112 protein-coding genes and 1 pseudogene are annotated in these 112,054 nt (G+C 71.2%); 26 read left to right on the top strand and 87 right to left on the bottom strand.

Going from position 1 to position 112,054, the window contains the following annotated elements:
- Positions 1-325: pseudogene (locus ACO1BR_RS15490) on the top strand (hypothetical protein); the annotation flags it as partial.
- A 54-nt stretch (positions 326-379) separates the two neighbouring features.
- On the opposite strand, the gene ACO1BR_RS15485 reads toward ACO1BR_RS15490, so the two are convergent.
- On the bottom strand, positions 380-2,986 hold the full coding sequence (locus ACO1BR_RS15485; protein WP_426795697.1) for a PQQ-binding-like beta-propeller repeat protein: 2,607 nt from the start codon (positions 2,984-2,986) through the stop codon (positions 380-382).
- A 943-nt stretch (positions 2,987-3,929) separates the two neighbouring features.
- Between ACO1BR_RS15485 and ACO1BR_RS15480 the strand changes: the two genes are divergently transcribed.
- Entirely contained in the window at positions 3,930-4,577 is a 648-nt protein-coding gene (locus ACO1BR_RS15480) for a TetR family transcriptional regulator (RefSeq protein ID WP_426795626.1), read from the top strand.
- Positions 4,578-4,780: 203 nt separating this feature from the next.
- On the opposite strand, the gene ACO1BR_RS15475 is transcribed toward ACO1BR_RS15480, so the two are convergent.
- A complete protein-coding gene (locus ACO1BR_RS15475) occupies positions 4,781-5,251 on the bottom strand; it encodes a nitroreductase family deazaflavin-dependent oxidoreductase (RefSeq protein WP_426795625.1) in 471 nt (156 codons plus the stop codon).
- A complete protein-coding gene (locus ACO1BR_RS15470; RefSeq protein ID WP_426795624.1) occupies positions 5,251-6,558 on the bottom strand; it encodes an acyl-CoA dehydrogenase family protein in 1,308 nt (435 codons plus the stop codon). Before ACO1BR_RS15470 ends, ACO1BR_RS15475 begins: the two co-directional genes overlap by 1 nt.
- Positions 6,559-6,795: 237 nt before the next feature.
- On the opposite strand from ACO1BR_RS15470, the gene ACO1BR_RS15465 reads away from it, so the two are divergent.
- From ACO1BR_RS15465 to ACO1BR_RS15455, 3 genes are all read left to right on the top strand, one after another.
- Complete coding sequence (locus tag ACO1BR_RS15465; RefSeq protein WP_426795623.1) at positions 6,796-7,980, top strand: thiolase C-terminal domain-containing protein; 1,185 nt, start codon at positions 6,796-6,798, stop codon at positions 7,978-7,980.
- Positions 7,981-8,358: 378 nt separating this feature from the next.
- Positions 8,359-9,615, top strand: coding sequence for an FAD-dependent monooxygenase (locus ACO1BR_RS15460; RefSeq protein WP_426795622.1), 1,257 nt, complete (start codon positions 8,359-8,361; stop codon positions 9,613-9,615).
- 1 nt (position 9,616) lies between these two features.
- Positions 9,617-10,357: a pyridoxine/pyridoxamine 5'-phosphate oxidase gene (locus ACO1BR_RS15455; RefSeq protein WP_426795621.1), complete on the top strand. Its 741-nt coding sequence runs from the start codon at positions 9,617-9,619 to the stop codon at positions 10,355-10,357.
- A 60-nt stretch (positions 10,358-10,417) separates the two neighbouring features.
- Here ACO1BR_RS15455 and ACO1BR_RS15450 read toward each other — a convergent pair whose 3' ends face one another.
- Together ACO1BR_RS15450 and ACO1BR_RS15445 are read right to left on the bottom strand one after the other, a co-directional pair.
- A complete protein-coding gene (locus tag ACO1BR_RS15450) occupies positions 10,418-10,906 on the bottom strand; it encodes an N-acetyltransferase family protein (RefSeq protein WP_426795620.1) in 489 nt (162 codons plus the stop codon).
- 217 nt (positions 10,907-11,123) lie between these two features.
- Positions 11,124-11,573 carry a Zn-ribbon domain-containing OB-fold protein gene (locus ACO1BR_RS15445; protein WP_426795619.1) on the bottom strand — a complete coding sequence of 150 codons (450 nt, stop codon included), beginning with the start codon at positions 11,571-11,573 and terminating at the stop codon, positions 11,124-11,126.
- A 452-nt stretch (positions 11,574-12,025) separates the two neighbouring features.
- Here ACO1BR_RS15445 and ACO1BR_RS15440 point away from each other — a divergent pair, with 452 nt between their 5' ends.
- Together ACO1BR_RS15440 and ACO1BR_RS15435 are read left to right on the top strand one after the other, a co-directional pair.
- Positions 12,026-14,281, top strand: coding sequence for an acetate--CoA ligase family protein (locus ACO1BR_RS15440; RefSeq protein ID WP_426795618.1), 2,256 nt, complete (start codon positions 12,026-12,028; stop codon positions 14,279-14,281).
- A gap of 75 nt (positions 14,282-14,356) precedes the next feature.
- Positions 14,357-15,250 (top strand): enoyl-CoA hydratase/isomerase family protein, encoded by an 894-nt coding sequence (locus tag ACO1BR_RS15435; RefSeq protein WP_426795617.1) that lies wholly within the window; start codon positions 14,357-14,359, stop codon positions 15,248-15,250.
- An 85-nt stretch (positions 15,251-15,335) separates the two neighbouring features.
- Here ACO1BR_RS15435 and ACO1BR_RS15430 read toward each other — a convergent pair whose 3' ends face one another.
- Together ACO1BR_RS15430 and ACO1BR_RS15425 are read right to left on the bottom strand one after the other, a co-directional pair.
- Entirely contained in the window at positions 15,336-15,932 is a 597-nt protein-coding gene (locus ACO1BR_RS15430; protein WP_426795616.1) for a hypothetical protein, read from the bottom strand.
- Between the two features lie 8 nt (positions 15,933-15,940).
- Positions 15,941-16,522 (bottom strand): RNA polymerase sigma factor, encoded by a 582-nt coding sequence (locus ACO1BR_RS15425; RefSeq protein WP_426795615.1) that lies wholly within the window; start codon positions 16,520-16,522, stop codon positions 15,941-15,943.
- A 192-nt stretch (positions 16,523-16,714) separates the two neighbouring features.
- Between ACO1BR_RS15425 and ACO1BR_RS15420 the strand changes: the two genes are divergently transcribed.
- The gene (locus tag ACO1BR_RS15420) at positions 16,715-17,347 is read left to right on the top strand and encodes a flavin reductase family protein (protein WP_426795614.1); all 633 of its coding nucleotides are present in this window, start codon (positions 16,715-16,717) and stop codon (positions 17,345-17,347) included.
- Positions 17,348-17,366: 19 nt separating this feature from the next.
- On the opposite strand, the gene ACO1BR_RS15415 is transcribed toward ACO1BR_RS15420, so the two are convergent.
- Positions 17,367-17,666 (bottom strand): helix-turn-helix domain-containing protein, encoded by a 300-nt coding sequence (locus tag ACO1BR_RS15415; protein WP_426795613.1) that lies wholly within the window; start codon positions 17,664-17,666, stop codon positions 17,367-17,369.
- Positions 17,667-17,684: 18 nt separating this feature from the next.
- Between ACO1BR_RS15415 and ACO1BR_RS15410 the strand changes: the two genes are divergently transcribed.
- The gene (locus tag ACO1BR_RS15410) at positions 17,685-17,981 is read left to right on the top strand and encodes a hypothetical protein (protein ID WP_426795612.1); all 297 of its coding nucleotides are present in this window, start codon (positions 17,685-17,687) and stop codon (positions 17,979-17,981) included.
- Positions 17,982-18,120: 139 nt separating this feature from the next.
- Complete coding sequence (locus ACO1BR_RS15405) at positions 18,121-18,843, top strand: YoaK family protein (protein WP_426795611.1); 723 nt, start codon at positions 18,121-18,123, stop codon at positions 18,841-18,843.
- Positions 18,844-18,880: 37 nt separating this feature from the next.
- Here ACO1BR_RS15405 and ACO1BR_RS15400 read toward each other — a convergent pair whose 3' ends face one another.
- From ACO1BR_RS15400 to ACO1BR_RS15385, 4 genes are all read right to left on the bottom strand, one after another.
- Entirely contained in the window at positions 18,881-20,203 is a 1,323-nt protein-coding gene (locus ACO1BR_RS15400) for an MFS transporter (RefSeq protein ID WP_426795610.1), read from the bottom strand.
- Positions 20,204-20,323: 120 nt separating this feature from the next.
- A complete protein-coding gene (locus tag ACO1BR_RS15395; RefSeq protein WP_426795609.1) occupies positions 20,324-21,406 on the bottom strand; it encodes a Zn-dependent alcohol dehydrogenase in 1,083 nt (360 codons plus the stop codon).
- Entirely contained in the window at positions 21,403-22,605 is a 1,203-nt protein-coding gene (locus ACO1BR_RS15390) for an acyl-CoA dehydrogenase family protein (RefSeq protein WP_426795608.1), read from the bottom strand. The genes ACO1BR_RS15395 and ACO1BR_RS15390 overlap by 4 nt, the downstream gene beginning before the upstream one ends.
- A 242-nt stretch (positions 22,606-22,847) precedes the next feature.
- Positions 22,848-23,762, bottom strand: coding sequence for an SDR family NAD(P)-dependent oxidoreductase (locus ACO1BR_RS15385; protein ID WP_426795607.1), 915 nt, complete (start codon positions 23,760-23,762; stop codon positions 22,848-22,850).
- Positions 23,763-23,892: 130 nt separating this feature from the next.
- On the opposite strand from ACO1BR_RS15385, the gene ACO1BR_RS15380 reads away from it, so the two are divergent.
- Positions 23,893-24,819, top strand: a complete 927-nt coding sequence (locus tag ACO1BR_RS15380; protein ID WP_426795606.1) for a cyclase family protein — start codon at positions 23,893-23,895, stop codon at positions 24,817-24,819.
- Positions 24,820-25,223: 404 nt separating this feature from the next.
- On the opposite strand, the gene ACO1BR_RS15375 is transcribed toward ACO1BR_RS15380, so the two are convergent.
- The 5 genes from ACO1BR_RS15375 to ACO1BR_RS15355 all read right to left on the bottom strand — a co-directional run bounded on the left by ACO1BR_RS15375 (position 25,224) and on the right by ACO1BR_RS15355 (position 33,313).
- Positions 25,224-25,697 (bottom strand): ATP-binding protein, encoded by a 474-nt coding sequence (locus ACO1BR_RS15375; RefSeq protein WP_426795605.1) that lies wholly within the window; start codon positions 25,695-25,697, stop codon positions 25,224-25,226.
- A 434-nt stretch (positions 25,698-26,131) separates the two neighbouring features.
- A complete protein-coding gene (locus ACO1BR_RS15370) occupies positions 26,132-27,118 on the bottom strand; it encodes an acyl-CoA dehydrogenase family protein (protein WP_426795696.1) in 987 nt (328 codons plus the stop codon).
- Between the two features lie 8 nt (positions 27,119-27,126).
- Positions 27,127-28,281, bottom strand: coding sequence for an acyl-CoA dehydrogenase family protein (locus ACO1BR_RS15365; protein WP_426795604.1), 1,155 nt, complete (start codon positions 28,279-28,281; stop codon positions 27,127-27,129).
- Positions 28,282-28,651: 370 nt separating this feature from the next.
- On the bottom strand, positions 28,652-30,904 hold the full coding sequence (locus tag ACO1BR_RS15360; protein WP_426795603.1) for a protein kinase: 2,253 nt from the start codon (positions 30,902-30,904) through the stop codon (positions 28,652-28,654).
- Positions 30,905-31,108: 204 nt separating this feature from the next.
- Entirely contained in the window at positions 31,109-33,313 is a 2,205-nt protein-coding gene (locus tag ACO1BR_RS15355) for a protein kinase domain-containing protein (protein ID WP_426795602.1), read from the bottom strand.
- A 189-nt stretch (positions 33,314-33,502) separates the two neighbouring features.
- Between ACO1BR_RS15355 and ACO1BR_RS15350 the strand changes: the two genes are divergently transcribed.
- The gene (locus ACO1BR_RS15350) at positions 33,503-34,726 is read left to right on the top strand and encodes a serine hydrolase domain-containing protein (RefSeq protein ID WP_426795601.1); all 1,224 of its coding nucleotides are present in this window, start codon (positions 33,503-33,505) and stop codon (positions 34,724-34,726) included.
- 23 nt (positions 34,727-34,749) lie between these two features.
- On the opposite strand, the gene ACO1BR_RS15345 is transcribed toward ACO1BR_RS15350, so the two are convergent.
- Positions 34,750-36,456, bottom strand: a complete 1,707-nt coding sequence (locus ACO1BR_RS15345; protein ID WP_426795600.1) for a glycerol-3-phosphate dehydrogenase/oxidase — start codon at positions 36,454-36,456, stop codon at positions 34,750-34,752.
- Positions 36,457-36,693: 237 nt separating this feature from the next.
- Between ACO1BR_RS15345 and ACO1BR_RS15340 the strand changes: the two genes are divergently transcribed.
- The gene (locus ACO1BR_RS15340; protein WP_426795599.1) at positions 36,694-37,941 is read left to right on the top strand and encodes a nucleotide sugar dehydrogenase; all 1,248 of its coding nucleotides are present in this window, start codon (positions 36,694-36,696) and stop codon (positions 37,939-37,941) included.
- Between the two features lie 157 nt (positions 37,942-38,098).
- On the opposite strand, the gene ACO1BR_RS15335 is transcribed toward ACO1BR_RS15340, so the two are convergent.
- From ACO1BR_RS15335 to ACO1BR_RS15320, 4 genes are all read right to left on the bottom strand, one after another.
- The gene (locus ACO1BR_RS15335) at positions 38,099-39,214 is read right to left on the bottom strand and encodes a GuaB3 family IMP dehydrogenase-related protein (RefSeq protein WP_426795598.1); all 1,116 of its coding nucleotides are present in this window, start codon (positions 39,212-39,214) and stop codon (positions 38,099-38,101) included.
- Positions 39,215-39,347: 133 nt separating this feature from the next.
- Positions 39,348-40,850: an IMP dehydrogenase gene (gene guaB, locus ACO1BR_RS15330; protein ID WP_426795597.1), complete on the bottom strand. Its 1,503-nt coding sequence runs from the start codon at positions 40,848-40,850 to the stop codon at positions 39,348-39,350.
- A 163-nt stretch (positions 40,851-41,013) separates the two neighbouring features.
- A complete protein-coding gene (locus ACO1BR_RS15325; RefSeq protein WP_043264857.1) occupies positions 41,014-41,589 on the bottom strand; it encodes a sigma-70 family RNA polymerase sigma factor in 576 nt (191 codons plus the stop codon).
- 280 nt (positions 41,590-41,869) lie between these two features.
- Complete coding sequence (locus tag ACO1BR_RS15320; protein WP_003948568.1) at positions 41,870-42,481, bottom strand: response regulator transcription factor; 612 nt, start codon at positions 42,479-42,481, stop codon at positions 41,870-41,872.
- A 388-nt stretch (positions 42,482-42,869) separates the two neighbouring features.
- Between ACO1BR_RS15320 and ACO1BR_RS15315 the strand changes: the two genes are divergently transcribed.
- On the top strand, positions 42,870-43,202 hold the full coding sequence (locus tag ACO1BR_RS15315) for a WhiB family transcriptional regulator (protein WP_159503221.1): 333 nt from the start codon (positions 42,870-42,872) through the stop codon (positions 43,200-43,202).
- 146 nt (positions 43,203-43,348) lie between these two features.
- On the opposite strand, the gene ACO1BR_RS15310 is transcribed toward ACO1BR_RS15315, so the two are convergent.
- A complete protein-coding gene (locus tag ACO1BR_RS15310) occupies positions 43,349-44,260 on the bottom strand; it encodes a LysR family transcriptional regulator (protein WP_426795596.1) in 912 nt (303 codons plus the stop codon).
- 79 nt (positions 44,261-44,339) lie between these two features.
- Between ACO1BR_RS15310 and ACO1BR_RS15305 the strand changes: the two genes are divergently transcribed.
- Positions 44,340-45,011, top strand: coding sequence for an MOSC domain-containing protein (locus ACO1BR_RS15305; RefSeq protein WP_426795595.1), 672 nt, complete (start codon positions 44,340-44,342; stop codon positions 45,009-45,011).
- Between the two features lie 46 nt (positions 45,012-45,057).
- Here ACO1BR_RS15305 and ACO1BR_RS15300 read toward each other — a convergent pair whose 3' ends face one another.
- Positions 45,058-45,831: an SDR family NAD(P)-dependent oxidoreductase gene (locus ACO1BR_RS15300; RefSeq protein ID WP_426795594.1), complete on the bottom strand. Its 774-nt coding sequence runs from the start codon at positions 45,829-45,831 to the stop codon at positions 45,058-45,060.
- A 207-nt stretch (positions 45,832-46,038) separates the two neighbouring features.
- On the opposite strand from ACO1BR_RS15300, the gene ACO1BR_RS15295 reads away from it, so the two are divergent.
- Positions 46,039-47,082 (top strand): hydroxyacid dehydrogenase, encoded by a 1,044-nt coding sequence (locus tag ACO1BR_RS15295; RefSeq protein WP_426795593.1) that lies wholly within the window; start codon positions 46,039-46,041, stop codon positions 47,080-47,082.
- A gap of 151 nt (positions 47,083-47,233) precedes the next feature.
- Here the strand turns inward: ACO1BR_RS15295 and groL are convergent, their stop codons facing one another.
- Complete coding sequence (gene groL, locus ACO1BR_RS15290; RefSeq protein ID WP_426795592.1) at positions 47,234-48,859, bottom strand: chaperonin GroEL; 1,626 nt, start codon at positions 48,857-48,859, stop codon at positions 47,234-47,236.
- Between the two features lie 134 nt (positions 48,860-48,993).
- Complete coding sequence (groES, locus tag ACO1BR_RS15285; RefSeq protein ID WP_189305749.1) at positions 48,994-49,302, bottom strand: co-chaperone GroES; 309 nt, start codon at positions 49,300-49,302, stop codon at positions 48,994-48,996.
- Between the two features lie 408 nt (positions 49,303-49,710).
- Here groES and ACO1BR_RS15280 point away from each other — a divergent pair, with 408 nt between their 5' ends.
- Positions 49,711-51,135 (top strand): FtsW/RodA/SpoVE family cell cycle protein, encoded by a 1,425-nt coding sequence (locus ACO1BR_RS15280; protein ID WP_426795695.1) that lies wholly within the window; start codon positions 49,711-49,713, stop codon positions 51,133-51,135.
- 80 nt (positions 51,136-51,215) lie between these two features.
- Positions 51,216-52,403 (top strand): THUMP-like domain-containing protein, encoded by a 1,188-nt coding sequence (locus tag ACO1BR_RS15275; protein ID WP_426795591.1) that lies wholly within the window; start codon positions 51,216-51,218, stop codon positions 52,401-52,403.
- 10 nt (positions 52,404-52,413) lie between these two features.
- Here ACO1BR_RS15275 and ACO1BR_RS15270 read toward each other — a convergent pair whose 3' ends face one another.
- The 4 genes from ACO1BR_RS15270 to tsaB form a co-directional block, all read right to left on the bottom strand.
- Positions 52,414-52,779 (bottom strand): hypothetical protein, encoded by a 366-nt coding sequence (locus tag ACO1BR_RS15270; RefSeq protein ID WP_426795590.1) that lies wholly within the window; start codon positions 52,777-52,779, stop codon positions 52,414-52,416.
- A 69-nt stretch (positions 52,780-52,848) separates the two neighbouring features.
- Positions 52,849-53,979: a tRNA (adenosine(37)-N6)-threonylcarbamoyltransferase complex transferase subunit TsaD gene (gene tsaD, locus ACO1BR_RS15265; RefSeq protein WP_426795589.1), complete on the bottom strand. Its 1,131-nt coding sequence runs from the start codon at positions 53,977-53,979 to the stop codon at positions 52,849-52,851.
- A 5-nt stretch (positions 53,980-53,984) separates the two neighbouring features.
- Positions 53,985-54,536, bottom strand: coding sequence for a ribosomal protein S18-alanine N-acetyltransferase (rimI, locus tag ACO1BR_RS15260; RefSeq protein WP_426795694.1), 552 nt, complete (start codon positions 54,534-54,536; stop codon positions 53,985-53,987).
- An 80-nt stretch (positions 54,537-54,616) separates the two neighbouring features.
- Positions 54,617-55,276 (bottom strand): tRNA (adenosine(37)-N6)-threonylcarbamoyltransferase complex dimerization subunit type 1 TsaB, encoded by a 660-nt coding sequence (gene tsaB, locus ACO1BR_RS15255; protein ID WP_159503211.1) that lies wholly within the window; start codon positions 55,274-55,276, stop codon positions 54,617-54,619.
- A gap of 137 nt (positions 55,277-55,413) precedes the next feature.
- Between tsaB and ACO1BR_RS15250 the strand changes: the two genes are divergently transcribed.
- Positions 55,414-55,989, top strand: a complete 576-nt coding sequence (locus tag ACO1BR_RS15250) for a hypothetical protein (protein ID WP_426795588.1) — start codon at positions 55,414-55,416, stop codon at positions 55,987-55,989.
- Between the two features lie 60 nt (positions 55,990-56,049).
- Here ACO1BR_RS15250 and ACO1BR_RS15245 read toward each other — a convergent pair whose 3' ends face one another.
- From ACO1BR_RS15245 to ACO1BR_RS15210, 8 genes are all read right to left on the bottom strand, one after another.
- Positions 56,050-56,310: a hypothetical protein gene (locus tag ACO1BR_RS15245; protein ID WP_426795587.1), complete on the bottom strand. Its 261-nt coding sequence runs from the start codon at positions 56,308-56,310 to the stop codon at positions 56,050-56,052.
- 197 nt (positions 56,311-56,507) lie between these two features.
- A complete protein-coding gene (gene tsaE / locus ACO1BR_RS15240) occupies positions 56,508-57,044 on the bottom strand; it encodes a tRNA (adenosine(37)-N6)-threonylcarbamoyltransferase complex ATPase subunit type 1 TsaE (RefSeq protein WP_426795586.1) in 537 nt (178 codons plus the stop codon).
- Positions 57,045-57,114: 70 nt separating this feature from the next.
- Complete coding sequence (locus tag ACO1BR_RS15235; protein ID WP_426795585.1) at positions 57,115-58,410, bottom strand: alpha/beta fold hydrolase; 1,296 nt, start codon at positions 58,408-58,410, stop codon at positions 57,115-57,117.
- Complete coding sequence (alr, locus tag ACO1BR_RS15230) at positions 58,407-59,594, bottom strand: alanine racemase (protein WP_426795584.1); 1,188 nt, start codon at positions 59,592-59,594, stop codon at positions 58,407-58,409. The genes ACO1BR_RS15235 and alr overlap by 4 nt, the downstream gene beginning before the upstream one ends.
- 253 nt (positions 59,595-59,847) lie before the next feature.
- Entirely contained in the window at positions 59,848-61,278 is a 1,431-nt protein-coding gene (locus ACO1BR_RS15225; RefSeq protein ID WP_426795583.1) for an NAD(P)H-hydrate dehydratase, read from the bottom strand.
- A 97-nt stretch (positions 61,279-61,375) separates the two neighbouring features.
- The gene (locus ACO1BR_RS15220) at positions 61,376-61,744 is read right to left on the bottom strand and encodes a holo-ACP synthase (protein ID WP_426795582.1); all 369 of its coding nucleotides are present in this window, start codon (positions 61,742-61,744) and stop codon (positions 61,376-61,378) included.
- A gap of 4 nt (positions 61,745-61,748) precedes the next feature.
- Positions 61,749-63,596, bottom strand: coding sequence for a glutamine--fructose-6-phosphate transaminase (isomerizing) (gene glmS, locus ACO1BR_RS15215; RefSeq protein ID WP_426795581.1), 1,848 nt, complete (start codon positions 63,594-63,596; stop codon positions 61,749-61,751).
- 84 nt (positions 63,597-63,680) lie between these two features.
- Complete coding sequence (locus ACO1BR_RS15210) at positions 63,681-64,022, bottom strand: tyrosine-type recombinase/integrase (RefSeq protein WP_426795580.1); 342 nt, start codon at positions 64,020-64,022, stop codon at positions 63,681-63,683.
- Positions 64,023-65,098: 1,076 nt separating this feature from the next.
- Between ACO1BR_RS15210 and ACO1BR_RS15205 the strand changes: the two genes are divergently transcribed.
- From ACO1BR_RS15205 to ACO1BR_RS15195, 3 genes are all read left to right on the top strand, one after another.
- On the top strand, positions 65,099-65,407 hold the full coding sequence (locus tag ACO1BR_RS15205; RefSeq protein ID WP_426795579.1) for a chaplin: 309 nt from the start codon (positions 65,099-65,101) through the stop codon (positions 65,405-65,407).
- A gap of 568 nt (positions 65,408-65,975) precedes the next feature.
- Complete coding sequence (locus ACO1BR_RS15200; RefSeq protein ID WP_426795578.1) at positions 65,976-66,131, top strand: hypothetical protein; 156 nt, start codon at positions 65,976-65,978, stop codon at positions 66,129-66,131.
- 165 nt (positions 66,132-66,296) lie between these two features.
- Entirely contained in the window at positions 66,297-66,959 is a 663-nt protein-coding gene (locus tag ACO1BR_RS15195) for a hypothetical protein (RefSeq protein ID WP_426795577.1), read from the top strand.
- 261 nt (positions 66,960-67,220) lie between these two features.
- On the opposite strand, the gene ACO1BR_RS15190 is transcribed toward ACO1BR_RS15195, so the two are convergent.
- The 3 genes from ACO1BR_RS15190 to ACO1BR_RS15180 all read right to left on the bottom strand — a co-directional run bounded on the left by ACO1BR_RS15190 (position 67,221) and on the right by ACO1BR_RS15180 (position 69,881).
- Entirely contained in the window at positions 67,221-67,481 is a 261-nt protein-coding gene (locus tag ACO1BR_RS15190) for a hypothetical protein (RefSeq protein ID WP_426795576.1), read from the bottom strand.
- 305 nt (positions 67,482-67,786) lie between these two features.
- A complete protein-coding gene (locus ACO1BR_RS15185) occupies positions 67,787-69,376 on the bottom strand; it encodes a hypothetical protein (RefSeq protein ID WP_426795575.1) in 1,590 nt (529 codons plus the stop codon).
- Positions 69,377-69,596: 220 nt separating this feature from the next.
- Positions 69,597-69,881 carry a hypothetical protein gene (locus ACO1BR_RS15180; RefSeq protein ID WP_426795574.1) on the bottom strand — a complete coding sequence of 95 codons (285 nt, stop codon included), beginning with the start codon at positions 69,879-69,881 and terminating at the stop codon, positions 69,597-69,599.
- A 162-nt stretch (positions 69,882-70,043) separates the two neighbouring features.
- On the opposite strand from ACO1BR_RS15180, the gene coaA reads away from it, so the two are divergent.
- A complete protein-coding gene (coaA, locus tag ACO1BR_RS15175) occupies positions 70,044-71,033 on the top strand; it encodes a type I pantothenate kinase (protein WP_159503201.1) in 990 nt (329 codons plus the stop codon).
- 75 nt (positions 71,034-71,108) lie between these two features.
- On the opposite strand, the gene glmM is transcribed toward coaA, so the two are convergent.
- The 5 genes from glmM to ACO1BR_RS15150 all read right to left on the bottom strand — a co-directional run bounded on the left by glmM (position 71,109) and on the right by ACO1BR_RS15150 (position 76,769).
- Positions 71,109-72,467, bottom strand: a complete 1,359-nt coding sequence (glmM, locus tag ACO1BR_RS15170) for a phosphoglucosamine mutase (protein ID WP_426795573.1) — start codon at positions 72,465-72,467, stop codon at positions 71,109-71,111.
- Between the two features lie 140 nt (positions 72,468-72,607).
- Positions 72,608-73,120, bottom strand: a complete 513-nt coding sequence (gene rpsI / locus ACO1BR_RS15165; protein ID WP_426795572.1) for a 30S ribosomal protein S9 — start codon at positions 73,118-73,120, stop codon at positions 72,608-72,610.
- A gap of 42 nt (positions 73,121-73,162) precedes the next feature.
- Positions 73,163-73,606, bottom strand: a complete 444-nt coding sequence (gene rplM, locus ACO1BR_RS15160; RefSeq protein WP_159503198.1) for a 50S ribosomal protein L13 — start codon at positions 73,604-73,606, stop codon at positions 73,163-73,165.
- 204 nt (positions 73,607-73,810) lie between these two features.
- Positions 73,811-75,067 (bottom strand): glycosyltransferase 87 family protein, encoded by a 1,257-nt coding sequence (locus tag ACO1BR_RS15155; RefSeq protein ID WP_426795571.1) that lies wholly within the window; start codon positions 75,065-75,067, stop codon positions 73,811-73,813.
- Between the two features lie 67 nt (positions 75,068-75,134).
- Positions 75,135-76,769, bottom strand: coding sequence for an ABC-F family ATP-binding cassette domain-containing protein (locus tag ACO1BR_RS15150; RefSeq protein WP_426795570.1), 1,635 nt, complete (start codon positions 76,767-76,769; stop codon positions 75,135-75,137).
- A 56-nt stretch (positions 76,770-76,825) separates the two neighbouring features.
- Here ACO1BR_RS15150 and ACO1BR_RS15145 point away from each other — a divergent pair, with 56 nt between their 5' ends.
- Positions 76,826-77,683 carry a hypothetical protein gene (locus ACO1BR_RS15145; RefSeq protein ID WP_426795569.1) on the top strand — a complete coding sequence of 286 codons (858 nt, stop codon included), beginning with the start codon at positions 76,826-76,828 and terminating at the stop codon, positions 77,681-77,683.
- A gap of 75 nt (positions 77,684-77,758) precedes the next feature.
- Here the strand turns inward: ACO1BR_RS15145 and truA are convergent, their stop codons facing one another.
- From truA to rpsJ, 32 genes are all read right to left on the bottom strand, one after another.
- Positions 77,759-78,610 carry a tRNA pseudouridine(38-40) synthase TruA gene (gene truA / locus ACO1BR_RS15140; protein WP_426795568.1) on the bottom strand — a complete coding sequence of 284 codons (852 nt, stop codon included), beginning with the start codon at positions 78,608-78,610 and terminating at the stop codon, positions 77,759-77,761.
- A 92-nt stretch (positions 78,611-78,702) separates the two neighbouring features.
- Entirely contained in the window at positions 78,703-79,155 is a 453-nt protein-coding gene (gene rplQ, locus ACO1BR_RS15135; protein WP_426795567.1) for a 50S ribosomal protein L17, read from the bottom strand.
- 128 nt (positions 79,156-79,283) lie between these two features.
- On the bottom strand, positions 79,284-80,306 hold the full coding sequence (locus tag ACO1BR_RS15130; protein ID WP_003956430.1) for a DNA-directed RNA polymerase subunit alpha: 1,023 nt from the start codon (positions 80,304-80,306) through the stop codon (positions 79,284-79,286).
- 114 nt (positions 80,307-80,420) lie between these two features.
- Entirely contained in the window at positions 80,421-81,047 is a 627-nt protein-coding gene (rpsD, locus tag ACO1BR_RS15125; RefSeq protein WP_426795566.1) for a 30S ribosomal protein S4, read from the bottom strand.
- A gap of 27 nt (positions 81,048-81,074) precedes the next feature.
- On the bottom strand, positions 81,075-81,479 hold the full coding sequence (gene rpsK / locus ACO1BR_RS15120) for a 30S ribosomal protein S11 (protein WP_004571845.1): 405 nt from the start codon (positions 81,477-81,479) through the stop codon (positions 81,075-81,077).
- A 64-nt stretch (positions 81,480-81,543) separates the two neighbouring features.
- Positions 81,544-81,924 (bottom strand): 30S ribosomal protein S13, encoded by a 381-nt coding sequence (gene rpsM, locus ACO1BR_RS15115; protein ID WP_426795565.1) that lies wholly within the window; start codon positions 81,922-81,924, stop codon positions 81,544-81,546.
- 200 nt (positions 81,925-82,124) lie between these two features.
- Positions 82,125-82,238, bottom strand: coding sequence for a 50S ribosomal protein L36 (gene rpmJ / locus ACO1BR_RS15110; protein WP_003956441.1), 114 nt, complete (start codon positions 82,236-82,238; stop codon positions 82,125-82,127).
- 60 nt (positions 82,239-82,298) lie between these two features.
- On the bottom strand, positions 82,299-82,520 hold the full coding sequence (gene infA / locus ACO1BR_RS15105) for a translation initiation factor IF-1 (protein WP_003956442.1): 222 nt from the start codon (positions 82,518-82,520) through the stop codon (positions 82,299-82,301).
- 153 nt (positions 82,521-82,673) lie between these two features.
- On the bottom strand, positions 82,674-83,510 hold the full coding sequence (gene map, locus ACO1BR_RS15100) for a type I methionyl aminopeptidase (protein ID WP_426795564.1): 837 nt from the start codon (positions 83,508-83,510) through the stop codon (positions 82,674-82,676).
- Positions 83,511-83,614: 104 nt separating this feature from the next.
- On the bottom strand, positions 83,615-84,268 hold the full coding sequence (locus ACO1BR_RS15095) for an adenylate kinase (protein ID WP_426795563.1): 654 nt from the start codon (positions 84,266-84,268) through the stop codon (positions 83,615-83,617).
- On the bottom strand, positions 84,268-85,581 hold the full coding sequence (gene secY, locus ACO1BR_RS15090; RefSeq protein ID WP_426795562.1) for a preprotein translocase subunit SecY: 1,314 nt from the start codon (positions 85,579-85,581) through the stop codon (positions 84,268-84,270). Before secY ends, ACO1BR_RS15095 begins: the two co-directional genes overlap by 1 nt.
- Before the next feature lie 225 nt (positions 85,582-85,806).
- A complete protein-coding gene (gene rplO, locus ACO1BR_RS15085; RefSeq protein ID WP_426795561.1) occupies positions 85,807-86,262 on the bottom strand; it encodes a 50S ribosomal protein L15 in 456 nt (151 codons plus the stop codon).
- A gap of 1 nt (position 86,263) precedes the next feature.
- Positions 86,264-86,446 (bottom strand): 50S ribosomal protein L30, encoded by a 183-nt coding sequence (rpmD, locus tag ACO1BR_RS15080; RefSeq protein ID WP_159503187.1) that lies wholly within the window; start codon positions 86,444-86,446, stop codon positions 86,264-86,266.
- Positions 86,446-87,048, bottom strand: coding sequence for a 30S ribosomal protein S5 (gene rpsE, locus ACO1BR_RS15075; protein ID WP_030413022.1), 603 nt, complete (start codon positions 87,046-87,048; stop codon positions 86,446-86,448). Before rpsE ends, rpmD begins: the two co-directional genes overlap by 1 nt.
- Positions 87,049-87,094: 46 nt before the next feature.
- Positions 87,095-87,478, bottom strand: coding sequence for a 50S ribosomal protein L18 (gene rplR, locus ACO1BR_RS15070; protein ID WP_426795560.1), 384 nt, complete (start codon positions 87,476-87,478; stop codon positions 87,095-87,097).
- A gap of 3 nt (positions 87,479-87,481) precedes the next feature.
- Complete coding sequence (gene rplF, locus ACO1BR_RS15065) at positions 87,482-88,021, bottom strand: 50S ribosomal protein L6 (RefSeq protein WP_426795559.1); 540 nt, start codon at positions 88,019-88,021, stop codon at positions 87,482-87,484.
- Between the two features lie 22 nt (positions 88,022-88,043).
- Positions 88,044-88,442 carry a 30S ribosomal protein S8 gene (rpsH, locus tag ACO1BR_RS15060; protein ID WP_426795558.1) on the bottom strand — a complete coding sequence of 133 codons (399 nt, stop codon included), beginning with the start codon at positions 88,440-88,442 and terminating at the stop codon, positions 88,044-88,046.
- A gap of 239 nt (positions 88,443-88,681) precedes the next feature.
- The gene (locus ACO1BR_RS15055; RefSeq protein ID WP_003956452.1) at positions 88,682-88,867 is read right to left on the bottom strand and encodes a type Z 30S ribosomal protein S14; all 186 of its coding nucleotides are present in this window, start codon (positions 88,865-88,867) and stop codon (positions 88,682-88,684) included.
- A gap of 5 nt (positions 88,868-88,872) precedes the next feature.
- On the bottom strand, positions 88,873-89,433 hold the full coding sequence (rplE, locus tag ACO1BR_RS15050) for a 50S ribosomal protein L5 (protein WP_016571061.1): 561 nt from the start codon (positions 89,431-89,433) through the stop codon (positions 88,873-88,875).
- Positions 89,433-89,756, bottom strand: coding sequence for a 50S ribosomal protein L24 (rplX, locus tag ACO1BR_RS15045; RefSeq protein WP_016571060.1), 324 nt, complete (start codon positions 89,754-89,756; stop codon positions 89,433-89,435). Before rplX ends, rplE begins: the two co-directional genes overlap by 1 nt.
- A gap of 3 nt (positions 89,757-89,759) precedes the next feature.
- A complete protein-coding gene (gene rplN / locus ACO1BR_RS15040; protein ID WP_003998823.1) occupies positions 89,760-90,128 on the bottom strand; it encodes a 50S ribosomal protein L14 in 369 nt (122 codons plus the stop codon).
- A 140-nt stretch (positions 90,129-90,268) separates the two neighbouring features.
- Positions 90,269-90,550 (bottom strand): 30S ribosomal protein S17, encoded by a 282-nt coding sequence (gene rpsQ, locus ACO1BR_RS15035; RefSeq protein ID WP_006604882.1) that lies wholly within the window; start codon positions 90,548-90,550, stop codon positions 90,269-90,271.
- Positions 90,550-90,774: a 50S ribosomal protein L29 gene (rpmC, locus tag ACO1BR_RS15030; RefSeq protein WP_159503182.1), complete on the bottom strand. Its 225-nt coding sequence runs from the start codon at positions 90,772-90,774 to the stop codon at positions 90,550-90,552. The genes rpsQ and rpmC overlap by 1 nt, the downstream gene beginning before the upstream one ends.
- The gene (rplP, locus tag ACO1BR_RS15025) at positions 90,774-91,193 is read right to left on the bottom strand and encodes a 50S ribosomal protein L16 (protein WP_004571829.1); all 420 of its coding nucleotides are present in this window, start codon (positions 91,191-91,193) and stop codon (positions 90,774-90,776) included. The genes rpmC and rplP overlap by 1 nt, the downstream gene beginning before the upstream one ends.
- 5 nt (positions 91,194-91,198) lie before the next feature.
- Positions 91,199-92,020, bottom strand: coding sequence for a 30S ribosomal protein S3 (gene rpsC, locus ACO1BR_RS15020; RefSeq protein ID WP_426795557.1), 822 nt, complete (start codon positions 92,018-92,020; stop codon positions 91,199-91,201).
- Positions 92,020-92,367 (bottom strand): 50S ribosomal protein L22, encoded by a 348-nt coding sequence (gene rplV / locus ACO1BR_RS15015; RefSeq protein ID WP_004571827.1) that lies wholly within the window; start codon positions 92,365-92,367, stop codon positions 92,020-92,022. Before rplV ends, rpsC begins: the two co-directional genes overlap by 1 nt.
- Positions 92,368-92,411: 44 nt before the next feature.
- Complete coding sequence (rpsS, locus tag ACO1BR_RS15010) at positions 92,412-92,693, bottom strand: 30S ribosomal protein S19 (RefSeq protein WP_016571057.1); 282 nt, start codon at positions 92,691-92,693, stop codon at positions 92,412-92,414.
- Positions 92,694-92,705: 12 nt separating this feature from the next.
- On the bottom strand, positions 92,706-93,542 hold the full coding sequence (gene rplB / locus ACO1BR_RS15005) for a 50S ribosomal protein L2 (RefSeq protein ID WP_016571056.1): 837 nt from the start codon (positions 93,540-93,542) through the stop codon (positions 92,706-92,708).
- Positions 93,543-93,581: 39 nt separating this feature from the next.
- Complete coding sequence (gene rplW / locus ACO1BR_RS15000) at positions 93,582-93,905, bottom strand: 50S ribosomal protein L23 (RefSeq protein WP_159503181.1); 324 nt, start codon at positions 93,903-93,905, stop codon at positions 93,582-93,584.
- Complete coding sequence (rplD, locus tag ACO1BR_RS14995) at positions 93,905-94,558, bottom strand: 50S ribosomal protein L4 (RefSeq protein ID WP_426795556.1); 654 nt, start codon at positions 94,556-94,558, stop codon at positions 93,905-93,907. The genes rplW and rplD overlap by 1 nt, the downstream gene beginning before the upstream one ends.
- A gap of 8 nt (positions 94,559-94,566) precedes the next feature.
- Entirely contained in the window at positions 94,567-95,211 is a 645-nt protein-coding gene (rplC, locus tag ACO1BR_RS14990) for a 50S ribosomal protein L3 (protein WP_046927442.1), read from the bottom strand.
- 14 nt (positions 95,212-95,225) lie between these two features.
- Complete coding sequence (gene rpsJ, locus ACO1BR_RS14985; protein ID WP_003948644.1) at positions 95,226-95,534, bottom strand: 30S ribosomal protein S10; 309 nt, start codon at positions 95,532-95,534, stop codon at positions 95,226-95,228.
- A gap of 404 nt (positions 95,535-95,938) precedes the next feature.
- Here rpsJ and ACO1BR_RS14980 point away from each other — a divergent pair, with 404 nt between their 5' ends.
- Positions 95,939-96,103, top strand: coding sequence for a hypothetical protein (locus ACO1BR_RS14980; protein ID WP_426795555.1), 165 nt, complete (start codon positions 95,939-95,941; stop codon positions 96,101-96,103).
- 449 nt (positions 96,104-96,552) lie between these two features.
- Entirely contained in the window at positions 96,553-96,678 is a 126-nt protein-coding gene (locus ACO1BR_RS14975; protein ID WP_426795554.1) for a hypothetical protein, read from the top strand.
- Positions 96,679-97,236: 558 nt separating this feature from the next.
- Here the strand turns inward: ACO1BR_RS14975 and tuf are convergent.
- The 9 genes from tuf to rplJ form a co-directional block, all read right to left on the bottom strand.
- Positions 97,237-98,430: an elongation factor Tu gene (gene tuf / locus ACO1BR_RS14970; protein WP_426795553.1), complete on the bottom strand. Its 1,194-nt coding sequence runs from the start codon at positions 98,428-98,430 to the stop codon at positions 97,237-97,239.
- 164 nt (positions 98,431-98,594) lie between these two features.
- Positions 98,595-100,715, bottom strand: coding sequence for an elongation factor G (gene fusA / locus ACO1BR_RS14965; RefSeq protein ID WP_426795552.1), 2,121 nt, complete (start codon positions 100,713-100,715; stop codon positions 98,595-98,597).
- 39 nt (positions 100,716-100,754) lie between these two features.
- Positions 100,755-101,225, bottom strand: a complete 471-nt coding sequence (rpsG, locus tag ACO1BR_RS14960) for a 30S ribosomal protein S7 (protein ID WP_004571813.1) — start codon at positions 101,223-101,225, stop codon at positions 100,755-100,757.
- A gap of 2 nt (positions 101,226-101,227) precedes the next feature.
- Complete coding sequence (gene rpsL / locus ACO1BR_RS14955; protein ID WP_003948652.1) at positions 101,228-101,599, bottom strand: 30S ribosomal protein S12; 372 nt, start codon at positions 101,597-101,599, stop codon at positions 101,228-101,230.
- Positions 101,600-101,945: 346 nt separating this feature from the next.
- Positions 101,946-102,428, bottom strand: coding sequence for a DUF1707 and DUF4190 domain-containing protein (locus tag ACO1BR_RS14950; protein WP_426795551.1), 483 nt, complete (start codon positions 102,426-102,428; stop codon positions 101,946-101,948).
- A gap of 215 nt (positions 102,429-102,643) precedes the next feature.
- Complete coding sequence (locus ACO1BR_RS14945) at positions 102,644-106,543, bottom strand: DNA-directed RNA polymerase subunit beta' (RefSeq protein ID WP_426795550.1); 3,900 nt, start codon at positions 106,541-106,543, stop codon at positions 102,644-102,646.
- A 99-nt stretch (positions 106,544-106,642) separates the two neighbouring features.
- Positions 106,643-110,125 carry a DNA-directed RNA polymerase subunit beta gene (rpoB, locus tag ACO1BR_RS14940; protein ID WP_426795549.1) on the bottom strand — a complete coding sequence of 1,161 codons (3,483 nt, stop codon included), beginning with the start codon at positions 110,123-110,125 and terminating at the stop codon, positions 106,643-106,645.
- A 628-nt stretch (positions 110,126-110,753) separates the two neighbouring features.
- Entirely contained in the window at positions 110,754-111,140 is a 387-nt protein-coding gene (rplL, locus tag ACO1BR_RS14935) for a 50S ribosomal protein L7/L12 (RefSeq protein WP_426795548.1), read from the bottom strand.
- Positions 111,141-111,250: 110 nt separating this feature from the next.
- The gene (gene rplJ / locus ACO1BR_RS14930; RefSeq protein WP_159503151.1) at positions 111,251-111,778 is read right to left on the bottom strand and encodes a 50S ribosomal protein L10; all 528 of its coding nucleotides are present in this window, start codon (positions 111,776-111,778) and stop codon (positions 111,251-111,253) included.
- Positions 111,779-112,054: the final 276 nt, after the last annotated feature.

Genomic DNA, 112,054 nt, shown 5'->3' with positions numbered 1-112,054 from the left:
CCCCCCGCGCCGGGTGCTCGAACGCGACGACGACCGCGAGCCCCATCCGCCGCCGGCCCCCGAGGACTGGGGCCCGGAACCGTACGTCGGGGACACCCACAGCATCTACCGCGCGGAGGACGACACTCCGCCGGCCCCCTGGGCGGCCCCGCCGCCACCGACCCGGCAGCACCCGCAGCACCCGCCGCCACCGACCCCGCCGGACCACCGGCAGCAGCCCACTCCTCCCGTCGAGTGGGGCAAGCAGCAGCGGTATCCCGGCGCACAGGGGCAGCCCGGCCCGCCGGGGCCGGGGCCCCAACAGCCCCCGGACAACGGGGCGTAGACCACGGCGACGGGTCGTGGCACCGGCGAAGGCTCGTGGCACCCGGAGGCCGGACTACGGCCGCCGCGCCAGGCCCGTCCCCCTGGCGGCGTCCAGGGCGTAGACGCAGCGGTCCTTGCTGCACGCGTAGACGACCCCGCCGACCGCCACCGGCGAGCCGGTGATCTCGCCGCCGGTCGCCAGCTTCCAGCGCAGCTGACCGCCCATCGCGTCGAGGGTGTACAGGCAGTGGTCGGCCGACCCGAAGTGCACCCGGCCCTCCGCGACGACGGGGGAGCCCACCACCTCGGCACCCGCCTGGAAGCGCCAGCGCGGGGTGCCGGTCACCGCGTCGAGGGTGTAGAGCGCCTTGCCGCTGCCCAGATGGACGGCGCCGTGCGCGACCAGCACCGGCTCGGTGGACTGGCGGGCCTCGGTGGCGATCCGCCAGCGGTCCCGGCCGTCGGCCGCGTCGAGGGCGTAGACCGTGCCCAGATAGTCGGCGAGGTAGATCCCGCCGCCGGTGACGGCCGGGCCGGGCGCGAAGGCGGGCGGGCTCACGAAGACCGCGGGCGCCTCGAAGTGCCAGCGCAGCTCGCCGCGGGCGATGTCAATCGCCAGCACCCGCGCCCCGGCGACCACATAGACCGCCCCGTCCGGCGCGGGCAGCAGCCGCATCGGCACACCGCCGCAGGACGCCGTGTCGCCCACCGGATACGACCAGCGCTCGGCGCCGGTACGCAGCTCCAGCGCCTTCAGTCGCGCGTCGGCCCAGACGAAGACCGTGCCGTCGTGCAGGACCGGCCCGGCCTCGGCGGTCTCGAAGTCCGTCTGGACGCCGCCGATCTCCCACAGCAGCTCGCCGTTGGCGGCCTCCCACGCCTGGACACCGCCGCCCCGGGTGCCGGTGACGACGGTGCCGCGGCCGGCCGCGAGGGCGTAGACCCAGCCCTCGGTGCCCAGCCGCCAGCGCTCGGTGCCGTCGTCGGCGTCGAGGGTGTAGAGGGTCGGGCCGTCCGAGGCGTGGATCCGGCCGTCCGCGACCGACATCGCCCACGCGACGTCACGGGTCTTGAACTTCCGCCGCCCGCTGGCCACATCGAGCGCGTGCACCTCGAAGGAGGTGACGTAGAGCAGGTCGCCGGCGACCACGGGGGTGCCCCACACGTCGTTCGACATCCGGAACCGCCACGGGCGCCAGCGGCCCGGCTCGGCGGCCGGCGCCTCGGGCGCGGCGACCGGCGCGGGCGGGGCCGGCGGGGCGGCCTGGATCCCGTCTCCCGCCGCGCCGTTGGGGGCGGCGGCACCCTGCTGCGGCACACCGGCCGCCGCCGGGCCGCCGGCGGGCGGCCGGACCCAGTTCGTCGCGGCACCGGCCTGGGCGCGCTGCGGCGCGGCCTCCCCGGCGCGCGGCCCCGGCCCTATCGGGGCGTGCGAACCACTGAGCCGTACGGGACCGCCGGCGGGGGCGAGGTCCGCCGCCGCGGCCTCCGGGCCCACCGGCTGCGGCACCGGCATCGCGCCACGGGGGTCGGCGCCGCGGTGCGCGGCGGGACCGGCGCCGATCCGAGGCTGGCCGCCGTACTCAGCCGGCGGGCTCTCCGGGCGCGGCGGCGCCACCGGCTGCTGCGGGGCGGCGGCCTGCGGCGGGGGCGGCGGCACCGCGGACTGCGGGCGGCCGGCGCCGCGGGGGACGGAGGCGGCGCGCGGGGTGCTCTGCGGGACGGCGCCGCGGCCGCCACCGCGCCGCTGCTCGATGAGCGCCACGGCACCGGGCGGCAGCCAGGCCGACGCGGTGCCGCTGTCGTCGCTGCCGGAGCCGAACAGATGCGGCGCCAGCTGCGACTGGAGGTCGGCCGGGGACGGCCGGTGGGCCGCCTCCATCTGCATACAGGACTCCATCAGCGGCCGGAGCTCGTCCGGCAGCCCGGCCAGGTCGGGGCCCTCCCGGAGCAGCATGAAGACCGTCTCGACGGGGTTGGCGCCGTGGAACGGGGCGTGCCCGGTGGCGGCGAAGACCAGCGTGGAGCCGAGCGAGAAGACATCGCTGGCGCCCGTGACGCTGCGGGAGTCACGGGCCTGCTCGGGCGACATGTAGGCAGGGGTGCCCACGGCTACGTTGGTCATCGTCAGCCGGGTGTTGGACACCCCGGAGGCGATACCGAAGTCGATCACCCGCGGACCGTCCTCGACCACCAGGACGTTGGACGGCTTCAGATCGCGGTGCACCAGCCCGGCGCCGTGGATCGACTGCAGCGCCTCCGCGATCCCGGCGGCCAGCCAGCGCACCGCCTGGGCCGGCAGCGGCCCGCATTCATTGACTATTTCCTCCAGGGAGGGCGCGGGGACGTACGCCGTCGCCAGCCAGGGCACGGCCGCCCTGGGGTCGGCGTCGACCACCGCCGCGGTGTAGAAGCCGCTGACCGCGCGGGCCGCCTCGACCTCGCGGGTGAAGCGGACCCGGAACAGCTGGTCCTCGGCGAGTTCGGTGCGGACCGTCTTGATCGCCACCCGCCGGCCGGACGCCGACCGCGCCAGATAGACCAGGCCCATGCCGCCGGCCCCGAGACGGCCGAGGACCTCGAACGGGCCGATCCGCCGGGGATCGTGCTGCGTCAGCTGCGTCAGCTGCTCCACCACTTGCCTGCCACCTCCCCGTGGGGCGTAAAAGAGACTCTCCATAGCCACGGGCCGCCGAGAGCCACTGCCCCGTGCAGCGTCTCCCCGCCTGCGGCAAGGAGTGTCGAAACGGCCGTACGCACCCTGATTCTTCCTGGCCGGGCCGACGGTTGCGAACCCGGGGCCTGTCGGTCGTGTCACGAATCACCCCCTGCAATGCGCAACAAGGCCATTACCCGGCGTATTCCACCCCCGCCTGACGTGCTCCGATACGTCCGCGGACGGGCGGTTACCGAGGGGTTACCGGCAAGTTGCGCGCCGCCCCGAATCGGCGCCAGGGAAATTCCTTCCACCCATCACCCCAACCGGACGGATGGATTCCGCGCGGAAAACCGGACGAAGAGCGCACGCACACCCGTCCGGCGCGCACCGCGCGGCCACCCCGGCGACCGGCCGCCGGTGGCCGAAACCGTGCCCTTCGCCTCCCCCTGACAAGAGGCGTCCCACCCGCACCGCTCCGCATACCGTCCCCCGTATCCCGCCCCTGCGCACCGGCGGGTCACCGCCGGTGCGCTCAATTCTGCGTCGTCCAGGGCGATTTCGGGGGCAGGACACCGCGCGTGGCGCACGAATTGCCGTAGCGCCGCCCCGCCTCCACTCCAAGCTAGCCGCGGGATACGCGTCCCGCGCGGCCGGGATTCGAACACGGGGGCGATTCATGCTCGACTGCCGCACGGTGGACACCACCCCCATAAAGGGTGTGGAGCCCCAACGAGCCACATCGGGTGCACACTTGTCGTCAGAGCGACGGGGGTTGTCCACCAAAGTTGTCCACAGCCTGTTGATAACACCATTCACTGGATCGGACCAATGGACGCGCTGCCGATCCGGGCCGCGATCAGGCCCGTTATCAGGGCGGTAACGAGGACTCGAAGCCCCGAACTCCCCCGTCCCCATTTGCAGGCAGCCAAATCGCGCTCCGATCACCCCTCGGTAAGCTGACGGCATGACAGGACAAGTTCGAACCGTCGACGGCAGAGTTGCCGGCCGCCGCGGACAGGCGACGCGGCAAAAGCTTCTCGACTGCCTCAGTGAAATGCTCAGTTCGTCCCCCTATCGGGACGTCAAAGTCATCGACGTGGCCCGCAAAGCGGGCACTTCGCCCGCAACGTTCTATCAGTACTTCCCCGATGTGGAAGGCGCCGTCCTCGAAATCGCCGAGGAGATGGCCAAAGAAGGCGCAAGTCTGACCGATCTGGTCGCCGAACGCTCCTGGGTGGGCAAGTCCGGCTGGCAGGCTGCGGAGGAGCTGGTCGACGGCTTCCTCTCCTTCTGGCGCAAGCACGACGCGATTCTGCGCGTGATCGACCTGGGCGCGGCCGAGGGTGACAAGCGGTTCTACAAGATCCGCATGAAGATCCTCAACGCGGTCACCAACTCCCTTACGGACTCGATCCAGGAGCTCCAGAGCAAGGGCAAGGTCGACAAGGACGTCAGCCCGGCGGCCATGGCCGGCTCGCTCGTCGCGATGCTGGCGGCGGTCGCCGGACACCAGAAGGGTTTTCAGAGCTGGGGCGTCAAGCAGGCCGACCTCAAGCCGAATCTGGCCCTTCTGGTGCACTTCGGCGTCACCGGCAAGAAGCCGACCAAGTAACCGGGATTGCCGGATACCGGATCGAACCGGTCGCGTCGAGAGCCCGCCTGCCTCGATGTCCCGGTGTTTCCGGGACAGTTCGCCCTCCGTCCTGAGTCCGTCCTGCCATAGCCGTTTCGCGCACGCAGCGGGTGCCGACCGCCCCTCCGGGGTCCGTACGGCGCCCGCTGCGCGTGTGCGGTGGCCCGTCGAACGCCGGCAGGTCAGCGCCGGTCGAGCCGGAACAGCCTGATCTCCCGCGCCACCCGCGCCTGATAGGCGGCGTACGGCGGCCAGCGGTCCCGTGCCGCCCGCCAGGCCCGCGCCCGCTCCTCCCCCGTGAGCAGCCGGGCCCGCACCGGAATGTCCCGGCCCCGCCAACTCACCTCCGCCTCCGGGTTCTTGAGGAGGTTTCCGGTCCAGGCCGGATGCCCCGGCCGCCCGAAGTTGCTGCCGATCAGCAGCCAGCCGCCGTCGTCCTGCGGCAGGCAGGCCAGCGGAGTGCGCCGCGGCCGCCCGCTCCTGGCACCGGTCGCGGTCAGGATCGCACCGGGCAGCATCCGGGCGCTGAGCAGCACCCGCCCGCGGGTCAGCCGGTGGACGGCGCGGTCCAGCGCGGGGATGACGTGCGGCGCGATCCGCGCGAACGTCCGGGTCGCGGAGACCCGCTGCACCAGCCGCTCTCCCGGGGGCATCAGGCGCCGACCGCCGCTCGGACCGCGCGCGGCGCCCCGTCCGCGTCCGCGAACAGGCCGGCCTGTTCGGCGGCTCGGGCCCGCAGCCGGTGCACCGGCCCCAGCACCAGCTCGTCGCAGGCCGCCCGCTTGAAGTAGAGATGCGCGTCGTGCTCCCAGGTGAAGCCGATCCCACCGTGCAGTTGCACCGCCTCGGCCGCCACCGCGCGCAGCGCCTCCAGCGCCTGGGCGAGCGCCAGCGCGCCCACACCGGGCCCGTCGGCCTCCCCGGTCCGGCCGCCGCCCGCCGCCCAGGCCGCGTAGTACGCCGCCGAGCGCGCCGCCTGCACCGCCACGTAAAGGTCCGCGAGCCGGTGCTGCACGGCCTGGAAGGAGCCGATCGGCCGGCCGAACTGGGTGCGTTCCTGCACATAGCCGACCGTACGGGCCAGCGCCGCGTCGGCCGCTCCGACCGCCTCGGCGGCCAGCGCCGCGGCCGCCGACGCCCCGGTGGCGGCCAGCGCCCCGGCCACCCCGGCGCCCTCCCCGTCCGGCTCCCGGCCCGCGTCACCCGCCCGCTCGCCCAGCAACTCGGCTGCCACGTCGCGGAGTTCGATCCGCGCCTGCGGCCGGGTCTCGTCCATCGCGGTCTGCCGGGTCCGCAGCAGACCGGGCGGCGCTGCCCCGTCCGGCCCCTGCGCCCGTACGACGAAGAGCCGGGTGCGGCTGCGCGCGAACCCGCCCGTGTGCGCGGCGACCACCAGCACATCGGCGGTGTGCCCGTCGAGGACCTGCCCGGCCTCCCCGTAGAGCCGCCAGCCCGCGCCGCCGCCCGGCGACGGCGGCCGCTGCGGCAACCGCGCCTGGATCCCACCGGCCCGGCCGCCGCCCGCCCAGTCGCCGTCGTTGGGCCCGGTCAGCGCCAGCGCGGTGGCCAGCCGCCCGCCCGGTACGGCGAGGGTGGCGGTCAGCTCCCCGGCGGCGAGGGCGGGCAGCAGCTCGGCGCGCTGGCGTGCGCTGCCGAGCGCCAGGATCAGCGGGGCGGCCAGTACGGCGGTGGCGATCAGCGGCGAGGGAAGCACGACACGGCCGGTTTCCTCGCAGGCCAGGGCGAGTTCGGTGGGCCCGCAACCGACCCCGCCGTACGCGGTGGGCAGGGCCAGTCCGGGCAGCCCGAGCTGCTGGGCGAGTTGCCGCCACAGCCCGGCGTCATGGCCCTCCGGGGTGCGTACCGCCGCCTTGACCTCGTCCGGGCCGCAGCGTTTGCGCAGCAGTTCGCGCAGTGTGCGGCGGATCTCGTCCTGCTCCTCGGTGAACGCGGCATCCATCGGCGGGCTCCTCCCGGCCGTGCGGTACCGCCCGCCCGGCCGGGCGGGACGTGCAGCGCAGGTTCTGACGTGGTGCGGCAGCAGACGATCTGACGGGGCGTCATAGTAGGGAGGCCGCCCGCAGTTTCCCAGTCCCGGGCGGACTTTCCCGGCCGCCCTCGCCCTCCGCCCCCTCCGGCACACACCCTCCAGAGCGCGCTCTGCCGGCCTCGCCGTATCTGATGTACCGTCAGATTCATGACGTCAGGGACCCTTTCCCGGAACCGCAAGGTCGCCGTCGCCGGAGTCGCCCTGTCCGACTGCGGACGCGTGGACGAGGCCACCCCCTACGCCCTGCACGCCCAGGCCGCCCGCCGGGCGCTCGCCGACTCCGGTCTCGACCGCTCGGTGATCGACGGCTTCGCCTCGGCGGGCCTCGGCACCCTCGCGCCCATCGAGGTCGCGGAATACCTGGGCCTGCGCCCCACCTGGGTCGACTCCACCTCGGTCGGCGGTGCGACCTGGGAAGTGATGGCCGCGCACGCCGCCGACGCGATCGCCGCCGGCCGGGCCGACGCCGTACTGCTGGTCTACGGCTCCACCGCCCGCGCCGACATCAGGGCGCGGCGCCGCACCGCCAACCTCTCCTTCGGCGCCCGCGGCCCGCTCCAGTTCGAGGTCCCCTACGGGCACACCCTGATCGCCAAGTACGCGATGGCCGCCCGCCGCCATATGCACCAGTACGGGACGACCCTGGAACAACTGGCCCAGATAGCCGTCCAGGCGCGGGCCAACGCCGCGACGAACCCGGACGCCCTGTACCGCGCCCCGATCACCGTCGACGAGGTGCTCTCCGGCCCGATGATCGCCGACCCGTTCACCAAGCTGCACTGCTGCATCCGCTCCGACGGCGGCTGCGCGGTACTGCTGGTCGCCGAGGACCGCGTGCCCGACCTGGCCAAGCCCCCGGTCTGGGTGCTCGGTTCGGGCACCTCCGTCTCGCACACCACCATGTCGGAGTGGGACGACTTCACCGTCTCCCCGGCCGCCGTCTCCGGCCGGCTGGCCTTCGAACGCGCCGGCGTCCGCCCCTCGGAGATCGACCTCGCCGAGATCTACGACGCCTTCACCTATATGACCCTGGTGACCCTGGAGGACCTGGGCTTCTGCGCCAAGGGGGAGGGCGGCGCGTTCGTCGGAAAGGGGCGGCTGCTGCGGGACGGCGAGCTGCCGGTGAACACCGACGGCGGCGGGCTGGCCGCCTGCCACCCGGGGATGCGCGGGCTGTTCCTGCTGGTCGAGGCGGTACGCCAGCTCCGCGGCGAGGCCGGCCCGGACCGCCAGGTACGGAAACCCGGCGGCGGCCTGCCGCGGCTCGCGGTGGCCTCCGGTACGGGCGGCTGGTTCTGCTCGTCGGGGACGGTGGTGCTGGGGCGGGGGTAGGGGGAGGGAGGCAGGGGCGGCCCCGTCGCCGACTTCCCTCTACTGCCGCTTACCGCCGCCCACTTCGGCGCGGGTCCGGTGAACCGGGCGACCAGTAGGGCGATCCGCCGGTCCTGGTGGCCGTCGCCGCCTCTGAGGCGGCCGTCGCGGTCGAGCATCGCGTCACAGAGCGCGGGGTCGGCGCGGGCGAACCCTGCGAGCAGGATCTATACATGCGTCATAGACAAGCGTTTAAGACGCTTGTACAGTCGTGTTCGCGCGCCACCACCACCCAGGAGCACCACCGCCCGAAGGGAATCCGCCATGCCCGGAACCGACGCAACGCCCCGCGCCTCTCGGCCAGTTCAGCCGGTCACGTCCGCTCAGCCCGTCCCCTCCGTGCGGACCGTGCTGATCTCCGGGGCCGGTATCGCCGGCCCGGCGCTCGCCTACTGGCTGCACCGCTACGGCTTCGCGGTCACCGTCGTGGAGCGCGCCCCCGCACCGCGGACCGGCGGTTACAAGGTCGACATCCGGGGTCCTGCCATCGACGTCGCCGAGCGGATGGGGATCCTGGAGGACATCCAGCGCTCCAGTTCGGACATGCGGACCGGCGCCTACGTGAACAGCCGAGGCAAGCGGATCGCCACCCTCCCCGCCGACATCTTCGGCGCCCGCGTCGGCCGCGACGACGAGATCATGCGCGGCAGGTTGGTGCGGATCCTCCACGAACGGACCCGGGCGGACGTCGCGTACCGCTTCGGCGACTCGATCACGTCCCTGACGCCGCTCACGGGCAGCGGGGAGTGCGGCGTCGAGGTCGCCTTCGAGCGGGGCGCGACCCGCCGCTTCGACCTGGTCGTGGGCGCGGACGGGCTGCACTCCACCGTCCGACGGCTCGCCTTCGGCCCCGAGGAGCGCTTCCTGCGGCACCTCGGCGGGTACCTCTCGGCCTTCTCGCTGGAGAACGAACTCGGCCTGGACCGCGAGGAGTTGTACCACGCCCTCCCCGGCAAGCTGACCTGCGTCTACCACTCGGCCGGAGAGCCGGGCGCCAAGGGCCTGCTCGGCTTCCGCTCCCCGCGGCTGGAGTACGACCACCGGGACACCGAGCGCCAGCTCGACCTGCTGGACGGCGCGTTCGCGGGCGACGGCTGGCAGATCCCCCGGCTGCTCGAAGCGGCCCGCGAGGCCGACGACTTCTACTTCGACGGCCTCCACCTCGTCCAGATGGACCGCTGGTCCCGCGGGCCGGTGGTGCTGCTCGGCGACGCCGCGCACTGCGCCTCGCCCGCCTCGGGGCAGGGCACGGGGATGGCGCTGGTCGGCGCGTACGTACTCGCCGGGGAGCTGGCGGCGGCCGGCGGCGACCCGGCGGTGGCGTTCGCGCGCTACGAGGCGGAGATGCGCGGGTATGTCGCGGCCAATCACGCGCTGGCGGAGAAGTTCGCCCGCGAGATGACGCCGCCGACCTGGTGGCAGATCCGGCTGCGGCATCTCATGCTGCGGATGCTGCCGCACATGCCCTGGAAGAACTGGGTCGCACGGAAGGTCGCCGAGGACGTTCAGCGCGGCGCCCACGCGATCACGCTCAAGGACTACCCGCTGCCGCCCGTGGCCGCGGCCCCTCCCGCGCAGCCCACGTACGCTGCCTGACATGGCCGATCACCACGCGCACCCCGACCGCTCGCCCCGCCCCACCGGCCGACCCTCCCCCGAGGCCGCGACGGAGGGGGCCGCCGCCGCGGATGCCTTCCGCGAGCTGCTGCGCGGGCTGCGGGTCTGGGACTGCGAACTGCCGTCGTTCGACCCCGGGCAGGCGCCCGCCGAGCCGCTGCCGCTCTTCCGGCGGTGGCTGCGGGAGGCCGCCGAGGCCGGCGTTCCCGAGCCGCACACCATGACCCTGGCGACGGCGGACGAGGCCGGCGACCCCTCCGTACGGACCCTGATGCTGCACGATGCCGACGAGCGGGGCTGGCACTTCGGCACCCACCGCGGCAGCCGCAAGGGCCGCGAACTGGCCGCCCGCCCGCGCGCCGCGCTCGGCTTCTACTGGGCGGCGGTCGGCCGCCAGGTACGGATCCGCGGCACGGTGACCGCGGCCGGCCCGGAGGAGAGCGCGGCCGATCTGCACCACCGCTCGACCGGTGCGCTGGCGGCGGCGCTGGTCGGCCGCCAGAGCGAGGTGCTCGGCTCGACCGAGGAACTGGCCCGCGCCTCGGACGCCGCCTGGGAGCGCGCCCGCCGCGAACCGGACGCACCCGTCCCGAGCTGGACGCTGTACGTCCTGCGCGCCGATGAGGTGGAGTTCTTCCAGGGCGATGCCCGGCGGCGCCACGTACGGCTCAACTACCACCGTACGGAGGGTGGTTGGGAGCGGGAGCTGCTCTGGCCGTGAGGGCGTGGCGGGGGGACGCGGCGGGGCGGCGGCAAGCGGGAGCGCCGCCGCCGTCAGGGCCTACAGCTGCTGGTACATGATGTGCAGCCCCACATACCCCTGGGTGGGGTGGTGGAAGCCCTCGGGCAGCGTCGTCATGATCGTGAAGCCGAGGGACCGCCAGAGGGCGACGGCGCCGGTGTTGGTCTCCACGACGGCGTTGAACTGCATCGCCCGGTAGCCCTCGGCGCGGGCCCAGGCCAGGACGTGCTCGCCCAGGGCCCGTCCCGTGCCGCGCCGGCGGTACCGCGGGTCGACCATGAAGCTGGCGCTGGCGATGTGCCCGGCGCCGCCGAAGTGGTTGGGGTTCATCTTGGCCGAGCCCAGCACCGTCCCGGAGTCGTCGACGGCGACGACCGTACGGCCGGGCGGCTCCAGCATCCAGCTCGCACGGGCCGCCGGCTCGTCGATGTCGCGCGGATAGGTGTAGGTCTCCCCGGCCCGCACGACGTCCCGGAAGAACGGCCAGACGGCGGGCCAGTCGGCGGCGGTCGCGTCGCGGATCAGCACGGGTGCGGTCGGTAGGGACGGGGTCGGTGCGAGTGGGTTCGGCTCGGACGGCGTCGGTGCGGGTGGGTTCGGCTCGGGTGGGATCGGCACCGGAACAGCGTGCCGCGGACCGGGCGGGGCCGCCACCGGATTACCGCGGGCCTCCAGGCCACGGGCCTCCAGGCCGCCGGCCCGCCGCCCGTGCCGCGTCGCTCACCCGCCGCCCGTGCCGCGTCGCTCACCCGTCGCGCGCCGGCCGGAAGACCGGGACGGCGTACCCGCCGCCGCCCACCGCTCCTTCCCCGCGTGAGTCCGCGGGGTCCGTGCGGAAGTGCACCGCGAGCGGCATCCCGATCCGGAGGTCCGCCACCGCGCAGTCCGTCACCTCGGTCATCATCCGCGGGCCTTCGGCGAGTTCGACCATGGCCGCCACGTACGGGACCCGGTCGCCGAAGGGCGGGAGGTCGTTGCGGTGCACGACGGACCAGGTGTAGAGGGTGGCGCGGCCGGACGCCGGCTCCCAGCCGACGTCCTCGCTCCAGCAGTGCGGGCAGAACTCGCGCGGGTAGTGGTGGACCGCCCCGCACCCCGCGGCGCGACACCGGCGCAGCAGCAGCCGCCCCGCGGCCGCGGCATCCCAGTAGGTCCGGGTGAAGGCGTCCGCCTCCGGCAGATCGGACCGCGCCACCGCACTCCCGGCGGCGCCTGCCGACCCGGCCGGGCCCCCCGCACGTCCCGAACTCCCCCTACGTCCCGCACTCATCCGCACACCCCCAGCGCACACCGCTGTTCACGTCCCGGGTCCTGACTCTGACGGTACGTCAGTTCAGCGGATGGATGGCCGGGCGCGCAAGAGGCCGGGGTCGCGAGCCACCGGGTGCGCGCCGGTCCGGCCTCGCCGAGCCCGCACGCGAAGCTTTACCGTGCAGCCCCATTCCTGACATGCCGTCAGTTCAGTAATCTGACTAGGCGTCAGCTATCCGCCGCGTACGGAGCGGGAGCAGTGCGGTGCGGTGCAGTGCGCCAGCGCGCGGTGTGCAGCGTGCGGTGTGCAGCGCGGGCTGACCGGTGCGCGCACCCGGTGCGGTGCGGCGCGCAGTGCAGTCAACGAGAGCCGTCACACAGGAGCGGGCGTCTGCGATGCTTGGATCGACTCACGGCACCCTCACCACGCACTCCCGGCCGGCCCGCGTCGTGGCCTGCGGGGAGCAACCCCCACACACCGTCCACAGCATGACCGACCCACGGGGCAGCGCCGGGCGGCCCGGCGACGGCGCCGTCGACCACGACGTCAGCGGCCGTCCGCTGAGCGCCCCCGTCCCCGACCTGGACCGCTTCTTCCGGCCCGAGTCCGTGGCGGTGATCGGCGCCTCGGACAGCGAAGGCCGGCCCAACACCGGCATCACGCGCCAGCTCATCGCCTGGGCGGAGCGGGTCGGCGCCCGGCTCCACCCGGTCAACCCCGGACGCGAGCAGGTCTTCGGCCGAGCCTGCCACGCCACCGTCGCCGACCTGCCCGAAGCCGTCGACCTCGCCGTGCTGCTGGTCGGCGACCCGCTGCCGGTCATCGAGCAACTGGCCGAGGCCAAGGTGAAGTTCGCGGTCGCCTTCGCCTCCGGCTTCGCCGAGACCGGCGTGGACGGGGCCGCCGCCCAGGACCGGCTCGCCGAGGCCGTCGAACGCTCCGGCCTGCGGCTCCTCGGGCCGAACACCAACCTCAACGCCTTCGAGAAGTTCCGCGATGATCTGGACGGTCCGGCCATCGCGCTGATCACGCAGTCGGGCCACCAGGGCCGGCCCGTCTTCACCCTCCAGGAACTGGGCATCCGCCTCTCGCACTGGGCTCCGACCGGCAACGAGGCCGATCTGGAGACCGCCGACTTCCTCTCCTACTTCGCCACCCGTCCCGAGGTCGGGGCGATCGCCGCGTATGTGGAAGGGCTCAAGGACGGCCGCGGCTTTCTGCTCGCCGCCGACCGCGCCGCCCGCAACAAGGTGCCGGTGGTCGTCGTCAAGGTCGGCCGCACCGAGACCGGCGCCCGTATGGCCGCCTCGCACACCGGCAAGCTCACCGGCGCGGACGAGGTGGTGGACGCCGCGATGCGGCAGTTCGGCGTGATCCGGGTGGACGGGCTCGACGAGCTCCAGGACACCGCGGCACTGCTGGCCCGCGCCCGGAAGCCCACCGCCGAGGGCATCGCCGTCTACTCGATCTCCGGCGGCACCGGCGCCCACTTCTCCGATCTGGCGACCGCGGCGGGCCTGCGGCTGCCGACCCTGTCCGACGCCAAGCAGGCCGAACTCCACCAGTGGATACCGGACTACCTCAACGTCGCCAACCCGATCGACAACGGCGGCCACCCGGTCGGCGACTGGCGCGGGCGCAAGATCCTCGACGCGATCCTCGCCGACCCGTCCGTCGGCGTGCTCATCTGCCCGATCACCGGCCCCTTCCCGCCGATGAGCGACAAGCTGGCACAGGACCTGGTGGACGCGGCGGAGCAGACGGACAAGCAGGTGTGCGTGGTCTGGGGCTCGCCGGTCGGCACCGAGGACGCCTATCGCCGCACCCTCCTCGGCTCCTCGCGCGTGGCGACCTTCCGCACCTTCGCCAACTGCATCACCGCCGTCCGCGCCTACCTCGACCACCACCGCTTCGCCGCCGGCTACCGCTCGCCCTTCGACGAGGCGCCGCGGGTGCTCTCCCCCTCCTTCCGGAAGGCGCAGGCGCTGATGCGGCCGGGCCAGCAGCTGAGCGAACACGCGGCGAAGCAGCTGCTGCGCGCCTACGGGATCCGCGTACCGCGCGAGCAGCTGGTGACCAGCGCCGCGGCGGCCGTACGGGCGGCGAGCCTGGTCGGCTATCCGGTGGTCATGAAGGGCTCCGGCCCGCAACTGGCCCACAAGACCGAACTCGGCCTGGTCAAGGTCGGGTTGACCTCGGCCAGCCAGGTCAGGGACGCCTATCGCGAGCTGACCGACATCGCCCGCTACGAAGGCGTGCCGCTGGACGGCGTGCTCGTCTGCCAGATGGTCGAGCGGGGCGTCGAGATGGTCGTCGGCGTCACCCACGACCCGCTGTTCGGGCCGACCGTGTCCGTCGGGCTGGGCGGGGTGCTCGTGGAGGTCCTGCGGGACATCGCGGTGGGCGTACCGCCCTTCGGCGAGGACCGGGCGCGCGCGATGCTCGGCGAACTCCGCGGCCACGCGCTCCTGGAGGGCGTACGCGGCGCACCGCCGGCGGACACCGACGGGCTGGTCGAGGTGGTCCTCAGGGTGCAGCGGATGGCCCTGGAACTCGGCGGCGAGCTGGCGGAGTTGGACATCAACCCGCTGGTCGTGCTGGAGCGCGGCCAGGGCGCGGTGGCGCTGGACGCGCTGGCGATCTGCCACTGATGACCACGGCGATCCCTCGCCACGTTCCCGGTACCCACTGCCCTTTCCCCGTCCCCCCTCTGGAGCCGCACCCCCATGACGTCCGCACCGTCCTCCCGCGCCGATTCCCCCGCCGACGAGGGCCCGGCGCCCGCCGCCGGCCCTGCCGATCCCGTCGATCCCGTCGATTCCTTGATACTGCACAGCGCTGACAACGGCGTCTCGTGGCTGACCCTCAACCGCCCGGACGCCATGAACGCCCTCACCTGGGAGCAGCGCGAACGCCTCATCGGCCGGCTCGCCGACGCCTCCGCCGACCCGGACGTACGGGCGGTGGTGATCACCGCGACCGGCAAGGGGTTCTGCGCCGGCGCCGATCTGCGCGGCCCGCCGCCGGCCGGCGGGACGGACGGCGGCGGCGCGCGGGTGGCCGGCGATGTCGCGCGGATGATCCGGAACGGCGCGCAGCGGTTCATCGCCGCCGTACTGGACTGCGAGAAGCCGGTCATCGCCGCCGTCAACGGGACCGCCGCCGGGATCGGCGCGCATCTCGCGTTCGCCTGCGATCTGGTGCTGGCCGCCGAATCGGCCCGGTTCATCGAGGTGTTCGCGCGCCGCGGGCTGGTCCCGGACGGCGGCGGCGCCTATCTGCTGCCGCGGCTGATCGGCCCGCAGCGCGCCAAGGAGCTGATGTTCTTCGGCGACGCCGTACCGGCCGCCGAGGCCGCCCGCCTGGGCCTGGTCAACCGGGTCGTGCCGGACGGCGAGTTGGCGAAGACCGCCCGGGAGTGGGCGGAGCGGCTGGCCGCCGGCCCGACCCGCGCCCTCGCCCTCACCAAGGCGCTGGTCAACGCCTCCCTGGACACCGACCGCGGCACGGCCTTCGCCGCCGAGGCCACCGCCCAGGAGCTCACCATGACGACGGCGGACGCGCAGGAGGGCGTCGCCTCCTTCGTCGAGCGCCGCCGTCCCACCTACCGGGGCCGGTGACCGCGTCCCATCTACCGTGGCCGGTGGCCGCGTTCGCCCTACCGGGGCCGGTGGCCGCGTTCCGCCTGCCGGGGCCGGTGGCTGCTCACCTCTCCCCCGCCGGGCATTCGGGCACCTCCCGCGTGTTACGGGTCCGCACTCCCGGCAGCCATCCCGACACCCCGCCCACGCCGGTGACCCGGTACCAGCGGGTGGAGGTGACCCCCTCCTCGTCCCGCAGCAGTTGCCCGTCCGAGGCCACGCAGCGCGCCCACAGGACCTCGCCGTGCCAGACCCGCCCGGCGAGGTTCCCGCGCGCCGCGTACGCGGTGTGCGGGTCCTTGGCCAGCCGCAACGCGCACTCCAGGGTGCGGCCCGTACGGCATGCCTCCTCGCTGTTGTAGACCGTGACCGGCATCGTCCCGGGCGGTCCGGCCGGCCGGATGTCCACCGGCCCCGGCCGCACCAGCCACCACACGCCCAGCGCCACCGCCGCCACCGCCGCGGCCACCGCCAGCGCGACGGCGAGAGGGCGCCGCCGCGCCCACACCCCCGCCGTGGACCGCCCCGCGCCCGGCTGCTCCCGGACCCGGGCCCACAGCCCGGCCGGCGTCTCGATCTGCTCGTCGGCCAGCCGCAGTCGCGCCCGCAGCAGCGCCGCGGCCTCCTCGTCCGCGTCGCCGTACCGTGGCCCCGCGCCCATCGTGCCGCTCACCTCCCGGCCTGCCCGTGCTCCGATTCAACGAGGTACGCGCGCAGCCTGTCCAGGGCCCGCGCCCGATGCCGGGCCGCGGTGCCGCGGTGCACCTTCATGATCTTCGCGGCCTGGTCGATCGTGTACCCGTCCAGATCGACGAGGATCACGATCCCCGCCTGCCGGTGCGAGAGCCGCCCCAGCAGCCGCACCGCCTCCAGCTCCGCATGCCGCCGCGCCACCCCGCCGTCCCATCCGCCGTACCCGCCACCGACCGCCCCCGCGTCGTCGGCTCCCTCCACCACCGCCACCTCGTCCACCAGCACCTGCCGGCGGTCCTTGCGGTACGCGTCCCGGGCGACACTGAGCACGGCGGTGAAGGCGTAGGCGTACGGCTCGGGGTGTGCGAGGAAGCGCTGCGGCCGGGCGGCGAGCTTCAGATACGCCTCGTGCACCACGTCCTCCGCGGACTGCCGCGATCCGGCCAGCATCACCGCGCGCCGGTAGAGCCGGGGCAACAGGCCGCAGAAGACCTCGTCGAAGGTGGGCGATACGGATGACGCGGCGGACATGGATGCCGGCGGTGTCACATCGGCCATGTACCGGAACACTCCCCCGTGCTTGGCTACGGCGCGACCGAGGTGGACGTACCCGTGCGCTCGGCAGCCAATCAGGACCGCCCCCCGCGCTCCCCCGAATACCCCTGATCCACCCCCGCAGTTCCCCCCAAACCACCCTTCAGGGTGGCGTCCACCCTTCCAATCTGACGCTGCATCAGATTCAATGCAGGCATGATGGGACACGCCGGAATGGCGGCCACCGCAGTGCGCTACCTACGGGCCGCGGGCGCACCGACCAAGGCCGCCCCACCGGTCGCACAGGACCCCACCGCGCTCCCCCGCCCTGCCCTGCACGCCGTGCGGGAGGACGAACGCGCCCCCCTGGACCCGGCCGAATTCCGCGCCGTCCTGGGCCACTTCGCGAGCGGCGTCACGGTCATCACCGCCCCGGGCGACAGCGGCCCGGCCGGCTTCGCCTGCCAGTCCTTCGCCTCCCTCTCCCTGGACCCGCCCCTGGTGGCGTTCATGGTCGCCCGCACCTCGACGACCTGGCCGCGCATCGCCCGCGCCGGTGTCTTCTGCGTCAACGTCCTCGGCGCCGAACAGGGCGCGCTCTGCCGCGCCTTCGCGGTCAGCGGCGCCGACAAGTTCGCCGGCGTCACCCACACCCCGGCCCCCGCCACCGGTTCCCCCCGCCTGGCGGACGTCCCCGCCTGGATCGACTGCACCGTCCACGCCGTGCACACCGGCGGCGACCACCTCATCGTCGTCGGCCGGGTCGACGCCCTCGGCACCGACCCGGCCGCGGCCGAACGCGGGCCCCTCCTCTTCCACCGGGGGGCGTTCGGGCGGTTCGACGGCTGACGGGAGCCTGCCGGCTGCCTCAGCGGGGGACGGCGAAGGTGCGCCGATAGCCGCTGGGCGTCGTCCCCAACTCGTCGAAGAAGCGGCGGCGGAAGTTCGAGGGGTCGGGGAATCCTGCCGCCGCGGCCACCGACTCCACTGTGGCATCCGTCCGCTCCAGCAGCGTGCACGCCTCCTGGATCCGCCGGCGCAGCAGCCACTTTCCCGGGCTCGTGCCGAGGTGGCGCTCGAACAGCCGGGCCAGCGTGCGGGGCGAGACCGCGCCGTGGGCGGCGAGCGCGCCGAGGGTGAGCGACCGGTGGAGGTTCGCTCGGCCCATTCCAGAATCCGCGCGAGCGTGGCGTCCTCGGTACCGCCCCGCGGGGGCGGCACCCGAGAGAACTGCCGCTGCCCGCCCTCCCGATGGGGCGGCAACTGCCTCCACTTCGCCTTCGGCCGCTCCGGTCCGGCGGGCGACACCCTCACGTCCTTCACCGGCCTGCTCCGTGCGGGCGTGCTGGAGACCCTCTGGCACGTGATCGCGGATTCCGCGGTGAAACCACCGCGCCCCGGCGCGACCCCCGAACTCCGCACGCTGCCCTGGCCGCACGCGGCGATGACGAACGCCGACACCTTCCGGCGGGTCCGGCCGTGACGGCGGAGTGAGCCCGGGCGGCGGTCCCCGCCAGGTCCGGACGGAGCGCTTTCCCGAAAGAAGCCCCGATACGGAGGTTTTCGGCCCATTCACGGTGATTGGTTGCACCGGGGGCGGGGAGCCACGAAGGATCATGGGCATGGTTGCTGATCCTGGCCCGTCCCGGGGAGACGACCCCCCGCCCGCCGCTCCGGCCCCGTCCTCCGGCGACCCGTTCCCGGCCGCGGTGCTGTCGCTGACGGTCACCATCGGCATGACCGACGCCATCAGTTTCCTCGGCCTGGGCGAGGTCTTCGTCGGCATGATGACCGGCAACGTCGTGGCGTTCGGCTTCGCGCTCGGCGGTGTTCCGGACCTCGCCAGACTCGCCCCGCTGCTGGCCCTGACCGGCTTCCTGACCGGCGTCGCCGCCACCGCGACCGCCCTGCGCAGGGCGGCCTCCGCCGCCTCCCGCGAGTGGTTCTGCACGGCCCTGGCCGTCGAGGCAGTGCTGCTCCTGGCCGCCGCGGTCATCTCGTTCCGGCACCCCGGCGGCCACGGTCACCACGCGCTGGTGACCCTGCTGTCCCTAACGATGGGCATCCGCTGCGCCGCCGTGCGCAGCCTCGCGATACCGGAGCTGCTCACCACCTTCGCCCTCACCGGCGCGCTGATCTCCCTCGTCCACGGCGCCTGCACCGGTACCGGCTCGCACACCCCGCGCCGCCTCGGCCTCATCGGCAGCACCGCGCTCGGTGCCGTCATCGGGGCCACCGCCCTCACCCAACTCGGGCGCAGCTGGGCCCTGCTGGCCACCTCGCTCACCGTCGCCGCCCTCACCGCCGTCCTCCGCTGCCACCCCGGATCACAGCGCAGCCGTTGAGCCGCGCGACCCCGGCCCTGCCCCATTCGGACGGGCCCTACGCCGCCGCCCGCCCCCTCCCCCGGATCACCACCGCCATCAGCGCCGCCACCGCGCACAGTGCGCCGGAGGCGTACCAGACCGGGTCGTAGGTGCCGAAGGCGTCGCGGGCCAGGCCGCCGAGGTAGGCGATGAGGGCGGCGCCCACCTGGTGGGCGGCGAGGACCCAGCCGAAGACGATGGCGCTGTCGGCCCCGTAGTACTCGCGGCACAGGGCGATGGTCGGGGGGACGGTGGCGACCCAGTCGAGGCCGTAGAAGACGATGAAGAAGATCATCGGGGGGTGGACGGTGTCCGCGAAGAGCACCGGCAGGAACATCAGGGAGACGCCCCGCAGGGCGTAGTAGACGGCGAGCAGCCGGCGGGTGTCGAAGCGGTCGGTGAACCAGCCGGAGGCGATGGTGCCCGCGATGTCGAAGACGCCGACGACGGCGAGGAGCGAGGCGGCCGCGGTCATCGGCATGCCGTGGTCGTGGGCGGCGGGCACGAAGTGGGTCTTGACCAGCCCGTTCGTCGTGGCGCCGCAGATCGCGAAGGTCCCGGCGAGGAGCCAGAAGGGCCCGGTGCCGGCGGCCGAGGCCAGGGCCCGCAGGGCGCGGCGGGCGGCGCCCTGCTGCGGGGGCGGCTTGGGGACGAAGTCCGCGGACCCGTACGGAGCCACCCCCACGTCGGCCGGGTGGTCGCGGAGCAGCAGCCAGACGAGGGGGACGACGGCGAGCGCGGCGAGGGCGACGGTGACGGCGGCCGGGCGCCAGTCGTGGCGCTCGACGATCCAGGAGAGCAGCGGCAGGAACACCAGCTGGCCGGAGGCGCCGGCGGCGGTGAGGACGCCGGTGACCAGGCCGCGCCGGGCCACGAACCAGCGGCCGGTGACGGTCGCGGCGAAGGCGAGCGCCATCGAGCCGCTGCCCAGGCCCACCAGCACGCCCCAGAGCAGGACCAGTTGCCAGCTGGCGGTCATGAAGACGGTGAGTCCGGCGCCGATGGCGATCACGGTCAGCGCGGCGCCGACCACCCGGCGGATACCGAAGCGGTCCATGAGGGCGGCGGCGAACGGGGCGGTCAGCCCGTAGAGGGCGAGATTGACCGACACCGCGAAGCCGATGGTGCCGCGCGACCAGTGGAACTCGTCGTGCAGCGGGTCGATCAGCAGCCCGGGGAGGGAGGCGAAGCCGGCCGCGCCGGTGATCGTCAGGAAGGTGACGGCGGCGACGGACCAGGCCCGGTGGGGGCGGCGGAGGCGTCGGGGCACGGCCGGGGGAGCTGCGGGAGCCTCCTCGCCGGGCGCACCTGTCGGCAGATCGAGCGGTGTCTGGGTCACCTCGCCAGCTTCGGGGACGCCGCCCTACCGAACGAGTGGCCGGAGGGCCAGGGTTCGCAAGGTTCGGGCCAGCCCTCCGGCCGGCGCCTCACCACCCGGGCCGGTCCTCCGGCCGGCGTCTCACCCCTCGTCCCGCCCGAACAGCAGCACCCCCCGCGCCACCCGCCCGTGGTGCGCGTCGTCCGCCGCCTTGGCGAAGTCCTCCACCGCGTACGTACGGGTCACCAACTCGTCCAGCAGCAGACGCCCTTCGCGGTACAGCCGGGCGTACAGGGCGATGTCCCGCTGTGGGCGGGAGGATCCGTAGCGGCAGCCCAGGATGGACTTGTCCAGGTACATCGACGAGACGAGGAAGGACGCCTCGGCGGTGGCCGGCGGAACGCCCAGCAGCACCGCCTGCCCGTGCCGGTCCAGCAGGTCGATCGCCTGCCGGATCAGCCGCGTACTGCCCACACACTCGAAGGCGTGGTCGGCGCCGGTCGGCAGGATCGCCTTCACCGCCTTGACGGTGTCCGGGACGGCCGACGCGTCGACGAAGTGCGTCGCCCCGAACTGCCGGGCCGACGCCTCCTTCGCCGGGTTGGTGTCCACCGCCACGATCAACGACGCGCCCGCGATCCGCGCGCCCTGGAGCACGTTGAGGCCGATCCCGCCCGTCCCGACGACCACCACGGAGTCCCCGCGGTCCACCTTCGCCCGGTTGAGCACGGCGCCGACCCCGGTCAGCACCCCGCACCCGATCAGCGCCGCGGACGTCAGCGGAATGTCCCGGGCGATCTTCACCGCCTGCACCGCCTTGACGACGGTGCGCTCCGCGAACGCCGAGTTCGACGCGAAGTTGAACAGCCGCGTCTCCCCACGCCGGAACGGCTTCCCGGGCATCCCGATCGCCTTGCGGCACATCGTCGGCCGCCCCCGGTCGCACTCCGCGCACGCCCCGCAGTTCGCCAGCGTCGACAGCGCCACATGGTCACCGGGCACGACATGGTCCACGCCCGCACCCACGGCCTCGACCACCCCGGCCCCCTCGTGTCCCAGCACCACCGGCACCGGGAACGGAATGGTCCCGTCGATCACCGACAGATCGCTGTGGCACAGCCCCGCGGCCCGGATCCCCACCAGCACCTCGCCCGGCCCCGGATCCCGTACCTCCAGATCGTCCACGACCCGGGGCTGCTCACCGTCGAATATGACGCCCTTCATCTGAACCGCTCCGCTCTCGGCAGGCCGAGCACCCGCTCGGCGATGATGTTGCGCTGGATCTCGTCCGAGCCGCCGTAGATCGTGTCGGCCCGGGTGAACAGGAACAGCCGTTGCAGCGCGTCGAGTTCGTACGGTGCCGCCGCGTCCCAGTCGGCGGGCCCCACCACGGCCGCCGCCCCGCGGACCCGCATCGCCAGCTCCCCCAGCCGCTGATGCCAGCCGCCCCACAGCAGTTTCGCCACGCTCGGCGCCCCTGCGTCACCATCTGCCCCCAGAGTCCGCAGCGCATTCCACCGCATGACCTTCAACTCGCCCCACTGCCTTACGAGTTGATCCCGCAGCACGGGGTCCCGCACCGCCCCGCACCGCAGCGCCGCCGCAACCACCGCACCCAGCTCCGCGGCGAAACCGATCTGCTGGACCAGCGTCGACACCCCCCGCTCCAGCGCCAGCAGCCCCATCGCCACCCGCCAGCCCGCGCCCTCCCCGCCCACCACGTGCTCGGCGCGCGCCACCGCCCCGTCGAAGAACACCTCGTTGAACTCCGCCGTCCCCGACATCTGCCGGATCGGCCGCACCTCGATCCGCCCCGGCTGGTCCATCGGGACCAGCAGGAACGACAGCCCCCGGTGCCGCCGCTCCCCCGGGTCCGTCCGCGCCAGCACGAAGCACCAGTCCGCCTCCATGGCCAGCGAGGTCCACACCTTCTGCCCGCTGACCCGGTACCCGCCCCCGTCCCGCACCGCCACCGTCCGCAGCCCCGCCAGGTCCGACCCCGCGTCCGGTTCGCTGTACCCCTGGCACCACAGCTCCTCCCCCCGCGCCACCGCCGGCAGGAACCGTCCGCGCTGCGCCTCGTCCCCGTACGCGATCAGCGTCGGCGCCAGCAGGTTCTCCCCGATGTGGCCCACCCGCCCCGGCGCCCCGGCCCGCGCGTACTCCTCCGCCCACACCACCTGCTGCGTCAGCGACCCCGCCCGGTTCCCGTACGCACCGTGCCGCCGGTCCCACCCGAGCCCGATCCACCCGCCCCTCCCCAACTCCCGCTCCCAGGCCCGCCGAACACCACCCCCCACATGCTCACTCCCGGGCCCACCCCGCCCCCGCAACGCGGCGAACTCCCCCACCAGGTGCCCCTCAAGCCACTCCCGCGCCGCACCCCGGAACGACTCCTCATCATCACCAAACCCGAACTCCACCCGAGCCCTCCCACTCGCACAGACCCCCACCCGCCGTCTCTCCCCATCACCCACGGGAGGGGACGGGCCGGAGGGGGCGGTGTGCAGGACGTAAAGCGAAGCAGTCCTGCACACCGCCCCCGGAGGCCCGTCACCGCACCCCGACAGCCCCGCGCAGCGGACAACACCCCGCGCCGAAGGCGCAAAGACAGAACCCCCACGGCGGGAAAGCCAAAAACGTGGGAAGAAGGCCAAGCGCCGAGCTACCCGTTGGGCCGGTCACCGGCCGCCGCGGCCCGCGCCATCTCCTCAAGCCGCGCCAGCATCGGCATCGGATCGACCCCGACCGACCCCGCGACCACCTCGGCGACGCGCTCCGGCGTCCACCCGCCCGCATCGGCGTAAACGGAGCGCAGTTCCCTCGGCTGCGCCCACACCGCGATCTTCGGCCCGGCCACGGTGTACACCTGGCCGGTGACCCCGTCGGCCCGCGCCCGCTCGCTCAGCAGGTAGACGACGAACGCCGCGACGTCCTCCGGCTCGCCGATCTCCGTCAGCTCCATCGGCACGTTGGCTGACATCCGTGTCCGGGCGACCGGCGCCACCGCGTTCGCCGTCACCCCGTACTTGTGCAGGCCCAGCGCCGCGCTCCGCACCAGCGAGATGATCCCGCCCTTCGCCGAGGCGTAGTTGGCCTGCGCGACGCTGCCCTGGTGGTTGCCGCTGGTGAAGCCGATCAGCGTGCCGGACTTCTGCCGTCGCATCACCGCCGCGGCGGCCCGGAACACCGTGAAGGTGCCCTTCAGATGCGTGGCGACGACCGGGTCCCACTCCTCCTCGGACATGTTGAAGAGCATCCGCTCGCGCAGGATCCCGGCCACGCACACCACACCGTCGATCCGGCCGTACTCGGCCAGCGCGGTGTCCACGATCCGCTGCCCGCCGGCCATGGTGGAGACGTCGTCGGCGACGGCCGTGGCGCTGCCGCCCGCCGCCTCGATCTCCTTGACCACCGCCGCCGCGACCTCGCTGCTCGGTTCGCCGCCCTCGATCGAGACGCCGTAGTCGTTGACGATCACCTTCGCGCCCTCGGCGGCGGCGGCCAGGGCGACGGCCCGCCCGATGCCGCGGCCCGCCCCCGTGACGGCGACCACCTTGCCGGCCAAGAAGTTCCCCATGCCGCGCCCCTTCCCAGGGTTTCTGACGGACCGTTAGATTTTTGAGCAGACGCGGTACGAACACAAGCCCCCGAACCGAAGCCGCCACCCACTACCCGCCACCGCCACCCGAGCCGTCCGAGGAGGCACCGTGCCGCTGCCGCGGGAGTTCCACGACATCGCCAACCGCGTGAACAACTGGGGACGTTGGGGCGCCGGTGACGAGACCGGCACACTGAACCTGATCACCCCGGACGTGGTGCGCGCCGCCGCCGCTACCGTACGCAGCGGGCTGCGCGTCCCCCTCGCCCTGCCGCTCCGGCAGGACGGTGTGCAGACCGGCGCGATCCCCGGCCGGGTCAACCCGCTGCACACCATGGTCGCCGTCAACCAGGAGATCTTCGGCCCCGGTACGGTCGCCACCTCCGACGACACGGTCACCATGGGCCTGCAGGCCGCCACCCACTGGGACGGCCTCGGCCACGTCTCGCACTCCGGGCGGCTCTACAACAACCGCCCCGCCGGCTCCGTCACGGCGCACCGCGGCGCCACCGCCCTCGGCATCGAGAAGGCCGCCCCGATCGTCTCGCGGGGCGTACTGCTGGACGTGGCCCGCGCGCACGGCCGCGACCGCCTGGCGGACGATCACGCCGTCACTCCCGAGGACCTGGCGGCCGCCGAGGAGTTGGCCGGGACCGCGGTCCGGTCCGGCGACGTCGTACTGGTCCGGACCGGGCAGCTCCGGCACTACCTCGCCGGCGACCGGGAGGCGTACGCGTTCCCGTCCCCGGGCCTCTCGCTCCGCACCCCGGAGTGGTTCCACGCCCGCGATGTCGCGGCGGTCGCCAACGACACCCTCACCTTCGAGATCTTCCCGCCGGAGATCGAGAACCTGTGGATGCCGGTGCACGCCCTCCACCTCGTCGAGATGGGCATGCTCCAGGGCCAGAACTGGAATCTGGAGGAACTGTCGGCGGCCTGCGCGGCGGAGGGCCGCTACACCTTCCTCCTGTCGGCGACGGCCGAACCGTTCGTCGGCGGCTGCGGTGCGCCGGTCGCGCCGGTCGCGGTGCTGTGAGCCCGCCCGGCCGGGTGGCGGTGCGCTCATGCGCGCCCCGAGCACGGCACCGCGGACCGCCACCCTTCCCCGGCTACCGCTGGGGCCCCCAACCACGCCACGACCCGCACTCGCCAAGGCCCCGGACCGGCATACCGCCATGGCGGTATCCCGACTCCCCTCCCGCGGCCTCGACGTCCCCTCGCGGCGAATCGCTCCCCCAAGAGTGATCACCAGCGCACGCCACGTCAACACCTGGTCTGGACTAATTCGGCCGCGGATTCCGCAGTTGTGAGCGATATGCCCGATTCGTTACTGTTTGCGCAACACCCTACGGTTCCTTACGGTGCGCGGAGCGTCACCACGGCCATCACCGTGGACGTCACTGCGGCGGTCACCGCGGTGCGGGGTGCGTGACTCTCGCGTCATGCGCGGTGCGGCGCGGCGCAATGAGCGTCGTACGCCCCCATGTCCGCCCCCGCCGCCATCAACAGCGGCTGCCCGCGGTCCACCTCGCACCAGATCCGCTTGCCGGCGCCCTCGCGCTGCCAGCCCCAGCGGTCCGCCAGACCGTCGACCAGCTCCAGGCCGCGGCCGTTGGTGTCCTCGCCGTCCGCGTGCCGCTGGCGCGGCGGGCGGGCGCTGTCGTCCACCACTTCGACCCGTACGGTGCCGACCACGGCACCCGAGCCGGAGAAACACATCCGCAGCCGGGCCGCCGTGCCGGTATGCACCACGGCGTTGGTGACCAGCTCGGAGATCAGCAGGATCAGCGTCTCGGCGAGCGGTTCATCCGCCCCTATGCCCGATCCCGCGAGCCTCGACCGGGCCCACCGCCGGGCCCGCCCCACCTCAGCGGGATCGGGCCGCACGTCCAACTGCACTTGAAGCACCTGCACCGCTCACACCATCCGAACCGGCGGAAACATCGCCTCGCGCCTCCACGGAGTCACGATGCGTGACTCCGGCGAAGCACAGCATGGTTGACGTTCAGTCACCGCAACAACCGCTTCGGGCATATTCCAGCGCAAGGGAGTATGCGTGCGGCATACTGTGCGACGCACATTGCGGGGAGTCGAACATGGGGGGCCATCGGGGACTTGCCCGAGGCGAGCGGCACGCAGTCCATAGCCCGGAGCCGCCCTTCCGACGGCACCGCGACCCTTGCGCCACAGGACCACTCGCACCCAACGGAGAGTACCCGAGCCGGGCCCCGACTCCCGCGTGTGACGAGTCACGCCTGGGACACAACCCGATATCGACCCAGCGTGACCGGTTATGCGTACTGAGTCCGACATTTCGCACACGGGTTGCCAGAGTCTGACATCGTGCGTCACCCCGGCAGGGCGTCGGCCAGCAGTTCCTCCGCCTCCCGCACGCCGCCCCAGCACTCGGCGCGCAGCCACGCCCGCTTGAGATGCAGATGCACATCGGCCTCCCAGGTGAAGCCCATCCCGCCGTGGACCTGAAGGCAGTCCCGGGCGTTGCGCACCGCGGCCTCGTCGGCGAGCAGCTTGGCACCCGCGACATCGAGCGCGTCGCCCGTCACCGCCGCCGCGTACACCGCGCTCCGGGCCAGCTCGGCGCGCACCAGCATCCGCGCGCACAGGTGCTTGACCGCCTGGAAGGAGCCGATGGGCACGCCGAACTGCTCGCGCCGCCGGGCGTGGGCGACCGCCGTCTCGACGGTGCGGGCGGCGCTGCCCAGCTGCTGGGCGGCGGTCAGCAGGGCCGCCTCGCGGCGCAGGCGCGGCACGTCCAGGGCGAGCGGGGTGCCGCGCGGCCGTCCGGTGACGCGGGCGAGCGGTGTCAGCGGGTCCACGGAGGCGAAGGGGGCGCAGGTGATGTCCCGGGCCGCGCTCCGGTACGCCTCGCCGGTGCGCCCCCGTGCGCCCCGCGTGCCCTCCCCTGGGCCCTGTGCGCCCTCCCCGAGGAAGACCACCTCGTCGCAGCCGGCCGGGTGCTCCCACAGCACCGGATCGGCCGCGGCGTCGCACAGCCCGGCGAGCCGCTCGCCGGTCGCCACGCCGTCCACCACCCCGGCCAGCAGCTGCCCGGCCACCAGCGGCCCCGGCAGCAGCGCCCGGCCGGCCTCCTCGAAGACCAGGACGGCCTCCGGCAGCCCGAGGCCGACGCCGCCCGCCGCCTCCGGGAGCCGCAGCGCGAAGAACCCGGCGTCGCCCAGCTCACGCCACAACGCGCGGTCGGGCGCCGGGTCGCCGACCGCCGCCCGCAGCCGGTCCCGGCCGAAGCGCCCGGCCAGCAGCGCGCGGGTGCCGTCCCGCAACGCCCTCTGGTCATCGGTGAGTTGGAAGTCCACCGGCCCGGTCACCGCCCCTTCGGCAGGCCGAGGATCCGCTCGGCGACGATGTTCTGCTGGATCTGGGAGGTGCCCGCGGCGATGGTGTACGAGAGGGCGGAGAGGCGGTCGGCGACCCATTCCTGCTCGGCGTCGAGCGACGCCGCGCCCAGCACCTCCGCCGCCGCGTCGTAGAGCTCCTGGCGGGCGTGCGAATAGCGCAGCTTGAAGACCGAGCCGCCGCTGCCGGGGACGCCGCCGGTGCTCTGCGCCTCGCTGACGTTCCACTGGGTCAGCCGCCACAGCGCGGCGAACTCCGCGTGCAGTCTGCCCAACCGGCGGCGGAGCACCGCATCGTCCCAGCGGCCGTTCGCGCGGGCCGTGCGGGCGAGCGCGCCGAGCACCCGGCGGCAGGCCACCACCTCGCCGACGAACGCGGTGCCGCGCTCGAAGGACAGCGTCACCATCGTCACCCGCCAGCCGTCGTGCTCCGCGCCGACGCGGTGAGCGGCCGGCACCCGCACCTCGTCGAGGAACACCTCGGCGAACTCGGCCGACCCGGCGAGCGTCCGCAGCGGCCGTACGGTCACCCCGGGGGCGTCCATCGGCATCGCCAGCCAGCTGATGCCGCGGTGCCGGGGGGCCTCGGAGTCGGTGCGGACGAGCAGTTCGCACCAGTCGGCGACCTCGGCGTGGGAGGTCCAGATCTTGCTGCCGGACACCACGTAGTCGTCGCCGTCCCGTACGGCCCTGGTGCGGAGCGCGGCGAGGTCGGAGCCGGCGTCCGGTTCGCTGAAGCCCTGGCACCAGATCTCGTCGCCGCGCAGGATCGGCGGCAGCCAGCGGGCGCGCTGCGCGGCGGTGCCCTCCGCGGCGATGGTGGGGCCGGCGTGCAGGAGGCCGACGAAGTTCGCGCCGACGTACGGGGCGCCGACCTTCTCGGTCTCCTCCAGGTAGATCAAGTGCTGGGTGGGCGTGGCCCCTTGACCCCCGGCGTCGACGGGCCAGTGCAGTCCCGCGTACCCGGCGTCGTACAGCCTCCGCTGCCAGGCCGCGTCATACGCCCGCCGGCCGGGCCAGTCGGCCGCGGCCGGTTTCGGCGGCAGCTTCGGCAGCACCTCCGCGAGCCACTCCCGCAGCCGCGCCCGGAAGGCTTCCTCCTCCTCGGTGTACGTGAGGTCCATCAGCGGATCCGGCGGTCGTCCGGCGGCCGGGGCGCCCAGCGGCGTGCGGGCCCGCACCCCGGGTCGTCGGGACTGGCGGTGCGCGGTGGCTGCATCGGCTCCCCTGTTCCCCTCGCCCCGCGTCCGGTCGCCCCGGCGCGGGCCCTGAAACGCCGCATCTGATGAACCGTCAGAATCAGGCTAGCCCCGCCCCCTCTGCACCGGCAAGGCGCAGCCCCTAACCTCGGGAGCAGACCTGACGAAGCGTCAGGGAGGCTTGCGGGGACACGCGGCGGGCCACGCCGGGAGCAGCCGATCGCGCGGTGATGGCCGGTGATAGCCGGTGATGGCCGGTGGCACCTGGTGAGCGCCAAGCTGCCTTCCGCTTCGGCTAGTTGGGGCGGTACGCGCTGCTCGCCTGCTCGTACAGCTTGTCCACCTCGTCGCGGCCGGTGTCCGGGCCGATGACCATGACGACGTGGTAGTGGCCGTCGTGGATCATCGCGAGGTTGCGGACGTAGACCTGGCGGCCGCTGCCGTCCCGCCAGGTGAAGGTGCCCTCGGCCATCGCCGTCTGCCCGATGTCGATGCGCCGCAGCCCGGACGACGAGGACCAGCCGGCCGCTCGGTAGGGCGCCAGCTCGGCCTCCTTGTCCTGCTGATACGCCATCGGGTCCGCGCCGGCCCGCGCCGTGGTGTCGCGGCCGGGCACCACCACCAGCTCGAAGTCGCCGCCCGTAATGCGCACCTGGCCCTGATCGGTCTCGGCACGGCGCTGCCAGCCCTTGGGGACCGCGACCTGGAACCCCATCGGGTCCGTCCGCAGCTCGTAGCCCGGCGCCAGATTCCCGGGCGCGGTGGTCTGCGGCTCGCCCGTCCCCGGGAAGGCGCCGCCGGTCCCGCCGCCGTCCCGGCCGGCCGAAGGGGTGGGGCTGCCGCCGGGCACCGCGCCCGAGGAGCCGCTGAGGTCCGCGCCGGACGGGCCGCCCGCCGATGCCGCGCCGGACTTCGGCAGGAACACCATGGCGTACGCGATCCCGCCCACCATCAGGAGCAGGATCACGGTCAGCAGCACCCGGCCCAGGCTCCGCGGCGCCCGCCCCGGCCGCGACCGCTGCGGCGCCCGCCCGAGCCCGACCTGGCCCAGCAGCTCCTGCGCCTCGTACGGATCCCCGGACGGGCGGCCCGCGGACCGGGGCGGCCGGGCGGGCCGGGCGGCCTTGGCGGGCCGCAGCGGCTTGGCCTGCCGGGGGATCCGCGGCGGACGCGACGGCTGGGCCCGGCCACCCGCCGCGGGCCGCCCGGCGGGCGCCGGGCGCGGCTGCTCACCGCGGGCCCGGACCTTCTTCTGCCGCCCCCTGCGGACCAGTTCGCCGCGGCGCCGGACGATCGGCAGCCGCCGCGGATCGGCGCCCTGCTCCAGCGCGGGCAGCGTCACCAGCCGGCTGCCCAGATCCGGCTCCGGCGCCGTACGGATCAGCGCCCGCAGCCGGGCGCGCACCGCCTCGAACTCCGGGCGGGCGGCCGGGTCCTGGCACAGCAGCGCCTCGACGACAGGCCGCAGCGCCCCGCACTCCGCGGCCCCGGCAGGCGGCTGCGCGGCCACCAGCCGCACCAGCTCGGCGGCGCTGTCCTCGGGGAACGGCGGACGCCCCTGCACACTGCGGAACAGCAGCGCACCGACCGCCCACAGATCCGCGGCCGGGCCCGCCTCCGGCGCCGCGCCCTCGCCCACCGGCCCGGCCTGCTCCGGCGCCCAGCGCTCGGTGACCGCCCCGACGACCTGGAGCCGCGCCTGCCGGGCCCGCTCGGCGGCGAGACCGGTGAGCCCGGCGTGGCCCTCCTCGGGCGCGGGCGCGTCATCGGCGGCGCCCCGCGCCTGCTTGACCAACGACGTGCTGCCCGGCGGCGCGCCGACCGGGGAAGCCGCGGGCCCGTCCCCCGCCCTCGGCGCCGGGTCGTAGCCGCACAGCGCCTCCTGGGCCGCCCCGACCGCCAGACCGGTCAGGATGGCCCGGCCGTCGTCGCAGACCAGGACCGTACGGGCGGTGATGTTGCGGTGGATCCAGCCGTGCGCGTGCAGGGCGCGCAGCGCGGTCAGCACGTCGGCGGCGATCTCCGCGGCGCGGTGCGGGGACAGCGTCCGGTCGGCGAGCAGCGCGGACAGTGGGCGGGCCGGGAGGAGTTCGCCGACGATCCACAGGCTGCCGTCCTGCGCGAAGACGTCGAAGACCTGGTCGAGCAGCGGGTGGTCGGGCAGTTGGGCGGCCGTCGTCGCCGCCTCCAGGGCGCGTCGTACGACGGGATCGCGGGGGCTGCGGTCGGCACCCCCCGCGGCTCTCCGGGACCACGCCCCGCCCCCGTCGCCGGCCCCGGGCTCCGCGAACCCCGGCCGCCCGGCGTCCGCCCCCACGACCTCTGCGTCCACCACCTCCGGCAGCGGCACCTGACGGACCAGCACCTCCTGGCCGCTGTACGTGTCGAACGCCCGGGTCTCGGCGAACCGGTCGGCGAACCGGACGTCGAAAACCGCCTCGAACCCGTCCGCGGCGTCACCGCCGTCGTCGCCGCCGAAGCCGTCGCCGGAGGGACGCACCGGCAGGCGGTAGCGCTCGGCGAGCACTCTTCCCGCGTACTCCTCCACGACGCCTCCCCGGGGCCCGCGCCGCATTCCGGCGGATTGCGGATGCGTACGGCTCTGGACCCCTCACGATACGTGGCAGCACTGACAGTTGAGCCCGCCGGACCGCGCCGCGCGCCGTGTCCGCCCGGCTCGGTCCGCGTCATCCCTCACCGTGAACGCGCCAGTCCGTCGCCGTGAACGTGTCAGTCCTTCACCGTGAAGGTGTCAGTCCTTCACCGTGAACGTCCGGAAGGCCGTGTCGCGCAGCTCCCGGCACTCCTTTTCGTCCCAGGAGTCCGCCTTGCAGGTGATCATGATGGCGAAGCCGTGCTGGTCGTCGACCCGGAAGCCGCGGTTGAGCACCCGCACCTCCGTGCCGCCCTGCTGGCGGGTGAACGACCAGTCGGCGACGGTCGGGTAGCCCCGCCAGTCGACGGCCTTGATGCCGATGAGGTGGTAGCCGTCGCTGGACCCGGCCACGCTCGGCTCCAGGCTGCGCCAGGCAGCCGCCGCGTCCTGGCCGGGCTGGTCGTTGAAGTCGACCTGGACGCGCGGGAAGCCGCCCGACGCGCTGTATATCGCGCCGGAGTTCTCGCCGGCCGTGCCGGTCTGCCGGAAGCCGTCGGGCATGGCCATACGGAAGTGGAACCCGGCGTTGGTCACCTCGGTGAAACCGTCCGGGACCGCGTCGCCGCCCTTGGCGCCCCCCTTCGCTCCGCCCTTGGGGTCACCCTTGGCATCGCCCTTGGCGCCGCCCGCCGCCCCGCCCGGCTTCGGCGGTCCGGCGGAACCCGGCCCGTCCGTGCCCGGATCCGTGTTCGCGGCGGCGGACTTCGTGGCCGCCTCGCTCGCGGACGCCGACTTGCCCTGCGGACCGGCCGCGTTGTCGCTGCTGCCGCCGCTGTCGCCGCCACTGCTGAACACCAGGGCGAGCACCGTGCCCAGCACCGCGATGACCACCACGACCGCGATGATCAGCGTGCGGCGCGGGACGACGTCGGTGACCGACGCCCGCGGGGTGGCGGGACGCTCCCCGTCGCCGGGTCTGGACTCCGGCCGCGCCGCGGCGGCCGCGGCGGCGTTCCGCACCGACTTCAGGGCGGCGCGCATCCGCTCCTTGGTGGCCTCCGAGGCGAGCCCGAGGCGAGCCGGCGACCGGTCCGCGTCGGACGCGGCCGGAGCCGTGCGCTCCGGTTCCGCCGCCCCGGAACCGGCCCGCTGCGGACCGCCCTTGCCCGGCTGCCCCGAAGGGCCCTTCTTCTCCGGCGCGGTCGGCGCGGTCGCTTTCGTCTCCTTGGACCCGACGGACCCGACGGTGCCGGCCGCGCCGCCGGAGCCGCCGGAACCCGCGGCCGCTGCGGTCCCCGCGGCGCCGCCGGACTCCACGGCCGCCGCCGTGCCGGCCGCGGCGCCCGCGGGCTTCCCCTTGGGCTTGCGCGGCACACGCTGCTTCGCCGCGCTCTTCGCCGGCTTGGCCGACTTGGCCGGCTTCACCGGCTTTCCGGCCTCGGACCGCTCCGACCGCTCCTTGGGCGCGGTGGGCAGCGCCATCGCCCGGGTGGCGTCCGCCGGGGGCTCCGGCTTGGGCTCCGGGGCGTGGATGACGTTCAGCAGCAGCGCCCGCGCACCGCCGTCGTCCAGCCGGGCCGCCGGGTCCTTGACCAGCAGCCCGTGGATGACGTCCTCCAGCGGCCCGGCGCTCTTGGGCGGCTGGACCGGCTCGGTCATCACGGCCGTGAGGGTGGCGATCGCCGACCCCTTGTCGTACGGCGGGACGCCCTCCACACAGGCGTAGAGCAGCCCGCCCAGGGACCACATGTCGGCCGGCGGGCCCGGCTTCTGGCCGCGGGCCCGCTCCGGGGAGATGTACGAGGGCGCGCCGACGAGCATGCCGGTCGAGGTCACCGAGGGGTCGCCCTCGACCTGGGCGATCCCGAAGTCGGTGAGCACGACCCGGCCGTCGTCCGACATCAGGACGTTGGACGGCTTCACATCGCGGTGCAGGATGCCCTGGCCGTGGGCGGCGCGCAGCACGTCGAGCACGGCGAGGCCGACCTCGGCGGCGCGCCGCGGGGTCAGCGGACCGTCGTCGCGGACCACCTCGGCGAGCGAGCGGCCCTCGACGAGCTCCATCACGATCCACGGCCGGTCGTCCTCGTCGACCACGTCGTAGACCGTCACCGCGCCGTTGTTGCGGATCCTGGCGATCGCCTTGGCCTCGCGCAGGGTGCGGGTGATCAGGCGGCGCTTCTCGTCCTCCTCGACCCCGCCGGGGAAGCGCAGTTCCTTGACCGCGACCGTACGGCCCAGGACCTCGTCTTCGGCCCGCCAGACAGTGCCCATACCGCCCCGGCCGAGAACATCGGCGAGCCGGTACCGGCCGGCGAGCAGCCTGCCCTCCTTGCCGTCCATCTCGACCTCGTCGCCCACTGAATCCCCTCTGCAATCCAGCCGAGTTGGCAGCTTCGATACTCCATCGATCGCCAAACTGGTCCAACTCGGACAACCCACCCTGGCAGAGCCTTCATTCTCCCTCATCCGCGGCCATGCGGAAGGCCCGGGTCTGTGCGGGACGACACCGCGCACCCGTCATGATGGCCTCGACGACGGGAGTTCTTTTTGGCTATCCGCCCGCCGCGCCCGGAACCACCGGGCTCCCGCCACGCGGCGACCCGCACGATGCTCCGCTCGCTGCTGTGCACCGCCCAGGCCGCCCTGAGCGCACTGGCCCTGACGGCGTGTACCACGATCCCCACCGCCTTCGCTCCGTCCGCGGCGGTGTCCCGGTCGGCGGCCGCCACGGTGACCGCGCTGCACCGCCTGGTCGCCGACGGGGCGCCCGGCGCCGCTGCGCTGGCCACCCACGACGGCCGGATCGCCGCCTCGCGGTTCGCCACGGCCGGCGTCGCCGATCTGCGCAGCGGCCGGAGAATGGGCCGCCTGGACCACTTCCGCGCGGGCAGTCTCACCAAAACTCTCGTCGCCACGGTGGTCCTGCAACTCGTCGCGGAGCGGAAACTCGCCCTGGACGACCCCGCGGGGGCGCGGCTGCCGGCCGGCGTGCCGGTCACCGGCGCCGGCGGCCGGAGCGATCTGCGGCGGGTAACGATCCGCCAGCTGCTGGACCACACGAGTGGTTTGTTCAACTACACCGAGGACCCCCGACTCTCCGAACAGCTGCACGGAACCGGCTTCCGCGCCCACCGCTACGACCGCTACGCCCCGGCCGCACTGCTGCGGATCGCCCTCGGCCATCCGCCGGTGGCCGCCCCGGGCGCCCGCTACTCCTACTCCAACACCAACTACCTGGTGCTCGGCCTGGTCATCAGGGCGGTCACCGGCCACCCGTACGCCGCCGAACTCGGCCGCCGCGTCCTGCGCCCCACGGATCTGTACGACACCTCCTTCCCCGGCGACGACCCGGCGCTGCCCGCACCGCACGGCCGCAGCTACTCCCGCATCGGCGAGCACCGCGTCGACAGCACCTCCCTGGACCCCAGCCGGGCCGGTGCGGCGGGCGAGATGGTCACCACCCTCGGCGACCTCAACCGGTTCTTCGCCGCGCTCCTCGGCGGCCGGCTCCTGCCGCCGCGCCAGATGGCCGAGTTGCGCAGCGAACGGGCCACCGACGGCGTCTACGGCCTCGGCCTGTACGCCACCAGACTTCCCTGCGGCGTCACCGTCTGGGGCCACAACGGCGACATCAACGGCTCGTACGCGCAGAGCGCGGGCACCGCCGACGGCCGGCACGTGGTCAGCTACCGGATCAACACCGACACTCCGGCCCGCCCTGCCGACGGCACCGCCGTCCTCACCGCGGAGTTCTGCGCGCCCCGCACGTGACGGGGCGTCCGGGCGGTGCCCGGCTACAGCGGCACGATGTCCGGCGCGCCCAGCCGTGCCGCATCCGCCGTCAGGTCGTCGGGCTGCCGCTGCGATTCGCGCTCCGCCTCGACCCGCTTCTGGTAGTGCGCGACCTCCTTCTCGATCTGGTCGCCGTCCCAGCCGAGCGCCGGCGCCATCAGTTCGGCGGCCTCGCGGGCGCTGCGGGTGCCCCGGTCGAAGGTCTCGATGGAGATCCGGGTCCGCCGGGTCAGCACGTCGTCGAGATGCCGGGCGCCCTCGTGCGTGCAGGCGTAGACGACCTCGGCGCGCAGGTAGTCGTCCGCGGCGGCCAGCGGCGCGCCCAGCGAGGGGTCGGCCACCACCAGCTCCAGCAGTTCCTCGGTCAGCGACCCGTAGCGGTTCAACAGGTGCTCTATGCGGGCCACATGCAGTCCGGTCCGCGCCGCCATCCGGGCCCGCGCGTTCCACAGCGCCTTGTAGCCCTCGGCCCCCACCAGCGGCACGTCCTCCGTGACGCACTCCGCGACCCGGGTGTCCAGCCCGTGCACCGCCTCGTCCACCGCGTCCTTGGCCATCACCCGGTACGTGGTGTACTTGCCGCCCGCGACCACCACCAGCCCCGGCACCGGATGCGCGACGGTGTGCTCCCGCGACAGCTTGCTGGTGGCGTCCGACTCCCCGGCCAGCAACGGCCGCAACCCGGCGTAGACGCCCTCCACGTCATCCCTGGTCAGCGGCGTCGCGAGCACCGCGTTCACATGCTCCAGCAGATAGTCGATATCGGCGCTGGAGGCCGCCGGGTGCGCCTTGTCCAGATCCCAGTCGGTGTCGGTCGTCCCCACGATCCAGTGCCGCCCCCAGGGGATGACGAACAGCACGCTCTTCTCCGTGCGCAGGATCAGCCCGGTCGTCGAATGGATCCGGTCCTTGGGGACGACCAGGTGGATCCCCTTCGAGGCCCGGACGTGGAACTGCCCGCGCTCCCCGATGAGCGCCTGGGTGTCATCGGTCCACACCCCGGTCGCGTTGACGATCTGCCGGGCCCGGACCTCGTGCGTCACGCCGCCCTCGACGTCCTGCACCCGCGCGCCGACCACCCGCTCGCCCTCGCGCAGAAAACCCACCACCCGCGCCCGGTTGGCGACATGCGCCCCGTAGGCGGCGGCGGTCCGCACGACGGTCGCCACGTACCGGGCGTCGTCCATCTGCGCGTCGTAGTACTGGAGCGCGCCCACCAGGGCGTCCTTCTTCAGGCACGGCGCCACCCGCAGCGCCCTGCGGTGCGACAGGTGCCGGTGGACGGGCAGCCCCCGGCCGTGCCCCGACGAGACCGCCATCCCGTCGTACAGCGCCACCCCGGAGCCGGCGTACCAGCGCTCCCAGCCCTTGTGCTGCAACAGGTAGAGGAACGGGACCGGTTTGACCAGATGCGGCGCCAGCCGCTCCAGCAGCAGCCCGCGCTCCTTCAGCGCCTCGCGCACCAGCGCGAAGTCCAGCATCTCCAGGTACCGCAGGCCGCCGTGGATGAGCTTGCTCGACCGGCTGGACGTGCCCGAGGCCCAGTCACGCGCCTCGACCAGCCCGGTATCCAGCCCCCGGGTCGCCGCGTCCAGTGCCGTACCGGCGCCGACGATGCCGCCGCCGACCACCAGAACGTCCAGTTCGCGTTCTGCCATTTGGGTGAGTGCCCTGGCACGCTGCGCCGGTCCGAGTGTCGCTGTCTTCACCGCTGCCTCCCGCTGTGATCGGAGCCACACCCCCCGTCCGTCGATTCTGTCGGCGCCCGGTGCCGCGAGCCACCCTCCGCTCACATCGGCAACACCCCGCCACCTTGATCCGCCAATACCCATTCTGGGTCAAATATCCGCTTAGTCTATTTATGCCGCTTTAGTTGCAGATGCGCTGGAACGGCAGACGTCATGCGCCCACGCACCCCACCGTCGCCAGGGAAGGACGGCAGCAGCATGCCCGCAGACCTCGCCGTCATCGGACTCGGCGCCCTCGGCCTCCCGCTCGCCCAGGCCGCCACCGCCGCCGGCATCGGCACCATCGGCTACGACCCCGACCCCCGCACCGCCGCGCTCCCCGGCACCGACGGGCCGCTGTCCCCCGCCGAGACCCGCCGGCTGCTCTCCGCCGGTTTCCGCACCACCACCGACCCCACCGCCCTCGGCCGGGTCCGCACGGCCGTCATCTGCGCGCCCGTCCCACTCGGCGAGGACCGCGCACTGGACCTGTCGGCCGTCGCCGACGCGGCCCGCACCCTCGCCGCGCAGCTGCGCCCGCACACCACCGTCATCCTCGAATCCACCGGCTACCCGGGCACCACGGAGGACGTCCTCCGCCCGCTCCTCGAAGAGGGCTCCGGCCTCACCGCCGGCCGCGACTTCCACCTCGCCTGCTCCCCCACCCGGCACGACCCCGGCAACCGCGTCCACCGCTACGGCAACACCCCCAAGGTCATCGGCGGCATCACCCCCGCCTGCACCGAGGCCGCCGCCGCCTTCTACGGCCGGCTCACCGACAAGGTCGTCCGCGCCCGCGGCCCCCGCGAGGCCGAGACCGCCAAGCTGCTGGAGACCAACTACCGCCACGTCAACATCGCGTTGATGAACGAGATGGCGGTCTTCTGCCACGACATCGGCGTCGACCTGTGGGACGTCATCCGCTGCGCCGAGACCAAGCCGTTCGGCTTCCAGTCCTTCCGCCCCGGCCCCGGAGTCGGCGGCCACGCCGCCCCCGTCGACCCCAACTACCTCTCCTACAAAGGTCGTTCACTGGGCCACCCGCTCCGCATGGTGGAGCTGGCCCAGGAGGTCAACGGCCGGATGCCGCGCTATGTCATCCAGCGCTGCGCCACCCTCCTCAACGAACACGGCAAGTCCGCCCGCGGCGCCCGGGTCCTGCTGCTCGGCGTCACCTACAAGCCCGACATCGGCGACCAGGCCGGCTCCCCGGCCCGCGAGGTCGCCTCCCGCCTCATGGAACTGGGCGCGCACCTCACCTACCACGACCCCTACGTCCCCCAGTGGAACGTCCTCGACCGCCCCGTCCCGCGCGCCGACTCCCTCTACGAGGCCGCCTCCGCCGCCGATCTGACGGTGCTGCTCCAACCGCACCGCACCTACGACCTCCAGGGCCTGGCGGTCAAGGCCCAGCTCCTCCTCGACACCCGCGGCGCCACCCCCACCGGAGCCGCCCACCGCCTCTAGCCACCCTCCACCGGAACGCCGAAAGCCCGGCCGCGCCAAGGCACAGCCGGGCTTCTCACTTCCCCCACCGGGGCGGGGACCCACCACCCCTCCCGCTCCCGCCGAAGGCGGGTCAAGAACACAGAAGAGTCACGGCGGGAAACCCGGCAACGTGGGACTACCGCCGGGGCGCCACCGTGACCTCGACCCGCTGGAACTCCTTCAGCTCGGAGTAGCCGGTGGTCGCCATCGCCCGCCGCAGCGCGCCGAAGAAGTTCATCGACCCGTCCGGCGTCGTCGAGGGACCGCACAGGATCTCCTCGGTCGTACCGACCACGCCGAGGTCCATCCGCTTGCCGCGCGGCACGTCCTCGTGGACGGCCTCCATGCCCCAGTGGTGGCCGCGGCCGGGCGCGTCCGTCGCACGGGCCAGCGGCGAGCCCATCATCACCGCGTCCGCGCCGCAGGCGATCGCCTTCGGCAGGTCACCGGAGAAGCCCACCCCGCCGTCCGCGATGACGTGCACATACCGGCCGCCGGACTCGTCCATGTAGTCCCGGCGCGCCGCGGCGACGTCGGCCACCGCGGTCGCCATCGGCACCTGGATGCCCAGGACGTTGCGGGTGGTGTGCGCGGCCCCGCCGCCGAAGCCGACCAGCACACCGGCCGCACCGGTCCGCATCAGGTGCAGCGCCGCGGTGTACGTGGCGCAGCCGCCCACGATGACCGGCACGTCCAGCTCGTAGATGAACTGCTTCAGGTTCAGCGGCTCGGCGGCGCTCGACACGTGCTCGGCCGACACCGTCGTCCCGCGGATCACGAAGATGTCCACGCCCGCGTCCACGACCGCCTTGGAGAACTGCGCGGTGCGCTGCGGCGAGAGCGCGGCGGCGGTGACGACACCGGCGTCGCGCACCTCCTTGATCCGCTGCCCGATCAGCTCTTCCCTGATCGGCGCCGCGTAGATCTCCTGGAGCCGCTTGGTGGCCGAGGCGCCGTCCAGCTCCGCGATCTCCGCGAGCAGCGGCTCCGGGTCCTCGTACCGGGTCCAGAGCCCTTCGAGGTTCAGCACGCCGAGGCCGCCCAGCTCGCCGATGCGGATGGCGGTCTGCGGGGAGACCACCGAGTCCATCGGAGCCGCCAGGAACGGCAGCTCGAAGCGGTAGGCATCGATCTGCCAGGCGATCGAGACCTCCTTCGGGTCGCGGGTGCGACGGCTGGGTACGACGGCGATGTCGTCGAATGCGTATGCCCGGCGGCCGCGCTTGCCGCGTCCGATCTCGATCTCAGTCACGTGTTCTGCCTTCCTACGGAATACGCCCCCAGTATCCCCGACCGGGGACACAGGGGGCGCATCAGCGTCTCACTCCGCGGCCCGCGCCCGCATCACGTCCACGACTCGGACGGCGCGGACGGGCCCTACCGGCTCAACCCCGGGCGTAGTTGGGCGCCTCGGTGATCATCTGGACGTCGTGCGGGTGGCTCTCCTTGAGGCCCGCGGAGGTGATCCGCACGAAGCGGCCCTTCTCCTTGAGCTCGGGGATGTCGGCGGAGCCGACGTAGCCCATGGAGGCGCGCAGACCGCCGACGAGCTGGTGGGCGACCGAGGCCAGCGGGCCACGGTAGGGCACCTGGCCCTCGATGCCCTCCGGGACCAGCTTGTCCTCGGACAGGACGTTGTCCTGGAAGTAGCGGTCCTTGGAGTACGAGCGGCCCTGGCCGCGCGACTGCATCGCACCCAGCGAGCCCATGCCCCGGTACGACTTGAACTGCTTGCCGTTGATGAAGACCATCTCGCCCGGCGACTCCTCGCACCCGGCGAGCAGCGAGCCCAGCATCACGGTGTCCGCACCGGCCGCGATCGCCTTGGCGATGTCCCCGGAGAACTGGAGGCCGCCGTCGCCGATCAGCGGCACACCCGCCGCGTGGCACGCCTGCGCGGCCTCGTAGATGGCGGTGACCTGCGGTACGCCGATGCCCGCGACGACCCGCGTGGTGCAGATCGAGCCGGGACCGACGCCGACCTTCACCCCGTCGACGCCCGCGTCGATCAGCGCCTGGGCGCCGTCCCGGGTGGCGACGTTGCCGCCGACGACATCGACGGTGATGTTGGACTTGACCTTGGCGATCATGTCGAGGATGCCGCGGCTGTGGCCGTGCGCGCTGTCGATGACCAGGAAGTCCGCACCGGCCTCGACCAGCGCCTGCGCCCGGTCGTACGCCGCGTCGCCGACGCCGACCGCGGCACCGACGACCAGCCGGCCCTCGGCGTCCTTGGCCGCGTTCGGGTACTTCTCCGCCTTCACGAAGTCCTTGACCGTGATCAGGCCCTTGAGCACGCCCGCGTCGTCGACCAGCGGCAGCTTCTCGATCTTGTGGCGGCGCAGCAGCTCGATGGCGTCCTCACCGGAGATGCCGACCTTGCCGGTGACCAGCGGCATCGGCGTCATGACCTCGCGGACCTGACGGCTGCGGTCCATCTCGAAGGCCATGTCGCGGTTGGTCACGATGCCCAGCAGCTTGCCCGCGGCATCGGTGACCGGCACCCCGCTGATCCGGAACTTGGCGCACAGCGCGTCCGCCTCGGCGAGCGCGGCGTCCGGCCGGACCGTGATCGGGTCGGTGACCATGCCCGACTCGGAGCGCTTGACCAGGTCGACCTGGTTGGCCTGGTCCTCGATCGAGAGGTTGCGGTGCAGCACGCCCGCACCGCCCTGGCGCGCCATCGCGATCGCCATCCGCGCCTCGGTGACCTTGTCCATCGCGGCGGACAGCAGCGGGATGTTCACGCTGACGTTCCGCGAGACGCGGGAGGCGGTGCTCACCGCGTTGGGCAGCACCTCCGACGCACCGGGAAGCAGCAGCACGTCGTCGTATGTCAGTCCGAGCATGGCGAATTTGGCGGGCATACCGTCGACGTTGTCACTCATGACACCTTCCCCAATGCTCTTGCCTCAGCGCGGACTCCCATGCTAACGGCCTTGTGGAGTGTCCCAATCCACGACAGATGAGGGGCTCGTCACTCGTACATTCCTACGGTGGCATCCCGCCAGATGGCACGGAACCGGCCGGGGGAACCGGTCCGCGGCCCGGTCACTGCTCGGCGAGCGCCCGCAGCCTGCTCAGCGCCCGGTGCTGGGCGACCCGCACCGCGCCGGGCGACATGCCCAGCATCTGCCCGGTCTCCTCGGCGGTCAGCCCGACGGCGACCCGCAGCAGGACCAGCTCCCGCTGGTTCTCCGGCAGATTGGCCAGCAGTTTCTTGGCCCACTCCGCGTCGCTGCTCAGTAGCGCCCGCTCCTCGGGCCCCAGGGAGTCGTCCGGCTGCTCGGGCATCTCGTCCGACGGCACGGCCGTACTGCCCGGATGCCGCATCGCGGCCCGCTGGAGGTCGGCGACCTTGTGCCCGGCGATCGCGAAGACGAACGCCTCGAAGGGCTTTCCGGTGTCGCGGTAGCGGGGCAGTGCGCACAGCACCGCGACACAGACTTCCTGCGCCAGGTCCTCGACGAAGTGCCGGGCGTCACCCGGCAGCCGGGAGAGCCGGGTGCGGCAGTAGCGCAGGGCGAGCGGATGTACATGGGCCAGCAGATCGTGCGTGGCCCGCTGGTCGCCCTCGACAGCGCGTGCGACGAGAGCGCCGATCTCCTGCTTCCCGTCATCGCGCATCGGTCCATGGTGCCTTGGTGCCGAACGATCATCGGCATCAGGTCCATGCTTGTGCACTGAAGCGTTGTGCGCGGCAGGTGCGCCGGTTGTCATCTCCTGCGCCCTCCCCTCGTGCCCGACCGACCCGTCCCCGAGGAACTCCATACCTCAAGGATGCGGCACCGCGCGGGGAATCGGGCCGCCGCGGGACCCGAGCGGCGTGCGGGGCGCCTTGCCACCCCGCCCGCCACAGGGCGGGCGGGGATCTTCAATCCCCCGCATCGCTGCACGTCACCACACCTCAGCGGACCAGTCCCCAGCGGAAACCGAGCGCCACCGCGTGAGCCCGGTCAGAGGCGCCGAGTTTCTTGAAAAGCCGCCGCGCGTGCGTCTTGACGGTGTCCTCGGAGAGAAACAGCTCACGTCCGATCTCGGCGTTGGAGCGGCCGTGGCTCATGCCCTCCAGCACCTGGATCTCACGGGCCGTGAGCGTCGGCGCGGCACCCATCTCGGCGGACCGCAGCCGGCGCGGGGCGAGCCGCCACGTCGGATCGGCCAGCGCCTGGGTCACCGTCGCCCGCAGTTCGGCGCGCGAGGCGTCCTTGTGCAGATACCCGCGGGCGCCGGCGGCGACGGCGAGCGCGACGCCGTCCAGGTCCTCGGCGACCGTGAGCATGATGATCCGGGCACCGGGGTCTGCGGACAGCAGCCGGCGCACGGTCTCGACACCGCCGAGACCGGGCATCCGTACGTCCATCAGAATCAGGTCCGAGCGGTCCGCCCCCCAGCGGCGGAGGACTTCCTCGCCGTTGGCCGCGGTCGTCACGCGCTCGACGCCGGGCACGGTTGCCACCGCCCGACGGAGCGCTTCTCGGGCAAGCGGGGAGTCGTCGCAGACGAGGACGGATGTCATGACTGACCTCCGCGGCTCTCGCAGCTGATGCGCGTCACCTTGAGCCTCCAGGCTGGTACGTATCGTCACCTGTGCGATTGACGGCCTCGGACACCTGCCCGAGGGCTACCTCTGTCAACCGCCTCCGCACACTCAACGACGGTCACTCGAAAGAGTTACGGCTTCGGCGACCGAGTTCAGCACGCTCCGTGAGGAGCCGGATACGCAGGCGACCCAGCAGGCAACCGGCATCCAAGCGTGCACCCTATGCCCTATTTGGCTCTCTTTCTTCCATTTTCGCGTCGTCTATGACTAGATTCGCAATGAGTCATATTTACATCTACTTAGACAGTAGATGTACGGTCGTGAGCACCGAGCCCGAAACCGCATCGCTTCGAGGGGACAAGCAATGGCAGATTTCTCCCGCCTCCCGGGCCCGAACGCAGACCTCTGGGACTGGCAGCTGCTGGCCGCCTGCCGCGGTGTCGACAGCTCTCTCTTCTTCCACCCCGAGGGCGAGCGAGGGGCGGCCCGCAGCGCGCGCGAGACATCGGCGAAAGAGGTCTGCATGCGCTGCCCCGTGCGGGCGCAGTGCGCGGCGCATGCGCTGGCCGTACGCGAGCCCTACGGGGTCTGGGGCGGCCTCACCGAGGACGAACGCGAGGAACTCATGGGCCGGGCCCGGCACCGGCTGGTACCCGCAACCTCGCTGCCCGGCCACGCGAGCGTGCCCGGCGCCTGACCGTCGGGGCCGGAGCATCACCGAAGAAACGATCCTGCAACTGCACCGTCCCGCACTGCCGCCCCGCGCCGCAGCTGCCGCCGGCTCCACACCGGTCCACAGCGCCGCTCCCCCTGTGATGCGCCACCCCTCCCGGGCCCGCGCGCTCAGCGCCCGGCGGCGTCCACCAGCTGATCGAGCATCGCGCCGACCGCGGGCACCTGGGCAAGATCCGGCAGCGTGAGCGCGACGATCTCACGGTGCACCGCCGGCTCCAACCGCACCGCTGTGGCCCCCTTGAGCCGTACCGACTCCAGTGTCAGCTCGGGCAGCGCGGCCACCCCCAGGCCCACCCCGACCAGCCCGATCACCGCCGGATAGTCGTCGGTCGCGAAGTCGATGCGCGGGGTGAACCCGGCGCTCTCGCAGACCTCGACGAGATGCGTGCGGCAGCGCGGGCAGCCGGCGATCCACGGCTCACCGGCCAGTTCCGCGAAGCACGCGTTGCCCGCCTTCGCCAGCCGGTGGCCGTCCGGGACCAGGCCGATCAGCCGGTCCGACAGGATCGGCCGGACCACCAGGTCCTCCCACTCCGCCCCGGCCGCCGGGTCCGCGCCGCGCACCTCGGGATAGCGGAAGGCCAGCGCGATCTCGCAGTCGCCGCCGCGCAGCAGCTCGATCGACCGCGGCGGCTCGGCCTCGTCCAGCGAGACCCGGATGCCCGGGTGGGCGGCGCGCATCTTGGCCAGGGCGGTCGGCACCAGCGTCGAGCTGCCCGACGGGAACGACACCAGCCGCACCCGGCCCGCGCGCAGGCCGGCGATCGCCGCGACCTCCTCCTCCGCCGCGGTGAGCCCCGCCAGGATGCCGACGGCGTGCCGTACCAGCGCCTGGCCCGCCTGCGTCAGCCGCATCTCGCGGCCCGCGCGCACCAGCAGGGGCGTGCCCGCGGACTGCTCCAGGGCCTTCATCTGCTGGCTGACGGCCGGCTGCGTGCAGCCCAGCTCCCGGGCGGCGGCGGAGAACGAGCCGGTCCTGGCGACGGCGCGCAGCACTCGGAGATGGCGGGCTTCGATCACCCTTCAAGCATAAGCGAATCTTGGATAGACCGGGAAAAATTGGGTGCGCCCTTTGCCCCGGGTGCCTTACCGTGCGGACATGGACGCGAAGCTGCTGACCGTGAACCTGGGGCGGGCCGCCCCGTCCGCGTACACCTCCGCCGAGGGCGGTACGGGCATCGACAAACGCCCGGTGGACGGTCCGGTGGCGGTCAGCGCCCCCGGCCCCAAGGGGATCGGCGGCAGCGGCCTGGCCGGCGACGCGGTGGTCGACCTGCGCCATCACGGCGGCGACGACCAGGCCGTCTACGCGTACGCCCGCGAGGACCTGGACGACTGGCAGCGCGCGCTGGGCCGCGAGCTGGCCAACGGCGTCTTCGGCGAGAACCTCACCACCTCCGGCCTCGACGTCAGCGGCGCCCGTATCGGCGAACGCTGGCGGGTGGGGCCGGAGTTGCTGCTGGAGGTGTCCTCGCCGCGGATCCCCTGCCGGACGTTCCAGGGGCGGCTCGGCGAGCGCGGCTGGATCAAGCGGTTCACGGAGGCCGCGGTGCCCGGCGCGTATCTGCGGGTGCTGGAAGCGGGCGAGATCCGCGCCGGGGACACCGTGGAGGTGGTGCACCGCCCGGACCACGAGGTGACCCTCGCGATGATGTTCCGCGCCCTGACCACCCGGCGCGAGCTGCTGCCGCGCCTGCTGGCGGCGGGCGCGGCGCTTCCCGCGGAGGCCCGGGAGGCGGCGGTGAAGTACCGGGAGCGGACGGGCGGTTGAGGTCGGGGAGCGCCGACGGAAGGCGGGGGCCGGCGAACGGCCGGACCTAGCGGGCGCCGTACTTCCGGCCGGTGCGGGAGGTCAGGCCGCCCAGGACGCCGCGCGGGGCGAGCTTCACCGCGCCCATCAGGGCCTTGTAACGCGGGTCCGGAATGGACAGCGACTTGCCGCGGGCCAGGTCCTTCATCGCCGCGTCCACCAGCTTGTCCGCATCCAGCCACAGCCAGCCCGGGACGTTGTCCGTCCCCATCCCGGCCCGCTGGTGGAACTCGGTCCGCACGAAGCCGGGGCACAGCGCCATCAGCCGCACCCCGTTGCCGGCCAGGTCGCGGGCGGCGCCCTGGGTGAACTGCACGACCCATGCCTTGCTCGCCGCGTACGTACCGCGCGGGACGAACGCCGCCACGGACGCGACATTGACGACGGCGCCGCGCCGGCGGTCGCGCATCCCGCGCACCGCGGCCGTGGTCAGCCGCAGCACGGCCTCGCAGTGCACCTTCAGCATCCTCAGCTCGTCGGCCATCGGGACTTCGAGGTATTCGCCCTTGTTGCCGAAACCGGCGTTGTTGACCAGCAGGTCCACCGGGTGCCGGGAATCGCCGAGCCGCGCCTCGACGGCGGCGATGCCCTCCTCGGTCGACAGATCGGCGCTCAGCACCTCCGCCTCGATGCCGTGCCGGTCGTGCAGTTCGGTGGCCTGCTCCCGCAGCCGCTTCTCGTCGCGGGCCACCAGCACCACGCTGTGGCCGTCGCTCGCGAGACGGCGGGCGAATGCGGCGCCGATGCCGGCCGTCGCTCCTGTGATCAATGCAGTCGTCATACCGGCACGGTATCCGGGTCGGGGCGGCCGGTCGTCCTTGCCCGGTGCGGCGTTCCCGCGCCGGCACGGCCGGAGTTCGCCGCCGGCGGGCGGCGGACGGGGGTCGGCGGGGCCGCCCCGGGGTAGTCCCCCCGCACGGACGGAACCCCGCGGCAGCGCCGGCCCCACCGGTCGGCCACCGCCCGACCCAGGAGGACCGTTCACCCCATGCGCCCCGCCACGGACACCCCCCGCACCGCCCGCCGCCCGGCCCTGCTGCTGTCCATGGGCCCCGGCGTCGCCGAGCGGCTGCTCGACGACCGGCACCACGCGCGGATCGAAACCCTCGCCCATACGGACTCCCGCCTCGTGGCGCACCGGCTGGCCGACCCCGCGCCCGAGGTCGCCACGGCCCTCGCCGAGGCGGAGGTGCTGCTCACGTGCTGGGGCGCACCACGGCTCACGGCGGAGGTGCTGGCCACGGCCCCCCGGCTGCGGGCCGTCGTGCACGCGGCCGGATCGGTCAAGCACCATGTCACGGACGCCTGCTGGGCCCGGGGCGTCGCGGTCGCCTCGGCCGCCGCCGTCAACGCGCTGCCGGTCGCCGAATACACCCTCGCCGCCATCCTGTTCGCCAACAAGCGGGTGCTGCACGCGGCCCACCGCTACCGCGCGCTGCGCACCGCGCACGACTGGCCGCGGGAGCTGGCCGGCGCCGGCAACCACGGCCGCACCGTGGGCATCGTCGGCGCCTCCCGTATCGGCCGCCGGGTGATCGAGCTGCTGCGCCCCTTCGCGCTGCGGGTGCTGCTGTACGACCCGTTCGTGGACGGCGCGGAGGCGGACCGGCTCGGTGTGGTGGCGGCGCCGCTGGACGAGGTGTGCGCCGGGAGCGACATCGTCAGCGTGCACGCCCCCGCGCTGCCCGCCACCCGGCATCTGATCGGCGCCCGCCAGCTCGCCCTGATGCCCGACGGCGCCACGCTCATCAACACCGCGCGCGGCTCGCTGGTCGACGAGGCGGCCCTGCTGCCCGAGCTGCGCAGCGGGCGGCTGGCCGCCGTACTGGACGTCACCGAGCCCGAACTCCCGCCCCCGGACTCGCCGTTGTACGAGCTGCCGAACGTGCTGCTGACCCCGCATGTCGCCGGTTCGCTGGGCGGCGAGCTGCACCGGATGGCCGATCACGCGCTGGACGAGCTGGAGCGGTACGCCCAGGGGCTCCCGTTCGCCGACCCGGTACGGCCGGAGGGGCTGGCGCACTCGGCCTGACGGCCCGGTGGCCCGCGGCGCCCGGAGGCTCACCGCGGCCCGGCGGCGGCGCGGCGGGGGCCCGGCGGCCGCCGCGGCACCATGGCCGAGGCCCGGCCCCGCGGTGGCGGGACCGGGCCTCGGTGGGAGCTGACGCGTACGCGGTCAGGGGTCAGTGCGCGTGGCCGTGACCGTGACCGCCGTCGGCGGCCTCCTCCTCTTCCTTCTTCTCGACGACCAGGGTCTCGGTCGTCAGCAGCAGGGAGGCGATGGAGGCGGCGTTCTCCAGGGCGGAGCGGGTGACCTTGACCGGGTCGATGACGCCGGCCTTGACCAGGTCGCCGAACTCGCCGGTCGCGGCGTTGAAGCCGTTGCCCTTGTCCAGCTCGGCGACCTTCGAGGTGATGACGTAGCCCTCAAGGCCGGCGTTCTCGGCGATCCAGCGCAGCGGCTCGACGGCGGCGCGGCGGACCACGGCGACACCGGTGGCCTCGTCGCCGTCCTTGCCGAGGTTGCCGTCCAGGATCTTGACGGCGTGGACGAGCGCGGAGCCGCCACCGGAGACGATGCCCTCCTCGACCGCGGCGCGGGTCGCGGAGATGGCGTCCTCCAGACGGTGCTTCTTCTCCTTCAGCTCGACCTCGGTCGCGGCACCGACGCGGATGACGCAGACGCCGCCGGCGAGCTTGGCGAGGCGCTCCTGGAGCTTCTCGCGGTCCCAGTCGGAGTCGGTGCTCTCGATCTCGGCCTTGATCTGGGCGACGCGGCCCTGGACGTCCTCGGAGTTGCCACCGCCGTCGACGATGGTGGTGTCGTCCTTGGTGACGGTCACGCGGCGGGCGGTGCCCAGCACGTCCAGACCGGCCTGGTCGAGCTTGAGGCCGACCTCCTCGGCGATGACGGTGGCACCGGTGAGGGTGGCCATGTCGCCGAGCATCGCCTTGCGGCGGTCACCGAAGCCGGGGGCCTTGACGGCCACCGCGTTGAAGGTGCCGCGGATCTTGTTGACGACCAGGGTCGACAGGGCCTCGCCCTCGACGTCCTCGGCGATGATCAGCAGCGGCTTGGAGGCGCCGGCCTGGATGACCTTCTCCAGCAGCGGCAGCAGGTCCTGGATCGAGGAGATCTTGCCCTGGTGGATCAGGATGTACGGGTCGTCGAGGACGGCCTCCATACGCTCCTGGTCGGTGACCATGTACGGCGAGAGGTAGCCCTTGTCGAAGGCCATGCCCTCGGTGAAGTCGAGCTCCAGGCCGAAGGTGTTGGACTCCTCGACGGTGATGACACCGTCCTTGCCGACCTTGTCCATCGCCTCGGCGATCAGCTCGCCGACCTGCTGGTCCTGCGCGGACAGCGCGGCGACGGCGGCGATGTCGGCCTTGTCGTCGATCGGGCGGGCGGTGGCGAGCAGGTCGTCGGAGACGGCCTTGACCGCGGCGTCGATGCCCTTCTTCAGGGCGGCCGGGGAGGCGCCGGCGGCGACGTTGCGCAGCCCCTCGCGGACCAGCGCCTGGGCCAGCACGGTCGCGGTGGTGGTGCCGTCACCCGCGATGTCGTTGGTCTTGGTCGCCACCTCCTTGACGAGCTGGGCGCCCAGGTTCTCGTACGGGTCCTCGACCTCGACCTCGCGGGCGATGGTGACACCGTCGTTGGTGATGGTCGGCGCGCCGAACTTCTTGTCGATGACGACGTTGCGACCCTTGGGGCCGATGGTCACCTTGACCGTGTCGGCAAGCTTGTTGACGCCGCGCTCAAGGGCGCGACGGGCGTCCTCGTCGAACTTCAGGATCTTCGCCATGGCTGCTTCAAGTCCTCTCGTTGCGATCGTCGGCCTCGCCGCCGTGACCGCTCTCGCTCAGACGAACTGCGCCCCTGCCCCGGTCGGTGAGAACGCGGGAACCAGGGGCGCAGATCAGGGCAAAACTGGGTGAATTACTTCTCGATGATCGCGAGCACGTCGCGAGCCGAGAGAACGAGGTACTCGTCGCCTTCGTACTTCACCTCGGTGCCGCCGTACTTGCTGTAGAGCACGACGTCGCCGACCTTGACGTCGAGCGGCAGGCGCTCGCCGTTCTCGAAGCGGCCCGGGCCCACGGCGAGGACGGCGCCCTCCTGGGGCTTCTCCTTCGCGGTGTCCGGGATGACCAGGCCCGAGGCCGTGGTCTGCTCGGCGTCGAGCGGCTGGACCACGATGCGGTCCTCAAGCGGCTTGATGGCAACCTTGGAGCTGGTGGTCGTCACGATCCGACCTCCCCCTTCGGAGATCTCACGGGGTTAACTGTCTGAGGTGGCGACCAGGTGGATCCGTCGTCGCGGGTGCCGGACCTGCCCGTCGCTGTGTTGGCACTCCCCGGTGGAGAGTGCCAACGCTGAGACTATGACGCCGTTAGCACTCGGTCAAGCGGAGTGCCAGCGCGCCGGGGACGCGTACCGTGTCCCTGTCGACGGCCGCCGGGTGGACTCGGACACACCTTGCTGTTCCGCTGCAACCAGGCCCGGCGATGCCCCGTCTAGCTCCCCGGACCGCTGACAACCGGGCCAAGACCCGGCCGCACCGCGGCCCTGACCATCGATGGCGGAGGAACCGTGCGTGGACTGACCAGCGCCCCCCAGGATCCCGGGGGCCCGGAAAGCGACGCCGAGCGCACCATGACGTTCGCGGCGCTCGCGCAGGCCCCGAACCGCCGGCGAACCGAAGCCTGGCTGCTCGGCTTCGTCGTCCTGATCACCGTCTTCGGCTACGCCTACACCGAGCTGTCGATGAAGGACTCGCTGCCCGGCGGGCTGGCCGGCTTCGCGGTCAGCATGTTCTTCGTCGCGCTGGTCCCGCACCTGGTCGTCCGCCGCTTCGCGCCGCGCGCCGATCCGCTGATCCTGCCGCTGGCCACGCTGCTCACCGGCATCGGCCTGGTGCTGCTGCACCGGCTGGACATCACGTACGCGGAGAAGCCGCGGCTGAAGATCGGGCAGGCGGCCACCGGACAGCTGGTGTGGACGGTCATCGGGGTCGCGGTCTGCATCGTGATCCTGATGGTGCTGCGCGACCACCGGATCCTGCAGCGCTACATCTACCTGACGATGGCGGTCGCGCTGGTGCTGCTGATGGCGCCGGCCTTCTTCGGCGCGGACATGTACGGCGCCAAGCGCTGGATCCTGCTGGGGCCGCTGTCGCTGCAGCCCGGCGAGTTCGTGAAGATCATGATCGTGGTGTTCTTCGCGGGGTACCTCACGGTCAGCCGCGATGCGCTGGCGCTGTCCGGGCGCCGGGTCATGGGCATGCAGCTGCCGCCCGGCCGGCAGCTCGGGCCGATCTTCACGATCTGGGTCATCAGCCTGCTGGTGCTGGTCTTCGAACGGGACCTGGGCACCTCGCTGATCTTCTTCGGCGTCTTCGTGATCATGCTCTACATGGCCACCGAGCGCACCAGCTGGGTGATCTGCGGTCTGGCCATGGCCGTGGTCGGCGCCGGCGTCGTCGGCTCCACCGAGCCGCACGTCAAGGGCCGTGTGATGGCCTGGCTGCACCCGATGGACATCTTCCTGCCGCCGAACCAGCGGCCGCCGGGCCTGATCTCCGACCAGGCCGCGCAGGCGCTGTTCAGCTTCGGCAGCGGCGGTATCGGCGGCACCGGCCTGGGCCAGGGCCACCCCGAGCTGATCGGCTTCGCCGGCAACAGCGACTTCATCCTCACCACCGTCGGCGAGGAGCTGGGGCTGGCCGGAGTCATGGCCGTCCTGCTGCTGTACGCACTGCTCGCCCAGCGCGGGCTGCGGGTGGGGCTGACCGCCCGCGACCCGTTCGGCAAGCTGCTGGCGGTCGGGCTCTCCGGGGCGCTGCTGCTCCAGGTCTTCGTCGTCACCGGCGGCGTCACCGGCCTGATCCCGCTCACCGGCAAGGCGCTGCCGTTCCTCGCCAAGGGCGGTTCGTCGCTGGTCGCGAACTGGGTGATGGTGGCGGTACTGCTGCGGGTCAGCGACAGCGCCCAGCGGCGGCGCGAGCCGGTCCGCCCGGCGCCGGCCGCGGACGCCACCCAGCGGGTGCGCCGGATCACCGGCGGCGAGCCCGAGGCGTAGGGCCCAGGCACCCCAGGTGTAGGGCCCAGGCACCAGGCCCGACGCGGGCTCGGCCGGGCGGCTGGCCCACAATGGTGCAGATGACCGACCTCGACACCTTCGCCGCGCTGCTCACCCCCGAGGGGCAGGCGCTGCTGGACGAACTGCGGCACCTTGGCGCCGCGGACGAGCTGGCCGCCGCGACCCGGCTGCGCCGCGACCACCCCGCACCGCTGGTCTCCGCCGCCATCGGGCAGGCGCAGCTGCGGCGCCGGGCGGCAGCCAAGTTCGGCGCGGACGCCGAGCGGATGTACTTCACGCCCAACGGCGTCGAGCAGTCCACCCGCACCTCCGTCGCCGCGCACCGCGCCGCCCGGCTGGCCGGGCTCGGGGTCCGTACGCTCGCCGACCTGTGCTGCGGCGTCGGCGGCGACGCGCTGGCGCTGGCCCGCGCCGGGATCCGGGTGCTGGCCGTCGACCGCGACCCGCTGGCCTGCGCGGCGGCCCGGGCGAACGCCGCGGCGCTGGGGCTCGCGGAGCTGATCGAGGTGCGCTGCGCGGAGGTGACGGAGGTGGACACCGCCGGGTACGACGCGGTGTTCGTCGACCCGGCCCGGCGCAGCAAACCCCGCGGCGGCCGCATTTTCGACCCGGAGGCGTACTCCCCGCCGCTGTCGTGGGCCGTCGAGACGGCCCGTACGGCGCGGTACGCGGCGCTGAAGATCGCGCCCGGAGTGCCGCACGAGGCGCTGCCCGACGACGCGGAGACGGAGTGGATCTCCGACGCGGGCGACGTGAAGGAGGCCGTCCTGTGGTTCGGGACGGGCGAGGGCGGCGGCCGGCGGGCCACCCTGCTGCCCTCGGGGGCGTCCCTGCTGGGCGCCGGGCTGCCCGACCCGGAGCCGGGCCCCGTCGGCGGCTGGCTCTACGAGCCGGACGGCGCGGTGATACGGGCGCATCTGGTCGCCGATGTCGCCCAGGAGGTCGACGGGCGGCTGATCGATCCGACGATCGCGTATGTGACGGCGGATCAGCTGGTGCCGACGCGGTACGCGACCGCGTACGCGATCACCGATGTGCTGCCGTTCAACGTCAAGAAGCTGAAGGCACTGCTGCGGGAGCGCGGGGTCGGCGTCGCGGTGATCAAGAAGCGCGGGTCCGCGGTGGAGCCCGAGGAGCTGCGCAGGAAGCTGAAGCTCGGCGGGCCGCACTCCTGCACGGTCTTCCTCACCCGGGTCGCGGGGGCGCCCACGATGCTGCTGGGGCACCCCGCGGCGGACACCGCCTGAGGCAGGCCGTTCAGGCCAGGTCCGTCAGGTCCTCGGCGTAGACCTGGGAGAGCGGCTGCGGGCCCACGTACTGCTGGCAGGTGCACTGGCCGGCCTCGTACTGGACCGGCTTGTGGTCCGCGTCCCAGGCGACGGGCACCTGCACCAGCTCGTGGCACTTGCCCTTCTTGTCATGCTTGGCGAGGTGGTGGGTGCAGCCGCACACCGGCTCCGGCGGCTTCTGCGCGGCGGCCAGCTCGTGCCGCTCCTGGCGGACGGTCGCCAGTCGCTCCATCTTGCGCTCGTGGCGCGTCCGCAGGGCCGTACGGGCGGTGTCGGCCACCTTGGCGAAGCCGCCCGCCATGAAGAAGATGAAGACCCACCAGAACCAGTCCACAGCCTGCCGCCTCCCCGTGCCCGCGCCTGTGCCGCTCCAGGGTAAGACCTGTGCCGGGCGGAGCCGCCGTCAGGAGTACAGGTTGTCCTTGCTCAGCTCATGAAAGTGATCATGGTCGGGTGCGTGGTCGTGGCCGTGGGGGCCCGGGACGTGGGTCTCGGTGACCGGGAGCGAGGAGTCCGCCGAGAGGTCCCAGGCGGACGCAGGGCGGTTGCGGGCCACCATCTCCGCGCCGAGGGCCGCCACCATCGCGCCGTTGTCGGTGCACAGCTTGGGCCGCGGCACCCGCAGCCGGATGCCGGCGTCCTCGCAGCGGCGCTGGGCCATCGCCCGCAGCCGGGAGTTGGCCGCGACCCCGCCGCCGATCATCAGGTGGTCCACGCCGCTGTCCTTGCAGGCGCGGACGGCCTTACGGGTCAGCACGTCGACGACCGCCTCCTGGAAGGACGCCGAGACGTCCGCCACCGGCACCTCCTCGCCGGCCGCCCGCCTGGCCTCGATCCAGCGGGCGACCGCGGTCTTCAGACCGGAGAAGGAGAAGTCGTAGCGCGGGTCGCGGGAGCCGGTCAGCCCGCGCGGGAAGCGGATCGCCTCCGGGTCGCCCTCGCGGGCCCAGCGGTCGATGACCGGGCCGCCGGGGAAGCCGAGGTTGAGCACCCGCGCCACCTTGTCGAACGCCTCGCCCGCCGCGTCGTCGATCGTCGAGCCCAGCGGCCGTACGTCGGAGGTGATGTCCGGGGCCAGCAGGAGAGAGGAGTGGCCGCCGGAGACCAGCAGCGCCATGGTCGGCTCCGGCAGCGGGCCGTGCTCCAGCTGGTCGACGCAGATGTGCGAGGCGAGGTGGTTGACGCCGTACAGCGGCTTGCCCAGGGCGTAGGCGTACGCCTTGGCGGCCGAGACGCCGACCAGCAGGGCGCCCGCCAGGCCGGGGCCGGCGGTGACCGCGATGCCGTCCAGGTCGCTCGCCGCGACCCCGGCGTCCTTCAGCGCGCGCTGGATGGTGGGGACCATCGCCTCCAGGTGGGCGCGGGAGGCCACCTCCGGCACCACACCGCCGAAGCGGGCGTGCTCGTCGACGCTGGAGGCGACCGCGTCCGCGAGGAGGGTGTGGCCGCGGACGATGCCGACACCGGTCTCGTCGCAGGAGGTCTCGATGCCGAGGACGAGCGGTCCGCCGCGGGAGTCAGCTGAGTCAGCCATGGTTCTCAAGTTCCTTGTACGGAGGGTGCTTCGGAGGAGGTCTGGGTGGTGCGGCGCATCACCAGGGCGTCGACGTTGCCGGGCTGGTAGTAGCCGCGGCGGAAGCCGATCGGCTCGAAGCCGAAGCGCTCGTAGAGGCGCTGCGCGCGGACGTTGTCGACCCGCACCTCCAGCAGCACCTCGCGGCACTCGAAGTCGGTGGCGGCGCCGAGGAGTTCGGACAGCAGCCGGGCGCCGAGGCCGGTGCCCCACTGGTCGCGGGCGGTGGCGATGGTCTGGATGTCGCCGGTGCCGTCGACGGCGGCCAGCCCGCCGTAGCCGACGATCCGGCCGCCCCGCCCGTCGCCCGACCGCCCCTCGACGGCACCTCCCCCAGACTCCGTCCGGGGGGACCCCCATCGCGGCGGTGCCTCCAACTCGGCGACCAGATAGCGGCGGGTGGCCAGCGGCCCGCGGGCGTGCGCCAGCTCGGACCAGAACATGCCGGGCGACCAGGCGTCCTCGGGGAAGAGGTCGCGCTCCAGCTCCAGCACCGGTTCCAGATCCCACCAGCGCATCTCGCGCAGCACGACGGGTTGTGGGGTGCCGCCGGGCAGCGGTGCCGTTGAGGGGCGGTAGTCGGGCGACGGGCGGGCACTCAACGCGGGGTGACCACCTTGTAGTTGGCCGGCACCTGGGCGTCCGGGCGGCGCAGGTACAGCGGCCGGGGCGGCAGCAGCTCCTCGCCCGCGGCCAGCTTCCGCGCGGCCAGCCCGGCGAGCGCGGCGGCGGACTGGTGCTCCGGCCCGTCGCGGCGTACGCCGGTGAACACGGTGTCGTAGAGCAGCGCGCCGGCGCCCACGGCCGGGACCCCGGCCACCTCGTCGGCGATCTCGGCGGGGCGGTTCACGGCCGGCTCGGTCAGGCGGGTGTGCGCATCCGCGTAGCGCGCCCAGTAGACCTCCTTGCGGCGGGCGTCGGTGGCCACGACGAAGGGCTCGGTCAGGCCGGAGGCGTAGGCGATGCCGTCCAGCGAGCACAGGCCGTGGACGGGCACGTCCAGCGCCGCCCCGAAGGTCGCGGCGGTCACCAGCCCCACCCGCAGTCCGGTGTACGGGCCGGGGCCCACGCCGACGACGATGTCGCTGACCGCGTCGAGCTTCAGGCCGGCCTCGGCCAGCACCCGGTCGACGGCGGGCAGCAGCAGCTCGCCGTGCCGGCGGGCATCCACCTCGGCGGCGGCGGCGAGGACGCGGGAGCCGTCGTGGAGCGCGACCGTGACGGCGGGGGTGGCGGTGTCAAGAGCTAGCAACAGCACGCTCCCAAGACTACGGCGCGGCCGGCGGTGCCCGGTGCGGTGCTACCGTCGGCCCGTAGTCAGCACAGCCAGCGCAGTAAGCACAGCCAGCAGTCTCCCCGCCCGCGGCCGGGAGCGTACGGAAAGGTGGCACCGCGGTGCCCGCTAAGAGCAGCACGATCGTCACCGCGCTCACCGCAGCCGCCCTGGTCGCCGTCGGCGTGCTCGGCTACCAGGCGTCCGCCTCCGCGTCCGCCCCGCTGACCGCCGTCCGCGGTGACGGCCCCGCCGCCGACCGCAAGCCGGCCGCCCACGACCAGGCCGGCAAGAAGGAGCAGAGTCCCGCCGCCCCGGCTCCGGTCCCGGCGGCGTCCGGCACCGGCAAGCGGGTCGTGTACGCACTGGGCGCCAAGCGGGTCTGGCTGGTCGGCGCGGACGGCAAGGCGCTGCGGACCTTCCCGGTGTCGCCGAGCACGGTGAACCCGGCCCCGGGCGCGTACGCGGTGACCTCGCGGTCGGTGAGCGTGACCGGCTCGGACGGGGTGGCGATCGAGCACGTCGTGCGGTTCGCCGTCGTCAAGGGGGTGGTCGTCGGCTTCAGTGCGGCCGTCGACGGGGCCACGCCCGCGCCGGACGGCGCGAAGAAGACCGGCGGCATCCGGGAGTCGCGGGACGACGGCAAGGCGCTGTGGGACTTCGCGCTGCGCGGCGCGAAGATCGTCGTGGTGTCCTGAGCCCGCTCCGCCGAGACCGGCGGCCCGGCTCCCCGGGCCCCGGCGCTTCGCCCCTACGGGCTACGCCGCATCGCGCCCCGGGGTGGACGCGCCGCCTCCGGGCCCGGCACCACCGTCCGGTTCGTCGGCCTCGCCCGCTTCGCCCGTCTCCTGCGCCGCGTCCCGCCTGACCGCGCGGCTCTCCTCCGGGGCGCCGGGGGGCGTGGAGACGGCGCTGGCCGCGGCGCACGCCGCCAGCAGTTCGTTCATCGACGGCGGCGTCTTCCGCGCGTCCTGCTCGGCGCGCCCGGCCGTATGGGCTGCAGGCTGGTGGGGGGACATGGACGCCTCCCGGGCTTTTGGGGCAAGCTGCGGAGGTCAGGCTTTACTTAGGCACACCTAACCAGGGCTCTCCCACCCATGTGACCATGTCCGGCACCGCGCGCGCAACATCATGCCGACGGCTTGTCGGAAACTACCGGGTGCGGGACCCCGTGCGGGGCCCGGCGGCCCGCCCGGCGACCGCCGTCACGGCCCGGTCAGCAGAGCTCCAGCTCCGGCAGCCCGGCGTCCGCCCAGCGCGCGCCCACGCCGGTGACCGTCACCTCGCGCACGTCGTCCACGTCGTCCTCGGGGTGGCCATCGGCCTCGCCCGGCGCCGCCGCGCCCACCGCGCGCCCGATGACCACGTGCAGCCGGTCCTCGGACAGCTCCTCGACCTTGCCCTCGCCCCACTCCACGACCACCACCGACTCGGGCAGCGAGACGTCCAGGTCCAGGTCCTCCATCTCGTCCAGCCCGCCGCCGAGGCGGTACGCGTCGACGTGCACCAGCGCCAGACCGCCGGTCAGCGGGGGGTGCACCCGGGCGATGACGAAGGTGGGCGAGGTCACCGCGCCGCGTACGCCCAGGCCCTCGCCCAGGCCGCGGGTCAGCGTCGTCTTGCCCGCGCCCAGCTCGCCGGTGAGCAGCACCAGGTCGCCGGGGCGCAGCAGCGGGGCCAGTCTGCGGCCCAACTCCCGCATCTGGTCAGGGGACTTGACGGTTACATGGGCAATCGCGCCAGTGGTGCTCATGCCGCAAATGGTACGGCCCGGACGGGGCGGCGGTCCCGTACCGCGACCGGGGCCGCCGCCGGGGCGCCGCTCAGGCGCGCGCCGTACGCGAACTGCGGGCCGCCTCGCTCGCCCGCTCCACCAGCGCCACCAGGTGCTCGTTGACCAGCTCGGGCCGCTCCAGCATCACCAGGTGCCCGGCGCCCGGGACGCAGACCAGCCCGGCGTTGGGCAGCACCTCGGAGATGGTCCGGCTGTGCTCGGCCGGCGTGATCAGGTCCTTCTCCCCGGCGAGGACCAGCGCGGGCACGTTGTCGTAGGCCACCAGCGCGTCGGTCTTGTCGTGCACCGCGAAGGCCGGGAAGAACTCGGCGACCACGTCGATCGGGGTCGCCTCGATCAGCCGCTCCCCGAACCGCGCGATGGCCGGATCCACGTCCTGGGTGCCGAAGGAGTAGCGCTTGATCAGCCCCGCGAAGAGGTCCGCGGTGGCCCGCCGCCCCCGCTCGACGATCTCGCTCTGCCAGCCCAGCGCCCTGAGCACGCCCGGCGCCAGCCAGTGGAACGCCTTCGAGCCCATCGACGGCAGTCCGAACCCGACCTCGCTCAGCCGCCCCGCCGACGTCCCGATCAGGGCCACCCCGACCACGCGCTCCGCGACGTACTCGGGGAACTGGTCGGCCAGCGCCATCACCGTCATCCCGCCCATGGAGTGCCCGACCAGCACGATCGGCCCCTCGGGCACCGCGGCGTCCAGCACCGCCTTCAGGTCCCGGCCCAGCAGGTCGATGGTGACCGGTTCCGTACCGTCGATCTGCCCGTGGCCGCGGGCCGAGCGGCCGTGGCTGCGCTGGTCCCAGTGGACGGTGCGGACCGAGCCGCGCAGCGCGGCGCGCTGGAAGTGCCAGGAGTCCTGGCTCAGGCAGTAGCCATGGCTGAAGACGACCGTCGGCGCGGGCACGCGCCGGCCCAGCGCGGTCGTCAGCCGCTTGCGCAGCCCGCTGTGCGCCTCCTGGGCGGCCCGCACCTCCTTGCTCAGCCGCGGAGCCTTGACGTTCCGGCCGTCTTTGGCGGCCTTGCCCGGCTGCCGGCCCCCCGGCTCGTCGACCTCGTAGTACAGCGCGGTGCCGTCCTCGGCGATCGCCGCCCCCGGGGTGCCGCGCAGCGTGCCGAACGGCCCCGCCGCGTCCAGCGCCAGCCGGGCCCGGCGGCGCATCCCGCGGCCGACCGTCATCCGCTCTATGGCCACCCCGGCCGCCGCGCCCGCCGCGACCACACCGATCGCCATGCCCGCGAAGCCCGCCTGGCGGCCGGCCCTGGCCCAGTTCCCGGCGGCCTCGACCGCCGTCTCGACCGCCTGCGCCGCGGCCTCCGTTCCCTCGGTCATGCCACGCCCCCCGTCAACGCCGTGTCTTCTCCGGTCCGGTCGCGCACCTCACTGTCGACATAGACGCGCGGCACCCGGCTCCCGATCCTCGTGACGATTTCGTACCCGATCGTTCCGGCCGCGACCGCCCAGTCCTCGGCGGTCGGCTCACCGCGGTCGCCCGGCCCGAACAGCACGGCCATCTCCCCGGCCGCGGCCGGGTCGCCGCCCAGATCCACCACGAACTGGTCCATCGCGACGCGGCCCGCCACCGTCCGCCACTTCCCGGCCACCAGCACCGGGCCGGACCCGGAGGCGTGCCGCGGGATGCCGTCGGCGTAGCCGAGCGGGACCAGGGCGAGCGTGGTCTCCCCGGGCGTCGTGTACAGATGCCCGTACGACACCCCGTGGCCGCCCGGGACACGTTTGACCGACGCCAGCGACGCCTCCAGCGTCATCACCGGCCGCAGCCCCAGGTCCTGCGACGTGCCGACCTCCGGGGCGGGCGAGATGCCGTATATCCCGATTCCGGCCCGTACCAGGTCGAAGTGGGCCTCGGGGAGGGTGAGCAGCGCCGGTGTGTTGGCGATGTGCCGCACCTCGGGCCGCAGCCCGGCCTCCTCGGCGACCGCCAGCGCCCGGTGGAACTCCGCCAGCTGCGCGGCGACGGACGGGTGCCCCGGCTCGTCGGCGCAGGCGAAGTGCGACCAGACGCCGGTGACCTTGAGCAGGCCCGCCGCCTCGGCGACGCGGGCGGCGGAGGTCAGCTCCGCCCAGTCGGCGGGCTGGCAGCCGTTGCGCCCCAGCCCGGTGTCGACCTTGAGCTGGACCCGGGCCGGCCGGCCGCAACCGCGCGCCGCGTCCACCACCTCGCCGAGCGCCCACAGCCCGCTCACCGAGACATCGACGTCCTCCTCGATGGCCCTGCCCCAGGGGCCGCCCGGCGTCCACAGCCAGCACATCAGCCGCCCGGTGTCGCCGGCCGCGCGCAGCGCGAACGCCTCCTCCGGCAGCGCCGTCCCCAGCCAGCCCGCCCCGGCCTCCCGGGCGGCCCGCGCACAGCGCACCGCGCCGTGGCCGTAGCCGTCGGACTTGACCACGGCCATCAGCTCCGCCCGGGGTGCGCGGCCCCGCAGGGCACGGACATTCGACCGCACGGCGGCAAGGTCAATGGCGGCACGCGCACGCTTCGCTGTCTCGTTCATCCCCCTCAGTGTCTCAGGCCACGCCCCCGCGCCCCCGGGAACCGACGCGGAAAAGCCCGCGTTGGTGCCGCCGCGGCCGTGCCGCAACCGGCCGCGGCGCCGGCTCCGTACGGTGTGACCGGGCCTTTTCCCGACCTGGCGGGTGCGGCCGGGGGCGGCCGGTTCCGGTGCGGTGCGCCGGGCCGGCCGGGCCGCGGCCGGAACACCCGGCGGTCGGCCGGGCACGGAGCGTCACCCCAGACACCCCGCCACGTCACCCCACCACGTCGCCCCACGCCGCCGCGAGATGTCCGGCCACCTCCGACGCCACGATCGGCGTGCCCTCCGGCCCGGCCGCCCGCCGCGCCGCCAGCCCGTGCAGGTACGCGCCCACCGAGCCCGCGTCCCGCGGCGCCAGCCGCGCCGCCAGCAGCGCCCCGGTCACCCCGGACAGCACGTCCCCGCTCCCGGCCGTCGCCAGCCACCCCGTGCCGGTGGGGTTGACGCGCACCGGAACGGACGGGTCCGGATCCGCCACCAGCGTCGTCGACCCCTTCAGCAGCACCGTCGCCCCGTACCGCTCCGCCAGCTCCCGCACCGCGGCCAGCCGCGCCGCCTCGACCTCCTCCCGGGCCCGCCCCAGCAGCGCCGCGGCCTCCCCGGCGTGCGGCGTCAGCAGCGTCCCGGCGGTCCGGCGCCGGACCCGGTCCGCGGACAGGAACCGCAGCCCGTCCGCGTCCACCAGCACCGGCACGTCGGCCGCCAGCACCTCCTCCAGCGCCCCCGACTCGTCCCCGATGCCCGGCCCGATGACCCACGACTGCACCCGGCCCGCCTTGTCCGGCGGTCCGGCGTGCACCAGCGTCTCCGGGAACCGCGCCAGCACCGCGTCCGCGGCCGGCCCCACGTACCGCACCGCACCGGCACCGCCGCGCAGCGCCCCGGCCACCGCCAGCACCGCCGCCCCCGGATAGCGCGCGGACCCGGCGACGACCCCGACCACGCCCCGCCGGTACTTGTCGCTCTCCGTCGCCGGCCGCGGCAGCAGCTCCGCCACGTCCGCGTGCTGCAGCGCCTCCATGTCGGCGGTCGCGGGCGGGGTCAGCCCGATGTCGACCAGCCGCAGCGCACCGGCCCGCTCCCGCGCCGGGTCGATCAGCAGGCCGGGCTTGTACGCGCCGAACGTCACCGTCGCGTCGGCCCGTACGGCGTCCCCGCGCACCTCGCCGGTGTCCGCGTCCACCCCGCTCGGCAGGTCGACCGCCACCACGATCGCCGACTCCCGTGCCGCACGGGCGAGTTCGGCGGCCTCCGGGCGCAGTCCACCGCGTCCGCCGATGCCCACGATCCCGTCCACGACCAGATCGGCCCGGCCGAGGTCCCGCAGCGGGTCGTGCGACACCCAACCGCCGGCCGCCCGCAGCGCGGCCAGCCCGCCGGCGTGGGCCCGATCGGGCGTCAGCAGCACCGCCGCCACCCCGGCGCCGCGCCGCGCCAGCCGCGCCCCGGCGTACAGCGCGTCGCCGCCGTTGTCGCCGCTGCCCACCAGCAGCACCACCCGGGCGCCGTACACCCGCCCCAGCAACTCCGCGCAAGAGACGGCCAGTCCGGCCGCCGCCCGCTGCATCAGGGCCCCCTCGGGCAGCCGGTCCATCAGTTCCCGCTCGGCGGCCCGCACGGCCGCCACGCTGTAGGCAGTCCTCATACGGCCAGTCTCACACCGCATCAGCGCGGGGGCCCCGCAAGCCACACGCGAGACCCCCGCACCACCGGCGGCGCCGTACGGCCCCCGGACGCCCGCGTCACCCCTCGGCGATCACCACCGCCGAGGCGACGCCCGCGTCATGGCTGAGCGACACATGCCAGGACCGCACGCCCAGTTCGGCCGCGCGCGCCGCGACCGTGCCGTGTACCCGCAGCCGCGGCTGCCCGCTGTCCTCGACGTACACCTCCGCGTCGGTCCAGTGCAGCCCGCCCGGCGCGCCCAGCGCCTTGGCCAGCGCCTCCTTGGCGGCGAACCGGGCCGCCAGCGAGGCGCTCCCGCGCCGCTCGCCGCTCGGCAGCAGCACCTCCGCTTCGCCGAACAGCCGGTGCACCAGCTCCGGCGTCCGTTCCAGCGCCGCCTCGAACCGGTCGATCTCCGCGACGTCGATCCCGACCCCAATGATCACCGGGTCACTCCACCGTGACGGACTTGGCGAGGTTGCGCGGCTGGTCGACCTCGTTGCCGCGGGCGGTGGCCAGCTCGCAGGCGAACACCTGGAGCGGCACCGACGAGACCAGCGGCTGCAGCAGGACCGGCGTCCGCGGGATGCGGACGAGATGGTCCGCATACGGCACCACCGCCTCGTCCCCCTCCTCGGCGATCACGATGGTGCGGGCACCGCGCGCCCGGATCTCCTGGATGTTGGAGACGATCTTGTCGTGCAGCACGGACCGGCCGCGCGGCGAGGGGACGACCACCACGACCGGGACGCCCTCCTCGATCAGCGCGATCGGGCCGTGCTTCAGCTCCCCGGCCGCGAACCCCTCCGCATGCATGTACGCCAGCTCCTTGAGCTTCAGCGCGCCCTCCAGCGCCACCGGATAGCCCACGTGCCGGCCGAGGAAGAGCACCGTGTTCTGGTCCGCGAGGCCGCGGGCCAGCTCCCGAACCGGCTCCATCGTGCCCAGCACCTGCTGCACCTGCGTCCCGATGGCCGCCAACTCGCGCACCACGTCCTGGATTTCGTCGCCCCACTTCGTCCCGCGCACCTGCGCCAGGTACAGCGCGACGAGGTAGACCGCGACCAGCTGCGTCAGAAACGCCTTCGTGGACGCCACCGCGACCTCCGGCCCGGCGTGCGTGTACAGCACCGCGTCGGACTCCCGCGGGATCGTCGAGCCGTTGGTGTTGCAGATGGCCAGCACCCGCGCGCCCTGCTCGCGGGCGTGCCGCAGCGCCATCAGCGTGTCCATCGTCTCGCCGGACTGGCTGATGGCGATCACCAGCGTGCGGTGGTCGAGGATCGGGTCCCGGTAGCGGAACTCGCTGGCCAGATCGGTCTCGCAGGGGATCCGGGTCCAGTGCTCGATGGCGTACTTGGCGATCATCCCCGCGTGGTACGCCGTCCCGCAGGCCACGATGACGACCTTGGAGATCTCCCGCAGCACCGCCGGCGGGATCCGCACCTCGTCCAGCGCGAGCACCCCGGCCGCGTCGATCCGGCCCAGCAGCGTGTCCGCGACCGCCTTCGGCTGCTCGGCGATCTCCTTGAGCATGAAGTAGTCGTAGCCGCCCTTCTCGGCGGCCGAGGCGTCCCAGTCGACGTGGTAGTTCCGCACCTGTGCGGGCGCGCCCTCGAAATCGGTGACCGTCACCCCGTCCCGGCGCAGCTCCACGACCTGGTCCTGCCCCAGCTCGACGGCCTCCCGGGTGTGCGCGATGAACGCCGCCACGTCCGAGGCGAGGAACGCCTCGTCCTCTCCGATCCCCACCACCAGGGGGGAGTTGCGGCGCGCCCCGACCACCAGGTCCGGTGCGTCGGCGTGCACCGCGACCAGCGTGAACGCGCCCTCCAGCCGCCGGCACACCTGCCGCATCGCCTCGGCCAGCTCACCGCACGAGGAGTAGGCCTCGGCCAGCAGATGCGCGACCACCTCGGTGTCCGTCTCGGACGCCAACTGGTGGCCGCGCTCGGCCAGTTCCCCGCGTAGCGCGGCGAAGTTCTCGATGATCCCGTTGTGGACGACCGAAACCCGCCCGGAGTTGTCCAGATGCGGATGCGCGTTGGCGTCCGTCGGCCCACCGTGCGTCGCCCACCGGGTGTGCCCGATCCCCGTCGACCCCGCGGGCAGCGGACGGTCCGCCAGCTCCTTCTCCAGATTGGCGAGCTTCCCCGCCTTCTTGGCCGCCGCCAGCCCCCCGTCGGCCAGCACCGCGACGCCCGCCGAGTCGTAGCCCCGGTACTCCAGCCGCTTCAGCCCGGCGAGTACCACGTCCAGGGCGCTCTGCCCGCCCACGTATCCCACGATTCCGCACATACCAACCCCTTCATGGCCGCCTGACCAGCGACTTAAGGTGCCACTTACCGCCCCTGACACCCTCTGGGGAGTCCGTGGGGAGTTTCAGCCTCCCCCGACCCACGCGTCGAGCGCCTCAAGGCCACGGGTACCGGAGTCCGGCATCACGTGCCTGTATGTTCTCAGAGTGAACGCCGGGTCCTCATGACCGAGCCACCGTGCCACGAGCACCAGCGACTCCCCCGCTTCGAGCAGCGTCGAGGCGTGGGTGTGGCGGAGCGCATGGAGCCCGTGTTCCCCGCTCGGCGCCCATCCCGACGACTCGTCCTCCGGCACCTTGCAGCCGGTGGTTCCGGCCTCCCCGAGGTCCGGTCGCCAGACGTTCTCGTCCCACCAGTCCTTGAACCGGCCGCCGCCCCGCGAGTTGGTCGCGACCAGCGAGTGCATACGCGGCGCGCGCTCGCGCTTTCCTTGTCCGTTTCCTTGTCCGTTTCCTTGTCCGCGGTGGGCTTGTCCGTATCCCCCACGGCAGAGTGACGGGCTTTGCCGGTCAACGTTCCGCGTGCGCTTGCAGCCGCTTGGCGAGCGCGTCGGGGTGGCCGGCGACGCGAGTCCCACCCCGCTTGGGCGGGGCGAAGTAGCGGCGCCCTCGGACGATCACCAACGCGTCAACGGCAGGGCGTGCAGGGATGTTTCCGGCTCCGCCGTTGGCAGCGCCGCATCGCGCTGGAGCAGCACCCGCCCGCCGGAATGGGTGCGGATAAGGCGGCTGTGGAGCGTCCCAGTACCGGACCAGCCGGCCATCGTCAGTCGGCTCGGGGCTGGAGGCGTCGTTGTGGGCACGGCGGTGAAAGACCAACAGGTGGTCTCCGCAAAGGTTCCCGGTCTGAGGGGATGTCGGGACGGCTCCAGCCGACAACTTGCGCCGTTGTCGATCCGCGACCTACAGCTGGAGCCGCTTCCGGCGTGCCCCGGAAACTTCCTTTACTCGATGCCCCGTTGCTTCTGCTCGAAGGGCGCCAGTGGTCGACGCGAGTTGTCGACCGCACCTCAGGACAAGGCTCCCGGCCTTCGGCGTGCTGGGCCGCGGTCGGTCGCCCTCGGCAGAGACCCCGCTCACGGTAAGGACGCGGGCCCGAGTACCGCCCTACACCCAAAGGGAACGACCGGTCCGTCCCGCGAGGAAGGACCGGTCGCTGTCTTACCTCAGCCCAGTGAAGAGCGTCCTTCTCTTTTCCTGTCCGACAACGACTCAGGCGAAGGGGAAACGCGGCCGAAAGGCGCGGTTCATCCGATCAGCGGATGCGGAAGCCCGATCACGGTTGCCAAGGTTCCCGAACACGTTCCGGCCGCCGTGTCGGGCAACACGGTGAAATTTCATCTGGCCTGCTCAACCGATGCTCATAAGCCGGTTGGGCCGCAAGGAGGTTTCACCACCGGTTGTCGTGCCGTAGGAGGCGGCCAGGCGTTGGCAGCGTGTAATCCAGCGACTGGGTTAACGGACAACCGTAGGAGGACTATCCGTGAACACTGCCAAGAAGGCTGCCATGGTCCTTATGGCGGCCGGCATCGCGACGGGAGTGTCGACGGGCGCGGCTATGGCGGACAGCGGTGCGAAGGGCGCCGCCGTCAAGTCACCCGGCTTCGCCTCGGGCAACCTGTTCCAGATGCCGATCCACATGCCGATCAACATCTGCGGCAACACGGTCAACGTGGTCGGCGTCTTGAACCCGGCCTTCGGGAACACCTGCATCAACTCCGACGTGCACCCGGTGGTCCACCACGAAGAGGACCGCCATCACGGGCGGCACCACCACGAGGACGAGGACTGATCGGTTTCGTACCAAGGCCCTGCGGACCATCCGGTCCGCAGGGCCGTACCGAGCCGGACTCAGCCCTGCCGGATCGGATGCCCGGGCGCCGACCGTCACGAGGGCTCGGCCCTGCTCGTCCTGCCCAAGGACGTCAACAACCGGCTGCGGGCGCCCGCGCCGCTCCACACCGTCCGACTGTCCGGCCACACCTACGAGCGCCGGACGGGCCCGGACCGTTTACGGGAGCCAGCCCGCGACGGCCGCGCACAGCCCTACCGCCGGTGCGTGGCCACCTCCGGGCGCCTGTCGTGAGCGCCTGTCGTGAGCGCCCCTCAGTGCGGCCATCAGCGCAACCATCGGATGTGCGTTCCTCGCATTTCGCCTGTCCTTGAGGCCCCCACTGGGCTTGCCATCCCGTTCGCGTCGGGCCGCGATACGCCTGGTCGCTATGCCACTGCCAGAGCGGTTCAGTCTTGATGGCCTCCAGCATGCATCACCAATTTGGCATATCTAAGCAATATATGCGCATATCGGACGGCCTTCCCGGGGAGAAGAGAGTGCATTCGATCACCGCAAGGAGACCGCGATGACCAGGTTGGTGGATGCGCCCACGGGGCGGGTGGGGGGCCGCTGCACCGCGGACGAGAACGCCGACAAGGTTCACGACGCAGTCGACAAGGCCGTGGGCCTCATCAATGAGGACCAAGGCGGGGACGACTGGGGCCGGGGCGGCGGGGACTGAGCGACATCCCCTCACCCCCATCACCCATCAGCCTGGGAGCGGGCAGGGGGATCACGTACCCGCCCGCCCTCGGTAGCGCCCGGTGGACCGGGATCAGCATGACCCACCGGACGCGCCCTGGCGGTTCACGGACATCAGCACTTTCCACAGCAAGGAGAACTGACAGTGCCGCAATCGAACCACGCAGCCAACTCCATGTTCGACGCCTGCTTCGTCGATCTGCGCAGCCCCGGCGACCTGTACCTCTTCAAGGGGAGCAAGGTCCTGCTGGTCGACGCAGGCGGTAACAAGCGCCGGTGGGAGTCCCCCAGGGAGATCTCGGAGTGGCGCGGCCAGTACCCATTCAGCGACGGCATCGACGCCTGCTTCGCCGACCCGCGCAGCCCCGGCGACCTGTACCTCTTCAAGGGGGATCAGGTGTGCCTGGTCGACTCCGGTGGCGACAAACGCCGGTGGGAGCCCCAGAAGATCTCGAAGTGGCGCAGCGAGTACCCGTTCAGCGGCGGCATCGACGCCTGCTTCGTCGACCAGTACAGCCCCGGCGACCTGTACCTCTTCAAGGGAAGCCAGGTCAGCAAGGTCGACTCGGGGGGAAACAAGGTCCGCACACCCCCGCAGGAGATCGTCGACTGGCGGTCGGAGTACCCCTTCGACGCCGACATCGACACGTGTTTCGTCGACGAGCGCAGCCCTGGCGACCTGTACCTGTTCAAGGGCAAGTACGTCTGCTGCGTCGATGCCGCCGGGAACAAGGTCCGTTGGGGCAGGCGCCCGATCAGTGAATGGCGAGAGCAGTACCTCGCCTTCCGACGGCCGATGCCCGCCTGACCAGCATCACGCTTCAGCCCTGTTCCACGACCCAGCGCTTGGTTGGAGGCGGGACGGTGAGCTGCGCGACAAGGTCAAACGAGTTTCGGGAACGCGACTTGTTGCCGTTGTCAAGCCGTGACCTAAAGGGTGGCGCCTCCGGCGTGCCGGGAAACTGAACGTACGCCCCGTCGACTCCCCCTGGTCGGCGGGGCGTTCGCATGCTCGGCGCAGCGCATCACCCCCCGCGATACAGGCCATTACCGACCCATCAGGCAGCCCCTAGTGGCCCGCCAGCAGCGCCCCGATGATGAGCCCGGCCAGCAGCAGCCCCAGCGCCACGGGCAGGGGAGCCACTCCCGCGGCTTCGCCTGACGAACCACGACGCCGGAACGAGGGAATCCCGACGAAACCCTGCGAGTCCCCGGTGTGATGGTGGTGGCTGCCGTGGTGGCCCAGCCCCCCGCCGTGATGGTGGCCGCCAAACCCACCCCCGTGGTGGCCGCCCCCGCTGAACCCTCCGCCGCCATGCATGGTGTTCACCCCGTAGTCCGTGGTCCGTAGTGCGTGGTCCGTTCTCCACCGCCGCCTGCCCGGATCTTGGTGGCCTACACCTGAACCGGCCAGGTCGCTCCGAGCCTTCTCGCTGACTGCGTATCCGTCACATGACCCATCGGACGGATCTCAGGAATCCGCGTGCTCCCTGACTCCATCCCCACCGTCACCGTCACCGGCCGATACGCGCCGCCCCGCGACGGGCGGAGTACGGGCGCGCGCGGCGGCGGGGGTCGCCGGAGCGGCCCCCGCACGGACCCTGCACGGCCTCCGGGGACGCGCCCCGGTCCCGCTCAGTGCCGCGCCCCCGCAGGGGCCCGGCTCACCGTCCCCTCCCCCTCCGCCAGCTTCCACTCCCGGTTCAACGGGCCCAGCGGTACCCGGCGTTCGAATATCGGCGTACCGAAGATGTCGAGGTGCGCACGGAGCGCGCCCGAGAGGTCGACGCCGCCGAAGGCGGCCCAGCGGCCGGTGGCGGAGGCGGAGCCGTCCGTGGCGGCGGTGGCGCTGCCGGCCACGTCGGCGCGCAGGTACGGGGCGACGGTGGCGGTCACGCCGAGGCTGCCGTAGAGGCCGATGCCGGCCTCCGCGCCGAGGCCGGCCTTGACCTTGCCGGCGGCGGACACGGTGGCCCGCACGGGCGTGCTGTGCATCTCGGCGCGGGCGATCGGGGCCCAGCCCGCGGACTGCCGGTAGCTGCCGCCGACCGCGAAGTCGCCCTTGAGGTCCTGCTTGACGTCGACGGCGGCCTTGCCGTCGGCGTCGATCTGGAGGTAGCAGGTGAGGTCGAGGTTGACCACGACCGGCACCGGCCCGACCTGCACGACGGGGTCGGCGTGCAGCTTGGCGAAGGGCACGCGCAGCGGCTGTGCCCCGGTGGAGGCGGCCGCCCGGCCCTTGAGCTCCCACTGGGAGGACCAGGCGCCGGTCAGGGTCAGCGAAGCCCCGCCGACACCACCGCCCTTGTCGCCCTTGCTGCCCTTGTCGCCCTTGCTGCCCTTGTCGCCTTTGCTGCCCTCGTAGGAGAAGTCGACCTCGGGGGCGAGCTGGACGTATCCGGCGGCCGACGCCTCGGCGGACACGGGCCCGCCGGGGGGCGTGGGCAGCGCGGCACCGACGTCCAGCCGCAGGGTGCCGAGGGGCAACTGGGCGCCGTGCGGGCCGAAGTGGAGGCCGCCGTTCCTGGCCCAGGAGACCTTGACCTTGGGGGCGAGGGGTTCGACCGTCACCGAGCGCGGGTCGACGGGGACCGTGCCGTGCGCCGTGGCGTCGCCGAGCAGCGCGTCGAGCGTGGCCGGCGCGGTGGCGACCTCGGTGCCGTGGCCGGTCCGCCCGACGACCCGGGTGACCTTGGCGAGCACGCCCCGGGGCGCGCCGGGCGCCGGGGCGCTGGCGATGACGTCACCGACGGCCACGTCCGCCTTGGGCGCGGGCGCGCTCTGCGACGGACCGTCGGAGGGCGTGACGGACGGACCGGCCGGACCGGCGGACGGACTGCCGGACGGGCTACCGGACGGCGACGGCGTCGGCCGGGCGCCCGGTGTGCTCGGCGAAGGCCGCACCGCCGAGGAGGCGATGACGGCCCGTCCGCTCTTCCGGTCGAAGGACGCGATCGTGAGCGCGGACTTCGTGGCCGGCCGCCCCTTGGCGCCGCCCGGCCGGGCCACCGCGCTCGGGGTGCCACCGCCCGCATCGGCGTCGGCGGCCCGGACGGCCAGTTGCGGCACGGCCGTCGACTCCGCGGCCGCCGGCTCCGCGCCGGAGCCGGCGGCCGCGGGCGCACCGGACCCGGGTCCCGCGCACCCGGCGACGAGCAGCGAAGCGGTGGCGACGGCCAGTAAGGGGGCAATCCCGGAACGGGCAAATCTGGTGGATCTGCGCACAGTTGGATCCTGAGGGGGGTGAAGTGTGGGGCGGACCGGGGAAGTTGACACCCGGCCGAACCGCTACCCGCTGGTAACGATCCGCAAGATCCTGTCATGCGCACCGCGGGCAAAACACCCGTTCACCCGCCGTAAACGGATGATCTGGCTCACATCCGCACGCCCTGCCGGCCGCCCGCCCCGTACCGCGGACGCCCCTCAACACCCGCGCGGACGCCCCTCAACACCCGCGCGCATACCCGCGCGCTATTCGGTCCTGCGCCTCCCGGACGAGCTCCCGGACCTCCTCGTCCGCCGCCGCGTCCCCGCCACCGGGCCCGCTCCCCTGCTCGTGGCACTCCAGGAAGTCGGCCAGGTCCTCGCCCACGTCCTCGTCCGGCAGCTGCTCGGCCAGCTCCCGGCGTATCCGCGCCGCGTACTCCTCCGACGCGAGCGCCGCGCCCGCCCTCCGCCGGCGCCGCTCGCGCGCCCGCTCCCGCAGCGGCTCCCACAGGCGTGCCCGCACGCCGCCCCCCACTCGATCCCGCGGCCCGTGCCCGGCGCCGCCCCGGCTGCCGACCGTACCGGGCCCGCGGCACCGGGTACAGGCGCGCGGCCGCGGCCCCGCGGACCGGCGCACCGCCACCCCGGCGCGCACCGCCCGCACCGGCTGCGGACAATGGAGCCCGTGCCCCTGACGACGGATCCGCAGCAACGACGCCGCGCCGAACGCTCCCCGTACGTCGATCTGACGCGCGCGGAGTGGAGCGCCCTGCGGGAGAAGACCCCGCTGCCCCTGACCGCCGACGAGGTCGAGCGGCTGCGCGGCCTCGGCGACGTCATCGACCTCGACGAGGTACGCGACGTCTACCTGCCGCTGTCCCGACTGCTCAACCTCTACGTGGGCGCCACCAGCAACCTGCGCGGCGCCCTCAACACCTTCCTGGGCGACGCGGGAGGCGGCCACGGCTCCCAGCCCGGCACCCCGTTCGTCATAGGGGTCGCGGGCAGCGTCGCGGTCGGCAAGTCCACCACCGCCCGGCTCCTCCAGGCGCTGCTGGCCCGCTGGCCCGAGCACCCGCGGGTCGAGCTGGTCACCACCGACGGCTTCCTCTTCCCCAACGCCGAACTGCACCGGCGCGGCCTGATGTCCCGCAAGGGCTTCCCGGAGTCGTACGACCGCCGGGCGCTGACCCGCTTCGTCGCGGACGTGAAGTCCGGCAAGGCCGAGGTCACCGCGCCCGTCTACTCGCACCTCATCTACGACATCGTGCCCGGCGAGCGACTGGCCGTGCACCGGCCCGACATCCTCATCGTCGAGGGCCTCAACGTCCTCCAGCCGGCCCTCCCCGGCAAGGACGGCCGCACCCGCCTGGGCCTCGCCGACTTCTTCGACTTCTCCGTCTACGTGGACGCCCGCACCGAGGACATCGAGCAGTGGTACCTCGGCCGGTTCCGCAAACTGCGCGAGACCGCCTTCCAGAACCCGTTCTCGTACTTCCGCAAGTACACCCAGGTCTCCGAGGACGAGGCCCTCGACTACGCCCGCATGACCTGGCGCACCATCAACAAGCCCAACCTCCAGCAGAACGTCGCCCCCACCCGGGGCCGCGCGAACCTGGTCCTGCGCAAGGGGTCCGACCACAAGGTCCAGCGGCTGTCGCTGCGCAAGCTCTGAAACGGCTTCGGCCCGGTTCCGGCAACTGCCGGAACCGGGCCGAAGTGAGCACCGGAGCGGAAACCCGCTACAGCCCTAGCCCAGCGCGGACTTGACCGCGTCGGCCAGCCGGCCGGCCACCGACCGCGCCTGCTCGATGTCCGCCGCCTCGACCATCACCCGCACCAGCGGCTCGGTGCCCGAGGGGCGCAGCAACACCCGCCCGGTCGCGCCCAGTTCGCGCTCCGCCTCGGCGACCGCCGCGGACAGCTCGGGCGAGCTGGCCACCCGCGACTTGTCGACGTCGGGGACGTTGATGAGGATCTGCGGCAGCCGCTCCATGACGCCCGCCAGCTCGGCCAGCGAGCGCCCGGTCGCCGCGACCCGGGCCGCCAGCATCAGCCCGGTCAGCGTGCCGTCGCCGGTCGTGGCGTGGTCCAGCACGATGACGTGCCCGGACTGCTCACCGCCCAGCGCGTAGCCGTGGGCTTTCATCTCCTCCAGCACGTACCGGTCGCCGACCGAGGTCTGCACGAAGTCGATGCCCTCGCGCTCCATCGCCAGCTTGAAGCCCAGGTTGGACATCACGGTGGCGACGACGGTGTTCTTGCGCAGCGTCCCGGCCTCGCGCATGCCGAGCGCCAGGACGGCCAGGATCTGGTCGCCGTCGATCTCGTTGCCGTCGCGGTCCACGGCCAGGCAGCGGTCCGCGTCGCCGTCGTGCGCGACACCCAGGTCCGCACCGTGCTCGACGACGGCGGCCCGGAGCTTGTCGAGGTGCGTCGAGCCGCAGGCGGCGTTGATGTTCAGGCCGTCCGGCTCGGTGCCGATGGTGACGACCTCGGCGCCGGCCCGCGCGAACGCCTCGGGCGAGACCCGCGCCGCCGCGCCGTGCGCACCGTCGATGACGATGTTCAGCCCGTCCAGGCGGTTGGGCAGCACGCCGACCAGGTGCGCGACGTACTTGTCGAACCCCTCGTCGTAGTCGGTGACCCGGCCCACGCCGGCGCCGGTCGGCCGCTCCCACGGCTCACCGGAGCTGTGCGCGCGGTAGGTCCGCTCGATCCGGTCCTCCAGCTCGTCGGCGAGCTTGTGGCCGCCGCGGGCGAAGAACTTGATGCCGTTGTCGGGCATCGGGTTGTGGCTGGCGGAGAGCATCACGCCCAGGTCCGCGCCGAGCGAACCCGTCAGATACGCCACCGCCGGGGTCGGCAGCACGCCCACCCTCAGCACATCGACACCGGCGCTGGCCAGACCGGCCACCACCGCCGCTTCCAGGAACTCCCCCGACGCCCGCGGATCGCGACCGACCACCGCCACCGGCCGGTGCCCTTCAAAGCTGCCTGCCTCGGCCAGCACATGCGCCGCCGCGACCGACAGGCCGAGCGCCAGCTCCGCCGTGAGATCCGCATTGGCGACGCCGCGCACTCCGTCCGTGCCGAAGAGTCGTCCCACTGGTGTCCTCCGAGTTTCTGAGCTTGGACCAGAGCATCAATTCCAGGTATACGCCCCAGGTCCCGGATGCCGAACGCCCCGGCAGCACGGAAGTGCCACCGGGGCGTTCGCCAAGAGCTGCCCTGTTGCAGCGAGCGGGATTAGCGCTTGCTGTACTGAGGCGCCTTGCGGGCCTTCTTGAGACCGGCCTTCTTGCGCTCGACCGCACGGTCGTCACGCTTGAGGAACCCGGCCTTCTTCAGGGCGGGGCGGTTGGCGTCCACGTCCGCCTCGTTCAGCGCACGGGCCACGCCCAGGCGCAGCGCACCGGCCTGGCCGGAGATGCCGCCGCCGGAGATGCGGGCGACGACGTCGTAGCGGTCGTCGAGTTCGAGCACCTTGAAGGGCTCGTTGACTTCCTGCTGGTGCACCTTGTTGGGGAAGTAGCCCTCAAGGGTGCGGCCGTTGATCTTCCACTTGCCGGTGCCCGGGACGATCCGGACGCGGGCGATGGCGTTCTTGCGGCGGCCCAGGCCGGCGGCCGGCTGCGGGTCGCCGAAGCGGGAGGCGACGGACTCGGAGGTGTAGTCGCCCTCGACGACAACCTCGGACTCGGTGGTGTACTGCTCGACCTCGACCTCGTCCAGCGGGGTCTCGGGGGTGGTCTCAGCCACGATGCTCCTCAGATTCTCTATCGTCTTAGGGGGTGGCCGGACTTACTGCGCGACCTGGGTGATCTCGAACGGGACCGGCTGCTGCGCAGCGTGCGGGTGCTGGGCGCCCGCGTAGACCTTCAGCTTCGAGAGCATCTGACGGCCGAGGGTGTTCTTGGGGAGCATGCCCTTGATGGCCTTCTCGACAGCCTTCTCGGGGCTCTTGGCCAGCAGCTCGTCGTAGCGGACGGAGCGCAGACCACCCGGGTAGCCGGAGTGACGGTAGGCCATCTTCTGGGTCTTCTTGTTGCCGGACAGGTGCACCTTGTCGGCGTTGATGATGATGACGAAGTCACCGGTGTCAACGTGAGGGGCGTAAACCGGCTTGTGCTTGCCCCGGAGAAGGGACGCGGCCTGGCTGGCCAGACGGCCCAGGACAACGTCCTGCGCGTCAATGATGTGCCACTGGCGCTGAACATCGCCGGGCTTGGGGCTGAACGTACGCACGTCTTAGCCTTCGCTTCGTAAGTGATGGGTCCTGTACTGGCCACCGCGGCTGATCACACAGCAGGGCGGTGCTACGGGTGACGCAACCCGATCGTCCGCCGCTGGTCAACGGCCCGGTGAGCCGGCGTAAGGGCCCCTCACGTGAGATAGAGCAAGCCAATACGCATAACGAACTGGCAGAATACCGGCCCGCCCCCAGCGGGGTCAAAACGCGTCCCGGACCGGCTCCCGGCCCCCCGCCGGCCCGCCCGCCTCCAGCGGCGCCCGCCCGCGCCCCGCGCAGGTCCACGCGGTCACCCCCGCCAGCAGCCACAGCGCCGCCGCGTCCCTGAAGGCCCGCCGCTGGATCGCCTCCAGGTGCGGCCACGAGAAGCCGGAGACCTGCGGCACCAGCGCGCACCAGAACCAGACCGTCCGCGGCACCGACCCGGCCACCACCACCGACGCCAGCAGCGGCCCCAGCACCACCAGCAGATAGTGGTCGAAGGACGGTCGGGAGACGAGGAAGGCCGCCAGCATCAGCATCGCCGCGGTCTCCACCAGCCGCCGCGGCCCGGCGTCCGCGCGCCGCCACCGCGCCCGGGCGCACCCCAGCCCGACCGCCGCCGCGAGCACCGCGACCCCGTACGCGAGCGGCGCCGGCACCCCCAGCCGCGTCAGCACCATCCCCACCGATGCGTCGTACGGCCGGGCGAAGGCGTCCTGCCCGCGGAGCAGGAACGGCAGCGTGTGCGTGAAGAACATCCCCGGCCGCGGCATCACCAGCGCCGCCGCCACCGACGCCGCCACCGGGATGCCGGCCGCCACCGCCAGTGCCCGCCGGCGCCGGGCGAGGACGAAGAGCAGCAGCAGCGGCACCAGCATCGGCTTGACCGCCAGCGCGCACCCGACCACCGCACCGGCCGCCGTCCACCGCCCGCGCGCCGCGCAGAGCACCGCCGCCGGCAGCGCCACCACCGACGCCAGCGTCCAGTTCCCGATGTTCACCACGTTGCGCAGCGGCTCGAAGAACACCAGCCCCGCCACCCCCAGCGCCGCCAGCCGGCTGCCCGCGCCCACCCGGAAGATCCGCAGCGACGCCCACCACCCGGCCAGCACCGCCGCCGCCCCCGCCACCGGCACCAGCAGCCGCAGCTCCCGCGTCCCCAGCAGCGCCTCGGGCACCGCCGCGAGCACCGCGCTCGGCAGGTAGAGGAACCGCTTGTCGGCGTACGGGGCCCCGCCGTCCAGCAGCGCCCGCGCGGCCCGGACCACGAAGTCGTTGTCCATGCCGAGCGTCGGGCTGGTCCGGTACAGCTCCCAGACCAGCACCGCCAGCAGCCCGCCGGCCACCGCCCGCAGCCCCCACGAGGCCCGCCCGCGCAGCCACACCGCAAGGGCCGACCCCTGCGCAGACTCCTCCGCCGACTCCCTCGCCAACTCGCCTGAAATGACTGGCTTGACCGGATCCTCCGCACTCATGCGGCCAGGCTAAGAGCCGCCCGGCCACCGCTCCGGCCCGACACTCCCCCACCGGGCCGGCGCGCCCTCACGCAGTGGGGCGGCCCCGCGTCTCGTCCCACACCGGCTGAGCCGTCTCCCGTACGGTCCCGTCCGCGCCGAACACCAGGAACCGGTCGAAGGACCGCGCGAACCACCGGTCGTGGGTCACCGCCAGCACCGTCCCCTCGTACGCCTCCAGCCCCTCCTGGAGCGCCTCCGCGGACTCCAGGTCCAGGTTGTCGGTCGGCTCGTCCAGCAGCAGCGCGGTCGCCCCGGACAGCTCCAGCAGCAGGATCTGGAAGCGCGCCTGCTGCCCGCCGGACAGCCGCTCGAAGCGCTGCTCGGCCTGCTTCTCCAGCTCGTAGCGGCGCAGCACCGACATCGCCTGGCCCTGGTTCCTGGCGTGCTCGGTCCACAGCACGTCGAGCAGGGTGCGGCCCATCAGCTCGGGGTGCGCATGCGTCTGCGCGAAGTGCCCGGCGACGACCCGGGCGCCCAGCTTCCAGGCACCGGAGTGCGCGACCGGGTTCTGCGTGTCCCCGGCCAGCAGCCGCAGGAAGTGCGACTTCCCCGAGCCGTTCGAGCCCAGGACGGCCACCCGCTCCCCGTAGAACACCTCCAGGTCGAAGGGCCGCATCAGGCCGGTCAGCTCCAGGCCCTCGCAGGTCACCGCCCGGACGCCGGTGCGCCCGCCGCGCAGCCGCATGGTGATCTCCTGCTCGCGCGGCGGCTCCGGCGGCGGGCCGGCCTCCTCGAACTTCCGCAGCCGGGTCTGCGCCGCGGCGTACCGCGACGCCATCTCATGGCTGACCGACGCCGCCTGCCGCAGCGAGACCACCAGCTTCTTCAGCTGCGCGTGCTTCTCGTCCCAGCGCCGCCGCAGCTCCTCGAAGCGCGCGAAGCGCTCCCGACGGGCCTCGTGGTAGGTGGCGAAGCCGCCGCCGTGCACCCAGACGTCGGACCCCGCCGGCCCCGGCTCGACGCTGATGATCTTCTCCGCGGCGCGGGCCAGCAGCTCCCGGTCGTGCGAGACGAACAGCACCGTCTTACGGGTCTGCCGCAACTGCTCCTCCAGCCACCGCTTGCCCGGCACGTCCAGGTAGTTGTCCGGCTCGTCCAGCAGCAGCACCTCGTCCGTACCGCGCAGCAGCGACTCCAGCACCAGCCGCTTCTGCTGGCCCCCGGAGAGCGTGCGCACCTGGCGCCACTGCGCCTTCTCGTACGGCAGCCCCAGCGCCGCCGTGGTGCAGATGTCCCAGGCCGTCTCGGCCTCGTAGCCGCGCGCCTCGGCCCAGTCGCTGAGCGCCTGCGCATAGGCCATCTGCGCGGCCTCGTCGTCATCGTCCGCCGTCATGATCGCCTCTTCGGCCGCGTCCACCGCTGCCGCCGCCTGGCGGATCCGCGGGTGTGCGACCGACACCAGCAGGTCCCGCACCGTCCGCTCGTCCTGTACGGACCCCACGAACTGCGGCATCACGCCCAGCCCGCCGCCTACCGCGACCGTCCCGCCGTGCGGCTCCAGCTCGCCCGCGATCAGCCGCAGCAGGGTCGTCTTGCCCGCGCCGTTGGCCCCCACCAGCGCCACCGAGGCGCCCTCCCCCACCCGGAAGGACACGTCCCCCAGGAGAGCCCTCCCGTCCGGCAGGTAGTACTCCAGGTGCGCGGCTTCCAGATGTCCCATGGGCGGGATTGTCTCCGCCCCCCACGCGTTCCACCAACCGCATTAGGATGCGCGGCATGAGCTTTGGGCAAGGGGGGCCGTTCGGCGGCCCCGGGGGAGGCACCCCGGACTGGGGCGCGCTCGCCGACGAGAGCGAGGCGCGCGGCCGCCGCAAGCGCTGGATGATGATCGGCGGCGGTGCCGTCGCCACCGTGGCGATCGCCGGCATCGTCGCCGTCGCCGTCATGAACAGCAACTCACCGGGCGGCAACCCCACGGCCCAGCCCACCGCCTCCGGCCAGAGCGCCGCGGGGAACGACAAGCCGTCGTTCCCCGACGTCTCGGTCCCGCCGCCGCCCAACCCGCAGGACTACATCTCCGACGCCAAGAAGGACACCGCGCCGCTCACCCCGGCCACCCTCTTCCCGCAGAAGAGCATGGTCGTCGGCGAGAACAACTACCCGCAGACCGCCACCGACAGCAGCACGGACTGCACCGCCGCCGCCCAGGGCGCGCTGGTCTCCTCGCTCACCCACAACGGCTGCAAGCAGCTGCTGCGCGCCACCTACGCCAAGGACGGGGTCGCGGTCACCATCGGCATCGCGGTCTTCGACTCCCCCGCCAAGGCCACCGCGGTGATGAACGAGAGCAAGCCCAACCTCATGCCGCTCTCCGGCGGCGGCGTCCCGGCGAACTTCTGCCAGGGCACCAAGTGCCGGATGACCACCAACGCCACCGGGCGCTACGCGTACTTCACCATCGCCGGCTACACCAACGGCAAGGACGTCGGCGCCGGCGACACCAAGGCCCAGCAGATCAACCGGGACGGCGGCTCCTACGCCTTCGCCCAGATCGCCCAGCGCGGCAAGGACCAGGCCGCCAAGGCCGCCGCGCAGCAGCTCCAGGAAGCCCGCCGGAAGGCCGGCAAGTCCTGACGCCCCGGGTGGCACCTCCCCCGCGCCCCGGCGGCGCGGGGGCCCCCGGCGCCGCCGCTCGGCGGCAGCCGGCGCTCAGCAGCAGCCGGCGCCCGGCAGGGACCGCTTGTTGCGCGCCTCCTGGTTGCGCGCCATCAGCAGCTCGTCGGCCGGGTACCCGACCTCCTCCAGCGTCAGCCCGTGCGGCCGTACGACGTGGACGGCGGAGTCCCGCACCCCCGCGGCCAGCACCTTCGCCGGCCACTCCACCGGCCGGTGCCCGTCGCCCACGAACAGCATCGCGCCCACCAGCGAGCGCACCATGTTGTGGCAGAACGCGTCGGCCCGCACCGTCGCCGTGATGATCCCGTCCGCGCCCCGCTCCCAGCTCAGCGCCTGGAGTGTGCGGATCGTGGTCGCGCCCTCCCGCCGCTTGCAGTAGGCCGCGAAGTCGTGCTCCCCCAGCAGCGGCCGGGAGGCCGCGTTCATCGCCTCGACGTCCAGGTCCCAGTCGTGCCACAGCACGTGCCCGCGCAGCAGCGGGTCGACGCCCCCGTGGTGATCGGTGACCCGGTACGCGTACCGCCGCCAGATCGCCGAGAACCGCGCGTTGAACCCGTACGGCGCCTCGGCGACCCGCCACACCCGGACGTCCTTCGACAGCCGCCCGGCCAGCCGCCGCAGCAGCTTGTCCGCGTGCTCGGCCCACAGCTCCACCGGCAGGTCCACATGCGCCACCTGCCCCCGCGCGTGCACCCCCGCATCCGTCCGCCCGGCGACGGTGAGTTCATACGCCTCCGGCGACCGCGTCACGGTCCGGATCGCGTCCTCCAACTCGCCCTGAACCGTACGCCGTTCACGCTGCTTGGCCCATCCGGAGAACTCCGCGCCGTCGTACGACAGGTCCAGCCGCACCCGGACGAAACCGGGCTCCACTTCATCACTCACGCCAGCAATCCTCCCTCACCCCGCACGAACCTCGCCCCACACGAAAGCGGGCCCGCCCCGAAGGGCGGACCCGCTCACAGCCGACCGGTGCCTCAGGCTTCGGTGGTCTCCTCGGCCGCAGCCTCGGACTCCTTCACCGCGCGCTTGGTCGCGGCCTCGGCCTCGGCGACGGTCGCCTTCTTGGCGATCTCGCCCTCGACCAGCTCGATGACCGCCATCGGGGCGTTGTCGCCACGACGGTTACCGATCTTGGTGATGCGGGTGTAGCCACCCGGACGCTCCGCGAAGCGCGGGGCGATCTCGGTGATGAGCGTGTGCACGACGCTCTTGTCCGAGATCAGCTGCATGATCTGGCGACGGTTGTGCAGGTCGCCCTTCTTCGCCTTGGTCACCAGGCGCTCCGCGTACGGGCGCAGACGACGGGCCTTGGCCTCGGTCGTCGTGATGCGGCCGTGCTCGAAGAGGCTGGTCGCCAGGTTGCGCAGCATCAGACGCTCGTGAGCCGCGCTGCCGCCCAGACGGGCACCCTTGGCGGGCTTCGGCATGATGTTTCTCCTTCATTGCTGCACCGGCCGTATCAGGTACCGGTGTCAGTTCCCCCGAGGCGGCCGCCCCGGGGAAGATCTCACACGGCTGGGGCCCGGGACACCGCCCGGACCCCAGTCGGTCACGCTCAGTACTGCTCGGTCTCCACGAAACCGGCGTCCGCGTCGTCGTCGGCGCCGAAGGCGTCGGCGGCGGCGGTCGGGTCGAATCCGGGCGGGCTGTCCTTGAGCGCCAGGCCCATGCCGGCCAGCTTCGCCTTGACCTCGTCGATCGACTTCGCGCCGAAGTTGCGGATGTCGAGCAGGTCCGCCTCGGAGCGGGCCACCAGCTCGCCCACCGAGTGGATGCCCTCACGCTTGAGGCAGTTGTACGACCGAACGGTGAGCTCCAGCTCCTCGATCGGCAGCGCCAGGTCGGCGGCCAGGGCGGCGTCCGTCGGGGACGGGCCCATGTCGATGCCCTCGGCGTCGATGTTCAGCTCACGGGCCAGGCCGAACAGCTCGACGAGGGTCTTGCCGGCCGACGCCATGGCGTCGCGCGGGCGCATGGCCTGCTTGGTCTCGACGTCGACGATCAGCTTGTCGAAGTCGGTCCGCTGCTCGACACGGGTCGCCTCGACCTTGTACGTGACCTTGAGCACCGGCGAGTAGATCGAGTCGACCGGGATCCGGCCGATCTCCTGGCCGACCTGCTTGTTCTGCACGGCGGAGACGTAGCCACGACCGCGCTCGACGGTCAGCTCCATCTCCAGCTTGCCCTTGCCGTTGAGCGTGGCGAGGACCAGGTCGGGGTTGTGCACCTCGACACCGGCCGGCGGCGCGATGTCGGCGGCGGTGACCAGACCCGGGCCCTGCTTGCGCAGGTACATCACGACCGGCTCGTCGTGCTCCGAGGAGACGACGAGCTGCTTGATGTTGAGGATCAGGTCGGTGACGTCCTCCTTGACGCCCGGCACGGTGGTGAACTCGTGCAGGACACCGTCGATGCGGATGGACGTGACCGCCGCACCCGGGATCGAGGAGAGAAGCGTCCGACGCAGGGAGTTGCCGAGGGTGTAGCCGAAGCCCGGCTCCAGCGGCTCGATCACGAACCGGGAGCGGTATTCGTCGACGACCTCTTCGGTCAACGAGGGGCGCTGAGCAATCAGCATGGTGTTCGTTCCTTCAGTCGTGGACGCCCGCTATTTGACGTCCGCTGTACTTCAAAGGGTACGGGCGGTACGGCGCCGATGGCTCCGTACCGCCCCTACCACTGCGCTCAGCCCTTACTTGGAGTAGAGCTCAACGATCAGCTGCTCCTGCACCTGGGTGTCGATCACCTGGCGCTCGGGCAGGCTGTGCACGAGGATCCGCAGCTGCGAGGGGATCGACTCCAGCCACGCCGGGACGGTCTTCTCGCCGGCCTCCGCCTTGGCCACCTCGAAGGGGGTCAGGGTCTTGGAGCCCGAGCGGACCTCGATGATGTCGTTCACGGCGACGCGGGCCGACGGGATGTCGGTCTTGCGGCCGTTGACCTGGATGTGTCCGTGACGCACCAGCTGACGGGCGTGGTCGCGGGACTTGGCGAAGCCGGCCCGGTAGACCACGTTGTCGAGGCGGGTCTCAAGGATGCGCAGAAGGTTCTCACCGGTCTTGCCGGTCTTCTGGTTCGCTTCCTTGTAGTAGTTCACGAACTGCTTCTCAAGGACACCGTAGATGCGGCTGCACTTCTGCTTCTCGCGAAGCTGGAGCAGGTACTCGCTGTCCTTGGTGCGCCCGCGACCGTGCTCACCCGGGGGGTAAGGACGGATCTCGATCGGGCACTTCGCGCTCTCGCACTTGCTCCCCTTGAGGAAGAGCTTCTGCTTCTCCCGACGGCAACGCTTGCAGTCGGCCCCGGTGTATCGCGCCATTGTCTAGTTGTCTCCTACTTCAGTGGGTCAGACGCGGCGGCGCTTGGGCGGGCGGCATCCGTTGTGCGGGGTGGGGGTGACGTCCTGGATGGAGCCGACCTCAAGACCGGTCGCCTGCAGCGAACGGATGGCCGTCTCGCGGCCCGAGCCCGGGCCCTTCACGAAGACGTCGACCTTGCGCATGCCGTGCTCCTGCGCGCGGCGAGCGGCCGACTCGGCGGCCATCTGCGCGGCGAAGGGGGTGGACTTGCGCGAGCCCTTGAAGCCGACGTGGCCGGCAGAGGCCCAAGAGATCACGTTCCCGGTCGGGTCGGTGATCGAGACGATCGTGTTGTTGAACGTGCTCTTGATGTGAGCGTGCCCGTGGGCGACGTTCTTCTTCTCCTTGCGGCGCACCTTCTTGGCGCCGGCCGTACGGCCCTTCGGAGGCATGAATTTCTCCCGTGGAGGTGGTCGGTCCTACAGCGAAGACCGCTGGTGAGCGTCCTGCTGAGGACTACTTCTTGCCCGGCTTCTTCTTGCCGGCGATCGCGCGACGCGGACCCTTGCGGGTACGGGCGTTCGTGCTGGTGCGCTGGCCGTGCACCGGCAGACCGCGGCGGTGACGCAGACCCTGGTAGCAACCGATCTCGACCTTGCGGCGGATGTCGGCCTGGATCTCACGACGGAGGTCACCCTCGGTCTTGAGGTTGTTGTCGACGTACTCGCGGATCTTGACGAGGTCTTCCTCGCCCAGGTCGCGGACCCGGGTGTTCGGGTTCACGCCGGTGGCGGCGAGGGTCTGCTGCGAGAGCGTCCGCCCGATACCGAAGACGTAGGTGAGGGCGACCTCCACACGCTTTTCGCGCGGGAGATCAACGCCTGCGAGGCGTGCCATTGATGTGGCTCCTGATGGCTATTCGGAGGTCTTCCGCAGCACCGTTCCCGTAAGACTCTGCAGAATTACGAGCCGGGTCCCCGGCCTCCGAGCCGGGGGTGTCGTCCCCTCGCGACAGATGCGGGGGTCGGGTGACTGCGTATGTACGTGTCGTGCTTGCGTCGCGCGAAAACTGCGAAATGCAGGTTGGTCGGCGTGCGTCAGCCCTGGCGCTGCTTGTGGCGCAGGTTGTCGCAGATGACCATGACCCGGCCGTGGCGGCGGATCACCTTGCACTTGTCGCAGATCTTCTTGACGCTCGGCTTGACCTTCATGGGATGTGAGGTTCTCCGGGTCAGTGCCGTCGCCCCACGGGAGCGGGGCTTCGACAAGATCTACTTGTAGCGGTAGACGATCCGGCCACGCGTCAGGTCGTAGGGAGAAAGCTCCACCACAACCCGGTCATCCGGGAGGATACGGATGTAGTGCATCCGCATCTTGCCGCTGATGTGCGCGAGGACCTTGTGACCGTTCTGGAGCTCCACCTTGAACATGGCGTTCGGCAGAGACTCGATCACGGTGCCCTCGATCTCGATGGCACCTTGCTTCTTGGCCACGCTTCGCCTTTCGAATCGGCTACCTTGATCGACTCACTTGCAAACAGTGTCCACAAATGTGCGGGCACACGGATGCACGAGAGCCGACGCGTCAGTCTACGTCAGTGCCTAAGAAAAGACGAATCCAGGGTTATTGCCCACCAGCGGAGATCATTACGCCAGCGGGTCCGGCGCCACGGTGATCCCGAGCTCCGCCAGCTTGGCCCTGCCGCCGTCCGGCGCGGTCAGCACCAGCGGGCCGTCCTCGGTCAGCGCGACCGAGTGCTCCCAGTGCGAGGACCAGCTGCCGTCGTTCGTCTTGACCGTCCACTCGTCGTCGAGCACATGCGTCTTGGCGGTGCCGAGGTTGACCATCGGCTCGATCGCGATGCAGAAACCGGGCACCAGCTTCGGGCCGCGGCCCCGCTTGCGGTCGACGTAGTTCAGCAGGTGCGGATCCATGTGCATCTGCGATCCGATGCCGTGGCCGCCGTAGTCCTCGACGATGCCGTACTTGCCGCTGGACGGACGCGGCTGGCGCCGGATGTAGCCCTCGATGGCCTTGGAGATGTCCACCAGCCGGTTGCCCTTGGCGACCGCGGCGATCCCCGCCCACATCGACGCCTCGGTGACCCGGCTCAGCTCGATCAGCTCCGCGGAGTGACCGGAGCCGACGAAGGCCGTGTACGCGGCGTCGCCGTGCCAGCCGTCGATGATCGCGCCGCAGTCGATGGAGATGACGTCGCCGTCCGCCAGGACCGTGTCCTCGGACGGGATGCCGTGGACGACCACGTCGTTCACGGAGGTGCAGATGGTCGCCGGGAAACCGCCGTAGCCAAGGAAGTTCGACTTCGCCCCGTGCTCCGCGAGCACCTTGCGCGCCGCGTCGTCCAGGTCCTTGGTCGTGGCGCCCGGCACCGCGACCTCGCGGGTCGCCGCGTGGATGGCGGCGACGACCAGCCCCGCCTCACGCATCTTGGCGATCTGCGCGGGGTTCTTGATCTCCAGCATGCCGGTGCCTTCCGCCTTCACTCTCGTCCGTGGGTGATTCCCGTTGGACCAACAGTACGGCCGCGGTGCCCATGGTGGACACCGCGGCCGTACGGAGCTGTCTGCTACTCGCCGGTTCCCAGGGCGCTCATCGCCCGCTGGGTCACCTCGGCGACCTTGCCGAGGGCCGGGATCGTGACGACCAGGTCCTGGGCCTTGTAGTAGTCGATGATCGGCTCGGTCTCCGTGTGGTAGACCTCCAGCCGCTTGCGGACGGTCTCCTCGCGGTCGTCGTCACGCTGGTACAGCTCGCCGCCGCAGACGTCGCAGACGCCCTCGGCCTTCGGCTTGTTGTACTCGGCGTGGAAGACGTGGCTGCTGTCCTTGCGGCAGATCCGCCGGCCGGCGATCCGCTTCACGACCTCGCCCTCGGGGACTTCGAGGTCCAGGACCGCGTCCAGTTCGAGGCCCTTGCCCTTCAGGTACGTGTCCAGCGCCTCGGCCTGGCCGAGGTTGCGCGGAAAGCCGTCGAGCAGGAAGCCGTCGGCCGCGTCGGACTGTTCCATACGGTCCTCGGCCATCCCGATGGTGACCGAGTCGGGCACGAGATTGCCGGCGTCCATGTAGGACTTCGCCTCGACACCCAGGGGCGTGCCCTGGCTGATGTTGGCGCGGAACAGGTCCCCCGTGGAGATGTGCGGGATCGCGAGGTTCTTGGCAAGGTACGCGGCCTGCGTACCCTTGCCGGCCCCCGGGGGTCCGACGAGGACGATTCGCATCAGCGGAGGAACCCTTCGTAGTTGCGCTGCTGAAGCTGGCTCTCGATCTGCTTCACGGTCTCCAGGCCCACACCCACGATGATGAGGATGCTCGTCCCGCCGAACGGGAAGTTCTGGTTCGCGTTGAACAGCACCAACGCCACTGTTGGTACGAGCGCGATCAGCCCCAGGTACAGCGAGCCCGGCCACGTGATCCGGTTGAGCACGTAGCTGAGGTACTCGGCCGTCGGGCGACCAGCCCGGATACCCGGGATGAAGCCACCATACTTCTTCATGTTGTCGGCAACTTCTTCGGGGTTGAAGCTGATGGCCACGTAGAAGAAGGCGAAGAACACGATGAGCAAGAAGTACGTGACGATGTAAACCGGGTGATTTCCCTTGGTGAAGTTGGTGGCGATCCAGGTCGCCCATCCCGCCTTCGACCCGCTGAACTGTGCGATGAGCGCCGGGATATAGAGCAACGACGAGGCGAAGATGACAGGAATCACACCTGCCTGGTTCACCTTGAGCGGGATGTAAGTGGACGTACCGCCATAGGACCGGCGCCCGATCATCCGCTTCGCGTACTGCACCGGGATGCGCCGCTGCGCCTGCTCGACGAAGACCACCAGGGCGACCATCGCCAGGCCCACCGCGATGACCGCGAAGAACTCGATCCAGCCGTCGGCCAGCTTGCCGGTGAGCTTGATCTGCCACAGGGCGCTCGGGAAACCGGCGGCGATCGAGATGAACATCAGGATCGACATGCCGTTGCCGATACCGCGGTCGGTGATCAGCTCGCCGAGCCACATGACCACGCCGGTGCCGGCGGTCATCGTGATCACCATCGTGATGGTGGTGAAGACCGAGTCGTTGGGCACGATCTGGCTCGCCACCGGGCAGCTCTGGAAGAGCGCGCCGCTGCGGGCGGTGGCCACCAGACCGGTGCCCTGCAGGATGGCGAGCGCCACGGTCAGGTAGCGGGTGTACTGGGTGATCTTCGCGGTCCCGGACTGGCCCTCCTTCTTGAGGGCCTCCAACCGCGGGATCACGACGGTCAGCAGCTGGAGGATGATGCTCGCCGTGATGTACGGCATGATCCCCAGCGCGAAGATCGTGATCTGCAGCAGCGCTCCACCGCTGAACATGTTCACCAGGCCGAACAACCCGCTGTTGGCGCCGGCCTGCTTCATGCAGGTCGCGACGTTCGCGTAGTTCACCCCAGGGACGGGGATGTGCGCTCCGATCCGGTAGAGCACGACGATGCCCAATGTGAACAGCAGCTTCTTGCGCAGGTCGGGCGTCTTGAACGCTCGGGCGAACGCGGTGAGCACGGTGCCTCCTGCGCCCCCCGCTTCGTGGGCGGGAGGTGACGGTCTTGAGGATCGACGAATACGTAGCGGCTGTGCCGCACGGACATCGTCCGCGCGACGGGCTCCGGGACGGACCCCGGACAAAACAACAGTGCAGGCCACCTTACCGGCGACCTTACCCCCGTGGAACGACCAACCGGGGATGCCCCAATAGATGGGCATCCCCGGTCAGTTGAACCAACGAACTCAGAGGAGTTCGGTGACGGTGCCGCCGGCGGCGGCGATCTTGTCCTTGGCGGAGCCGGAGACGGCGTCAACCGTCACCTGCACGGCCACGGAGATCTCGCCGGTGCCGAGCACCTTGACGAGCTCGTTCTTGCGCACCGCGCCCTTGGCGACCAGGTCGGCCACCGTGACCTCGCCACCCTGCGGGTAGAGCGCGGCCAGCTTGTCCAGGTTCACGACCTGGAACTGCTTGTGGGCGGGGTTCTTGAAGCCCTTCAGCTTCGGGAGGCGCATGTGGAGGGGCATCTGCCCACCCTCGAAGCGCTCCGGAACCTGGTAACGGGCCTTGGTGCCCTTGGTACCACGACCTGCGGTCTTACCCTTGGACGCCTCACCACGACCGACACGGGTCTTGGCGGTCTTGGCACCCGGGGCAGGACGGAGGTTGTGGACCTTCAGCGGGTTGGTGTCCGCCATGTCAGTCGACCTCCTCAACCGTCACGAGGTGGCGGACGGTGTGCACCATGCCGCGGAACTCGGGACGGTCCTCCTTGACCACCACGTCGTTGAGCCGCTTGAGGCCCAGCGAACGCAGCGTCTCACGGTGGTTCTGCTTGCTACCGATGTAGGACTTGGTCTGCGTGATCTTGAGGTGCGCCATTACGCACTCACCCCGGCACGCGCCCGCAGCAGAGCGGCGGGAGCAACGTCCTCCAGCGGCAGGCCACGACGGGCCGCGATCTCCTCGGGGCGCTGAAGGCCCTGAAGCGCGGTCACCGTGGCGTGCACGATGTTGATCGGGTTCGACGAACCGAGCGACTTGCTCAGCACGTCGTGGATGCCCGCGCACTCCAGGACGGCGCGCACCGGGCCACCGGCGATCACACCGGTACCGGGGGAAGCCGGCTTGAGCAGGACGACGCCCGCAGCCTTCTCGCCCTGGATCGGGTGCGGGATGGTGCCCTGGATACGGGGGACCTTGAAGAAGTTCTTCTTGGCCTCTTCCACGCCCTTGGCGATGGCAGCCGGAACTTCCTTGGCCTTGCCGTAACCGACACCTACGGTGCCGTCACCGTCGCCCACCACGACGAGCGCGGTGAAGCTGAAGCGACGACCACCCTTGACAACCTTGGCGACGCGGTTGATCGCGACAACGCGCTCAACGTACGCGGTCTTCTCGGCGGCAGCGCCACCGTCGCGACCCTTCCGGTCCCGCCGCTCGCCGCCACCGGCACCGCTTCCGCGGCGCTGGGGTCCAGCCATTGGATTTACCTCTCTCTATTGCGTCCGCTAGCTCCGGAACCGGGGCTTAGAACTTCAGCCCGGCTTCGCGGGCGGCGTCGGCCAGAGCGGCAATCCGCCCGGCGTACTGCTTGCCACCACGGTCGAACACGACGGCCTCGACACCGGCGGCCTTGGCACGCTCGGCGACCAGGGCGCCAACCTTCTGGGCCTGAGCGGTCTTGTCGCCCTCGCCGCCACGGATCGACGCGTCCAGGGTCGACGCGGAGGCCAGCGTGTGGCCCGCGATGTCGTCGACGACCTGCGCGAAGATGCCGCGGTTGGACCGCGTCACGACCAGACGCGGACGCTCCGAGGTACCCGAAATCCGCTTGCGGATGCGGATGTGGCGACGCTTGGCGGCAGCGCGCTTGTAGGCGTTGCCCTTAGCGATCTTCACACCGTATGCCATGGCTTACTTACCAGCCTTTCCGACCTTGCGGCGGATGACCTCGCCGGCGTACTTGACGCCCTTGGCCTTGTACGGGTCAGGCTTGCGCAGCTTGCGGATGTTCGCCGCCACCTCGCCGACCTTCTGCTTGTCGATGCCCTCGACGCTGAGCTTGGTCGGGGACTCGACCTTGAAGGAGATGCCCTCGGGCGCCTCGATCACGATCGGGTGGCTGTATCCGAGCGCGAACTCCAGGTTGGAGCCCTTCGCCTGGACGCGGTAACCGACACCGCTGATCTCAAGAGCCTTGCTGTAGCCCTGGGTCACGCCGGTGATCATGTTCGCCACCAGCGTGCGGGACAGGCCGTGCAGGGCCTTGTTCTGCCGCTCGTCGTTCGGGCGGGTGACGGAGATGACGCCGTCCTCACCCTTGGCGACCTCGATGGGCGCAGCGACGGTGTGCTGAAGGGAACCCTTGGGGCCCTTCACCGACACCGTGCGGCCCTCGATGGTGACGTCCACACCAGCGGGAACCTGGATGGGCAGCTTGCCAATACGCGACATTAGCTATTCCTCCGTTCCCTGGTTACCAGACGTAGGCGAGGACTTCCCCACCCACGCCCTTCTTGCTGGCCTGCTGGCCGGTCAGGAGACCGTGGGACGTGGAGATGATGGCCACGCCCAGGCCGCCGAGGACCCGCGGCAGGTTGGTGGACTTGGCGTAGACCCGCAGGCCCGGCTTCGAGATCCGCTTGATGCCGGCGATCGAGCGCTCGCGGTTCGGGCCGAACTTCAGCTCGAGGACGAGGTTCTTGCCGACCTCGGCGTCCTCGGTCTTCCAGCCGGTGATGTAGCCCTCCTGCTGGAGGATCTCCGCGATGTGCGACTTGATCTTGCTGTGCGGCATCACGACGGTGTCGTGGTAAGCCGAGTTCGCGTTCCGCAGACGGGTCAGCATGTCTGCGATGGGATCAGTCATGGTCATGAATTGGCCTTCGGCCTCTCTCGCCGGGGTTTCCTATATGCGCCATCCCTCTCCCCGATCTCGGTCGGGACGGGTGCGGCACGGGGACCTACGGCGTAGTAAGCGACGTTATGCGGGCGGGGCCCGCGGTCGGTCTCGGGCGGCGGGGCGCCCAAACCCTTCCAGCTTACGGGAAAAGGTCTGGGACGCCCGCCGACCGAATGCTTACCGAGAGCGTCCGGTAATTCCCAACTAGGGGATTACCAGGAGCTCTTGGTCACGCCCGGCAGCTCGCCACGGTGAGCCATCTCACGAAGGCACACGCGGCACAGGCCGAACTTGCGGTAGACGGAGTGCGGGCGGCCGCAGCGCTGGCAGCGGGTGTACGCGCGCACACCGAACTTCGGCTTGCGAGCAGCCTTGGCAATCAGAGCCTTCTTCGCCATCTCGCTCACGCCTCCTTGAACGGGAAGCCGAGGTGACGAAGCAGGGCGCGGCCCTCGTCGTCGTTGGTCGCCGTGGTGACCACGGTGATGTCCATACCCCGGGTGCGGTCGATCTTGTCCTGGTCGATCTCGTGGAACATGACCTGCTCCGTGAGACCGAAGGTGTAGTTGCCCCGACCGTCGAACTGCTTCGGGGACAGACCACGGAAGTCGCGGATACGCGGCAGCGCGAGCGACAGCAGGCGGTCCAGGAACTCCCACATGCGGTCACCGCGGAGGGTGACGTGGGCACCGATCGGCTGGCCCTCACGCAGCTTGAACTGCGCGATGGACTTACGGGCCTTGGTGACGGCCGGCTTCTGGCCGGTGATCGTGGTGAGGTCGCGGATGGCGCCCTCGATCAGCTTGGAGTCGCGGGCGGCGTCGCCCACACCCATGTTGACCACGATCTTGGTCAGGCCGGGGATCTGCATGACGTTCTCGTAGGAGAACTCGTCCTTCAGCTTCCCGGCGATCTCTTCGCGGTAGCGCGTCTTGAGACGCGGCGCGTTGGTGGTGGCAGTCATCAGATGTCCTCACCGGTCCGCTTGGCAACGCGGATCTTGTTGCCCTCGTCGTCGAAGCGGTACCCGACGCGGGTGACGACCTTCTTGCCGTCCTGCTCCACGACCAGCTGCACGTTGCTGACGTGGACCGGAGCCTCGGTCGTCACGATGCCGCCGGTCTGCGAACCACGAGCGGTCTGTCCGGCCTTGGTGTGCTTCTTGACCCGGTTGACACCCTCGACCAGGACACGGTCCTCGCGGGGGTAGGCCGCGATGACCTTGCCCTGCTTGCCCTTGTCCTTACCGGTGATGACCTGGACCAGGTCGCCCTTCTTGATCTTCATCGGTTACAGCACCTCCGGCGCGAGCGAGATGATCTTCATGAACTTCTTCTCGCGCAGCTCACGGCCCACGGGGCCGAAGATACGGGTGCCGCGGGGGTCGCCATCGTTCTTGAGGATGACGGCCGCGTTCTCGTCGAAGCGGATGTACGAGCCGTCCGGACGGCGGCGCTCCTTGACGGTGCGAACGATGACGGCCTTGACGACGTCACCCTTCTTCACGTTGCCACCGGGGATCGCGTCCTTGACGGTGGCGACGATGACGTCACCGATGCCCGCGTAGCGGCGACCGGAACCACCGAGAACACGGATGCAAAGGATCTCCTTCGCACCAGTGTTGTCGGCGACACGCAGTCGCGACTCCTGCTGGATCACGTCTATCTCCTGAATGTCTGCCGGTTCCCGGCAGGGGCCCGTCCCTGACGGGACGTCAGCCCCTGCCGAGCCTGGCGGAACTGTTCCTAGGGGGTCCCCCTAGGAGGGATTGCTTGCCTGTCGAAATCCCCGTGAGGGAATTACTTGGCCTTCTCGAGGATCTCGACGATGCGCCAGCGCTTGGTGGCGGACAGCGGCCGGGTCTCCATCAGGAGGACGCGGTCGCCGACACCGGCAGCGTTCTGCTCGTCGTGCGCCTTGAGCTTGTTGGTACGGCGGATGACCTTGCCGTACAGCGCGTGCTTGACGCGGTCCTCGACGGCGACGACGACGGTCTTGTCCATCTTGTCGCTGACGACCAGACCCTCACGGGTCTTGCGGAAACCGCGCTCGTTCGTCTCAGTCACATTCTTCTCGCTCATCAGGCGCTCTCCACCGTCTCGATGCCGAGCTCGCGCTCCCGCATCAGGGTGTAGATCCGGGCGATGTCCTTCCGGACGGCCTTCAGCCGGCCGTGGTTTTCGAGCTGTCCGGTCGCCGCCTGGAAGCGGAGGTTGAACAGCTCCTCCTTGGCCTCACGCAGCTTGGCAACGAGCTCCTCGTTGTTCAGCTCGCGCAGCTCGGACGCCTTGGTAACGGCCGACATCACGATTCACCTGCCTCGCGCCGAACGATGCGGCACTTCATCGGAAGCTTGTGGGCGGCGCGGGTCAGCGCCTCCTTGGCAACCTTTTCGTTCGGGAAGGACAGCTCGAACATCACCCGACCGGGCTTGACGTTCGCGACCCACCACTCCGGAGAACCCTTACCGGAACCCATGCGGGTCTCGGCCGGCTTCTTCGTCAGCGGACGGTCGGGGTAGATGTTGATCCACACCTTGCCGCCACGCTTGATGTGACGGGTCATGGCGATACGAGCGGACTCGATCTGCCGGTTCGTCACGTAGGCCGGGGTCACGGCCTGAATGCCGTACTCACCGAAGGCCAGCTCGGTACCGCCCTTGGCCATACCGTTCCGCTTCGGGTGGTGCTGCTTGCGGTGCTTGACCCTGCGAGGGATCAGCATGTCGGTCAGCCCTCCGTTCCAGGGTTCTCCGCCGGAGCAGCGGCAGCGGCCTCGGCCTTGGGGGCCTCGGCAGCGGCGCTCTGCTGCTGCGGCTTGCGGCCGCGACCGCCACGCTCGCCACCGCGACGCGGACGCTCGTTGCCACCGCGAGCCGGGCGGTTGCCCGCACGGGCGGCGGCGTTCTCGGCGCGCACCTCGGCGATGTTCTTGACGTCGCCCTTGTAGATCCAGACCTTCACGCCGATGCGGCCGAAGGTGGTCTTGGCCTCGAAGAAGCCGTAGTCGACGTTCGCGCGGAGGGTGTGCAGGGGCACACGGCCCTCGCGGTAGAACTCCGAGCGGGACATCTCGGCGCCGCCGAGACGGCCACCGCACTGGATCTTGATGCCCTTGGCGCCGGCCTTCATCGTCGACTGCATGCTCTTGCGCATGGCGCGACGGAAGGAGACGCGGGACGACAGCTGCTCGGCGACGGCCTGGGCCACGAGCTGAGCATCGGTCTCGGGGTTCTTGACCTCAAGGATGTTCAGCTGGACCTGCTTGCCGGTCAGCTTCTCCAGCTCACCGCGGATGCGGTCGGCCTCGGCGCCGCGGCGGCCGATGACGATGCCCGGACGAGCGGTGTGGATGTCAACGCGGACGCGCTCACGGGTGCGCTCGATCTCCACCTTGGAGATACCGGCGCGCTCCATGCCCTTCGTCATCATGCGACGAATGGCGACGTCTTCCTTGACGTAGTCCTTGTACAGCTTGTCGGCGTACCAGCGGGACTTGAAGTCCGTGGTGATGCCGAGCCGGAACCCGTGCGGGTTTACCTTCTGGCCCATTACCGGGTTCCTTCCTTGCTGCTGACGACCACGGTGATGTGGCTGGTCCGCTTGCGGATCCGGTAGGCACGACCCTGGGCACGCGGACGGAACCGCTTCAGGGTCGGGCCCTCGTCGACGTACGCCTCGCTGATGACCAGCGAGGAGGCGTCCGTGTGGTCGTAGTTGTGCGCGGCGTTGGCAATGGCGCTGTCCAGCACCTTGCCGACGGGCACGCTCGCGGCCTGCGGGGCGAAACGCAGGACCGCCTGAGCCTCCGTGGCATCCATGCCACGGATAAGGTCCACCACGCGGCGGGCCTTCATGGGCGTGACGCGGATGTACCGCGCCTGGGCCCTGGCTTCCATGGTTGTCCCTTCGGTGTCAGTCATAGTCTTCGCACTCCGGTCGATCAGCGACGACGCGACTTGCGGTCGTCCTTCTCGTGGCCGCGGAAGGTGCGGGTCGGCGCAAACTCGCCGAGCTTGTGGCCGACCATCGACTCGGTGACGAACACCGGGACGTGCTTGCGGCCGTCATGCACCGCGATCGTGTGGCCGAGCATGGCCGGGACGATCATGGAGCGGCGGGACCAGGTCTTGATGACGTTCTTGGTGCCTGCATCGTTCTGTACGTCCACCTTCTTGGCGAGGTGGTCGTCGACGAAGGGCCCCTTCTTGAGACTACGCGGCATCTAAACCCGCTCCTAGCGCTTCTTGTTCGTCTTGCGGCGGCGGACGATGTACTTGTTGCTGGCCTTCTTCGGCGAGCGAGTACGACCCTCCTTCTTGCCCCAGGGCGAGACCGGGTGGCGACCACCGGAGGTCTTGCCCTCACCACCACCGTGCGGGTGGTCAACCGGGTTCATCACGACACCACGCACGGTCGGGCGGACGCCCTTCCAGCGCATGCGGCCGGCCTTGCCCCAGTTGATGTTCGACTGCTCGGCGTTGCCGACCTCGCCGACGGTGGCGCGGCAGCGCACGTCGACCAGGCGGATCTCGCCGGACGGCATACGCAGGTGGGCCATGGAGCCCTCCCGCGCCAGCAGCTGCACGGAGGCACCCGCGGAACGGGCGAACTTCGCGCCGCCGCCGGGCCGCAGCTCGATGGCGTGGATGGTCGTACCGACCGGGATGTTGCGCAGCGGCAGGTTGTTGCCCGGCTTGATGTCGGCGCCAGCGCCGTTCTCAATCCGGTCACCCTGCTGCAGGCCGCGCGGGGCGATGATGTAGCGCTTCTCGCCGTCTGCGTAGTGCAGCAGCGCGATGCGCGCGGTGCGGTTCGGGTCGTACTCGATGTGCGCGACCTTGGCCGGCACGCCGTCCTTGTCGTGACGACGGAAGTCGATCACGCGGTAGGCGCGCTTGTGGCCACCGCCCTGGTGGCGAACGGTCACACGACCGGCGTTGTTACGGCCGCCCTTGCTGTGCAGCGGGCGGACCAGCGACTTCTCCGGCGTGGACCGCGTGATCTCGACAAAGTCGGCGACGCTGGAGCCACGACGGCCCGGGGTCGTCGGCTTGTACTTGCGGATACCCATTTCTCAGTCCTCGTCCGATTCCGGACGACTCGGACTCCGTTAGGAGACCGGGCCGCCGAAGATGTCGATTCGGTCGCCCTCGGAGAGGGTCACGATGGCGCGCTTGGTGTTGGCGCGCTTGCCGAAACCGGTCTTGGTGCGCTTGCGCTTACCCTGCCGGTTGATCGTGTTGACCCCGGTGACCTTGACCGAGAAGACCGCCTCGACGGCCTGCTTGATCTGGGTCTTGTTCGCGCCGGGCGCGACGATGAACGTGTACTTGTTCTCGTCCAGCAGCGCGTAGCTCTTCTCGGAAACCACCGGCTTGACGAGAACGTCGCGCGGGTCCGTGAAGGTCTTGCTGGTGACGACGGCCTCAGTCATCAGGCGTCGCTCCCTTCGGTCTCAGCGTTGGCCTTGGGGCCGGACACGAAGGACTCGAAGGCGGCCTTGGTGAAGACCACGTCGTCGGAGACGAGCACGTCGTACGTGTTCAGCTGGCCCGGCTCCAGGATGTGGACCTGGGGCAGGTTGCGGGCGGACAGCCACGCGGCCTCGTCGGCGCGCTCGACGACCAGGAGCAGGTTCTTGCGCTCGCTGATCTTGCCGAACAGGACCTTGGCGGCCTTGGTGGAGACCCCGCCCTCGACCACGCCGGACACGACGTGGATGCGGCTGTGGCGAGCCCGGTCGGAGAGGGCACCGCGCAGCGCGGCGGCCTTCATCTTCTTCGGGGTCCGCTGCGAGTAGTCACGCGGCTGCGGGCCGTGGACGACGCCACCGCCGGCGAACTGCGGCGCACGGGTCGAACCCTGGCGCGCGCGGCCGGTGCCCTTCTGGCGGTACGGCTTCTTGCCACCGCCGCGGACCTCGCCGCGGGTCTTGGTCTTGTGCGTGCCCTGACGGGCAGCGGCCAGCTGCGCGACGACGACCTGGTGGATCAGCGGGATGCTGACCTTGGCGTCGAAGATCTCCGTGGGGAGCTCGACGGTCCCGGCCTTGTCGCCTGCCGGCGAAAGGATGTCAATGGTGCTCATCGGTTACCTCAGGCCCCCTTGGCCGCGGTACGGACCAGGACGAGGCCGCCGTTCGGACCAGGAACTGCGCCCTTGATGAGCAGCAGACCCTTCTCCGCGTCAACGGCGTGGACGGTCAGGTTCTGGGTGGTGACCCGCTCATTGCCCATACGGCCGGCCATCCGCATGCCCTTGAACACGCGGCCCGGGGTGGCGCAGCCACCGATGGAGCCCGGCTTGCGGTGCACGCGGTGGGCACCGTGCGAGGCCTTGCCGCCGTGGAAGCCGTGACGCTTCATGACACCGGCGAAGCCCTTGCCCTTGCTCTTGCCGGTCACGTCCACCTTGACGCCGGACTCGAAGGTCTCGGCGGTCAGCTCCTGGCCGAGGGTGTACTCGGACGCATCCGGCGTACGAACCTCGACGAGGTGGCGACGGGGGGTGACGTCGGCCTTCGCGAAGTGGCCCTTGAGGGGCTTGTTCACCTTGCGCGGGTCGATCTCGCCGAAGGCGATCTGGACGGAGTCGTAGCCGTCCTGGTCATTGGTGCGCACCTGGGTAACGACACAGGGGCCGGCCTTCACCACGGTCACCGGGACGACACGGTTGTTCTCGTCCCAGACCTGGGTCATGCCGAGCTTCTCGCCCAGGATGCCCTTGATCTGCTTAGCCATCTCTTCCGCGCCTCTCAGAGCTTGATCTCGATGTCAACGCCGGCCGGAAGGTCCAGGCGCATCAGCGAGTCAACGGTCTTGGGCGTCGGGTCGAGGATGTCGATCAGGCGCTTGTGCGTGCGCATCTCGAAGTGCTCGCGCGAGTCCTTGTACTTGTGCGGCGACTTGATGACGCAGTACACGTTCTTCTCAGTGGGCAGCGGCACCGGGCCCGCGACCGACGCACCAGTGCGGGTCACCGTCTCGACGATCTTCTTCGCCGAAGAGTCGATGACCTCGTGGTCGTAGGCCTTGAGCCGGATGCGGATCTTCTGTCCCGCCATGGCTACTTCGTAGTCCTGTCTCTCGTAACGCTCTGGGACCCGGAAGGTTCGCGTTCTTCCCCGACCCACGCGGTCGGGCGTGTCGCGCCCCTTCTCGTAAAATCTCCGCACGGGAGATCCTTCAAGAAGGAGAAAGTGAGGGAAGTACACCCACCGGGCGCCTGGCCGAGGCACCCCGCTGACGCTTCCCGGAAGATTCCCGTACTTCCGCCCCTCAGAAGGGGCGACGAATACCTGGGACTCGCTTCCGGTCCTCCCGGCGGGAGGCGCGCAGCATCGGCACTCAACCGAGCAACCTGGACAGTGTGCCATACGGGTCATGTCGACGGCCAATCGAGCCGAAGAGCGTACCCCAGGCGGGATGCGGCGAACCGCCCCGGCGGACCGCGGCACCGTTCGGGACGGTGCGTGACGAGCCACGGGCTGATCGGCACGGCACCTTCCGCCGCCCTCAGATCCCGCTGCTGTCGTGCACCACCGGCGGGGTGGTGGAGCGGTTCAACGCCGACCACCTGTGGCGGGCGATGCGGCACCGCTTCGACGTCCGCCCGGTCCTCGACTGCCTGTAGCGCGAGGACCGCCGACTCTATCTGGACCTCGGCCCGTCCGGATCCATGGCGAACCTGCTCACGCCGCGGCTCCCGGCCGGCACCGCCTGGCGGGCGCTGCCGCTGCTGTCGCCCTTCCCCCAGGACAGGGCGCTGATCAGGAAGGTCCTGGCCTACCGCCGCGCCGACCACGCACCGAAACCCGAGGCCCAGCAGGTGACGCAGCAGACGACGGGCCCGCGCCGCGCGGCATGGTCCGGTGCTGGGCGAACTGTGCGACAAGCGCGCACAGCCCGGGGACGACCTGGTCTCCGAGCCGGTGCAGACGCACGACGCAGACGGCGCGCGGCTGACCGACACCGAACTGCTGGCGCTGGCCGTGCTGGTGATCCAGGCCGGGTACGACCCGGTCCGCCGGTTCGTCGCGCAGAGCTGTGCACGCTCCTCGCCCACCCAGACCAGCAGAACCGGTGCTGGCCGACCCGTCCCGGTGGCGCACCGCGCTCCCGGAGATCATGCGCCACGCCATCCCCGTCAAGCACGCCTTCCGCCGGCTCCCCACCGAGCCGGTCGAGGTCGAGCGGCACACCGTGTAGGCCGGCGAGGGCGCCCCGGTGGTGCTGGCCGCCACCCGCCCGCCGGCCCAGCGCCAGGCCCTGCTCGGCCGGGCCCTGGACATGTTCCAGGTCGGCAGCGACCGCTACGGCATGGCCTGGACGCTGGTCGATCTGGGCCCGGCCCAGCGGCAGTTGGGGAAGGGCAACGAGGCCCGGCACGTGGTGCGCCGCGCCTGGCGGCTCGCCCAGGAGTGCGGTGCACAGCAGCTGCTGCGTACGCTGCAGCCCGCTCCGCCGCCGGGCCTCCGGGCCGACGAACGGGCGATGCGGGCCGAGACGCTCACCGACGCCGAGCGACGGGTTGCGGCACCGGCCGCCCAGGGATGCACCAACCGGGAGGTGGCCGCGAAACCGTCCAGCACGGTCAGCACCGTCGAACAGCACCTCACCAAGGACTACCGGAAGTTCCACATCAAGCACCGCCATCAGCTGCCCACGCACAGGAAAACGCAGCGGGCCCGCACATCACAGGGATGTGCGGGCCTGCTGCGTACTCAGGCGACCCCAGCCTCTGCAGGCAGGAAGATCAGACCGTCGTTACTTGATGACCTTGGTGACCTGGCCGGCACCGACGGTACGGCCACCCTCGCGGATGGTGAAGCGGAGGTTCTCCTCCATGGCGACGGGCTGGATGAGCGACACGGTCATCGTGGCGTTGTCGCCCGGCATGACCATCTCGGTGCCCTCGGGGAGGGTCACGACGCCGGTCACGTCCGTCGTACGGAAGTAGAACTGCGGACGGTAGTTGTTGAAGAACGGGGTGTGGCGGCCGCCCTCGTCCTTGGAGAGGATGTACGCCGTGGCCTCGAACTCGGTGTGCGGGGTGACCGAACCCGGCTTGATGATGCACTGGCCGCGCTCGACGTCCTCGCGCTTGATGCCGCGGAGCAGCAGACCGACGTTCTCACCGGCCTGGCCCTCGTCGAGCAGCTTGCGGAACATCTCGATGCCGGTGACGGTGGTCGTCGTCTTCTCGTTCTTGATGCCGATGATGTCGACGGTCTCGTTGACCTTGAGGACACCACGCTCGATACGACCGGTGACAACGGTGCCACGGCCGGTGATCGTGAAGACGTCCTCGATCGGCATCAGGAACGGCTGGTCGACGTCGCGCTCCGGCTGCGGGATGTGCTCGTCCACGGCCTTCATCAGCTCCTGGACGGACTGGACCCACTCCGGGTCGCCCTCAAGGGCCTTCAGCGCGGAGACCTTGACGACCGGCAGGTCGTCGCCCGGGAACTCGTACTCGCTGAGGAGCTCACGGACCTCGAGCTCGACGAGCTCCATGATCTCCTCGTCGTCCACCATGTCGGCCTTGTTCAGGGCGACGACGATGTACGGAACGCCGGACTGGCGGGCCAGGAGCACGTGCTCCTTGGTCTGCGGCATCGGGCCGTCGGTGGCGGCGACCACGAGGATGGCGCCGTCCATCTGCGCCGCACCGGTGATCATGTTCTTGATGTAGTCCGCGTGACCCGGGCAGTCGACGTGAGCGTAGTGACGCGAGTCGGTCTGGTACTCGACGTGCGCGATGGAGATGGTGATACCGCGCTGGCGCTCCTCAGGGGCCTTGTCGATGTCCTCGAACGGCGTGAACGGGTTCAGGTCCGGGAACTGGTCGTGCAGCACCTTGGTGATCGCCGCGGTAAGGGTCGTCTTACCGTGGTCGACGTGACCGATGGTGCCAATGTTGACGTGCGGCTTGGTCCGCTCGAACTTCGCCTTCGCCACTGGGGTCCTCCTGAAGAGTGGTTCTGTACGCCTTACTCATCGGCGCCAGGTGATCTTTGCTGGGGTGCCGCCTGACGGGGCAATTCTCACGGTTCGCGGGAGATTGCCCCATCAGACGGTGTCAAGCCTAAAGCGTGGTGCGTCCGGCTCTTGCGAGACCGGCCTTACTCGCCCTTGGCCTTGGCGATGATCTCCTCGGCGACGTTCTTCGGAACCTCGGCGTAGGAGTCGAACTGCATCGAGTAGCTCGCGCGACCCGACGTCTTGCTGCGGAGGTCTCCGACGTAGCCGAACATCTCCGAGAGCGGAACCAGGCCCGTGACGAGCTTGGCGCCGGCGCGGTCCTCCATGGACTGGATCTGCCCACGGCGGGAGTTGATGTCGCCGATCACATCGCCCATGTAGTCCTCGGGCGTGGTGACCTCGACCTTCATCATCGGCTCCAGCAGGGCCGGGCTGGCCTTGCGGGCGGCCTCCTTGAAGGCCATCGAGCCGGCGATCTTGAAGGCCATTTCCGACGAGTCGACCTCGTGGAAGGCACCGTCGAGAAGGGTGACCTTGACGCCCGTGAGCGGGTATCCGGCGAGGACACCGAACTCCATGGCCTCCTGGCAGCCGGCGTCCACGGACGGGATGTACTCCCGCGGGATGCGGCCACCGGTGACCTTGTTCTCGAACTCGTAGCCATCGCCTTCGAGCGGTTCGAGGGCGATCTGGACCTTCGCGAACTGACCGGAACCACCGGTCTGCTTCTTGTGCGTGTAGTCCAGTCGCTCGACCGGCTTGCGCAGCGTCTCGCGGTACGCGACCTGCGGCTTGCCGACGTTGGCCTCGACCCGGAACTCACGCTTCATACGGTCGACCAGCACGTCGAGGTGCAGCTCGCCCATACCCGCGATGATGGTCTGGCCGGTCTCCTCGTCGGTGTGCACCTGGAACGAGGGGTCCTCTTCGGCGAGACGCTGGATGGCGACACCCAGCTTCTCCTGGTCGCCCTTGGACTTGGGCTCGATGGCGACCTGGATGACCGGGGCCGGGAACTCCATCGACTCCAGGATCACCGGAGCGCTCGCGTCGCAGAGGGTCTCACCGGTGGTGGTCTGCTTCAGACCCATGACGGCGACGATGTCGCCGGCACCCACCGCGTCGATCTCCTCACGCTTGTTCGCGTGCATCCGGTAGATCTTGCCGATGCGCTCCTTCTTGCCCTTCACCGAGTTCTGCACCTGCGTGCCGGCCTCAAGGCGGCCCGAGTACACCCGGATGAAGGTGAGCTTGCCCAGGTGGGGGTCGCTCGCGATCTTGAACGCCAGGGCCGACAGCGGCTCGTCCTCGGACGGCTTGCGCTTGACGACCTCCTCCGGGTTGTTGACCGCGTGGCCCTCGATGGCCTCGACGTCCAACGGGGAGGGGAGGTAGCGCACGACCGCGTCGAGCAGGGGCTGCACGCCCTTGTTCTTGAACGCGGTACCGCAGAACACCGGGGTGACGGTGGTGACGTCGGCCTTGCCGGAAGCGATCGTGATACGGCGGATCGCCGCGTACAGCTGCTCCTCGGTGGGCTCCTGGCCCTCCAGGTACAGCTCCATGATCTCTTCGTCGTTCTCGGCCACGGTCTCAAGGAGCTTGCCGCGCCACTCGTCGGCGGCCTCAAGGTGGGTAGCCGGGATGTCGACGGTGTCGTACATCTCGCCCTTGGCGGCCTCGGCCGACCAGACCAGGGCCTTCATCGACACGAGGTCGACGACGCCCTTGAAGTCCATCTCGGTACCGATCGGCAGCTGCATGACGATCGGCACCGCACCCAGGCGGTCGCTGATCATGTCGACGCAGCGGTGGAACTCGGCACCGGTGCGGTCGAGCTTGTTGACGAAGCAGATACGCGGCACGCCGTAGCGGTCCGCCTGACGCCAGACGGTCTCGGACTGCGGCTCGACACCGGCGACGCCGTCGAACACCGTCACCGCACCGTCCAGGACGCGCAGCGAGCGCTCCACCTCGACCGTGAAGTCGACGTGACCCGGGGTGTCGATGATGTTGATGGTGTTGTCGACGTTCTCCAGCGGCCAGTGGCAGGTCGTCGCGGCAGACGTGATCGTGATGCCGCGCTCCTGCTCCTGCTCCATCCAGTCCATCGTGGCAGCGCCGTCGTGGACCTCACCGATCTTGTACGAAACACCGGTGTAGAACAGGATCCGCTCGGTGGTGGTCGTCTTGCCCGCGTCGATGTGGGCCATGATCCCGATGTTGCGGACCTTGGCCAGGTCAAGCGAAGTGGTAGCCATAGTGGCTCAATCTTCTCTCGGTCTCGATGGGGGTTGCGACTACCAGCGGTAGTGCGCGAAGGCCTTGTTGGACTCGGCCATCTTGTGCGTGTCCTCACGCTTCTTGACCGAAGCGCCGAGGCCGTTGGAGGCGTCGAGCAGTTCGTTCATGAGGCGCTCGGTCATGGTCTTCTCGCGGCGGGCGCGGGAGTAGCCCACGAGCCAGCGGAGCGAGAGGGTGGCGGCGCGGCCGGGCTTGACCTCGACCGGGACCTGGTAGGTCGCGCCACCGACACGGCGGGACTTGACCTCAAGGGTCGGCTTGATGTTCTCCAGCGCGCGCTTCAGCGTGATGACCGGGTCGTTGCCGGTCTTCTCACGCAGACCCTCCATGGCGCCGTAAACGATGCGCTCGGCGGTGGAGCGCTTTCCGTTCAGCAGCACCTTGTTGATGAGGGAGGTCACCAGAGGAGAGCCGTAAACCGGGTCGATGATGACCGGGCGCTTCGGGGCGGGGCCCTTACGAGGCATTCTTACTTCTCCTTCTTGGCGCCGTAGCGGCTGCGAGCCTGCTTGCGGTTCTTGACGCCCTGCGTGTCGAGGGAGCCGCGGATGATCTTGTACCGAACACCCGGCAGGTCCTTCACACGGCCACCGCGCACGAGCACGATCGAGTGCTCCTGCAGGTTGTGGCCCTCACCCGGAATGTAAGCGGTGACCTCGATCCCGCTGGTCAGACGCACACGCGCGACCTTACGCAGGGCCGAGTTCGGCTTCTTCGGGGTGGTCGTGAACACACGCGTGCAGACGCCGCGGCGCTGGGGGGAACCCTCAAGTGCGGGCGTCTTGTTCTTCTCGACCTTGTCCTGCCGGCCCTTGCGGACCAGCTGCTGGATCGTAGGCACCGTTTCTCCGGTTTCTGTGTGCCAGTCTCGGTAAAGCTAACCTGGAACAGTCCCCGACCCACGCGGTCGGGTGTGTCGAATACTGCAGACCTGCCTCGCTGGAACGAGGGCGGCGGCAGATTGCGGTGTCAAAACCCGGCTTCCGCGCTGTCCGCACTCTCCGGCCGGTGATGGCGGGAGAAGGCACGCACGGCAGCCCAGGGACACCCCAGGCACAAGGTCAGAGCGTACCTACCGCATTGGCTGCGGTCAAAACAAATGCACACGCGAAGGACACGCCGGACTCCCCCGGCGCTGCGGCCACCGTAGTGCGATCCACCGCGCTACGGAAGAAGGCGCACGGCCATCACGGCCGCACCACGGCGACCAGCGCCATCACCAGGATGAACAGCGCCCAGGCACCGATCCCGAGCCAGCCCAGCACCAGCCCCGCGACCGCCTGGCCGTCCCCGCGCTCACCGGTCCGCCGGATCTCGGCCCGCGCCTTGTGCCCGAGGATCACCGCCGGAATCGAGCTCACTCCCCAGGTCACCGGCGCCAGCAGGCCGCACACCAGCGCGCCCGTCGCGGAGCCGTTGGTGGGCTGCACCATCGGCATCTGCATCGGCAGGAACGTGGTCGGCACGGCCACCGGCCGCGGCGCGAACTGCGCCTGCGGCACCGGCCCTTGGGGCAGATCCGCGACCAGCATCTGCAGTTCGGCGTGGGTCTGCGCCTGATACGCCCGCGCGATCCGCTGCTCGTACTCCGGCTGCCCGAGCCGACCCTCCGCGAAGCCCGCCTTCAGGACATCGACCGCCCGCTCACGATCGGCGTGCGAGGCACGCATGGCCGGCACCTGATACGGATTCTGAGCAGGCTGCCCACCCTGCCACGGCTGGAACGCCATGTCGCGAACCTCCCCCCCGCTCGACAGTTCTCCCCATCTTCTCATCACAGACGCAGCAATGGGAGGACAAGTTCCCTCCGCCACACGGGCGGCAGAACGCCGCAGGGCGGCCACCCCGAGGGGTGGCCGCCCTGTTGCTGTTCCGCGGTGCGGGATTACTGGTTGTACGGACCGTAGTCGTAGTCCTCCAGCGGGACCGCCTGGCCGGAGCCGGTGCCGAAGGGCGAGTAGTCGATGTCGTCGTAACCGACGGCCGAGTACATCGCGGCCTTGGCCTCTTCGGTGGGCTCGACCCGGATGTTGCGGTAGCGGGACAGGCCCGTACCGGCCGGGATGAGCTTACCGATGATGACGTTCTCCTTGAGGCCGATCAGGGAGTCGGACTTGGCGTTGATCGCCGCGTCCGTCAGGACCCTGGTCGTCTCCTGGAAGGACGCCGCCGACAGCCAGGACTCGGTGGCCAGCGAAGCCTTGGTGATACCCATCAGCTGCGGACGGCCGGAGGCCGGGTGGCCGCCTTCCGCCACCACGCGACGGTTCTCGCCCTCGAACTTCGTGCGCTCCACCAGCTCGCCCGGCAGCAGCTCCGCGTCGCCGGACTCGATGATCGTCACGCGGCGCAGCATCTGCCGGATGATGATCTCAATGTGCTTGTCGTGGATCGCCACGCCCTGGCTGTTGTAGACCTTCTGGACCTCGCCGACCAGGTGGACCTGGACGGCACGCTGGCCGAGGATCCGCAGCACGTCGTGCGGGTTGATCGCGCCGACGGTCAGCGGCTGGCCGACCACGACGTGGTCGCCCTCGCCCACCAGCAGACGGGCACGCTTCGAGACGCCGTAAGCCATCTCGTCCGAGCCGTCGTCCGGCGTGACGATGACCTTCTTGGTCTTCTCGGTCTCCTCGATCCGGACGCGGCCGGCCGCCTCCGAGATCGGGGCGACACCCTTGGGCGTACGGGCCTCGAAGAGCTCGACGACACGCGGCAGACCCAGGGTGATGTCGTCACCGGCCACACCACCGGTGTGGAAGGTACGCATCGTCAGCTGGGTGCCGGGCTCACCGATGGACTGGGCGGCGATGATGCCGACCGCCTCACCGATGTCGACCAGCTTGCCGGTGGCCAGCGAACGGCCGTAGCAGAAGGCGCAGGTGCCGACCGCGGACTCGCAGGTCAGGACCGAACGGGTCTTGACCTCCTCGACACCCGCGTTGACCAGCGCGTCGATGAGCACGTCACCGAGGTCGACGTTCGCCGGGGCGACGACCTTGCCGTCGACGACGACGTCCTCGGCCAGCATGCGGGCGTAGACGCTGGACTCGACGTCGTCCGCCTTGCGCAGGACACCGGCGGCGTCCTTCGCGGCGATCCGCAGCTTGAGACCGCGCTCGGTGCCGCAGTCCTCCTCGCGGATGATGACGTCCTGAGAGACGTCGACCAGACGACGGGTCAGGTAACCCGAGTCGGCGGTACGGAGGGCGGTGTCCGCCAGACCCTTACGGGCACCGTGCGTGGAGATGAAGTACTCCAGCACGGAGAGACCCTCACGGAACGACGCCTTGATGGGCCGCGGGATGGTCTCGTTCTTGGCGTTGGACACCAGACCACGCATACCCGCGATCTGACGCATCTGCATCATGTTTCCGCGAGCACCGGAGTCCACCATCATGAAGATGGGGTTGGTCTTCGGGAAGTTCTCGTTCATCGCCTCGGCAACCTCGTTGGTCGCCTTGGTCCAGATGTTGATGAGCTCCTGCGTGCGCTCGTCCTTGGTGATCAGACCGCGCTCGTACTGCTTCTGGACCTTCTCGTCCTGGGCCTCGTAGCCCGCGACGATCCCCTTCTTGGCCTCCGGCACGACGATGTCGGAGACGGCGACGGTGACGCCGGAACGGGTGGCCCAGTGGAAGCCGGCCGCCTTCAGGTTGTCGAGCGTCGCCGCCACGATGACCTTCGGGTAGCGCTCCGCCAGGTCGTTGACGATCGCGGAGAGCTGCTTCTTGCCCACCGAGTAGTCGACGAACGGGTAGTCCTCGGGCAGCAGCTCGTTGAAGAGCGCGCGGCCCAGGGTGGTGCGCAGCCGGAAGCTGTCACCCTGCTGCCACTCGGGCTCGCCCTCCTCCGCGACCGGCGGGGTCCAGCCGCGGGGCGGAACCGTACCGATCGGGAAGCGGATGTCGACCTTCGCCTGGAGCGAGAGCTCCTTGGCGTCGAACGCCATGATCGCCTCGGCGGCCGAGCCGAACGCCCGGCCCTCGCCGATGACCTTGCGCTCCTCTTCATCCGTGGTGAGGAAGAAGAGGCCGAGCACCATGTCCTGGGTCGGCATGGTGACCGGACGGCCGTCGGCCGGCTTGAGGATGTTGTTCGAGGACAGCATCAGGATGCGGGCCTCGGCCTGGGCCTCCGCGGACAGCGGGAGGTGGACGGCCATCTGGTCACCGTCGAAGTCCGCGTTGAACGCGGTGCAGACGAGCGGGTGGATCTGGATGGCCTTGCCCTCGACCAGCTGCGGCTCGAACGCCTGGATACCGAGGCGGTGCAGGGTGGGCGCACGGTTCAGCAGCACCGGGTGCTCGGCGATGACCTCTTCGAGGACGTCGTACACGACGGTGCGGCCACGCTCGACCATGCGCTTCGCGCTCTTGATGTTCTGCGCGTGGTTGAGGTCCACCAGGCGCTTCATCACGAACGGCTTGAAGAGCTCCAGCGCCATGGCCTTCGGCAGACCGCACTGGTGCAGCTTGAGCTGCGGGCCGACGACGATGACGGAACGGGCCGAGTAGTCGACGCGCTTGCCGAGCAGGTTCTGACGGAAGCGGCCCTGCTTGCCCTTGAGCATGTCGGACAGCGACTTCAGCGGACGGTTGCCGGGACCCGTCACCGGGCGGCCACGGCGGCCGTTGTCGAAGAGCGCGTCCACGGCCTCCTGGAGCATGCGCTTCTCGTTGTTCACGATGATCTCGGGCGCGCCGAGGTCGAGAAGCCGCTTCAGGCGGTTGTTGCGGTTGATCACACGGCGGTACAGGTCGTTCAGGTCGGAGGTCGCGAAGCGGCCACCGTCCAGCTGCACCATCGGACGCAGGTCCGGCGGGATCACCGGGATGCAGTCCAGCACCATGCCCTTGGGGCTGTTGCGGGTCTGCAGGAAGGCGGAGACGACCTTGAGGCGCTTGAGCGCACGGGTCTTCTTCTGGCCCTTGCCGGTCCGGATGATCTCGCGGAGGCGCTCGGCCTCCTCCTCCAGGTCGAAGGTCTCCAGGCGCTTCTGCAGGGCAGCGGCACCCATGGAGCCGTCGAAGTACGTGCCGAAGCGGTCACGCAGCTCGCGGTAGAGGAGCTCGTCGCCCTCCAGGTCCTGGACCTTGAGGTTCTTGAAGCGGTTCCAAACCTCGTCGAGGCGGTCGATCTCGCGCTGCGCACGGTCGCGCAGCTGCTTCATCTCGCGCTCGGCACCCTCGCGCACCTTGCGGCGCACGTCCGCCTTGGCACCCTCGGCCTCCAGCTCGGCCAGGTCGGTCTCGAGCTTCTTGGCGCGGGCCTCCAGGTCGGCGTCGCGGCGCTGCTCGATCTGCTGGCGCTCGACGGAGACGTGGGCCTCCAGCGAGGGCAGGTCGCGCGTACGGCGCTCCTCGTCCACCCACGTGATCATGTAGGCGGCGAAGTAGATGACCTTTTCGAGGTCCTTGGGCGCGAGGTCCAGCAGGTAGCCCAGCCGGCTCGGCACGCCCTTGAAGTACCAGATGTGCGTAACGGGAGCGGCCAGCTCGATGTGGCCCATCCGCTCACGACGCACCTTGGCGCGAGTGACCTCGACGCCGCAGCGCTCGCAGATGATGCCCTTGAAGCGGACGCGCTTGTACTTACCGCAGTAGCACTCCCAGTCCCGGGTCGGACCGAAGATCTTCTCGCAGAAGAGTCCGTCCTTCTCGGGCTTGAGGGTGCGGTAGTTGATGGTCTCCGGCTTCTTGACCTCACCGTGGGACCACTGACGGATGTCGTCAGCGGTGGCAAGGCCGATCCGCAGCTCGTCGAAGAAGTTGACGTCGAGCACTATGCGTCAATCCCTCTCAGGGTCGTGTCTCTATGGTCTGTACGGGGTCCGGGGCGGGGCCGGGACCTCCTCTGCACGAGGCGGTCCCGACCAGACCCGTCAGACCTCTTCGACGCTGCTCGGCTCGCGCCGGGACAGGTCGATGCCGAGCTCTTCCGCAGCGCGGAAGACGTCCTCGTCGGTGTCGCGCATCTCGATGGACATGCCGTCCGAGGACAGCACCTCCACGTTGAGGCACAGGGACTGCATCTCCTTGATGAGCACCTTGAAGGACTCGGGGATGCCGGGCTCGGGGATGTTCTCGCCCTTGACGATGGCCTCGTAGACCTTCACGCGGCCGGTCACGTCGTCGGACTTGATCGTCAGCAGCTCCTGGAGGGCGTACGCGGCGCCGTAAGCCTCCAGCGCCCACACCTCCATCTCACCGAACCGCTGGCCACCGAACTGGGCCTTACCACCCAGCGGCTGCTGGGTGATCATCGAGTACGGACCGGTCGAGCGTGCGTGCAGCTTGTCGTCGACCAGGTGGTGCAGCTTGAGGATGTACATGTACCCGACCGAGATCGGGTCCGGGAACGGCTCGCCGGAGCGGCCGTCGAACAGCTGGGCCTTGCCGGAGCTCTTGACCATCCGCTCGCCGTCGCGGTTGGGGAGCGTCGAGTCGAAGAGACCCGCCAGCTCGTCCTCGCGCGCACCGTCGAAGACCGGGGTCGCGACGTTGGTGTGCGGTGCGACGTCGTCGGCGCCGATCGCCTGGAGCCGCTGCTGCCACTCCTCGGAGCCCTCGACCTTCCAGCCCTGGCTGGCGAGCCAGCCGAGGTGGATCTCCAGGACCTGCCCCGGGTTCATTCGGGACGGGACACCCAGCGGGTTGAGGATGATGTCGACCGGGGTGCCGTCCTCCAGGAACGGCATGTCCTCGACCGGCAGGATCTTCGAGATGACGCCCTTGTTGCCGTGGCGGCCGGCGAGCTTGTCACCGTCGGTGATCTTGCGCTTCTGCGCGACGTAGACGCGGACCAGCTGGTTCACGCCCGGGGGCAGCTCGTCCCCCTCCTCGCGGTCGAAGACGCGGACGCCGATGACCTTGCCGATCTCACCGTGCGGCACCTTCAGCGAGGTGTCGCGCACCTCGCGCGCCTTCTCGCCGAAGATCGCGCGGAGCAGGCGCTCCTCGGGGGTCAGCTCGGTCTCGCCCTTGGGCGTGACCTTGCCGACGAGGATGTCGCCGGCGACGACCTCGGCACCGATCCGGATGATGCCGCGCTCGTCGAGGTCGGAGAGGACCTCCTCGGAGACGTTCGGGATGTCCCGGGTGATCTCCTCGGGGCCCAGCTTGGTGTCACGGGCGTCGACCTCGTGCTCCTCGATGTGGATCGAGGAGAGGACGTCGTCCTGCACGAGGCGCTGCGACAGGATGATCGCGTCCTCGTAGTTGTGGCCCTCCCACGGCATGAACGCGACGAGCAGGTTCTTGCCGAGGGCCATCTCGCCCTCTTCGGTCGACGGACCGTCGGCGAGGACCTGGCCCTCGACGACCCGCGCGCCCTCGTCCACGACGACCTTCTGGTTGAAGGAGGTGCCCTGGTTGGAGCGGGTGAACTTGGCGACGCGGTACGTGGTGTACGTGCCGTCGTCGTTGGCGACGGTGATGTAGTCCGCGGAGACCTCCTGGACCACACCGTCCTTCTCGGCCTTGATGACGTCGCCGGCGTCGACCGCGCAGCGGTACTCCATGCCGGTGCCGACCAGCGGCGACTCCGCCTTGATCAGCGGAACGGCCTGGCGCATCATGTTCGATCCCATGAGCGCGCGGTTGGCGTCGTCGTGCTCCAGGAACGGGATCATGGCGGTCGCGGCCGACACCATCTGGCGCGGCGAGACGTCCATGAAGTCCACCTCGTCGGCGGGGACGAGGTCGACCTCGCCGCCACGGCGGCGGACCAGCACACGCTGCTCGGCGAAGCGCATGTCGTCGCTGAGCTTCGCGTTCGCCTGGGCGATCAGGAAGCGGTCCTCCTCGTCAGCGGTGAGGTAGTCCACCTCCTCCGTGACCTGGCCGTCGACGACCTTGCGGTACGGCGTCTCGATGAAGCCGAAGACGTTGACCCGGCCGTACGACGCGAGCGAACCGATCAGACCGATGTTCGGGCCTTCGGGCGTCTCGATCGGGCACATGCGGCCGTAGTGCGAGGGGTGCACGTCACGGACGTCCAGACCGGCCCGCTCACGGGAGAGACCACCCGGGCCCAGCGCCGACAGACGGCGCTTGTGGGTCAGACCCGACAGCGGGTTGGTCTGGTCCATGAACTGGGACAGCTGGCTGGTGCCGAAGAACTCCTTGATGGAGGCGACGACCGGCCGGATGTTGATCAGGGTCTGCGGCGTGATCGCCTCGACGTCCTGGGTGGTCATGCGCTCACGCACGACGCGCTCCATACGGGCGAGACCCGTACGGACCTGGTTCTGGATCAGCTCGCCGACGTTGCGCAGACGGCGGTTGCCGAAGTGGTCGATGTCGTCGGTCTCGACAACGATGCTGTTGCCGTTCTCGCCGATCGTCTCGGTCTCGCCGGCGTGCAGCTTGACCAGGTACTTGATCGTGGCGATGACGTCATCGGTGGTCAGCACGCCGGCGTCCAGCGGCTCGTCGCCGCCGAGCTTCTTGTTGACCTTGTAGCGGCCGACCTTCGCGAGGTCGTAGCGCTTGGGGTTGAAGTAGAGGTTCTCCAGCAGCGTCTGCGCGGCCTCGCGGGTCGGCGGCTCGCCCGGACGCAGCTTGCGGTAGATGTCGAGCAGCGCGTCGTCCTGGCCCTGGGTGTGGTCCTTTTCCAGGGTGGCGCGCATCGACTCGTACTCGCCGAACTCCTCGAGGATCTGCTCGGTCGTCCAACCGAGCGCCTTGAGCAGGACGGTCACGGACTGCTTGCGCTTGCGGTCGATACGCACACCGACCATGTCGCGCTTGTCGATCTCCATCTCCAGCCAGGCACCCCGGGACGGGATGATCTTGGCGGAGAAGATGTCCTTGTCGGACGTCTTGTCGATCGAGCTGTCGAAGTAGACGCCCGGCGAGCGGACCAGCTGCGAGACGACGACACGCTCGGTGCCGTTGATGCAGAAGGTGCCCTTGGGGGTCATGAGCGGGAAGTCGCCCATGAAGACCGTCTGGGACTTGATCTCACCGGTCTCGTTGTTGGTGAACTCCGCGGTGACGAACAGCGGAGCCGCGTACGTGAAGTCGCGCTCCTTGCACTCGTCGATGGAGTTCTTCGGGGGCTCGAAGCGGTGGTCGCGGAACGTCAGCGACATCGACCCGGAGAAGTCTTCGATCGGGGAGATCTCTTCGAAGATCTCTTCGAGACCGGACTTGGTGGGAACTTCCTGCCCACTCTCCAGCGCAGCCTCGACGCGACCCTTCCATGCGGCATTGCCGAGCAGCCAGTCGAAGCTTTCGGTCTGCAGCGCAAGGAGGTTCGGAACCCCGAGGGGCTCCTTGATCTTCGCAAAAGAGATGCGCAGCGGGGCGGTGCTGTCGCCGTTGTTCGTATTGGCAGTCGAGGCGTTGCGCGAGGCGGCCAAGAGGGGGTCCTTCCGAGGGCTCGGACTCACTACGCGCGTGCCGGTCCCGAATCGAGCAGACTGAGGGAAAGCCCAGGTCAGGGCGGTTCATTCAGCTTTGCTCGGGCTCGGGTATGCCCCTGGTGACGGGCAGGGAGCAGCTAACAGGCAGCGCAAAGGGTCAGTGTAGCCACTTGGCACACTGATGTCCAGAGCGAGTTTCCGGAGACCGGCACAGCACCGTGATACCGATCTTCTCCCTCCGGGAGGTCATGCCCTCCGCACCGGAGGAGCCCCTCGTTGTTCTTCCCTACGCCCAATGCCCTGCGCCTGCCGAAAGCCCTGCGCCAGTGGCGCACACCGATGCTTCCCTCTTCGTCGGCGATCCATGCCTCGAACCCTGGATCGCTTCTGCGTCGCGTCCCGAGAATTGCGCGCCGCGTCCGGTTCGTCAAGGCCCCCCACCTCAGGGAGATCGTCACATGGAGGCACGTCCGGACGACGAAGATCACCATACTCGCACTCCGACGCGAGGCAAGGCAGCCGTGGCTTGCACGACGAAGGGCGACCACCCGCATGGGTGATCGCCCTTCGCTGTGTCCGTGTACGCCCTCAGGCGCTCAGGACGTGAGTCAGAGACTCACCAGGGTCACTTGACCTCGACGGAGGCGCCGGCGGCCTTGAGGGACTCGGCAGCCTTCTCCGCGGCCTCCTTGGCGACCTTCTCCAGGACCGGCTTCGGGGTGCCGTCGACGAGGTCCTTGGCCTCCTTCAGGCCCAGGGAGGTCAGCTCACGCACGACCTTGATGACCTGGATCTTCTTGTCGCCAGCGCCGGTGAGGATGACGTCGAACTCGTCCTGCTCCTCCTCGGCGGCGGCGGCCGGGGCGCCCGGGGCACCGGCAACGGCGACGGCGGCCGGGGCGGCAGCGGTGACGTCGAACTTCTCCTCGAACGCCTTCACGAACTCGGAGAGCTCGATGAGGGTCATCTCCTCGAACTGCGCGAGCAGGTCTTCCTGGCTGAGCTTCGCCATGATGGGCGATCCTTCCACTAAATCGGCTGGTGCCGGATGTACATGTCGGCGGGCGTACGTTGGGCCCGCTTCGACCGTCGCCTCAGGCGGCGGTCAATGTGCGAGCCGAATTACTCGGCACCGCCCTGCTCGGCCTGCTTGGCACGAAGCGCCTCCGCGGTGCGGACGAACTTCGAGGGAAGCGCCTGGAAGAGCGCGGCAGCCTGGGACTGCTTGCCCTTCATGGCGCCCGCCAGCTTGGCGAGCAGAACCTCGCGGGACTCAAGGTCCGCAAGCTTCTTGATCTCGTCGGCGGACAGCGCCTTGCCGTCAAGGACACCGCCCTTGATGACGAGAGCGGGGTTCTCCTTGGCGAAGTCACGAAGACCCTTCGCCGCCGTGACCGGGTCACCGGTCACGAAAGCGACAGCGGTCGAGCCCTTGAGGTGCTCGTCCAGCTCGATCCCGGCCTGCTTGGCCGCGATCTTGGTCAGCGTGTTCTTCACCACACGGTACTGAGCGTTCTCGCCGAGAGAACGGCGGAGCTCCTTGAGCTGCGCCACAGTCAGTCCGATGTAAGAAGTAACAACAGCTGCGTTGGAGTCGCGGAGCTTCCCCGCGATCTCCTCAACGGCTGCGTTCTTGTCAGACGTCGCCATGAGCCTCGGCCTCCTTCCGGGTGATGAGGACCGCGCAGAAGGGGCTGGGCAAAACAAACGCCCCGGCGCAGGCGCACGGGGCGATACTCAACCAGGCTCACACCCGGGAGATCTTCCTCATTCACCTGCGCAGGCCGTCCGCAGCTAGCGGATCCTTCGGCCACCACACGTCCCATACCGGACGCGCAGAGACAACCAGCGGTCTTTGGCTTCCGGGACACCGTACGGGACAGGCCTGCGCACAGGCAAATCGGCTGCGGTGGGGCGTCACGGACG

Source organism: Streptomyces sp. YGL11-2, assembly GCF_050054615.1.
Lineage (GTDB): Bacteria > Actinomycetota > Actinomycetes > Streptomycetales > Streptomycetaceae > Streptomyces.
The sequence above is the reverse complement of the archived record's forward strand: the minus strand, read 5'-3'. Positions and strand labels throughout refer to the sequence as shown.

Coding starts and splice junctions, on each gene's coding strand:
- glmS (WP_426795581.1), bottom strand. CDS start 63,596: ATGTGCGGAATCGTGGGATACGTGGGCGGGCAGAGCGCCCTGGACGTG.
- rpsQ (WP_006604882.1), bottom strand. CDS start 90,550: ATGAGCGAGAAGAATGTGACTGAGACGAACGAGCGCGGTTTCCGCAAG.
- rpmJ (WP_003956441.1), bottom strand. CDS start 82,238: ATGAAGGTCAAGCCGAGCGTCAAGAAGATCTGCGACAAGTGCAAGGTG.
- ACO1BR_RS15340 (WP_426795599.1), top strand. CDS start 36,694: ATGCCCGCAGACCTCGCCGTCATCGGACTCGGCGCCCTCGGCCTCCCG.
- ACO1BR_RS15245 (WP_426795587.1), bottom strand. CDS start 56,310: ATGTCCCCCCACCAGCCTGCAGCCCATACGGCCGGGCGCGCCGAGCAG.
- ACO1BR_RS15405 (WP_426795611.1), top strand. CDS start 18,121: ATGGTTGCTGATCCTGGCCCGTCCCGGGGAGACGACCCCCCGCCCGCC.
- rplF (WP_426795559.1), bottom strand. CDS start 88,021: ATGTCGCGTATTGGCAAGCTGCCCATCCAGGTTCCCGCTGGTGTGGAC.
- ACO1BR_RS15305 (WP_426795595.1), top strand. CDS start 44,340: ATGGACGCGAAGCTGCTGACCGTGAACCTGGGGCGGGCCGCCCCGTCC.
- rplP (WP_004571829.1), bottom strand. CDS start 91,193: ATGCTGATCCCTCGCAGGGTCAAGCACCGCAAGCAGCACCACCCGAAG.
- ACO1BR_RS15420 (WP_426795614.1), top strand. CDS start 16,715: ATGATGGGACACGCCGGAATGGCGGCCACCGCAGTGCGCTACCTACGG.
- ACO1BR_RS15145 (WP_426795569.1), top strand. CDS start 76,826: ATGAGCTTTGGGCAAGGGGGGCCGTTCGGCGGCCCCGGGGGAGGCACC.
- rpsG (WP_004571813.1), bottom strand. CDS start 101,225: ATGCCTCGTAAGGGCCCCGCCCCGAAGCGCCCGGTCATCATCGACCCG.
- ACO1BR_RS15315 (WP_159503221.1), top strand. CDS start 42,870: ATGGCAGATTTCTCCCGCCTCCCGGGCCCGAACGCAGACCTCTGGGAC.
- rplJ (WP_159503151.1), bottom strand. CDS start 111,778: ATGGCGACGTCTGACAAGAACGCAGCCGTTGAGGAGATCGCGGGGAAG.
- ACO1BR_RS15130 (WP_003956430.1), bottom strand. CDS start 80,306: ATGCTGATTGCTCAGCGCCCCTCGTTGACCGAAGAGGTCGTCGACGAA.
- rpsM (WP_426795565.1), bottom strand. CDS start 81,924: ATGGCACGCCTCGCAGGCGTTGATCTCCCGCGCGAAAAGCGTGTGGAG.
- ACO1BR_RS15325 (WP_043264857.1), bottom strand. CDS start 41,589: ATGCGCGATGACGGGAAGCAGGAGATCGGCGCTCTCGTCGCACGCGCT.
- rpsD (WP_426795566.1), bottom strand. CDS start 81,047: ATGGCGCGATACACCGGGGCCGACTGCAAGCGTTGCCGTCGGGAGAAG.
- ACO1BR_RS15055 (WP_003956452.1), bottom strand. CDS start 88,867: ATGGCGAAGAAGGCTCTGATTGCCAAGGCTGCTCGCAAGCCGAAGTTC.
- ACO1BR_RS15470 (WP_426795624.1), bottom strand. CDS start 6,558: ATGGATGCCGCGTTCACCGAGGAGCAGGACGAGATCCGCCGCACACTG.
- rplQ (WP_426795567.1), bottom strand. CDS start 79,155: ATGCCGAAGCCCGCCAAGGGTGCCCGTCTGGGCGGCAGCGCGGCTCAC.
- ACO1BR_RS15475 (WP_426795625.1), bottom strand. CDS start 5,251: ATGCCCCCGGGAGAGCGGCTGGTGCAGCGGGTCTCCGCGACCCGGACG.
- ACO1BR_RS15430 (WP_426795616.1), bottom strand. CDS start 15,932: ATGGGCGCGGGGCCACGGTACGGCGACGCGGACGAGGAGGCCGCGGCG.
- rplB (WP_016571056.1), bottom strand. CDS start 93,542: ATGGGTATCCGCAAGTACAAGCCGACGACCCCGGGCCGTCGTGGCTCC.
- ACO1BR_RS15415 (WP_426795613.1), bottom strand. CDS start 17,666: ATGGGCCGAGCGAACCTCCACCGGTCGCTCACCCTCGGCGCGCTCGCC.
- ACO1BR_RS15440 (WP_426795618.1), top strand. CDS start 12,026: ATGCTTGGATCGACTCACGGCACCCTCACCACGCACTCCCGGCCGGCC.
- guaB (WP_426795597.1), bottom strand. CDS start 40,850: ATGAGTGACAACGTCGACGGTATGCCCGCCAAATTCGCCATGCTCGGA.
- rplC (WP_046927442.1), bottom strand. CDS start 95,211: ATGGCTAAGCAGATCAAGGGCATCCTGGGCGAGAAGCTCGGCATGACC.
- rpsS (WP_016571057.1), bottom strand. CDS start 92,693: ATGCCGCGTAGTCTCAAGAAGGGGCCCTTCGTCGACGACCACCTCGCC.
- rplV (WP_004571827.1), bottom strand. CDS start 92,367: ATGGAAGCCAGGGCCCAGGCGCGGTACATCCGCGTCACGCCCATGAAG.
- fusA (WP_426795552.1), bottom strand. CDS start 100,715: ATGGCTACCACTTCGCTTGACCTGGCCAAGGTCCGCAACATCGGGATC.
- rpsJ (WP_003948644.1), bottom strand. CDS start 95,534: ATGGCGGGACAGAAGATCCGCATCCGGCTCAAGGCCTACGACCACGAG.
- ACO1BR_RS15150 (WP_426795570.1), bottom strand. CDS start 76,769: ATGGGACATCTGGAAGCCGCGCACCTGGAGTACTACCTGCCGGACGGG.
- ACO1BR_RS15210 (WP_426795580.1), bottom strand. CDS start 64,022: ATGCACTCGCTGGTCGCGACCAACTCGCGGGGCGGCGGCCGGTTCAAG.
- ACO1BR_RS15295 (WP_426795593.1), top strand. CDS start 46,039: ATGCGCCCCGCCACGGACACCCCCCGCACCGCCCGCCGCCCGGCCCTG.
- rimI (WP_426795694.1), bottom strand. CDS start 54,536: ATGCGCTGGTGGGATCTGGAACCGGTGCTGGAGCTGGAGCGCGACCTC.
- rplW (WP_159503181.1), bottom strand. CDS start 93,905: ATGACTGAGGCCGTCGTCACCAGCAAGACCTTCACGGACCCGCGCGAC.
- rplE (WP_016571061.1), bottom strand. CDS start 89,433: ATGACTGCCACCACCAACGCGCCGCGTCTCAAGACGCGCTACCGCGAA.
- ACO1BR_RS15155 (WP_426795571.1), bottom strand. CDS start 75,067: ATGAGTGCGGAGGATCCGGTCAAGCCAGTCATTTCAGGCGAGTTGGCG.
- ACO1BR_RS15365 (WP_426795604.1), bottom strand. CDS start 28,281: ATGGACCTCACGTACACCGAGGAGGAGGAAGCCTTCCGGGCGCGGCTG.
- rpsE (WP_030413022.1), bottom strand. CDS start 87,048: ATGGCTGGACCCCAGCGCCGCGGAAGCGGTGCCGGTGGCGGCGAGCGG.
- rpmC (WP_159503182.1), bottom strand. CDS start 90,774: ATGTCGGCCGTTACCAAGGCGTCCGAGCTGCGCGAGCTGAACAACGAG.
- ACO1BR_RS15200 (WP_426795578.1), top strand. CDS start 65,976: ATGACCAGGTTGGTGGATGCGCCCACGGGGCGGGTGGGGGGCCGCTGC.
- ACO1BR_RS15225 (WP_426795583.1), bottom strand. CDS start 61,278: ATGAGGACTGCCTACAGCGTGGCGGCCGTGCGGGCCGCCGAGCGGGAA.
- ACO1BR_RS15435 (WP_426795617.1), top strand. CDS start 14,357: ATGACGTCCGCACCGTCCTCCCGCGCCGATTCCCCCGCCGACGAGGGC.
- rplL (WP_426795548.1), bottom strand. CDS start 111,140: ATGGCGAAGCTCAGCCAGGAAGACCTGCTCGCGCAGTTCGAGGAGATG.
- ACO1BR_RS15395 (WP_426795609.1), bottom strand. CDS start 21,406: ATGAAGGGCGTCATATTCGACGGTGAGCAGCCCCGGGTCGTGGACGAT.
- rplD (WP_426795556.1), bottom strand. CDS start 94,558: ATGAGCACCATTGACATCCTTTCGCCGGCAGGCGACAAGGCCGGGACC.
- ACO1BR_RS15385 (WP_426795607.1), bottom strand. CDS start 23,762: ATGGGGAACTTCTTGGCCGGCAAGGTGGTCGCCGTCACGGGGGCGGGC.
- ACO1BR_RS15465 (WP_426795623.1), top strand. CDS start 6,796: ATGACGTCAGGGACCCTTTCCCGGAACCGCAAGGTCGCCGTCGCCGGA.
- rplX (WP_016571060.1), bottom strand. CDS start 89,756: ATGAAGATCAAGAAGGGCGACCTGGTCCAGGTCATCACCGGTAAGGAC.
- map (WP_426795564.1), bottom strand. CDS start 83,510: ATGCTGGAGATCAAGAACCCCGCGCAGATCGCCAAGATGCGTGAGGCG.
- rplR (WP_426795560.1), bottom strand. CDS start 87,478: ATGGCATACGGTGTGAAGATCGCTAAGGGCAACGCCTACAAGCGCGCT.
- ACO1BR_RS15485 (WP_426795697.1), bottom strand. CDS start 2,986: ATGGAGAGTCTCTTTTACGCCCCACGGGGAGGTGGCAGGCAAGTGGTG.
- alr (WP_426795584.1), bottom strand. CDS start 59,594: ATGAACGAGACAGCGAAGCGTGCGCGTGCCGCCATTGACCTTGCCGCC.
- ACO1BR_RS15235 (WP_426795585.1), bottom strand. CDS start 58,410: ATGACCGAGGGAACGGAGGCCGCGGCGCAGGCGGTCGAGACGGCGGTC.
- ACO1BR_RS15300 (WP_426795594.1), bottom strand. CDS start 45,831: ATGACGACTGCATTGATCACAGGAGCGACGGCCGGCATCGGCGCCGCA.
- ACO1BR_RS15280 (WP_426795695.1), top strand. CDS start 49,711: ATGACGTTCGCGGCGCTCGCGCAGGCCCCGAACCGCCGGCGAACCGAA.
- tsaE (WP_426795586.1), bottom strand. CDS start 57,044: ATGAGCACCACTGGCGCGATTGCCCATGTAACCGTCAAGTCCCCTGAC.
- ACO1BR_RS15455 (WP_426795621.1), top strand. CDS start 9,617: ATGGCCGATCACCACGCGCACCCCGACCGCTCGCCCCGCCCCACCGGC.
- ACO1BR_RS15320 (WP_003948568.1), bottom strand. CDS start 42,481: ATGACATCCGTCCTCGTCTGCGACGACTCCCCGCTTGCCCGAGAAGCG.
- rpsH (WP_426795558.1), bottom strand. CDS start 88,442: ATGACCATGACTGATCCCATCGCAGACATGCTGACCCGTCTGCGGAAC.
- rpsK (WP_004571845.1), bottom strand. CDS start 81,479: ATGCCTCCGAAGGGCCGTACGGCCGGCGCCAAGAAGGTGCGCCGCAAG.
- rplO (WP_426795561.1), bottom strand. CDS start 86,262: ATGGCGGACACCAACCCGCTGAAGGTCCACAACCTCCGTCCTGCCCCG.
- tsaD (WP_426795589.1), bottom strand. CDS start 53,979: ATGGCTGACTCAGCTGACTCCCGCGGCGGACCGCTCGTCCTCGGCATC.
- ACO1BR_RS15425 (WP_426795615.1), bottom strand. CDS start 16,522: ATGGCCGATGTGACACCGCCGGCATCCATGTCCGCCGCGTCATCCGTA.
- ACO1BR_RS15095 (WP_426795563.1), bottom strand. CDS start 84,268: ATGCGAATCGTCCTCGTCGGACCCCCGGGGGCCGGCAAGGGTACGCAG.
- groL (WP_426795592.1), bottom strand. CDS start 48,859: ATGGCGAAGATCCTGAAGTTCGACGAGGACGCCCGTCGCGCCCTTGAG.
- ACO1BR_RS15275 (WP_426795591.1), top strand. CDS start 51,216: ATGACCGACCTCGACACCTTCGCCGCGCTGCTCACCCCCGAGGGGCAG.
- rpsC (WP_426795557.1), bottom strand. CDS start 92,020: ATGGGCCAGAAGGTAAACCCGCACGGGTTCCGGCTCGGCATCACCACG.
- rpmD (WP_159503187.1), bottom strand. CDS start 86,446: ATGGCGCACCTCAAGATCACGCAGACCAAGTCCTACATCGGTAGCAAG.
- ACO1BR_RS14950 (WP_426795551.1), bottom strand. CDS start 102,428: ATGCGTGCCTCGCACGCCGATCGTGAGCGGGCGGTCGATGTCCTGAAG.
- ACO1BR_RS15480 (WP_426795626.1), top strand. CDS start 3,930: ATGACAGGACAAGTTCGAACCGTCGACGGCAGAGTTGCCGGCCGCCGC.